Raw genomic sequence first — 112151 nt, forward strand, 5'->3', positions numbered from 1 at the left:
GGCGAGCCCTTCCGGCGCGACGCCATGAAGAAGCCGGTCGCCGTCGCGGGCATCGACCCCAAGGACATGCGGCCCCAACCTTCTCTTTAAAGGGGCCGAGCCTCTAAAGGGGCAATTCGTATAGACGAGAAAACGAAGGCGGGATCACTCCCGCCTTCGTCATTCTGAAAAGCTATTACCGGAACAAAAAAGCCATGACCGACAATCCCTTTGCCGTCGCCGTCGCCGTCGCCGTCTTCACCGACGAACCCAAACGCGAAGTCCACCGGACCCTCGACGCCGAACGCGTCGTCTCCGGCGACCCGCAACATCACACCCGCTTTTTCTTCGAGAGCGAAGACGGCGCCCTGGTATCGGGCACCTGGACCAGCACGCCCGGCAAGTGGCATGCTTTCACCGACCGCGACGAGTTCTGCTATATCGTCTCCGGTCACTGCCGCCTGATCGACGATAAAGGCTTTACCCGCGAGTTCAGATCCGGTGACGCTTTCCTCATCCCCAACGGCTTCCGCGGCTTCTGGGACGTGATCGAAACCACCACAAAGCACTTCGTGATCCGATCGCACGAGCCGTGATGCATCATCGTCGGTATTTTTAAGAACGGAAGAAGCAGTCTCTTAAACGAAGCAGACTGCGTTAGCGATGACTTCCTTGCGAGACAGCTGGCACCGGATTCGACGCGTTCCACGTGCTGTTTGAACCCAGGGGACTCTCTTATTCTTTCTCTGCGGATGGCGCCGGGAAGACTAAAGCTCCAGACATCTGCCCGGCAGAACCCCGGCCAGCGTTTCCGCCACAGTCTCGGGTTTCGCCATAAATTGCAGGCCTGCAAAGCCCCCATGGTTCCATGCGGGCCGCACTTCAAAATCGACAAGACCATAGAGCGTGAGCTGTTTGATCGGACCGCCCGCCAGAGGTCTGGCGATCCGGATCTTCGCACCGTTGGCGGAGAGATCGAAAACGACGCAGTCGGTGACCTGCTCCGTTTCACCCGGATCCGACATTTGTGCCGAAACAAGGACGCAAGCCCGCTCAAATGCCCGTCTTTCGGCGTTTCGGGGCTCTTGCAAGGTCTGGAAATACTGATCGTTTGCGGCCATGGCCTGCGCCTCTCAAAGGTGACACTGTCGGTGTATCTCGAAAATTTTAGATAAAAACCATTAGGATGTTTCTAAGAGACTGGGTTAACGCCTCATGAAGCTTGTTGAGCGAGCCCTGCCTGCGCCAGCTGATCAGATTTTCGTGGGGTTGCAATAACTCTCGGTAGAATTTATAGCTACTCTTGGAATCTGTAAAATTCCGACGCTTGGTTTTATATTTCAGGTGAATTGAAGTCTCGCGCGTTTCATATCTATTTGAGTTAAAACAAATAGTATCCCTGGTTTGATTCCTTCGTAGCGGCGGACTTCATGCAGGTTCCATCAACCTAGAGTGTGCGTACAATAATAAAATCGGCTGTCCGGTCGCGGTGAGATATCCCGATCCGCGGAACGGATGTAAATTGGGGAGTGTTTTGAGTGTTCAATCGGATTTCATCTCATTTGCAGAGCGCACTGCTGGCCGCGCTCATTCTTTTTTCGACGGCGGGCGTCTCCACGGCGACCGTGATCACTTTGGGAGAACAGGATTTCAACGACGGGGATATCATCAGTCTTACCGTCTATAACCGGGCGCAGAGCGGCGAACCGCGGCCCTTCAACGCCTTCAGGGGCCGTGATAATCAGCGGGGGAATTTTTTCAGTCAAAGCTGGAGCTTCAGTTTCGCCCCCGATGCCTCGATCACGGCGGCCAACCTTATGCTGGGGCTGTTCGACCATGACTGCCGAAGTGCAACCTGTACCCCGGTCGGATCCTTCGAGGTGGACGGCACCGACTTGACTGATGCCTTGAATGCGGCCCTCCAGGCCACGGGCACCTTCATCAATGCCTCCTATGACATCGTGACGGTCGATCTCGGGTCGATTCTCGGTGATCTCGCCGATGGGATCGTCGATATGTCCCTGACCATGCAGGCCGTGCCCGAAGAACCGGAGGGCGGCAATGGCATGGGCCTGGACTTTGCCAAATTGACGATCGTATCGGACGCCGTTGCGGTTTCGGAGCCGGGAACCCTTGCGATCCTGGGGCTGGGGCTCTTGGGCCTCGGCGTACTGCGCAGGCCTAAAGCTGCGTAAAGCGCTTGCTTGCCGGAGAGCTTTAAAGCCTGTGACTACGGAGAACCACCGTTCAAGCTGCTCCTTCTATCGCTTAACTTCCGATTTGCTGCCGGATGAAGTTATAGAATCGTGAGTCGTTCACCCGTGTGATGTTGATCCTGATCGCGGGGTCTTGCTGGCTCTCGTCGGCGGAGAAGATCGTGCTGGGGGCGATGAAGATCCCGGCGCGCCCGGCTGTCTTTGCAAGCTCCAGGTCGGAGCGGCCCTTCGGCAGCATGAGGTAGGAATAGTAACCGTCGGTCTCCGCCGAAAAGGCGTCCAGTCCCAGGTTCTCCAGCTTCGCGCCGTATTCGGCTTTCGCCTCGTCCAGGCGTTTGCCCAGCTTCAGCAGATGCTTGTGGTAGCGGCGGCTCTTGATCATCTCGGCGATCATCATCTCCGAAAAGCGCGAGCTGTTGACCACGGTGATCATTTTCAGCTCGGCGATATCCGTGGCGATCTCCGCCGGCGCGGCGATATAACCGCAGCGGAAACTGGCGGAAAGAACCTTCGAGAAGCTGCCGACGAAAATGACCGAGCGGATCTGATCCAGTGCGGCCAGGCGTATCCCGCCGCGGCCCGGAAGATCGACAAAGGGATCGTCGTCCACGACCAGCATCCGCGCCTGGTTTGCAATCTGCAGCACGCCGTGGGCGGTCGGCAGGTCGAACGAGGTTCCTGTGGGGTTGTGGCCTGTGGATTGCGTGAAAAAAATTCTCGGGCGTTCGCGCGCGGTCTTGGCGGCGAGATCTTCCAGGTCCGGACCGTTTTTCGCTCTACGCACACCGACGAAACGAACCTGGGCCAGCTTCAGCTTGGCGAAGAGCGGATAGTATCCCGGGTCGTCCACAAGAACGCAGTCGCCGGGCGAGAGGTAGCGGCGGATGATCAGGTCAAGCGCGTGATTGGCGCCGAAGGTGGTCACCACCTGATCCGCCGTGATGTGGATCTGTTCGGCTCTGTGGCGCGCGGCGATCAGTTCGCGCAACTCGAGATGACCGAATGCGCTGCCGTAACCGGAGCGGTCGCCTGCCTCGCGGCGAAAGAGGTCGTTGCCGAGACGGGCCGGTATCGAACTATCCATCCAGGACGCTGGCGGGCGGCCGTCCCCCACGCGTACCGAAAAATCCTGCGTCAGTTGCGACCGGAGCAGGGAAATGCGGTCGGCGGCTTCCGAGAGGTGGCGGGGCGGCGGCGCTTCGGTTTCGCCGATAGGCTCCTGGCGCTCTGCGACAAAGAACCCGGAACCGCGCCGCGCGACGATCAGGCCCTGGGCCGCCAGGCGGTCATAAGCCTCGATCACCGTGTTCTTCGATACCTTGAAGTCTTCCGACGCATTCCGCACGGAGGCAATGCGGGCGCCCGGCGGCAGGATGCCATCGCGGATACCCCTGGTGACCGCCGCGATCACCTTTTCCGTTTTATTCATCTCCCGCCTCAGCCTGAGGTGTTAATTGTGTCTAAAAATGAAGGGGTACAGTAAAGGTATTGTGTCGATAATTGTACCTATTTTTGCCGAAGAAACTTCCCATAATCAATCCAGGCAATTGAGGGGATAAGGTTCGATGTCAGAAGAGGCGGGACGGCGCGCGGATCGCGAGGTCAACTCCCGGATTGAAAAATTCCGCGATCTCCAGCCGCAGGCACGCTGCGAGGCGGTCTGCACAGCCGCCGGGCTGGCCAGCGAGGATCAGGAGGTCTTCTCGGGCCGCGACGCGCTGCCCCTGGCCCTGGCCAACGGTATGATCGAAAACGTCATCGGCAAGTTCGAGCTGCCTCTGGCGGTCGCTTCCAACTTCACGGTCAACGGCCGGGATTACCTGATCCCGATGGCGGTCGAGGAACCCTCCGTGGTGGCCGCGGCCTCCTACATGGCCAAGATCGCCCGGGGGTGCGGCGGCTTTTTCACCTCGTCCAGCCTGCCCATCATGCAGGCACAGGTTCAGGTTCTGAGGGTCGCCGATCCCTTCGCGGCGCGGCAACGTCTCTTCGCCGCCCGCGACGAACTGATCGGCATGGCCAACGAACGCGACAGGATGTTGGTCGCCCTGGGCGGCGGCTGTAAGGACATCGAAGTCCGGGTCTTCGAGGACTCGCCGGTTGGCCCGATGGTGGTTCTGCATTTACTGGTCGACGTGCGCGACGCCATGGGGGCCAATGCGGTCAACAGCATGGCTGAGACGATCGCGCCGCGCGTCGCCGAAATCACCGGCGGCGACGTGCGGCTGCGCATTCTCTCCAACCTGGCGGACCGGCGCCTGGTGCGCGCGCGGGTCGAGATCACGCCCGAAGCGCTGAGCACCAAGACCCTGCAGGGCGCCGATGTCGCGCAAGGCATGGTGGAGGCCTGCGCCCTGGCGATCGTCGACCCTTACCGGGCGGCGACGCACAACAAAGGCATCATGAACGGGATCGATCCGGTCGTGGTCGCGACCGGCAACGACTGGCGTGCGATCGAGGCGGGCGCCCATGCCTATGCGGCACGGGACGGCAGATACAGTTCGCTCTCGCGCTGGGAGATCGATGCCGAGGGCCGGCTGGCCGGCAGTATCGAGATGCCCATGGCGCTGGGCCTGGTGGGCGGCGCGACCAAGACGCATCCGGCGGCCCAGGCGGCGCTCCGCCTGATGCAGGTGACCTCCGCCACCGAGTTGGCCGAGGTGGTCGCCGCCGTAGGTCTGGCCCAGAACATGGGGGCACTGCGCGCGCTCGCGACCGAGGGCATTCAGAAAGGGCATATGGCCCTGCATGCCCGGAACATCGCCATTCTGGCAGGTGCGGAAGGCGCTGACGTCGACCGCGTCGCAAAGGCCATCGCGGCGGCCGGAGAGGTCAGCGTCGATAAGGCGAAGGAAGTCTTGAGAACGCTGTAACGGGCCGGGCGCGGCCACAATCAAATCTAATAGTTAGGGAGTGAAAAAAATGACCACTATCAATCGGCGGAAACTCATGGGCCGCGCCGGCGCGGCTGCGCTTGCGGCACCGGCCATCGTCGCGGTCTCAAGTCTCGAAACACGGGCCCAGAGCGCGGTCAAGTGGCGGATGCAGGCCCTTTGGGGCGGCGGCACCACGCCGATGATCTATGAGGAAAAATTCTGCGCCCGCGTTGCCGAACTGACGGCCGGCAGCCTGGAGATCACACCCTTTGCGGGCGGGCAGATCGTGCCCGCGGCACAGGCATTCGATGCCGTGCGGGGCGGCGCGTTCGAGCTGATGAAAACCTACGACGGTTACACCGCCGGCAAAATCCCCGCCCATGGTTTTACTTCCTCCGTGCCCTTTGGGTTCCCGGAGGCGGATCAGTACGAAGCCTGGTTCTATAATCGCGGCGGCCTGGAGCTCGCGCGCAAATCCTATGCGCCGGCGGGTCTCAGCTACATCGCGCCGACGGTCTACGGCGAGGAGCCGATCCACTCGAAGGTGCCCATCCGCAAGATCGCCGACATGAAGGGCCTGAAGGGCCGTTTTGTCGGTCTCGCCTCCGCGGTGATGGCGGAATTCGGCGTTGCCGTTTCGCCCCTGCCGACATCGGAAGTCTACTCGGCGCTCGACAAGGGCTTGATCGATTTTGCCGACCGTGGCGACATCAAAGCCAACTACGAGCAGGGTCTGCATGAGGTGACCAAGTACCTGATCCTGCCGGGCGTGCATCAGCCGACCACCGCGACCTGCTATGTCGCGAATACGGCGGCCTACAATCGGCTGAACGATCAGCAGCGTGCGGCGATTGCGCTTGCGGCGCGCGAAGTCTCGGGGGCGCTGCGCCAGGATATCCTGGTGTCGAACGGCGAGTATCTGGCCAAGTTCGTCGAGGCCGGGGTCGAGGTCATCACCCTGGATCAGGAGGATATCACCGCGGCCCGCGCCACGGCGGTCACCACCTGGGAAAGCGTTGCCGGCGAGGATGCGCTGGCCAAGGAAGTGCTTGCCTCCCAGCGCGATCTGATGCGTGATTTCCGTCTGCTCTGATCTTATGAGATAGAGGTTGATCCTGCCTGGCTGTTCCGGCCCTTCGCAGGATCAGCCTCTGTAACTTTTTCCTCTTCCCCTCGCTTCACGGACAGCAGTGGCACGGAGGGGACCGGAGCTATTGCATGTTGCAGTTCGCCAGGGCCGTTACCGCCGTCAACGGGGCTTTGTTTGCCGCCGCAAAGTGGCTGATCTATCTGATTGCGGCCTTGATGCTTTTCGAAATCGTCTCGCGCTACAGTCTGTCCTCGCCCACGTCCTGGGCGCCGGAACTCGCGGCCTTGATCTTCGGTCCCTTCTTCCTGCTCGGCGGTCCCTACCTCCTGCACAGAGGCGGCCATGTCTCGGTCGATCTCCTGTCCGGCCGGGCCCGCGGCAGGCTGAAGAAAACCCTCGCCATCATCGGCGCGCTGCTCGCCATGATTTTCGGCGCGGTTCTTTTGTGGTTCGCCCTGCCGCTGGTGCTGCAGTCCTTCGAATATGGTGAAACCTCCTACTCCTCCTGGAATCCGGTGCTCTGGCCGACCAAGGCTTTCCTGCCTCTCTCGGCCTTTCTTCTGATCCTTCAGGCGCTCGCGGAGATTATTTTCCGGCTGCACGAGCGAGAGGCCGAGTGATGGAATCCGCGGCTATCCTTCTGGGCATGTTCCTCTCGCTCGTGCTGCTGATGCTGACGGGCGCGCCGCTGGCCTTCGTTCTGGGGGCGATCGCGTTCCTGGCGACGATCCTGCTCTGGGGACCGGGCGCACTCTTGGTCGTGGTCCTCAACACCTTCGAGACCATGACCTCCGATGCCCTGATGGCGGTGCCGCTCTACGTTCTGATGGCGTCGATCCTGCAGAAGTCGGCAATCATCGAGGACCTCTACGTGGCCATGGAGAAGTGGTTCGGCGGCCTGAACGGCGGTCTGGCGATCGGCACCATCGTCATCTGCACGATCATGGCGGCCATGACCGGCGTGGTCGGCGCCGCGGTCGCCGCCATGGGTATTCTCGCGCTGCCCTCCATGCTGGCGCGCAACTACGACCGGCCTCTCGCCCTGGGCGCGATCTGCGCGGGCGGCACCCTGGGTATCCTGATTCCCCCCTCCGTGGTCACGATCATCTACGCGATCACCGCGCAGATATCGATCGGCAAGATGTTCATTGCCGGCATCGTGCCGGGCCTGATTCTGGCCGCCGCCTACAGTCTCTACATCTTCCTGCGTGCAACGCTGAACCCGGAGATCGCGCCCAAACTCGCCGGCGGGAACCAGGTGCCGCTGGGCGAGCGTCTCGCCTCGCTGCGGGCGCTGGTGCTGCCGACGTTCGTTATCTTCACGGTTCTTGGGTCGATCTATCTGGGGCTGGCGACCCCCACCGAAGCCGCTGCGGTCGGCGTGGTGGGCGCGATCCTCTCGGCCGTCGTGTCGGGCAAGTGCCGGCTTAAAAGCTTTTCCGAAGCCGCGGGCGATACCCTGCGGGTGACCGCCATGATCCTTTGGATCACCATCGGGGCGCGGGCCTTTATCTCAGCCTTCGTTGCCACGGGCGGTGCGGATTCCATTCTGGGCTTCGTCGAGAGCGTCGAGGCCTCGCGCTGGTTCATTCTGCTCGCCATGCTGCTGATCCTGATCTTCCTAGGGCTCTTTCTCGACGAGATCGGCATTATCCTGCTCTGTGTTCCGGTCTTTCTGCCGATCGTAAAGGCCCTTGGTTTCGATCCCCTATGGTTCGGGGTTCTCTTCATGATCACGGCGCAAATGGCGTACATCACACCGCCGTTCGGCTACACTCTCTTTTACCTGAAGGGGGTCCTGCCCGCGGGGATCGGGATCGGCCAGGTCTACCGCGGCGTCATCCCCTTTTTCCTGCTTCAGGCCATCGTGCTCGGCCTCTTTCTGGTGTTTCCGGAGTTGGTTACCTGGCTGCCGAATGCGGTTATGGAGAGCGGCCGCTGAGGGCGGTTCGACACCGCGACCAGATACTTCGTGGTCCGGTCTCATGAAACGGGATGCGTGGATTGGTTTGATCAGCCGCTTAGAATATGAGACCGGATGTGGGGCTTGCCGCAGGTGTATGGCTTTCAGGGTTTAATTTGAGGCCTTTTCCTGAAGAATGTTGCCTGCTAGCGCCAAGGCGCGCTCGACCTTCGGATATCCGACATACGGAATGAGATTGAGAAGTGTCTCGATCACTTCGACCGGTGTTGCGCCGACATTCAACGCCGCCTCAACATGGACCCGCAATGGCGTTTCCGAAGTCATGGTTCCGACCGACGCCATACTTGCAATCGCGGTCAGCTCGCGTACTTTTTTGTCGATGCCCGGCCGTGAAAAGATATCGCCATAGGAGTGGGTGACGATCATCTGTCCGATTTCCGGCGCAATGTTTTCAAAGCCGGCGACAATCGCCTGACCGGTGCCGCCGGAGATAACGGACAGAGTATCAGCTCCCCGTTTGAAGCGTGACGCATGCGCCTCCGACGGCTCGCTGTCGGGTGTTTCGTCTGACTCAGAGAGCAAAACGGCTTTCGCATCGATCTCGCGGAACAGCTCTGCAATGGTGAAAAAGCCGACAAGCGCGGCTGGGAAGCCGGCATAGACTGTCAGCTGGATGATCGCTTCAATGATTTCGTCACGCGCAACACCCCGGCGCAGAGCGGACAACACATAGTCTCTGAGCGATTGTCGGCTGTTCCCGGCTGTTGCGAGCATCGAGATGGCCGACAGATACTTCGTTTTTGCGTCAAGCCCGTCCCGCGTCAGCAATTCGCCGTGAAGAAACTCCACCAAGAGCTTTGCAAAAACCGGCGAGGTTTCGGCGAGTTGCCGAAGACGCTGCGGTGCATTTTCGCCGTGAGCGGCGAGGTGCCGAAGCCCGCGCAGGTGCCGTTCGGTGCCGTCGCCTTTACCGAGCGGCACCGGCTGCATTTGCTGACCCCGTTCCTGCAAAACATCCCGAATGACAGCGGTTGTGTCGATCGCAGCGGGAAAGCCGCAGATGCCTATGGCAAGAAAGCAGAGCTCGACCAACACCTCGGGTTTGCCGCCGACGTTCAGAAAGCCGTCGATATGATAACGGGTGGGGAGTGGATGGTTGCCCTGTGCGATCAAAGACGCAACGGTCAGTGCTTCGCGGGTCACGAGGTCAAGATTGGGGCGCGCCAAAACATCGCCATAACCATACTCCACGACAAAGCGGGCCAGGTCAGGGGAAACCTCTGCCACCGCATTGATCGCTGCGTCAAAGTCGGCACCTCCGACATCGCGCAGAATCTTGAAACCACGCCGGTAGCGCTCGCTTTCTTTCTGCGCCTCATCTCTTGCGGACACCAGCGAACTGCCGCCGATAATGCAGCTTGCCGACCCTATGCCGGCGGCTCTCAGGAACGCTCGCCGACTGCCCTGTGACCACTTTCTGTTCACCATGTAAGTTTCCTCTGTCATTGCATTGCCGCCTGCCTTGACAGCTTTGTACTAGAAGCAGAAAAATGAATGAAATGAACATTTTGGATAAGTTAAATGAACGATATTCATTTAAGGGCGATCGATCTCAATCTACTGAAAGTGTTCGGCGCGCTCCTGGAGTCCGGCAGTACCGTGCAGGCGGCGAACGACCTGGGCCTGACCCAGTCTGCGGTCAGCCACGCCTTATCCCGCCTTCGTCATCTCTTCGACCACCGGCTATTTGTGCGCGAACACGGTGGCCTTACAGCAACGCCCTTTGCCCGTGAAATTGAACCCCGCATCCGCGATCTCCTGATGCAGGCAACGCAGATCCTTCACTTGGGGCGTGACTTCGACCCGGCAACATCAACACGGACCTTTGCCTTGGCGATGCCCGATTACGCGATGTTGACGGTCCTTCCGGCTCTGAGAAACAGGCTGGCAGGCAGCGCGCCCGGTATCGGGCTCGAAATTCGACAGACCGATAGTCTCAAGGTCCTGGAAAGTCTTGATCGCGGTGTTGTCAGTATGGCTGTTGGAAACATTCCCACTGCGTCAGCCGACATAGAAACCATTCCCCTGTTCGACGAAGCTTTGCGCGTTGCCGCGGCTGAAGGTCACCCGATCTGGAATAACCCGCTTACCTTGCAAACATATCTTGCGCAGGACCACCTCGATGTCGTGCGCGATCCGGCGAAACCCGGTTTAACGGAGTCAGCTTTGGCGGCACGCGGCGCAAAGCGATCGATCAAATTGAAGATCGGGACATTTCTCGTGGTCCCTCAACTTGTGGCTTCGTCCGGGTTGGTTGCCACCGAACCCTCCCGCGTGCTGAGCCCGTTGAGTGACACGCTTGGTTATCGAACCGAGGCGCCTCCCTTCCCAAGTCCGCGGTTCACGATCTCGCTCGCGAGGCACAAGCGAATTTCCGGTGATCCCGGGTATGAATGGCTTGCAGACCAGGTGGTTGCGCTGTTTCGCACATGAACGGACTCAGGTGTTTCGGTCTAATCCATCAGGATGGACAGCATTTTCCCGGGCTTGTTCAGGAAGTCCTTCGTGACTCTGTAGTGTTCCGTTTCTTCGTAGGGCGTTGCGGTGAGTCCCGTGTCGGAGATGACATAGATCTGCGCGTCGGGATAAGCCATGATGATGGGCGAATGGGTCGCGATGATGAACTGTGAATTCTCCTCGACCAGATCATGGATGCGCGAGAGCATCGCCATCTGCCGCATGGGCGAGAGCGCCGCTTCCGGCTCGTCCAGAATATAGAAACCCTGTCCGAAGAAGCGGTGCATGAGCAGAGCGAAGAACGACTCGCCATGGGATTGCTTGTGAAGTGACGTGTAACCATAAGAGTTGATGATTGGAGGGCCGCCCGGATGCGCGTCCAGGTTCTCGATCTCGGTCGCCACGTTGAAAAAGCTTTCCGCGCGCAGGAAGAAGCCGTCCTTTGGCCTTACATGGCTCTTTGACAGACGCAAAAACGCGTCGAGTTCCGAGTGTGACTCGCGGGTCGAGAAACGAAAATTCCGGGACCCGCCCTCGGGGTTGAATCCCCAGACGGCCGCCATGGCTTCCAGCAGTGTCGATTTACCGCTGCCGTTTTCTCCGACGAAAAAAGTGACCTTCGGGTGCAGCTTGAGCGAGTCGAGGTTTCTGACCACCGGAAGCGAGAAAGGGTATTCCTCGAAAGACGTTACCTTATTCCGCAGCAGATGAAGCTCTTTCACATAGCTTGGTGTCTTTGTGTTTCTCACGCTCTTCTCATTGGCTGCGTCGTCTCCCGCTCAGCTTTGCCGACGCCTGATAGCATCTGCGATCAGCTTCACGCCCTGCGCGATCCGGTCTTTGGGGATTACAGAGTAGGAGATCCGCGCGAAGTTGCGCGGCGGCGTTTCGGAGGCGAAGAAACGCGCGCCCGGTTCGATCAGCACGCTGTCGTTCTTCAACTCCTCGGCCAGGGCGCCGCTGTCGATCTCTTCCGGCAGTTCCAGCCAGACACTGGCGCCGCCGATGCTGTCCTTGTTCGCGACCTTCAGGCCTGCATCCGTCAGTGCTTTTTCCAGAATCAGCCAGCGGGCTTTGAACTCGCTGCGCTGGCGGGCGGCATGGGCATTGTAATGGCCCAGCGCCAGAAAGTAGGCGGTGGCGCGCTGGGTGATGCCGGGCGGGTGCCGGGTCACCAAGGTGCGCAGGCCGCGCGCTTCCGTGATCAGGGGGTCGGCGGCGGCGATGTAGCCCAGGCGCAGGCCGGGAAAGAGGGTCTTGGAAAAGCTACCCAAGTAGATCACCCGGTCCTGGCTGTCGATGGATTTGAGGGCGGGCAGGGGCGGCTTGAGGTAATTCATTTCGTAGTCGTAGTCGTCCTCGACCACCAGGAAGTCGCGTTCCTCCGCCAGCTCCAACAGGCGCCGCCGCCGTGCTCTCGACATATTGACGCCGGTCGGCGCGTGATGGCTGGGGGTGATGAAGACCACCTGCACAGCCTGCGGGATTTCCTCCACGCACATGCCCTCCCGGTCCACCGGGATCGGTGCGATTTTTACCCCGGATCGGCGCAGCATCTCGCGCAGTTCCGGATAACCGGGCTCCTCGATGGCGGCACAGGCCTGCGCCCGGTGCGCCATCAGCAGATGGGCGACGATCCAAAGCGCATTCTGGGCGCCCAGGGTGACCAGCACCTCTTCCGGCCGGGCGGCCACCCCACGTCCCGGCAGACTGCGCATCACGATCTGCTTGACCAGCATGGGGTCGTCCGTGTCCCGGAAGTCACCCGCCGCCGCGTCGAAATCCCGCTTGCCCAGAGCGCGGCGCGCGCAGTCCCGCCAGGCGTCATGGGGAAAGAGGCTCTGATCCGCCTGGCCATAGACAAAGGGGTAGCGGTAGGCCCGCCAGTTCGCCGGTTTGACCTTTTCGGCCACCGCCGCGTAATCGCCAGGCAGATGCTGAGACCAATCCACTTTCAGCCGGTCGTCCTGCGTCTTCTCCTCCGCCGCCAGGCGCAGGCTGGGGGAGGCTTCGGCAATCAGATAACCGCTGCGCGGCGCCGAGACCAGATAGCCGTCGGCGACCAGCTCCTGATAGGCCGCCGAGACCGTGATCCGCGCGATCTTGAGGTGCTGCGCCAGCGCCCGTGTGGACGGCAGCTTGTCACCCGGCGCGAAACGTCCCGACCAGATCGCCCCGGAGATGGTCTCGCGCAGGCGCATCTGCAGGCTGATGGCGGCGTTTTCGCTCAGGAAAATATGGCTGACGCTGATGTTCATGGCGGAAGAATAGCTTTCACGACGGAGCGGCGAAAGCTCCCACAATGCCATTTCCGGCTGCGCTGTTGTTGCGTGCGGGTCGGCGCGCGCATGGCAAAGCTGCGGGGTGAGGATGTAAGCAGGTGCGCGGATGAAATAGAGGCGCACCACTTCCATATTGACAGCTCAAATACAAACAAAGCGGGAAGTTTTCACAAATACTTAGGAATTTTGCTTTTTAACTAGATGGTTGATCCTATTGACATTATCGGAATACGGAACGCGATCGTGACCACTAAAGATAATCATCAAGAGCTGCTTAAGTTTAACCGTATCGACGAAGGAACGAAGAAGACGCTCAGGCAAATGAAGCCTTTTCTAGAGCAAGAACTCCCGCCAATCCTGCAGAATTTTTACCAGCACATTTCAGGTTATTCTGTGCCCGATGGGCTCTTTGACAGCGAAGATGCAAAGAAACATGCCGAGGCGCAGCAGCTTAAGCACTGGTTACTGATCGCGTCCGGAAATTTCGATCAGGATTACATCGAGTCCGTGCGTGTGGTCGGGCGGGTCCACAACAGGATCGGGCTGGAACCGGAGTGGTACATCGGCGGCTATGCCTATATCACCACCGAGCTGCAGCGCCGTATCAGCGATCACTTCGACAGCCGTTTGTCCAACAGCCGGATCAGGGCCAGGCGGGCGGATGCGCTGGCGGCGATCAACCAGGCAGCCCTGCTCGACATGAACCTGGCGATCTCGATCTACCTGGACGAGGGCAAGAAGGCGCGGGAAAAGGCGCTCGAAACCCTGGCGCAGCAGTTCGAGGGCAGTATCAAGGCTGTGGTCGACGGCGTGGCCTCGGCTTCGGCGGAAGTTCTTACGACGGCCCAGAAGATGTCGGCTATTGCCGGGCAGACCCGCGACCAGGCCTCCTCGGTCGAGGAGACCTCGCGGAACGCCATGCAGAACGTGGAAACCGTGGCTGCGGCGTCGGAGGAGCTGACCTCCTCCATTGAGGAAATCGGCCGGCAGGTGACAAGTTCCAGCAGGATTTCCGGCGAGGCCATGGAAAAGGCCCGTCATACCAACACACAGGTCGAGGGCCTGACCGGAGCCGCCCGGAAAATCGATCAGGTCGTCAACCTGATCCAGGAAATTGCCGAACAGACCAATCTGCTGGCCCTGAACGCGACCATCGAGGCCGCGCGGGCGGGTGAGGCGGGCAAAGGCTTTGCGGTGGTGGCCAGCGAGGTCAAGCTGCTGGCCAACCAGACCGCGCAGGCAACGGATCAGATTGCGGCCCAGGTCGCCGAGATACAGGCGGCGACGGAGAGCTCCGCCGAAGCGATCGGGCAGATCGTCGGCACCATTGAATCGGTCAGCGAGATTTCGACCGGCATTTCTTCCGCCGTCGAGCAACAGAGCGCTGCGACCGGCGAGATTTCGCGCAACATTCAGGAAGCGGCCGCCGGGACCCGAAGCGTCTCCGGCAGCATCGGGGGCGTCACCCAGACCGCGCAGCAGGCCGGCGACGCCTCCGCGCAAATGCTGGAAGCCTCCAAGGGCCTCGACCGGCAATCGGAGAGCCTGCGCGGGGCCGTGCAGGAATTTCTGGCAAGCATCCGGGCGGCTTGAGAGACGCCGCGCTTGCGGATGCGAACGCGGCTGCAGCGCGGGCTCCGGCTTTTTTGGGGCCGCTGTGCCGTCGCCTCGGGGACGATCCCGCGCCGGTCCGGGGGAGTGTGCTAACGTTGTTTCGCGGCGGTCCCATAGGCGAGGATCTCGATGCCCTGGGCAATCCGGGCGGTCTCGAAGCGGGTGTTGACGATCACCGAGAAGCCGTCATTCCGGGCAGCCGCCTTCATGCGCAGCACGGCCTCGCGCCGGCCCCGGTCCAGCAGGCTCTCATAGCTTCTCATGTGGCCGCCGAAGATGTTCCGGATGCTGGCCAGCAGAGCCTTGAAGCGATCTTCCGCGATCACCGTTCCGCCGCTGACGAGTTTGACCTCCGCCGCCTCGAAGCCTTCGGGCAGGGTCTCGCCGGAATGGATCAGCAGCGAACGGAATTCCTCTTCCCGCCGGTTGATCGAACGGTAGTGCCGGCGCTCGTTGTAGGTTCCGACGATCAGGCCGATCACGATCAAGACGGCGGGTGTGCCGAAATAAAGGGCAATCTCCAGAGCACCCACGTCAGACGCCCTCCTGCTCGACGATCACCGCGGTGCCGTAGGCCAGGATTTCCGCAGCGCCGGGCGTAATGGTCGAAGTTGCGAAACGGATGTTCAGGACGGCGTTGGCACCCGCGGTCTTGGCCTGCTCCATCATGCGCCGCAAGGCCTCGTTGCGGGCTTCCTCCAGCAGCTCGGTGTAGCCCTTCAGCTCGCCGCCGACGATGTTCTTGAGGCCCGCGAAAATATCGCGGCCAATGTGCTTGGATTGCACGGTGCTGCCCTGCACCAGTCCTTTGTGTTCTCTAATGCGCCAGCCGGGCAGATGATCCAGATTCGTAAGCATTCAAATATTCCTTTGGTGTTTCATCTATTTTAGGTGGTAGTGGTTAAGGATATTTTTTTCCTGGTGCTTCGCGTCAGCGTCACCAATCCCGGCAGTTACCAAATGGTGAAGCATCGTATGAAGTTATGTGTGTTTGTTCTCTCTTTTCCGCCAACTCAATACTGACATGACATCCAACAAAGATCTTAAAAGGATCTATGACCGCATCTGGTCGGGCGCACGGGATAGAGCGCTCGGCAACGCGATGGCCTGTGACTCGCCGCCGGAATTCGGCGAAACGCGCTGGGGCCTGAGTCTGATCCTGCGCGTTCCCTTCCGCGAGTCCATTGCCGGGATCTGCCCCGAATTGATCGCACACGCGGGAGGCGGGCAGTTCTGCTACGACAGCAGCAACTTTCACATGACTCTGCGTTCGATCGAGGGCTATCGGGGCGATATCCCCACCGGAGACCGGCGCGCGCGGATCTATGCCGAGCGGGTCGCAGAGCTGCTGCCGCACCTGCGCGGACTGTCCATTACCTTGCAGGGACTGACCTGCGGCAATTCATCGGTGCTGGTGCAGGGCTGGCCGAGCGTCGATCTGCAGGCTTTTCGCGTTGCTCTGTTCCAGGCCCTCGAAGGGATCGAGATTTCCGTGCCCGGCGGCGAGATCTCGGCAGAGCGGGTGCGCAACACCGCGCACGCTTCGCTTCTGCTGCTCAATGGGCCTCTGGCGGACCCCGCCGGCTTCGTGGAATTCATCGATCAGAACCGCGCGCGGGAGTTCGGGGCCTTCACGCCGGAGGCCGCGGAGCTGGTTTTCTATCGGCGGACACGGAAGGAAACCTTCGTCGAGACGCTTGCCTCGCTTCCGATTGCCTAAATCAGGCCGCTCAAGTTATAGCTTGAGTCGGGGTGCATCGCTCAGCCGGCCTCCGGGGCTTTACTCCCGGATAATGGTCGTGCGCCGGAATTCGTCTTCGGGGAAGACCCGGCCCGAGAGCAGGGTTGCGAAGATGTGATCGAAGACCAGACCGGGCTTGCCCTTCTTGCGGCCTGATCTGAAGTAGGAGTGGCCCTTGGGACTATCGTAGGCATTGTTCACGTCGTCGCATTCGACCGCATAGACGTTGCGCGGCGTCAGGTCCATGTTTTCCGGCCCGCTGTGGCCCAGGCGCCGGGAGGCGATCTTGTTCTTCAGGTTCGAGGCCTTGCTCGCGCGCAGCGCCAGATCGTCGGAGGCGTAGTAGACCACCACGTTGCGGGAAGCGTGACAGATCAGCTCGCCCCGTTCGCCCACATGAAGGGTCTCATTCACGACGTCGGCGGCCACCAGGAAGGTGTTGCGCATCAGCAGCGGAACGCCATTGGCCAGGTCGTATTTGTTCCAGGCGGCGAGAGTCTGCCGCAGGACCCGGTTGCCCATGGAGTGGGCCAGAACGTTGATCCGCTTCAGGCAGGGATCGGACTGCGGATTATGCTTCTCATCGCTGCGCCAGTTCATGAATTTCTCCAGGACCCGCGCGAAGGCGAAGGCGCTCTGGTCGGCGGCCTTCTGGTCGTCCCAGTAGTCCTGGACGATGCCCAGGTCGTCGTCGCAGGGCCAGATCAGGGGGATGACCAGGATTTCGCCCTTCTTCTTCTGATCGCAGAGTCTCTGAAACTCCATGGCGCCGTCGAAAACCGCTTCGGGCAGATTTGAAAATCCGTGGATATAGATCAGGACCTGCCGGTACTTGGCGTCTTTGAGCCTCTGCAGAAAGGGAATGCTGCCGAGCTCTGTGCAGTCGCCCTTCTTGTGATACTCGCAAAAGAACACCGAGTTGCTGGCGGCGTTGTTTTTCAGGTCGAAGTCGAAGCTCCGGCCCTTGGTGGTCTTGATGCTTTGTTTGGGAAATCGGTTGGTGATGAACAGCATGATGGTCTCCCTAATTCTTTGCCGAGGAAATTCCTTTGGAGCTGAAGAGGCGCCCCTTTTTAAAATCATTCGTAATCTAATGTAAAAAATGACGCTGGTCGCTACCGAATTTTTTCCTGCCCGGCAGGGGGCAAAAACACATCGCGTACCTGCGTGCCGCCCAGTCTGCACTGGAACCTGGCGGCGTTTTACGGCAGCATCCGGGGTGTGGAATTTCTTTGCGCAACGCAACAGGGGACGCAACATGAAACGACGCCGCTTTCTGAAAACCGCTGCAAAAGGCGCCGTCGCGGGCGCCGCCGCCACCACGGCCGCCGCAGCTGCAACGGGTATCCTGGGCGCACCCGCCATCGCACAGGAACGGACCGAATGGCGCATGGTGATGCCCTGGCCGAAGAATGCGCCTGGGGTCGGCGTCAATGCCCAGCGCCTTGCCGACCGCATCACCGCCATGAGCGGCGGACGCCTGACCGTGAAGCTCTTCGCCGGGGGTGAACTGGTGCCGCCTTTCGAGGTTTTCGATGCGGTGCGCAACGGCGTGGCCGAGATGGCGCACGCGACGCCCTATTACTGGCAGGGCAAGAGCAAGGCGCTGCACTATTTCACCGGTCTGCCGTTCGGCCTGACCGCCTGGGAAATGACCGGCTGGCTCTACTACGGCGGCGGGCAGGAACTTTGGGACGAGGTCTATGGCGGCTTTGGCCTGAAAGGTTTTTATGCGGGCAGCAGCGGCGTGCAGGCGGGCGGCTGGTTCCGCGACGAGATCACCGGCCTCGCCGACCTCCAGGGCCTGAAGATGCGCATCGCGGGCATCGGCGGCGAAGCCTTGCGGCGTCTCGGTGTCACGGTGGTACTCACGCCGCCGGGCGAGATCTTCCCGGCCATGCAGAGCGGGGTGGTCGATGCCGCCGAGTGGGTCGGCCCCTGGAACGATCTGGCCTTCGGCCTGCACAAGGTCGCGAAAAACTACTACCTGCCCGCGTTTCACGAAGGCGGTCCGGCCCTGGAGGCGATCGTCAACAAGGAGCTCTTCGAGGCTCTGCCCGGTGACCTGCAGGCCATCGTCGCGGCGGCCTGCTCCGCGACCGCCAACGAAACTCTGGCCGACTTCACCCGCCATAACATCGTGTCCCTCGAACCGCTGGTGCGGGACCACGGTGTGATTCTGCGCGAATGGCCGGACGAGATTGTCGTTGCCCTGGGCGAGGCGACCCGGGAGGTGGTCGCCGAACTGGCTGCGACAGATGGCACCACCAAGAAAATCCATACCTCCTACAGCGAATACCTGGAAGGCGCGCGCAAATGGAGTGTCGTCGGCGATCAGCGCTTCCTGGCCATGCGGGAGAAGGCGTCGGGATAACGGGTCGGTTGCGCGTCTAGTCGCTCTCCAGCCGCGCATGGGCCCGCACCGGGAAGGTGCCCATGCCGCGCACTTTTGGCGGCGCGGCGAAGAAGCGGAAGCCTTCGACGGGCAGGGCGGCAAGGTTGGTCATGTGCTCGACGATGGGAATCTCCGCCTTGAGAAGCACCGAATGGACCGGACGGGTGCCGCCGCTGGTGTCGTCGATGTTCAGGGAATCGATCCCGACAATCGTCGCGCCCTGATCGCGGAGGTAAACCGCCGCCGCCTCGGTCAGGAAGGGGTGACCTTCGAAGTATTGGTCGCTGCCCCAATGCCGGTCCCAGCCGGTCTCCACCAGAACCGCGCGGCCGCTGACGTCGCTGGCGGCGAAGGCCTGCCAGTCGATGGCGCGGTCTTGCGCACCCGAGACCCGCACCACCAGACCCGGCAGGTTCGAGACCTTTTCCAGCATCAGACCTTCCAGGTCATGGCCGTCGCGGTAGCGGTGCGCGGGTGTGTCGATATAGGTGCCGGTGTTCGCCACCATCTCGATCTTGCCGATCTGAAACTCCGTGCCTTCCGCGTAGTGGTCATGGGAGTCGAGAAAAGAAATGTGATCGCAGATCAGCGGCGCAGGCAGGCCTTTATAGGTGATCATGCCGTCTTTGATGGTATGGCTGAGATCGATAAAGCTCTGATCCGGGGTCTCTTCACCCGCTTCGTCCGCAACTGCGCCGCCGCGCTTGTGCCGTTCCTCGATAATCTCTTTGTTGAGGATGCGGACCTCGCCGACCATCAGCAGGCGCATGTCCTCGATGATGGCCGTGGCCAGCGCATCGTCGGCGATATCCTCGCCTTCGATATCCAGGCGGAAGCCCTGACCCTGGATCCCGCCGCCGTTGGAAAAATCGACCTCGAAGTCGAAGCTGACGCGCCGTTCGGTCATAATGTCTCTCCTGCCCAAAAACGCTCAAAACACGATCAGCGCCATGGTAATTTAACAGTTCTCCAGACAGCAAGCGGGCTCTATTCCCGCCTGTTCGAGAGCGCGACGATTTTATAGCGCCGGCCTTCGAAGACTGCCGGATAGTTGGTTTCCGTGGCGCGATAAAGGACAGCGTAGCGGACGCCGTACTGCTGTGCGATCCCGGCTATTTTACGGTCGCTGATCTCCTTGTACCGCGCGTCAAGGCGCCGCATCAGGGCAAAGCCGCCCAGGCCCTGACCCGAACTCTCATCCAAAGCCTCACCCGTATCCACACCCGGGCCGTCAAGCGCGCCGTAAGCGTTTTCGAGCCGTGCGAGCCAGCCCGCGGGGTCACCGAAGGTCCAGGATTTGAAGTCGACCACGATCGCACGCTCGGCAAAGATTCGAAAGGCGCCGAAATTGGGCGGCGTTAGAAAAACGGCGTCTTCCGGCAACTCGCGTTTCGCAAAGGCGGCGGCTTCAAGCAAAGCTCTCATGGTTCTGTTTTGACCCTCGTCGTCGGTCATCACCGCGTCAAAGGTCGGATAGCTCCGGATGTTGAAGCGTTCGCTCATCTGTGCTGCGGCGGTCGAAAGCCGTTGTCCGGCAAATGTTGCCACCATCCCCATGCTGCCCGCCAGACAGGCGAGCAGGGCGAGACGGAGCCAGGTCTGGCGAAAACTCATGGCTAAGACGGCAAGGGCCGCCACGACCAGGGACAGGAGGATGCCTGCCATCTGCGGATGATAGTCCCGGAAACTTACCAGGATCAGGAAACCCGCTGCGGCCGCCAGAGCCATCTCGCTCACCTGCAGCCGCCGTTCCGGATGGCGGGTCCATTGATAATAGGCACCGGCGCCCAGGATAAAGATCACGGGCTGGAGCGTGCCGTTGGCGCCCAGCAGGAGCAGGCAAAAGACGCAGCACTTGGCGAAACTGCCCTCACGTCCGATCTGTGCCGCGGCTATGGCGGCGAAAATGATCGCGAACCACAGGAAGATGTAGAGATAACGATAAGCCTGCAGGGTCACGAACATCCGGATCGGCCAGACCTCGACAAAGAGGTAGCCGAGGACGCAGAGCAGGACCAACCCGGCAGCAAAAATGAACAGGTAGGTCTGGTGTGCCAGAATCGCCTTGGCTGGACTGTCGGCTGTGGCCGGCTCGGTTCCCGGAACCCGGGCGGAGGCTTCGGGCAGGGGCGATCTCCGCAAGGCGGCGAAGAGAATGGCCGTGGCACAGAGGAATAATGCCGTCAGAAGGTACTGGGTCGGACCCCAGGTGCTCGGCAGATAGTGGTGTGGGTTTCGGATCGTTGCCACGACATGGACGTAGCTTTCCAGGTCGAGCGTCGAGGAACTGAGGCGGGCCCAGAAGACGGCAAACGGCAGAAGACATAGAAAGCCGGCGGCTCCGGACATCAGAGCGGAGCGTTTGAATTTGATGACCGGCCGCCATTTGGCCTCGATCGTCACCGTTGCGACGACAAGCAAGGTGCCCAGCGCCATGATACCGCAGGCGACGCCCAGTAAGGGTTGGAGCAAAGAGGTCACACCGGCGATGATGCCACAGGCGGCGCCGCGCCCCTGCAGTGCCAGAAGGATTGCCAGAAGGCTGAGCGACTTGGCCAGATGAGCGGGGATCAGGTCGGCGCTGACAATCTGCAGCACCTCCCCGAAGTCGTGCAGTTCCCAGGACATGACCAGCAGGGCGGCGATCAGTCCGGCGGTTTCGCCGCCCTTGAAGACCCGGGCCGTCGCGTAATAGATCACGCTGGCGGAAAAGAGCACACCAAGCAGATAAAGCGCGAAGTAAGCGCTCTCGAGACCGAGGATACGCGCCGTGCCTGCGACGAGCGCGACGAAAAAGGTTCGCCCGTTCAGCCCGCTCATCTCGTTGACGTACCAGTCATTGACCAGGAACCCGGGATCGAGTTCACGCATCACCAGCGGCATTTGGGAGACCTGATTACTGATCAGGCTGACGATCGTGTACTGACGGAAAAAGACAGCGGCCAACGCAAATAAAACAATGTAGAGGATGTACTCGTACCGGATGAATTTATTCATGTTTTTTTGAAACTCTGTCCTGTACCTTGCCGAACAGGCGACGGCTCCTGCCAAAAGCCTTCTAATTCCCGTGCTTTTTCCGATGTTTTAAGTCGCCAGCCGTCGATTTTGGGAAGTCCCTCTATTCATGCAAGTCCAAAGTAAACGCATAAGCATTAACAAATCCGGCGTTGATGATGTATCGCTCAGCGTGATTGTTCCGGTTTACAACGAAGCCGGTTCCATTGCCAAGCTGACGGAGCAACTGATCCGGCAATTGCGGGACATGGGCTATGCTTTCGATCTGATCCTGGTCGACGACGGCTCGACGGACGAAACAGCCAGGGAGCTGCGGCTTCTGTCGGAACGCTTCCCGGAGATAAAGCCGCGTTTTCTGGCGCGCAATTACGGTCAGTCGACGGCCATGCAGTGCGGTTTCGATAGTTCAGAGGCGGATGTCATCGTGACCCTGGACGGCGATCTGCAAAACGACCCGGCCGATATTCCCATGATGGTCGAGCGTCTTTTACGCGAAGACCTCGACGTTGTGTCCGGATGGCGGAGGCAACGGCGGGACCCGTTTTTGCGCAAGATGTTGTCACGGGTCGCAAATCGGATTATCGCGCGGTTGACGCGGGTTGATCTGCATGATTTCGGCTGTTCGCTGAAGGTGTACCGGCGGGAGCTTCTGATCCGGACGCGGATTTATGGTGAAATGCACCGCTTTCTGCCTGCGCTGCTGGGCGAGGTCGGTGCCAAGGTTGCTGAGAGCGAGGTCAATCACAAGCCACGGGTTCACGGTCATTCGAAGTACAGCCTTGACCGGACCTTTCGGGTGTTGCTCGATATCGTCTTCGTGGTTTTTCTTCGAAAGTACCTGCAGCGGCCTCTGCATTTCTTTGGCGGCGCCGGCCTTGTGTGTCTGATCCCCGGCTCTGCCGGCCTGGGGTATCTCGTGCTGTTGAAACTCTTCGCCGGTGCCGATATCGGGACCCGGCCACTCTTGGTCCTCTCCGCGCTGCTGGTTCTGGTCGGGGTGATCCTGATTTGTCAGGGCTTGGTCGGTGAGGTGATCAGCCGCATTCTCTTCGAGGCCGGTAAGCGGCCTCAGTATTACCTGAAGCGTGAGTAAAGCGCCGCCCGCCCAATGACGCATCCTTCCGACGACAGCGGCCCGGCCGAGGCGGCACCCGCCGCAACGGCGAACAAAAGCCCCGATGGGTCCGGTCAGATGAAGCCGGAGGCCGGCCGGAGGAAGAGTCTTTTGCGGATTCTCCTGGCCGTCGTGGTAACCGCTGTTTTCGGTTTCCTGTTTCTGCGTTTCGCGCCTCTCGATCTGATGGTCGCTTCGCTTGCGTCGGCCTCGCCGGAGATGCTGGCGTCGTCATTCTGTCTGGTGGTTCTGGGCCAGCTCTTCAGGGGCTGGCGCATTGCCGTGTTGGTGAGCCCGCGCGCGGCACCGAGTTTTATCGCCTACCGGATCTCCGTTCTTCATAACTTTCTGGCGTCTTTACTGCCGGCCCGTCTTGGGGAACTGGCCCTGCCTGCGATGCTCAAGCGCAGCTACGGCATCGACTATGCGGTGGGGGCGGGCATTCTGTTGGGCGCCCGCATCCTTGATCTGCTGATCATTCTGAGCGTCGCCGGCATCACTTTCTGGATCGTCGTTCCTGCCGGCAGCGAGCTTGGGTGGCTCCGCGGTCTCGGGTTGCTTGGCGGTTTCTGCGCCATTGCGGCCTTTCTGGCGATGCAGTATCTGCGCCGCGGGTCCGCCCATCTGGCTGACCGGCTCGCCTTGCGGACCCGAAGCAAAAAGGGCGGCAGACTCATGCTCTTGATCATCAAGATCCTGCGCGCCTGCGCCGCGATCCCGGCGCGGCGGTTATTCCTTGCGCAAGTCTCGAGCCTGGCCGTCTGGCTCGCGCTCTTTGCGGCCTATCACGTCGCTGCTTTGGCAGTCACGGCAAGCATGCCGGTCGACACTACACTCTTCGCAGGCACCTTGGGTTCAATTGCATTTGTTCTGCCGATCAATGGCATTGCCCAGGTCGGTCCGTTTGAAGCGGCCTGGACGTTCGGCGGGATACTCGGCGGACTCTCCACCGCCGACGCTCTCGCGGTCGCTGTGGCGATTCATGGCGTTACTTTTGTCGGCGGGGCGCTGCAGGCGGGATTTGTGCTGCTCGTCAAACTGCTGTCGCCGTTGCGGAGCGGCGCGGCATAGCTGCGGCGGGACCTCAGCCGATCAGCATGGTAATGACCCGCTCGGCCTCCTGGCGGGCGGTCTCGCCGCCGGAGTCATCTGCGCTATGGGCCTTACGCAGCCAGGCGCCGTCCATATAGGCCTGCAGGGCGCGCCGGGCCGTGTCTTTTTGGTCAGGCGGCAGCAGCTGGCCGAGCTCCGCGTTCAGGTTCGTGCGGACGCGGCTCCGGTTGATCCGCTGCAAGCGCGCCAGGGGTTTGCTGTAAGGCGCATAGGCCCAGAACTGCATCCAGACGTTACAGGTTTCGCCGGTAAAGAGCGTGTCGCTGAAGTTCGCCAGGATCAGGGCGCTCAGGCGGGCACGGTGATCCTCTGCCTTTGCGAGCCGCTCCAGAGTCTCGCGCTTCAGGGCGGCCAGGAACCGGCGCATGGTGGCTTCCAGCAGCTCTTCCTTGCCGCCGAAGTAATAGTGGATGCTGCCCGCCGAGGCCCCGGCCCGCGCCGCGATCTGATTGACCGTGACCGCCGCAAAGCCGTGCTCAGCGACCGCGGAAATGGCGGCGTCGATCAGTTCCTCGCGGCGGACATCCTTGATGCGCTGTCGGCCCATCTTCTCCCTCGTGACGGAGTGCACCGCCGTGAAAGGCCGGTCCTGCTGCGATTGCAGGCATGGCGGCCCTTGTTGCTTTGTTCCAGGGAAAACAACCCGGTGGCCCGAGTTTACACAGCTCCAGAACGAGCTTCAAGTTGTACAAGCGAATTTTAAATTGCACGACCGTGCAAAATTCGGCATACTAAGATATAAATTTTACACACTGGGGTATTCAGAGGAGACTATGATTCTCTGAGACTTGGGGTGAGCAAGAGCCTGATCGTTCCGTTTGAGACAAACGGATCGTGAATCAGTCTCTCACATAACAGGAGTCTGATCGTTCCGTTTGGTACAAATAGAACGTGAATCAGTCTCTCACATGACAGGAGCCTGATCGTTCCGTTTGAGACAAACGGATCGTGAATCAGTCTCTCACATAACAAGAGCCTGATCGTTCCGTTTGGTACAAATGGAACGTGAATCAGTCTCTCACATAACAGGAGCCTGATCGTTTCATTTGAACCAAATGAGACGTGAATCAGTCTCCCAACAAAAAGAGCCTGATCGTCGCGTCTGATGCAAAGCGGGGCGGGAATCAGTGCCTCAATAAATCGGGGGAGGGCGGTCTTCGCTCTGGATCGCCATACTTAAGAGCGATTGTGCCCTGCAAGTGGGAGGAAGCCGTGACTTTAGTTTTATCCGCGGGTGTGTTGCTCGCGCTGGCGATGGTGGTGTTCAGCCTCGTCAAATGGGGGAACCTCGAATGCATCGGTGTGACGCCGGTGCCGCTTTTCACCTTTATCGCGATTCTCTTTACCTCGGGCCTGGATGTCGGCCTGATCATGTTTCCGCTGACCGAGTTTCCGGTTTACGCCGATGTCGCGGCAAGCCCTGAATATGCCTTCACAAATCCGCTCGCGATCGAGTTCGGATTCTGGGGTTTCATGATTTGGGGTTTCTACTTCCTGACCAGCTTTTACTTCTGCGTCATTGAGCCCCGGGTCGGCTTTTTCGAGATCCCCTGGGTCCGCTTGCTCAACAACATCGTCATAATAGGCACCTGCGCCTTCACGGCTTATCTCTTCCTGACCAACCTGCCCTGGTACGCGCCGCAGATCGGCGATGGCCAGAGCATCACCGCGACCTTCTATCTGATCGTCTTCGTGGTGATCCTGGCGTCGGTCTATTCCAGCACCGACATCAAGTACGTGAAGATCCTCAGCCTGGCCTCGACCTGGCTTTTCCTGGGGCTGATCGCGCTGATGGCTATCGCCGCCGGCATGGGCGGCACGGCGATTGCCGAGAGCGCCGGGCTGATCGGCGGCTACTTTACGAACATCCACAAGTTCGTGTTGCCGATCAACGACTACCATGAGTTCTATCTTTTCTGGTGGTTCGCCTGGAGCATCATGATCGGCCAGTTCACCTCGCGCTTCGTCGGCGGACTGAAGACCTGGCAGGTGCTCTTCGCGCTCCTCGTCTTCCCCTCGATCCCGCTCGCGATCTGGTTCTCGGTGCTCTATTATTACCATCTGAACAGCATCGATATTGCCGGCCTCTTCAGCATCGCCATGATCGTCGTCGGCGTGACCTTCGTGATCAACTCGCTGGATTCCCTGACCCGGCTCTATTCGGACAATCTCTCGCTGACCGTGGCCCGCCTGGGGCGCATGAAGTACATCGCCATTCACGTGGCGCTGCTCTTCGGTCTGACCCTGCTGTTCAAGCTCGACTTCCTGCAGATCCAGTGGATCGGCGCGATCGTCATCGGCATCTATTTTGCCTGTCTCGCCTACATCATCACCACCAAGCGCAGCGAGGTCATGGCGATCCGCACCTCACCGGAAGGCCGCGAGGTCGACTTCAGCAAGATCGGAAAAGCGCACTAACACCGCTTGCGGCAAAGACCCCGGCGCTTGTCCCGTTATGCGGGGTGGGCGCCGGGATTTTTCGTTTCTGAGGGGGCTGCGCCGAGCGCGTTCCAGCCGCGAAGTTGCGCATAAGCAGAGCAGAGAGCGGCGCAGACCACCGCGATGCAGATGTAAATAATGGCGAACTCACCTATGTGAATCGGTGCAAAGAAGGCCAGTGTGAAGTAATCGTCTCCATACCTTGGTAGAAGGCCGGTCAGGTTGTTGAGGAAGTGATAGACTTTGGGGCTTGCAAACAGGAAAAGCGATCTTGCGACCATAGCCAAGCCTGCCAGTACAAATAGTATCGCAATGAGTTTCAGGCCATTTCCTCTGGCCAATCGCCAGGCCCCCGATAGGCCCAACCGGTAATCCTCAGTCTCGCCCTTTCGGTCATCCACTGCCAGGCCTGGGAGCACGAGGCTAAAGCGCATCAGCACCAGCATGAGCACCAGAAAACCTGACCAAAACCAAAGATACTGGCTGGTAACCATAAAACTTATTTCTCCTGCGTAGGGAAAGAAGGTGCCAAAACGTCCTGACTGGGGGAAAAAGCCGAGGCGGAACAGCAGGTCATCCCCCTTAAACGCCCACGTGAAAAGCTGCCAGGGCATGATCACGCGTACCGGAACCGCCATCAGCTGCACCAGCGCAAGCATTGGGTTCGTGAAGATGGAAAACAAAATCCAGGGCAGGAACAATGCCGTAAAGGGCAGGGCGAGGATTACAATAGATAACAAGCTGTAGGTGAACCAGATACGCTGCCGCCGCCCAAGCAGCAGGCGGGGGATCAGCCCGGCCTTTTCGCCAAGGAGCATCTGTCGGCAACAGGCGACACCAAAGATTGTGAAGGGCAAAAAGCCCAACAGGTGTAACGCCGTCGTATAGAGAAACAGTCCTTTAATCTTGGGGTCTACGGACGTCATTGCGAAGATGACGGCTGAAATCCCGACACTCAGGATCATCGGCAAAAGCGCCAGCTTCGCCAGACCCCTGAACTGCCCGAAGACCTGCGAGAAGGCCTCGCGGAAGGTTCGGCCAAAGGAGAGCCTGGGCCGCATCGCCGGGGCGCTGTCATGCGTCATAATCTGGCGTTTCCGGATTGAAGAAAAGCTGCAACCGGAACGATAAATGGCCTTCCCTTATTTAGGGTAAAGACGGCGCCGCCCGGATGCTGGCCGCACCGCCGTGAGGCGGTGCATCCCTCCGTGACATTATATAATGCCCCTGATTCCTTGCAGATCGTACGTCAATCTGTGCAGAGAGTTCAGATTTCGCGAGAAAACTTGATTTCCCGTCCAGCGCTCCGCAACTCGTCAGACAGCCGCGCTGAAAGCTGCATCGGATCTTCCCCGGAAAAGCAATTCCGGATGTCCCCTGTCTTTTCGCGCGGTCCTTTCGGATCAACGGATTTGATGTGCCGGAGAGGCACCTCGCATCACAAGGACACGACTCATGGAAACAGCTTATTTCTATCTCGCCCTGAGCGGGATGCTCACGGTTCTGCTCTGGACGCCCTACATTCTGGCGCGGGTGTTCGTCTGGGGCCTGCCGACCTTTCTGAACAACTACCCCGCCGGTTTCCCGGTCGAGCAGCCGGCGCCGCCGCTCTGGGCGGAACGGGCCAAGCGCGCGCACCTCAATCTGGTCGAGACCATGCCCGCCTTCATCGCGGTCGTTTTGGGTGTTGCCTTCTTCGGGGGCGAAACGGCAGGTTCCACGGTCGGACTTTGGGCGCAGATCTTCTTCCTCGCCCGTCTCGCGCATGCGGTGGTCTATACGCTCGGCATCCCCTACCTGCGCACGCCGACCTATCTGGTGTCCTGGGCCGCCATTCTGGTGATCGGCGCGCAGGTGGTGATCTGACGGTCCCAGGACTGATAACCGCACCCGCGGCAAACCGCTGGGTGCAACGCGAAGCGGGCGGGACCTGATGAGCAGAGCCCGTTCGCTCCCTGCCGGGGCGCTAAAGGCTGGCGCGCATCAGATTGACGAGATCCTCGGTCAGGACGCCGTTCTGCGGCAAGCCCTTGATCTGCTGAAACGCCCGGGTTGCCGCGCGCGTGCCGCCGCCTTGGATACCATCGATCGGGCCCTGATAATGCCCCAGCGCCACCAGCAGCCGCTGCGCGGCCTGGATATCGGGTGCGGCCACAAGCGGCGCACCGCCCACCCGTTGGGATTTCCACTGCTCGAAAAGTTCCCGTTCGCGGAGTTCGCGCCGCAATTCCTCTTCCTGCAGGGTGCTCTGGCGGTCGAAGTCGAGTTGGCGCTGCACATCGCGGTCTCGCGCGTCCTCCGCCCGGGCATCGCGCTGACGCTCCAGTTCGAGCTGCCGCTCCATTTCGCGGTCACGCGAGGTCTCACGTTCCTTGCTCTTGCGCTCTTCCACCGGGCGGTCCACGACCTGATTTCCGATCACCCCGCCCAGAATGGCGCCGCCGACAATCGCCGCCAACTGGCCCTTGCCTTTTCCAATGGTCGAACCCAAGACGCCGCCTGCAGCTGCTCCGCCGATCGTTCCAAGCGCCGGGGCGGCAGGTTCGCTCTCACCTGAGTCCGAGGCGCAACCCGCGAGTGCGAGAGCGGCGATCAGTCCCGCGGTGACGACGGCAGCGCGTACGTGCGGCTTTGAACGTGGTCGCCCCGCCACCGCGCGCGCTGGAGATGGAGACAGCCAAGATCTGCTTTGCCGGCTCGCACTATTGAACGCCGTCATGGGTCAAGACCTCCTCTATCGTGAGTGTGCCGTCCGCATTGCTGTCGGCCTGTTTGAACTGATTGAGTTTCCGCTTCATGACTTCCTCGAAAGAGAGACTGCCGTTGCCGTCTCCGTCCATCGGGGCGATCGCATCCTGAAAATCTGCTCCGAGCTCGCCGCTTTCGAGACTGCGGTTACCGTCGCTGTCGATTGCGACGAAGCCCTCAATGGTATCGTGCGCCAATTCCGCCTCGTCGATCAGGCCGTCGCCATTCTGATCGGCTGCCTCGAAAGCGGCGCGTGTCGCGAGTTCATTTTCGGATTGCGCCGTGGCGTGCGATAGGCCGGTGGCCGTCAGCAGCAGGGTCAATCCTGCAAGAATTACAGTCTGTTTCATCGAGGCCGTCTCCTTCTCCTTCTCCAGGTTTTGCCTTTGTCTGATACAGCGTGGGAGCCCCATCCGCCCACTTGCTCCGTTCTGTCCCCCTTTTTTGCAGTCTTTCGTCAGGTTTACACGGACGCTGGCCCCAAGCTTGGATGAGCATGCACTGCCCGTGCTCAGACCGCTGGTCTTCGCCATAAAAGAATTAGAGTGATGTCTTGCAATGTAAACGGGCAGTAACATGAGCGGCCCACTGCCCTTTAGAGGTCTCGCGGACGCTGTCCGGATGCCAGGGAGAGAACCCGCGCGGCATCCTGAAGATCCGAGAGGTCGATATGAACCTGCAACCCGTCGGTCACCGGCTTGCGCAGCTGATACGCTCCCTTCAAAGCCGCTCTCACTTTGCCCTGCCTTGCCAATCCTGCGATCCGCGTGCGGGAGAGGCCCAGTTCCCGGGCCAGCACACGGTCGGCCCGCACCGCGGTCGGGTGGGGCAGGGAGAACTCGATCTCGATGCGCGATGTGGTGCAGTTGGGGCCTGAGATCACGGCTTTCTGCACCGTGACGTCGCCGCAGATCTCGATCTCTCCGCTGAAGCGGCGCAAGCCCGCCAGGTCGAAGGCGAAAGACTTAGCCAAGGCGGCGTCGTTGGATTGCAAGGCGCCGAGGACGCCAGGATCCAGCGCCTGCACAGCCTGACGCTCGACGACCGGGCGTTTCCAGGTCGTTTCGCAGAGGCTGCAACGATAGAGCAGCCAGGCGTCGAGGCGCTTGCCGTTCGCGTTGAGCCGGAATTTGCCGCTGGTCTCGAAGGCGGCGGTTTGTCCGCAGCCGCTGCAGAAGAGCAGGGGCCGCGGCGCGGTCAGGGGGCTCACCGTCCAGCGGACGGAGAGCCAGTGGCCGTAAAAAAGGCGAGTCATCTCGTTTCGGTCTTCCTGTTGGAAGTCCGCCGAGGTGACGGTCAGGGAATCTTTGCTGAGTTCCCGATGATCGGTATGGAGGTCTGATCAAGCGGCGCAGTGTGACGTTTTATTCTTGGGGCCGACGGTCCGCGAACAGAGCGGGTTGATCGCCGGGATGGTCCTCAAAAAAGTTGAGCGCAGCGGTCCGGAGAACGCGTTGGAAAATGCCATACCGGTCTCGAACCGCCACCCCTGCGAAGCGCTGTCAAACTGCATGGCCCGCGCCCTGAAAAAGGATGCGGTCATGCAACGGGTGGATTTAGGTCATGCGTTCATGACCCGGGTGAGACCGGCGGTTATGATGGCAAAGCGCGGCTCCGGCTGTTTGTTTTCAGAAAGACAGGAAGGAAGTTGTATCGAAATCCGGGGAATTTGGGCAAGAGCGAACTGCGCCAGGCGCCACCTGGAGCCCTTTTCACTGCAGTCCCGCGGCAGGCCGGCGTTCAGGTCTTTTTTGTCGTTTCGAAGGATTGATGCCGTCTTTGTCCAGAAATTTCGACGTGGTTCGCCTCGGGTTACTTGAGGCAACGGAGCTCAGCGGCAGTTTCATTGCCGTGGTATTGTGTTGGACTGCACCTTCGCCCGTCAGTGACTCGCCGCTGCTCCGGAGTATTTCCGATCAAGGGTAGAGGAGACTGTGACCTCCGCAATTTTTCTTGCGGCGCAGTCATAGCTTCTTGATCGCCCGGTTCCGTGATTTGACTCTGTCGGGTTACGCGGCAGATGCGCCGCGATCGGTATTAAACGGCTGTTCGCGAAGCTTATGCAACGGGTTCCGACATGCTCCTAGAGAATTCCGGGACATCTTCTGAAAATATAAAATTTAGAAATACGCATAATATAAATAAAAGCTCCTTTTTATACATGAATTTTATTTAAAAATCGTGCTTCAGTTTTTGATCAACTGTCTTGAGGAGATCGAGCGTCGCACAGCCGTCACTTGCTGCAAGCGTCTGCGCTGTTGAACCTGGCCACCGCATTTCCCAACGAAGGGGTTTTCACAGCTGGATCTTTGAAAAACCTATTTAAAATATTGAAAAATAGTTATAAAAATTGAAGTGTTCCAAATAAGTGTTTCCGGGCAGGAGATTGAATGCAGGCTTCCCGCCGCGTGTTGCGGTAAGGCTTTTCGTCAAGGCCCGGGGCGTGCCTCCGGCTTGACGAAAACTCTATTCATCTCTTTGCCGAACAAAATGCGGGTTTTAAAGGGATTTGTAAGAATCTGAAATATAACATTAAAATTAACAAAATCATCATGTGTGGATGTTGTTACTTAAAAGAAAGCTTTATGTTATTTGATTTGGGTGGCCGATTCGCCTTCAATTCATGGCTTTGAACCCTTGCCGGTCTGGATTTTGCCGCCCCGCTGCGCGGCTTTGTCGCCAACAAAAAAGGAACAGATATGTCCGAAGCATCCCTATCCGATTACAGTCTGGGTCATGAGAGCGCTTTCCTGGGGTACCTGCGGCTCAGGAACGCCGAGACCTCGGTCCGGTTCGCCCGGGACCGGATCAGGGAGGATAGCCGGATCCTGGACTGCGGATGCGGTCCCGGTTCCATCACGGTCGGTCTCGCGGAATGGGCGCCGAAGGGGCAGACGGTCGGGATCGACATCAACGGGGCGCAGCTGGTCGGCGCGCAGGCGATGGCGCAGGCCATGGGCGTCGAAAACGTTTCCTTTCGCGAAGCCAACCTCTTCGATTTGCCTTTTGCCGACGAAAGCTTCGATTTCGTCTTTGCCCAGACCGTCTTTTGCCACATTCCGAACCGGGACAGGGCGATGCGGGAGATCCATCGCGTGCTTTCCTCGGGCGGTCACGTCGCGCTCCGCGATATCATCAATGAGCAGGTCGTCATCCTGCCCGGGGATGCGCGATTGCAGAGGCTGAACCGGATCGTCCGCCAGGGCATTATCTCGACCGGCGGCGACCCGGATGTCGGGCGTGTTCTCGGCCCGCTGCTCCAGCATAACGGCTTCGAAGCCATCGAGGTGTCGCTGGACTGGGAGCAGGCGCCCAGGGGCGAGCAGCGTGCGGACTACTTCTGCAATCTGGTCGAAACACTGGCAAGCGGCAGTCTCGGTGCGCGCGCGCTGGAAAAGGGCTGGTGCACGCGCGAAGAGCGCGATGAAATCGTCGAGGCCTGGCGCGACCTCGCCCGTGACCCCTTCGGCTGCTCCGGCTTGCCGCTCGTACAGGCTCTCGGCCGGAAAGCCTGAGACACGCGAACGTGGAAATGCGCTGGCGATGTCCGGGTTGGGAGTCGTAAGCTTCCAACCCGCGGATGTGATGGAGGGCAGGGGCGAAAAGGCGTGGCGAAGAAAGACACTGCAACTGGAGACACCGAAGCTGAAGGCGCCAAAACTGAAGGTGCCGAAAAAGACCGCCCGGTTCTGATCCAGATAACTGTGCCCGACCAAACGGTTGCCGGGTCGATCGCGACCGCATTGGTCGAACGGCGCCTGGCCGCCGCCGTCCATATGGCGGAGATCGCTTCGGTCTATCGCTGGCAGGGGGCGGTCCGGCGGGGACCGGAGATCGTCCTGACCGCGAAAAGCCTTGCGGCGCGCTTCGCGGCGGTAAAGGCACTGGTCGATGAACTGCACCCCTACGAACTGCCGCCGCTGCTCCGGGTCGATATCGCGCAGACCTCGCCCGAGTATGCCCATTGGATTGCGGAGAACACGGATGGGTGATCACCCGATATGAAAGAGATCGCGTTACGGCACGTCGCCAAAATCCCGCCTCCGCCCAAAGGATTCAAATTCGTTTCGGTCTCTGTCTCGCTCCAGGGCGCGGCGCAGCTTCTCTACATCGAGACCAAGGCCGAAAGTCTGGTGCACCGGCAAACAGAAAGCGATGGTTTCGCGGTGTTTCCCGTGCCGGACATGGGGGCCGCCTTTCGCTACAGACTCGTGACGACGGGTGGTGAGAACTCGCGTGAAATCGACTTCCCGCCTTTCGAGTTTGCTTTCCCCATGGTTGACGTCTTCGCGGACGGATCCGCCGCTATTGTGGGCAGCCGCTGCAGATGGCGGTCAAAAGACGACTACGATGTAAACGGCATGATTGTCGATCGCGCGACGGGACAGGAAATACGCTTCCTCGCGGGCGACGGTGTTCAGGACATTGGCGTGGATGGAAGCGACCGCCTCTGGATTTCCTACTTCGACGAGGGAGTCTACGGTAATTTTGGCTGGGGAAATCTTGATCCGAATGGGGAGCGCACGCCTGCGCCTGTCGGCGCCTCCGGTCTCAACTGTTTCGACCGGCGTGGCGACATCGTCTGGCAGCACGATCAGGAGCAGCAATTCATCGACGACTGCTACGCGCTGAACGTGACCCGGGACGTGACCCACTTCTATTTCTACTCGGATTTCGATCTGGGGCATGTCTCGAGCGACTTTACGGCCCTCTACCGAAAGACGGATATCAGAGGCGCTCACGCCTTCGCCATTTCGCCGGACAGAGTTCTCTTCTCAGGCCAATACGACGACCCGCCCGATCGCGTCTATCTGCTGTCGCTCCAAGGAGACGAAAGCGCGAAGTCCCGGACAGGCCGCTTGCTCTTGCCCGCTGGCAAGATCCCCAAGGATGTAACCCTGATCGGCCGCGGTTCGTCGCTGCACCTCTTTACCAGGAAGGACTGGTACAGGGTCACCCTGGAGGAAATCGAATAGCGGCGCAGGTTTTGGGTTCCGAGCCACGGGCCTCCTCTTCCGCCAAAACGCATTTCAAATGAAAAAGGAAACACCCGACATGAAGTTCTTGCCGAAGCGATCTCTGCCCACCGTCGTTACTCTCCTCGCTGTGACCGCCCTGTCCGGCTGCGCGGCGACCGAAGCAAAGGACGCCTGCGGCGCGGAGGGTTATCAGTCTCTGGTCGGAACCTCGCTTGCCGCCGTCACCCTGCCCGCATCGCTGAACAGCCGCATCATTCAGCCCGGCGATCTGGTGACGCAGGATTATGCCGAGGACCGGATCAACTTCGAGCTTGATGATAAAGGCACGATCACGCGGGTGTTTTGCGGGTAACTTTGATTTTGACCTGCTCCCGGGTCATTCCCTCTCGCGCAGCCGCCGCCGGGTTTCCATCAGGGCGAAACCCAGCAGGTTTTCGCCCTGCCAGTTGCGCGGATCTTCGATCAGGGGATCATCCGCGGCCAGACCGACGCCCCAGATCTGATCGAGCGGACTGGCCTCGACCAGAACGCGGGCGCCGGTGTTGAGCAGAAACACTTTCAGCTCGGGGTTCTGACTGAACTTTTCGATATTGCCGCGCACCACGATCTCGAATTTCCTCTCGTCCCAGAGGCATTGCTCGAAGTCACGCACCTCCCGCCCCAGGGCCTTCGCTTTACCTGGATTCTCCGCTGCCAGGATCTCGGCCGATTTCTCCGCATCTCCGAAAAGCCGCGCCTTCGCGGCCATCATGAAGTGCTCGACCGTCTTATAAAGCTCGCCGTCATGGGTGAAGGGCGCGTCGTACCATTGGCTGAAACAGGTCTTGGTGACCAGACCTTCCGTTTTCCTGTGGCCCCAAAAGTAGACGTATTTCACCCGGTTGCCCGTACTCAGGTAAGTGATCAGATCCCGTGTGTTCTTCATCGATCAGTTCCAGCCTGCGTGCGGCCGCTACCTGCCGCGGTTCATTCTTATCTTAGTCGTAATTATGTCCCTATAATGGCATGGCCATTGAGGCCGGGAGCTTTTCCGCTCCCGGCCCCTCCGGCCATCCGGACTCCCTGGTTTGCCTTCTCCGGAACCGGGTCTGCCTGACCCGGAGCCATGAGAGCGCGGAGCGTCACCGGCACAGTCAAGAGGCTAGCTCTTAGTCAAGAGGCTGATTCACGTCTTTCACTGAAGCAGCGAAAGACGATCAGGCTCTAGCGCGGCCGGATTCGCACCAGGTCGTCCAGCACGCCATCCATGCCGTTTCCGACGATGACGTTGCCGACCTTCTCGGACACCTTCTCAAGCGCCTCGAGTTCCTTCAGCCGCAGCAGGATGGGGTTGTCCTCCATCAGCTTTGCGGTGTTCAGGAGCGACCGCGTTGCCGCGGTCTCCTCGCGCCGCTTGATGACGTTGGCCTGAGCGGTCTTTTCCGCTTCGATGACCCGGTTCATCAGCTCCCGCACGTCTCCGGGCAGGATGATGTCCTTCACACCGACGGAGGGGACTTCAAGGCCCGCGTCGCCGAGCTTCGGCAGCAGCAAGTCCGCCACCGCCGCGTTGATGCCCAGCTTGTCGCCGAGCACCTCTTCCAGCGTCCGGGTGCCGATGACCTGCCGCAGAGCGAACTGGAGCTCCTTGTACAGGAAGTCCTTCAGGTCCGCGGTCAGCGCGACGGCCTTGACCGGATCTGCGACCCGGTAGACAGCCGTCACGTTGGCCCGCAGGCCGATCCGGTCCTTGGTCAGCACCTCCTGACCGGTGACCTCCAGGCTCTGCAGCCGAAGGTCAAAGGTCACGACATCGATGCGCCGCAGCGCCTTCACAAAGGCATAGCGGCCCGGCGTCAGTTGCTTGGTCAGCACGCCGTCGACGTAGAGCAGTCCGACATGGTCGGAGACCACTTCGGCGACCGCCACCAGCTCCCGCACACCGAGCCGCACTAGGGGTGCGACCAGCCGCTCGGGCAGGACGTAGTCGTTGGCGGCGTCCAGGATCTCGATGGTTACCTCCCGCAGCCGCTTTCCGTAGAAAGCCACGCTGCGCGGTGCGACCAGGCCGGCCAGCTTGCCGTCGACGGTGACCAGGCCCAGCTCGCCGTCGCCCATGTTGGCCACGGCAAAGTGCGCCTCGACGACCTGCCGATGGGTCAGGTAAAGCGCGGCGAGCTCCGGATCCTTCACGGACATGGCCCGCAGGTCGAGCTTGATCACTTCGATCTTGCCCCGCCCCCGCGCAAAGCGGTGGACACCCGGCCCCAGCACCCGCTGGAATGCCCGGTTCCGGTACAGGAGACCGAGCTCGAAGTCTGCAATTTTCTCGGTCTTGTAAACCATCGAACTTGTCCTTTCTCTTCTTCTTTCTTTCGTCTTTTTCTTTTCGTCCTCGCGAAGGACCGGAACCGAAGAAAGTTCCTATAAAATATTTTTCGAGGCCTGTTTTAAGACCAGGCTGAGTCAGGCGTACCGGAAGAGCCCCGGCTTTGGGCTCTGGACGGCCTCGACGTTCTCCCTCCGTCACCCGGGCAGACCCCCGGGGTGCCGATCGCCACCGGGCTTCCTCCCGAAGGACAAAGCTGCAGCGGCGGCACGGCGTGCCGGGGCCCTTTTCAGGCAACGTTGGAGCGCGTGGAGAGGCCGCACGAAGCAACCCGCAACCTGGCGCTGTTCCTGGCGCGCGCCCTGACCGAAGCCAAAGGCACGCGCGTCCGAACAGAGCCTGGCGCCCTTCCGGTATCCTTCGTTTATGATCAGCTTGGAAGGCTGAGTGGGATGGAGGGATTCGAACCCTCTACCGCTAGATTATAAGTCTAGTGCTCTACCCAATGAGCTACATCGTGGTGCCAGACACGAGACTCGAACCCGCAACCTCCGGACTTAAAAAGCCGGTGCTCTACCAATTGAGCTAGTCTGGCCAACCCGGCACTTAATGCTCGATACACGCACAGCACATTACCAATACCGAGCGCGCCGGACGGGCTTTTGAACCCGAACCATAGAGCGGTCTGTTACCGGCGTTTGCCGGTAAAAAGTACCAAACGAATGAAGGCTCCTGATCCTCTCGCGAGGGATACTTCTCGTGGTCGTTTATGTCTGCAAATATTTCATCATCGTCCTGCCTCCGTTGCTTTGTTCAAGCCGGGGCAGGACACGCGCGGAACGCGGGTCTAGACCCCGGTTGTTGTGGCCCAGTTCGCTGGGTGAATAGATAGTTCCCGTATCATCGGCGGGCTTTCTCTTGCGCGTTGATCGGCGGCGTTATTGCGACCGAGGGGCAGGGTATAATCCGGAAGCGATTCCGAAATCAACCGTGAATTGGGTGCGGACCGCGAAAAGACCGATTGGGAAAGTCTGTGCGCACGACGCTTGCGGAATCTTGCGTGACGGGGGTGAGAGGAGATGTTTGCTTGCGTGGCGCAAAGACAAGGCTCGCGCTGACCGGGAGTCCTGAAATCAGTTTCAGGGACAGTTTCGTAACCTCTATTCAGCTCGCATCACACAAGGTGGTGCAGGGGCGATTCGCCCTGGCTCATTGCAAACCACCCCTGGAAACCGTGGCTGGAGACGACCCGTCCCGGATTTCCCCAGACCTGATTCATAAATACGAGTGATCGCCCTCGGCGATTCCATCTAAATATGAATTGCTCTAGGAGTTCGCGGCGCTGCTCGACCGCAGGAGACGGCGGAATTCGCGGGTCAGAGTTGCGCTCGAATTGTTACCGACAAGAACATCGCGCTTGCGGCCCTTGCCGTCGAAGAGGATCAGCGTGACGTGACCAACGCCATGTTCCTGGGCGAAGTCGCGGCCCTTTTCACTGCGGATGTTTGCGACCAGGTACTGCAGTTCGCCGTCGAACTTCGCCAGCGCATCCCGGGTCTCGCCCTGCAGCTCGACGCAGCGCGGGCAATTGGGGTCATGGATCTGAACGATGGTCGGCATGCCGTTGCCCAGTTTCGTGAGATCCAGCTCGCTGATTGTCGCGCTGACATGCCCGATGGCATAGATCCCGCCGCCGGCAATCACCGCGCCCAGCAGGCCCCACTCGCCAAAACGCCGCATGGCCTCGCGCCGGCTCCTCTTCGAGGCGTTACCGGCATTGGTCCCGGCGCTGTTTGTCGGCGCGGTTTTCTGGCTGCCGGCCGGTTTGGTCTTATGCTTTTTTCGTTTCATCGCTTTTCATCGCTTCTCTTCTTGAGACTCCCATCATCCTGAGCGGGGCCCTGCCGGCCTGGCCTGGAACAGATCAGGTCTTTCGCGAACCGCCATTCGCGATCTGTCAGACTTGGGAAGCTGCTTAACCTCTATGACCCAGGCCAAGCCACAAGGCCCCAATCGCTATAACGAGAGGCGCGGAAAAGAGTTCGCGGAAAAGCGTTTTTTTATTGACGGACGCGCGTGAGGATGGCCGGAAGGCGTGGTTTAGGCGCGGAAAAGCTGAAGTCTTGGGGGGGGCAGACCTAGAGCGCCCGAGTGCGGCTCATTCGCGCGGCTTGCCTGTCTGGCCATCACTCTGGGCCCCAGACTGAGCTTCAGCCTGCTGTTGCTTTTTGGATTTGCCGAGCGCGGCACCGACGATCAGGCCGAAAGTCAAACCCAGAGCCAGGCCGATGCTGGTATCGCCGATGGCCGCCCCGAACACCAGGCCAACCGCCATGCCGACAGCCAGACCCATGCCCGTGTAATAGGTCACGGGATTGTCGATCCGCTGCTGATCACTCATTTGATGCCCTCCTTGCGGGCTTTAGAGATGGGTGTCCGAAGCTGCCTCTTCAACTCAAGGTATTCTATCTCTTGAGAGAATTCAAAAAAATCCGGTCACAGGCAGTCGTTGCAGTGATGTAGAGAGTGAGACCAGACCTCCGTCAGTCAACTATCGTCTTTTTATCGAGAAGAGCACCGCAATCAGCACGAGCGAGCCGCCGAGAAATGTCGCAGTGGTGGGAATCTCCACAAACAGCAGGAACGCGAAAACCGGTGCAAGCGGGGTTTCCAAAGTGCTTAAAAGAGCGGTCTGTCCGGAGGGAACCCGTTTGGCGCCTTCCGCCAGGGTGACCGATGCGATGGCGAACAGCAGTCCGAACGCGGCGAGGATACAGACCTCCGCAGGTTCGACAGTGAAGGGGCTCCCAAGCATCGCGGCAACGGGCAGCAGAAGCAGCGACTGCAGAACTTGAGGGCCCGCCCCGGGTGTCGCCGGATATTTCCGGTAAAGGACCATGATCGCGGCCATGGCGATGGTCATCCACAGGGCCAGCAAATCTCCGGTCAGGCTGATCTCTCCCAGAGAACCCGACACGATAATCGCCACGCCTGCAACTGCGCCGGCAGATCCCGCCATCGTTCGTGTCGAGACCCTCTCGCCAATGAAGATCCAGGCCAGCAGCCCGGCGATCAGCGGGGAGGCCGCATAGATCAGCGAAACATTGGCGATGGAGGTGAGTTTGAAGGCCGGGATGAAGGCCGCCGTCCCCAAGGCGCCGACGACGCCGACGGCCAATCCGCCGTAGCCCATGCCCAGAAAGTTCTGCCGCAGGCTTCCACGCTTTGCCGTCCAGAAGGTCGTGAAGGCAGCGGCAAAGAGGCCGCGCCAGAAGATCACCTCCCACGATCCGGCGTCGACGCCCTTGGTGAAGAGGCCCGCCGTGCTGAAGGTGATCGCCGAAATCACCAAAAGAAAAACGCCGGCGCTGTGTGCGGAACGCGGTGATCGACTCATCCCTGCCGGCCGCCGTGCTGGGTCCTGCCCTCGGCGATCGCGCCTCCTGCCCTGCGGGGCGTCTCACGGATCATCTCTTCCAGTGCCGGGACGGTCCGGACGCGCTCCAGCCCGATATCCGCCAGACTGTGGTCGTTCAAGGACCGGAGCGCGCGGATCGCGGCGCGCCGCCTGTGCCAGCGGACGATCCCGCCGATCATCCGCTGCAGCGGGGATTCCGGATGCGTCAATTCCCGATGCGCCGATCTCAGATGGGCTTGCCACCGAACCGCCGGTTCCGGTTCCACCGGTTCCAGTTCCACCGCTTCCGGACACCCGGCACGTCTCCCCCGGAAACGGCTGTCCGGATTGGGCAGCCCGCAGGTTGGGTTCATGGAGTGCGTCATCGGATTCCGCTTTGACCCTTTGCCGGGGTGATAATATTTAGATACATTTGATCTATAGGATCATCGATATTGCGCCTTGCCTTGACACAATGAGGTCTTGAATTACCTGAAAGGTATGAATATTTGTGATCTCCAGCAAACGAGAAGATCTGCACTTATCTGTTAGAAAATCTAAGTTATATATCCAGGCGCAGAATTGGGCACAGATGCAGACCCTGGCGAAGATGTAGACCGGGGCGAAGATCTAGAGAATGATGCGACCGCTCCCACCCCTGAACGCCCTCCGGGCTTTTGAAACGGCCGCCCGGCACCTCAGCTTCACCAAAGCGGCGGCGGAGCTGAACGTCACCCCGGCCGCGGTCAGCCATCAGATCAAGGCGCTGGAGGAGCTGCTCGGCGTGCTTCTGTTCCGCCGCCTGCCGCGGGCGCTGCGGCTGACCGATGCCGGTCAGGCGGCCCTGCCGATCCTCGGCCAGGGCTTCGAAAAGCTGTCCCAGGCGGTCGAGCAGATCCGTGCCCACAGCGAGAGCGGGCTCTTGACCATCAGCGTCAGCCCCTCCTTCGGCGCCCTGTGGCTGGTGCCCCGGCTCGAGCGCTTTCGGGCCCGGCACCCGGAGATCGAGACCCGCATCGACGGTACCGACCGCCGGGTCGACCTGACGCGCGGCGATGCCGACGTGGCGCTGCGCTATGGTCCCGGCGGCTATGACGGGGTGCGGGTCGACCGGCTGTTCGGTCAGGTCAACACCCCTGTCTGCAGTCCGGCGCTCTTGCGCGGTGCCCAGCCCATGACCAAATCTCCCCAGGCAAAGCAACCCCTGCGCAGTCCGGAAGACCTGCGCCACCACACCCTGCTGCACATCGTCTGGAAAGACGCCGAGGCGAGCTGGCGCATGTGGCTGCTGGCCGCCGGCCTGCCCGACATCGACCCGACCCGCGGACCGCACTTCACCCAGGAGAGCATGGCGGTTGAGGCTGCGCTCGACGGCCAGGGCGTGGCTCTGGTCGGCGACATCCTGGTGGCCGACCACCTCGCCGCCGGCCGCCTCGTGCGCCCCTTCGACCCCAGCCTCAGCACGCCGCTCACCTTCGCCTACTACCTGCTGAGCACCAATGACAGCGCCGAGCAACCCAAGGTCACGGCCTTCCGCACCTGGCTGCTCGAAGAAGCCCGCGCGACGCGGCCTGAGGCAAGGGAGCGGACTTGAGGCCCAATCGAAAACCTGTTGTCCGTCACCGACAGACCCCGGTAACCGGCGATCCGATCTGGCCGCTTAACGACGTTACAAGCTCTCTTCCTTCACCCGCCGCTCGCGGTAGAAAGTGTAGATCCCCATGCCGACGACGACGGCGCTGCCGAAGAGGGTCCAGCCGTCGGGCACCTCGCCGAACAGCAGCAGGCCCAGCAGGATCGCCCAGATCAGCACGGAGTAGCGGAAGGGGGAGACGAAGCTGACCTCGCCCACCCGCATGGTCATCACGGCGAAGAGGTAGCCGAAGAAGAGGAAGCCCGCGGCACCCGCCAGCATCGCCAGGGCGCTGGTGCTGACCGGCGGCCAGGGCACGGTCAGGGCGAGCAGGCCGCCGACCAGGGTGAGGACGAAGGAGGAACTGAGCGCGACATAGGCCGAGGGAATGCCGGCGGACAAGCGCCGGGTCGTGAGGTCCCGCAGCACGATGAAGCCGACCGCCGCGACGGCCCAGAGCGCATAGGCGTTAAAGCCCTCACCACCCGGGCGCACGATGATCAGAACGCCGGTAAAACCCACCGCGATCGCCGTATAGCGCCGCCAGCCGACCTTTTCGCCCATGAAAAGCGCGGCGGCCAGGGTGACCGCCAGCGGCAGGGCCTGCAGAATGGCCGTCGCGTTGGCGATCGGCATGTTGAAGAGCGCGGTCAGGAAACAAAGCGTGCCGCCGACCTCCCCCGCCGCCCGCACCGCCATGATCCCGGCGTCGCGGCGGGAAGGCAGATAGAAGAGCGCGCCGCGCTGCCGCAGGAGCAGGCCGATCAGCAGCGTCGCGAAGATGCCGCGCAGGAAGATGATCTGATAGAAGCCCAGTTCCCCCGAGATCAGCTTGATGGTCGCATCGTTCAGCGCAAAGCCCGCCATGGAAATCGACATGAAGAGCGCGCCGCGGACATTGTCGGAAAGGTTATGCATAGGCGGGGGAGACTAACCGATGGGGCGTGCGGTTAGCCATGCTGCTTCTGCATCCCCCTCCCGCTCTGCAGCTGGAGCTTCTCTTATTTTTCGAACAAGGGGGAAGCTCAACCCGGTCCCGATCACGAGTTGCGTCAATTATCGGGCGTTTGGCTCGATATCCCGTGTAGATGTAGGGCTAGGCAACTTGTTGAAAAAAGCCGGTGGTATAAATCGAGAGCGAGTGGATGTACGAATTGGGGCTTAGCCTCGTCTCTTCCGCCCTCAGTTTCTATGTGAGATTCGCAAGAAATCTTGAAACGCCGAATTAAGTCGGTAAGTATGTTGTGGGGAATTTTCTATCTGAGGTTTTGATGTCGGGCGTAAGAGAATTGAGAGAAAAAATTGATGTTCCCGACGAGATTAAGCAGGCGGGTTTGGACGGAAGTCTTGTCTTGTTTGTCGGAGCAGGAGTTTCGATGTTGCTAGGTTTGCCGTCTTGGCACGGGCTCGCTGCGTCGGTGCTGGAGGAGCTCAGGACAAACAAATACCTAAATTACTCTGAGATAGAACAGTTAAAGAATCTTGACCCCAAAAAACAACTCTCTATTGCGTTCCTGATAGCTAAGCAAAATAAATATAGAATAGAAACAGAAAAATATTTAAATAAAAAAAATAGAAATAGCGCTGTTTACGAGCATTTAAATAAAATCGGATCTTCATGCGTAACTACAAATTATGATGAATTTCTTGAGCCAAAATTCGTTAACAAAAAAGATGGGTCTAAAACAGCACCGAAGGCAAATAGAGTATTTGATAGAGAAAGAATGTACGCGAAATTGCTTAACGAGCCCGGTTCTGTGGTGCACTTGCACGGATGTATCCAAAACGCTGACTCGATGGTGATTACAACTAAAGATTATTTAGAGCACTATGATAGCGAAAAGGTACAAAGTTTTTTAGGTGAACTTTTTGAGAAAAAAACAGTTCTTTTTCTGGGCTATGGCCTGGCGGAAGCCGAAATTTTGGAAACTATATTGAGAAGGGGGCGTGTTAAAGGCGAAAAGGAGCGCAAGCGTTTTGCAATTCAAGGCTTTTTTCGGAGTGAGTTGCCTTTGTATGAAAAGTTGAGCGAATATTATGAAAATTCTTTTGGAGTGCATTTGCTAGGTTTTATTCGGGATTTCGAAAACTATGACGGATTAGAGGAAATAATAAGGTCATGGGCAGATCAAATTGAAATTCGAGAGCCTCCATTAGTCGAAGACTTGAATTTCATGAATGAGGTGCTTGGGGATGAATGGACTTAATGCTAGCGAGCTTGATCTTTTAGAGCGTATCGACGCGAAACATGCTCTGCAATCTGTGTTTTTTAGGAAGGCTAAGGGGCTTAAGTGGTTTGTCCCACTTTTTGAACGTGGATATTTTGATAAAACGAGAATTCCAAAACCAAAAAAAGTAAAAGATGGAAAATACATACAAATTCTAAACTGGGATGCTTTAATCTATCTTCTCAATACAGTCGAAAGTTTATCCGAAAATGAGCTTCGCGAGTTAGCGCCGCAGCTCATGCAGATAATTCGTGATTCAACGGAGTTTTCTCGAATAAACGAATTCAGTAACTATAGAGTTTGGTGTCAGCTATCGAAGGTTCTGTCGATTCTCCCTCCTGATTGCATTTCTTTAGACGATATTGAATGCGTAGATTACTGGCTTGATGATAAGTACGATGCTGGGCTTGTCGCGGAAATTATTGGTGAAAAGTGGCTCATAAGTTTACTCAATGGATCTACAAATCATTCGCTAGCATTGGCTGAAAGGCTCCTGAGTGTTCTCCTTGCCGTTAATTGCCAAATTAATGAACAAAATGGTAGAGATCAGAAAAATGTATCCTTCCGATATGAGCACTACTACGGAGAAAAAATAGTTGAGGTAGTTTCTCCGTTAGTGGGAAGGCGCCTCGGCGAATCTGGTGTTTTAGTATTTCAATCTGGACTCATCGAGGCGGTAGACTTTCTGGATAACGATAGTTGGTCTTGTATATGGCAGCCAGCAGTCCAGGAGCATGAGCAAAACAAGCACAAGAATGATGCTGTCAACATATTGGTCGCTGGGTGTCGGGACTCCTTGGAAGGGTATCTTGTAGCTGACCCAGAGGGAGCCTTCGAATGTATCGCGTCGATGCTCAAAAGCTCGTATCAGATTCTCAATAGAATCGCCATTCACACTGCAAATAAACATTTCAATAAATCGATGAAAACGTTCGATTTATTGTTTGATGAAAAGTATTTCAATTCAGGTTATAGGCACGAAATATGGCATTTTTTGAACATAAACTACGGTGATTTTTCTGAAATTCAAAAACAAAGTGTTTTGAATTTGATTGAAGCTATCCGTGTGCGCGACGATGACGGAGAAGATCTTGTAAGTGCCACTGCTTATGAGAAATGTAATTGGTTGTCCGCAATCAAAGGGCACAGTTTAAACGAACAAGCTCTTTACAACGAAGCCGTTGCGGTCGCGGGTAGTGAGCCGGATCACCCAGATTTTTCATACTATGTCTCTGTAGGTTGGGTGACGCACATATCTCCTTATGAAATTGATGAGCTGAAGTCGCTGTCTCACGAAGAGCTTATCGAAAAAGTCCGTGGTTATGAAGGTAAGGGCGGATCGTTCTATGAAGGAGAAAGTGTTGAGGGGTTATCCAAAGCAATTGGGCAATTATTTAAAGAATCACCACTTCAGTATTACGAGAATCTTGGAAAATTTGCGATTTTAGATAACACGTATGTCTACTCTATTATTGAAGCTTATAGCAGCCTTTGGGGTGAACGCGCTACGTTACCTTGGGATGATGTTTGGCGATATCTTTTGGAATTTGTAGCAGCGCTTGCAGAGAATGATGCGTTTTGGACCGACGAAAACAATACATCTCATGGTCATTACATCGCCAATCGTGATGAGTTGGTTGGTGCGATTGGTCGCCTTCTGGAGGCAGGAGCTAAGTCAGATGACCACGCTTTTGACCAAAAGTACCATCAGGCGGTCGAAAACATATTGAAACGGATCTTAGAGCGGCAAGTAGGGCGCCAGTTTGATGTTAATAGTGATGCTGTAATGGTGGCAATAAACAGTCCTCGAGGCCGATGTATCGAGGCGCTTATCAATTTGTCACTTCGGGCTTGCCGATTGGAAGACAAGCGTGGAAATGGAGAGCACATAGCGGCGTGGAGTCATTTTCAGCCATACTACGAAGAAGAGCTAAAGCGAACAACAATTGGGGAATACGAATTTGCAACTTTAGTAGTGAACTATCTCCCAAATTTCCTTTACATGTCAAAGTCTTGGGTTTCTGAAAATTTGAAAGTCATCTTTGGCCAAGATGATCATTTAAGATGGCTCTGTGCAATGCAGGGGTATTGTTATGTGAATCAAGTGTATCAAGAAGTTTATGAGCATCTAAAAGAGAGTAATTCTTTATTTAGAGCACTCGATGAAGATGTTTTAAGTTCGGAAGTTAAGAGGAAGTTAATACAAAATATTGCGTTGGCTTATTTGAGTGATTTTGAGGGCGTAGATGATAATGATAGTTCGATCAACATTTTGCTAGCTAGACAAGATGTTGAGGAGTTGTCACATCTTATTTGGTTTATTTGGACCTACCACAAGAAAAATGACATCGAAACATCGCCTAAAGTCATCCGCCTGTGGTTAAGGATGATGCAAATAGTCAATCCATCATCGGAGCAAGGGCGAGTATTTGCGTCTAATTTATGTTTGTGGTCAGTGTACGTTGACTCAATAGATGAACAGACGAGAAGACTTCTCATGGCTGTGGCACCGTACGCCGAGGAGGCCTACAATTCTCACGAGTTCATCGAGAATTTGGCGAGGTTGAGCAACAAGCAACCGCTCGAAGTTAACAAGATATGGAGCGAGATTCTCGAGCGATATACACCGACTTATCCCGAAAAAGATATTCGCCGCATGCTATCAAACTTGGTTGCCGTAGGAGCGGAGGGGCAACGAGAAGCACGTGATATTGTTAGCAAATATTTAAAAAACGGAGTTGAAGGACCGGCATTGTGGCTAAAGGACATCGATGTGTGATGTTTTTGAGAGAGCGATGCGCGATATTCTTGGACTCTAGATGTAGCTCAAACTGCTTAGTTAAAGCACATAACCTCGGTCTATTTTTTGCCATTGAACCGCCTTAACAAGGAGGGGGCGCGGGGGAACGTGTTCCCCCGAATCAATTGCCCAGTTCCCTACAAACCCTTCCCTGCCGCTTCCACCGCCTCCGCAATAACCCCTTCATCCCCGATGTGGTTCGTCAGCAGCAGCACCAGCCGGCTGTTGAAGGCTTGGCTCTGTTCCGGCGACAGGTCCCGGTGCGCATCGATCAGGACCTGATAGATATCGTCCGGGCGGGTGAGGCGGGGATCGCTCTTCAACTGCGTGCTCATGCGGCGGTTCCTTCTGTTGCGGCCTCGGCATCGGCAGCCGCCAGACCTTTCCCCAATGCCCGGTGCAGCGCGCCGCGGATCGCCTGGGGGTCGGCTTCGCGCCAGCGGGCGGTGACGTGCTGGTCGGGGCGGATGAGATACAGACTGCCGGGGCGGGCGTCGTAGCGGGCTTCGGTCATGAGCTGTTCGCTGTCGATGAGCGCGCCTGCCGGGGCTTTGCTTCCGGGCGGGAAGATGGGGACAAGGCGCACGGGGACCTCTAACCCGGCCAGGGTCTCGCGCAGCTGGGCGAGGCTGTCTTCGGTCTCATCCGCGCGGGCGAAGTAGAGGCCGCAGAACTCGCCGCTCAGGTGGTGCAGCAGCCAGCTTTCACGGCCCTCCGCCGTGGTCACCGGGGCGTCGGCGCAGGGCGCGCCCGGTACCATCGCACCAATGAAACCCAGACTGTCCGGCGAGTTCAGGGCGGACTCGCTGTAGGTCGAGGGCAGGGACAGCCGTCCGCTGTTCACCAGACGCCGGGCGAAGTCATGATCCCTTGCAAGCTCCAGCGTCGCATCCCGAAAGGCGCGGCTGGCGGCGCTTTTGGGGGTGATGAAGTCGGTGCTGCGGGTGGAGTTCAGGATGTTTTCGTCGGCGGCGTAGGCGCGCTCGGCGTGGTAGCTTTCCAGCAGGCTTTCCGGCGCCTTGCCGGCCAGCACCAGATCCAGTTTCCAGATCAGGTTGTCGATGTCCTGCAGGCCGCTGTTGGCGCCGCGCGCGCCGAAAGGCGAGACCTGGTGGGCGGAATCGCCGATGAAGAAGATGCGGCCGTGGCGGAATTTTTCCAGGCGGCGGCATTGGAAGGTGTAGACGCTGACCCACTCCAGCTCGAACTCGACGTCATCGCCCAGCATGGCCTTCAGGCGCGGGATGACGTTTTCGGGTTTGCGTTCTTCCTCCGGGTCGGCGTCCCAGCCGAGTTGCAGGTCGATGCGCCAGACGTCGTCGGGCTGTTTGTGCAGCAGGGCGGACTGCCCCTTGTTGAAGGGCGGGTCGAACCAGAACCAGCGCTCGGTCGGGAAGTCGGCCTTCATGATCACGTCGGCGATCAGGAAGCGGTCCTTGAAGACCTGGCCCTTGAAGTCGAGGCCGAGCAGGCGGCGGGTGGCGCTGCGCGCGCCGTCGGCGGCCAGCATATAGTCGGCGGCCAGACGGTACTCGCCGTCCGGGGTCTCCAGGATCAGGGTCACGCCGTCTTCCCGATTCTCCACACCGACCAGCTTGTTGTTCCAGCGCAGGTCGATCTCGGGATGCTTCAGGACTTCGCGGACGGTGAAGGCTTCGAAGTGGTACTGCTGCAGATTGATGAAGGCGGGCATGCGGTGGCCTTCTTCAATCTGCAGCAGGTCGAAGGCGTAGAGCTGTTCCTCGCCGAAGAAGACCTTGCCCTTCTTCCAGGTCACGCCCTTTTCCACCAGCGCATCCCCGACACCCAGCCGGTCCATGATCTCCAGCGACCGCTTCGCCCAGCAGATCGCGCGCGACCCGGTACTGACCGTGTTGTCGTCGTCCAGCACGACCACTTTGCGGCCCCGTTGGGCGAGGTCGAGCGCGGCGGCGAGCCCGACCGGTCCTGCGCCGATGATCACCACCGGATGGCGCACGGGTGTCGTGGCGGACTGATCCGGCGAAGGTTGGTAGGTGAAATCGGTTGCTGCTGAAGCTGTGTCTGTTGAACCCGAGTTCATGACCGCATACTCCCTAAGTGGCAGTCGTATTTGTTGCTGTTACGCGCTCGATCTTGTTGCCGAGTCTTTTTTTGTTTTTGGCTCGGTGCCAAGGGTTTGGTTTGATCTAGTTTCGGTGCCGGCCCACACCCCCTCCCGACCACCCACAGGATAATCGCATTGGGTGGTCGGGAGGGGGTGTGGGCTGGAGCCGGTTTCGACGCCAGTCGAAACTTAATCAAACAACTTGCCGGAGCCGGTTCGGCGTGAGCCGAACTTAATCAAACCTACGCTTCCGCAAACTTAACTTCCTTATCCCTCTCAAGCGCGGCCCACATTTCCATGTCGCGTTCTGCCGTCCAGATGCGCGGGTCGGTGATGCCCTGGGCTTCGTCGAAGGCGCGGGTCACGTCGAAGGGCATGCAGTGTTCGAAGATCACCCACTCGCCGTATTTTTCCGACAGCTTGGCGAAGGTCTCGGCGTAGACGGCGTTCAGTTCCTTCTTGTCGGCCACGCCCTGTTTGACGGCTTCGAACATCTCGCTCAGGAAGGCCTGGGTGCCGTCGATGGCCTTGGCCACGTCCTCGGGAGTCTCCAGCGCGTCGCCCCGGCCGGGGATCAGCTTTTGGGCCCCAAACTCGCGGAGCGCTGCGAGGGTGGTCGGCCAGTCGGTCAGGTAGGCGTCGCCGGTGTAGGGCGTCGCGCCGAACTCGACCAGGTCGCCGGAGAAGCAGATCTTGTCCTCGGGCAGCCAGGCGATGATGTCGCCCTTGGTGTGACCGCGCCCGATGTGCTTGAGCTGCACTTCGCGTTTGCCCAGGTGGAGCGTCATCTCGCTTTCGAAGGTCATGGTCGGCCAGGTCAGGCCGGGCACGGATTCGACGGACTCGAAGAGGCGCGGGAAGCGCTGGACTTCCGATTTGAAATCCTGCGCGCCGCGCTCGACGATCAGGTCATAGGTGCCCTGGCTGGAAATGATTTCCTGCGCACCGTAGGCCGAGGCGCCCATGACGCGCACGGCGTGATAGTGGCTCAGCACCACATGCTTGATCGGCTTGTCGGTGACGCCGCGGATGCAGTCGATCAGGGACTGGGCCTGGACCGGGGTGGCCTGGGCATCCATCACCATCACGCTGTCGTCGCCTATTACCACGCCCGAGTTGGGGTCGCCCTCGGCGGTGTAGGCGTAAACGCCCTCGGCCAGCTCGGTGAAGGTGATTTTCTTTTCCTGCAGGTCGGCTTGTGACGCGAAGGTGGGCGAAGCGGATTTATCAGTCATTGTTCTCTCTCCTGCGGGGGTATTCTTTTAAGCTTCGTGTTTCACGACCTGCTGGTCGATGGCGCCGAAAATGGAATGGCCGTCTTGGGCCAGCATCTCGATGCGGACCCGGTCGCCGAACTGCATGAAGGGGGTCTTGGCCGCGCCCTCGTCGATGATCTCCAGCATACGCTTTTCCGCGAGGCAGGAGGACCCGGAGGAACGGTCCAGGTTCGACACCGTGCCCGAGCCGACGATGCAGCCCGCCATCAGCTTGCGCGACTTCGCGGCGTGGGCGATCAACTGCGGGAAGGTGAAGGTCATGTCCGTGCCCGCGTCGGGCTTGCCGAACAAATCTCCGTTTAAATGCGTGACCAGGGGCAGGTTGACCTTGCCGCCGTCCCAGGCATTGCCCAGCTCGTCCGGCGTGACCGCGACGGGGGAGAAGGCGCTGGAGGGTTTGGCGTGGAAGAAGCCGAAGCCCTTGACCAGTTCGGCGGGGATCAGGTTGCGCAGGGAGACGTCGTTGACCAGCATCAGCAGCTTGATGTGGCTCCCGGCGTTTTCCGGCGTCACGGCCATGGGTGTGTCATCCAGGATCACGGCGACTTCGCTCTCGAAATCGATGCCCCAGTCCTCACTGCCCGCGATGATGTCGTCGCGCGGGCCGAGGAAGTTGTCCGAGCCACCCTGGTACATCAGGGGGTCGGTCCAGAAACTCTCGGGCAGCTCCGCGCCGCGCGCCTTGCGCACCAGCTCTACGTGGTTCACATAGGCCGAGCCGTCGGCCCACTGGTAGGCGCGGGGCAGGGGTGATTCCAGGGTCACCGGGTCCAGTTCGAATGCGGCGGACAGGTCACCGGCGTTCAGCTTGGCGTAGACCGCTTCCAGTTCCGGGGCTTTGGTCTCCCAGTCTTCCAGGGCGGCCTGCAGGCTGGTGGCGATGCCGGGGACTTCCACGGCGCTGGTCAGATCGCGGCTGACGACAATCAGGGTGCCGTCGCGGCTGGCGGATTTGATGCTGGCGAGTTTCATAGGGATCTCTCTGCGTTTTTAGTTTGTTTTAGTCTGTTTCTTATTGAGGGCCGTCAGGTGACGCACGTTAAGTGACCCACGTTAAGTGACGCGCCAGCTCTTCACGTAGTCCGGCTGCTCGATGCCGCTGGGCAGGTCACCGACCTCCAGGGCGTCGCGGGTGTCGATCATCACGGCGTATTCGTCGGTCGCGGCCTTCTTGGGCGTGAAGGCCCCGGCCAGGGCTTTCGGGTGCGGGCCGTGGGTGAAGCCGCAGGGGTGGAAGGTCATCATACCCGGATGAATGTTGTCCCGGCTGAAGAAATCTCCGGCGTGATAGAACAGCACCTCATCGTAGTCGTCGTTGTTGTGATAGAAGGGCACCTTAAGCGCGTCGGGGTCGCTCTCGAAGGGACGCGGTGCGAAGGTGCAGACCACGAAACGATTGCCGACGAAGGTGGTGTGGGCCGAGGGCGGCAGGTGATAGCGGTCGCTCAGCAGCGGACGGATGTCGCGCACATTGATACGCACCGGCGCCAGATCGCCTTTCCAGCCCACCGCATCCAGCGGGTTGAAGGGAAAGGTGACGGTGCTGACCGCGTTGCGGCGCTTGATGGCGACCTGCCAGGTTTTGCCGGAGCCGTTTTCGCCCGAACCATTCATGTCTTCCTGCTGGTCCTTGAAGGTCTCGTCCAGCGTGGGGATATCCAGCATGGCCGGATCAAAGATCGCGTGCGGGCCGAGCATGCCCTTGTCGGGCAGCATGTAGCTGCCGTTGGTGGCCTCGATCAGCAGGGCGGTCATGGGCTCTGATGACTCCAGCCGCCACATGGTGCCGCGCGGGATCATGATGTAGTCGCCGGCTTCCACCGCCAGATGACCAAAGTCGCAGAAGAGATCGCCCTTGCCCTGATGCAGGAAGATCAGCTCGTCGCCGTCGCCGTTGCGCGCGAGTTTCTCCATGGTCTCCGGCACACGCCAGAAGCGTACCTGGACGGAGGCATTGTGCAGCACTGTTTTGGCGTCCCAGGGCGAGGCCTCGATCTGGTTGATCAAGGTCAGATCGAAGGCGCGCGGGCGCAGCGGACCTTCCCAGTCGATCCAGCCGGTCGGCGGGTTCTTGTGATAGATGTGCGCCGCCGGTCCGAAGAAGCCCTCCTTGCCCATCTCCCGCTCATAGGTGCCTTCGGGCAGATTGGTGTGGGCCTGGCGGGAAGAAAGCCCCTCGACCCGGGGAAAGGAAATGTAGTTTTTCATGCTCTCACGTTCCTTCGAATTTCAGTCAGGCCTTCGAATTTCAGTCAGGCCTTCGAATTTCAGTCGGGCCTTCGGTCTCTGGTCCGGCCTTTGTCTTTGATCCGGCCTTCGGTCTTGCGCCAACCCGTCTCGCTTGGGTCTGTGTTCCTTTGGCGGATGACCAGACTTCAAGTCCCGTGCCGCCGGAATTTCCGGATCACCCGTACCGGGGCAAGCCTGCCCGGCATACCGCGTCCGATCGTCTGACAGCACACAACAGCTTTTTACCCTGACGGAAATCAGGCCGGCTTCGCGCCGCCCGATGCAGCTCAGGCCAGATGTGTCTCAGGCCAGCTGCAGCTCGGGCCAGGAACGTCTCAGGCCAGATGCGTCGGCCGGATCCTCCGCTTCCGCGAAAGGCTCCCCAGGAGCGGGACACCGGATAAATGCGCCGGGTCTTCCGGTGCTGGTTCTCTCCCCTTGGCGGCCTTCTTACAGGCTCTGCGTGCGACCTCATTCCGCCTCTTGTTTCTTGCAGTCAAAATGGTTTCATATGAAACTAATGTCAAGTTGCACGTTGCGCCGGCTTGAGGATTTTGGCCGGTCCCTGATCGTCAATGGGCTGCCCGTGGGGCCGCCCAGGCCTGGAGATTTGTTCGCCTCTATGCGGCGGGCCATGCGGGGGAGCGGCGCTCTTCGGGCGGTGACCTGTGTTCTAGCCACTTGTGCCAGCGTTCTAGCCACTTGAGACCGAGCCGGGTTCACGCGTATGTTCGGTTCCCGCGGGCGAAGCAGATTCCCGCAACAAAAGACCGGAATTCGGAGACTTCATGACGGGTAAGACAGAGCCAGGCGAGCGCAGGGGCCGCAGCGCGCAAAAACGCGGACGTGGCGAGGACGCGCGGGGCGCGCGCGGGCGCGAGGGGCGTCAACGGACGCTTCGTGAGACCAAAGCCCAAAGCAAGCCGAAACCCCAAAGCGCGCCAAAACCCCACAGCAAAAACCCGGCGCCGGGCAAGACGGGCGTCCGGAACAAGACTGCGGAAGCCAAGACGGGACCGGGCGCGGCGGAGCTGCAGCTCGACAGCTTCCTGCCCTATCGGCTTTCGGTCCTGAACAATATGGTCAGCCGGGCGCTGGCCGAGCAGTATCAGGCGCGCTTCGGCCTCTCGATCCCGGAGTGGCGGGTGATGGCCAACCTGGGCCGCGCCGCGCCCATGTCCGCGAACGAGGTCGCCGAGCGTACCTCCATGGACAAGGTCAAGGTCAGCCGCGCCATCTCGCGGATGCAGAGCGCGGGTCTCTTGAAGCGCGAGACAGATCCGCGCGATCACCGGGTCAGCAGTCTCAAGCTCTCCGCCAGGGGCAAACGCATCTACGACAAGATCGCGCCCATGGCCCTGGCCTGGGAGCAGGAGTTCCTTTCCGTGCTCAGCGAACGCGAAATCGCCGCTTTCGACAAAATCCTGGCAAAACTGGACAAACGCATCCGCGAATAGCGAAGGCTGTGGCATTTGTATGTCATAACGACTTGTATTTCTGCATTTTGGCGATATTGTTTGTATAGAAATTCGATTTTTGATTGATTTTGGCAAGGGTGGCCTATGTTTTCGGCGGCATCGCGTCAGGTTTGTCTGGCGCTCTTCTTATGCGCGACGGCGGTTGCTATGGCTCCGGGCCAGCTCGAGGCGGAGGAGTCGGGACTTTACACCCTTGGGAAGTACGCGGCCTATGCGCGTCATTGCGGTCATCACTCCTTGGCCAAGGAGCTTCAATCGCGCTACGGCGACCTTGAAGATTTCAAGTCCGGCCGCCGTCAGCACGACTTGCAAAAGTATGATTACGTCCGCCTCCCCTGCGGCAGAGTCGAGGACGCTCTGGTGGATTTCCTGGAAGAAGTGAAGGCTGAGGACGCGAAGTAAGTTCCGTGCTTTTCGGTATTAGTCAGTAAGGTATCGGCATGATTTCTAAGTTTCCGCGCCCATATGCTCCAGCGCTTTTTCTGGCTGTAATCGCTGTCTTATTGAGTCCGAACCACGTTCAGGCAGAGGAATCTAACCTCTACAAGATCGGCCGTGCCGCTGCGTACGCCAGTCATTGCGGTCACCGCGATCTCGTCTCGGAACTTCAGGCACGCTATGGCGATTATCGGGATTTCAGGACGGGACGGCGCAAAAACGATCTCCAGAAGTACGACCGGGTGCGTCTCGCCTGCGGTGATTTGAAGAAAAACCTGGAGGAGTTTCTTGAAGAAGTGCGCGCGCTTGAAGCGCAGGACGCTGCAAATAGCACTGGTTCCCAGGTAGAGCCTAGTGACGAGGGAAATGGCACTGATCCCCAGGTCGAGCTCAGCGATGAGGAGAAGCAGGCTGCGCTCGATCGGATCTATAGTGACATCATGGCCAGCATTCTTGCGAAGGATGGCAAGTGGAAAAGTGATCGACGCGGCAGGCTTATCGAACACATCAGCACTTATCGAAATTCAGAGACTCGTGGAGGAGGTTTTAAAAGCCTTGCGGCTTGTTTGTCTTGGGATCACGAAAACGGAGCTTTGAGTTATAGGGGTTGGGCCGCCGAACAACGTGGAGACTGGCCTACCAGCAAGTATTTTACGGTTCAAAAATGTCGCAACCTCAAAGCCCGGAGGAACCTCGCTTGCGAGTGTGTATCGGTTGACCGTAATGATGAAAACACATTGTCTCTCCCTGATCACATCCTTTCACGCTACGAGCGTTTGATTGATGCGGAAGTGAACGAGATAGGCGATCAGCCGGAGTCTTCCGACTAAAACGGCAACCCCCATGCAAAAGGCGCAGCGACCGCGCCGACGACCCATTGGTCGTCCTCGAGCCGCCAGCGGATGAACATCAGCTCGCGCATATCCGGCCGGTTCGGTGGTGAAAAGCGTGTGTCTTCGGCGCGTTGCCAGGGGTGGCCGTGGGTGCTTTGCACAAAGTCCCGGATGCTATCGCCGTCGCCCTCGAAAAAGCTCTCTTAAGGGCCGATGCGGTCTTTCAAGTCCCGTCGCAGGTCGAGGAGACTATGGACGCTATGGGCTTCCGCGTCGCCGGTGGTGCTCTCGAAGGTCCAGGCCCCGCGCTGGGGGAAGAGCGTAAAAAAAGCCTCCGTATCCGCGGCTTTCAGCGCAACGAGGAAGCGGTTCATGGCGTACTGCGGCGCTTTTTGTTCACTCTCCGTGAGGGGCGGTGGCGCCCTACTGGCCCCGATTCTTGACTCAGGCGGGGCCTCTTCCGGACCGGTACAGCAAACCAGGCAAAACCAAGGAAAAGTGCGAGCATCGAAGTGAAAGGACTCTTCTGCATGTCATGATCTCCCCTGGTCAGCGCCAGACGATTTCGCGGGCACAGGCTGCCGGGCAGCTCCTTGACGCCGTAATCCCGGAGCGCGCTCCATCCAGGAGAAGCGGTTGAATTTCGTAAGGGTCATCATGGCGGAACCAGCGGCCTGCATGGAAATCCCCTTCAAACGGCCTTTCACACACGCCGAATGCATTGGATATTGCCGCCATAAAAGAGCGGACTGTGCAACTGAAGCTGGGATAAATCAGGAGCCCCGTAACCGCATCATCGCCTGCCGCGCCACGTCGCCGACGGCGGGGCTCTGGGCGTCAGGGTTCGCGAGGATAGCTTCGTAATCGAACCATTCGGCCTCCGAGACATCGTCGGCGGCCAGAGGGGCGCCGCTGATGTACTCGCATAGGATGGCAACCAGAACATAGTGATGTTCGAGCGCACCCTCATTGTTGTGAATGATTACGTCGACTGATGTCAGGGTCTCGCGGGCTTCGGCTTCGACGCCGGTTTCCTCTTGCAGTTCGCGGACCGCAGCTTCCATGACGGTCTCGCCCAGTTCGATCTTGCCGCCGGGAAAGCCCCAGAGGCCGGCGTTGGGCCTGTTGTTTCTGCGCACCAGGAGGAGTTGCGCGCCGCGAACGACAACGGCGAGTGCCGCGGGAATCGGTCTTTCAGTCATGCCGCTAACGTCCATCTGACTTAAATAGGAAGCAAGACTACGTCACTGGACGCGGGAAATAAAATTTTTGCCGCCTGTCGGATTTCAAACCTCTGCTGCGTCTAGGAAATAAGCAACTCCGGAAACGAAAGGCCTTTCCGTGGGGGGCTTTTCAAGCCGGTTTCAACAGAAAAAGAGGAGAAAATCGCCATGACGCTTGCCATCTCACCCTTCTTTGCGGGACTTCTGATCGTGCTGCAGGTTTTCATGACCGCCTTTGTCGGGCTGTACCGCGTCAAGTCCGGTATCGAATTTCTCGATGGCGGAGACGTAACCATGACCCGCCGCATGCGCGCCCATGGTAACTTCATCGAGACCGTTCCTATTGCCCTGTTGCTCATGGTGCTGGCCGAGCTCAGCGGAGCGCCCGCCGTTCTGCTGTGGTCAGGCGGTGCAGCGCTGCTCGCCGGCCGTATGCTTCATGCCTACACGATCATGAAGTACGGCACGGCGCCCGGCCGGGCCATCGGTATGGCGATGACAACCCTGCCCATGGCGGTCTTTGGTGCTTTTCTGGTCTGGTCCGTGCTGACCTCGCCGGCTCTCGGAAGTTAGGGAAGCCCTATGCCTTACGATCCTCATCTTGCCGATCTCATGCGTGCGGCTTTGGAGCCGCGCCGCGGCATCACCGAGAAAGCCATGTTTGGCGGATTCTGCTGGTTTCTGAACGGCAATATGCTTTGCGGTGTCGAGGTTGGCCGCTTCATGTTCCGGGTCGGCAAAGAGCGGGAAGCCGAAGCTAAAAAGCGTCCGGGGGCCGAGCAGGTGGTTTTCAGCGGGCGGCGCATGGGCGGGATTGTATGGGTCGAGGCGGATGCCTGCCTGGAGACCGGACTGGAGAGCTGGATCGATCTGGCCTCGCAGTTCGCCGGCTCTCTGCCGCCGAAGTAAAGCCCCTACGCAGCTAAAATCTTCCAAGGAGATATGATGATAGAGCGCGGATTCGACGGTTTTCCTGTGGGGGGAATCACTTTCCTGCAAGAGCTTATGGAGAACAACAACCGGCCCTGGTTCGCGCAAAACCGCGCCCGCTACAAGGACGCGCTGGAAGCGCCGGCCAAGCTGTTTCTGAGCGAGGTGGAACGGGAGCTCATGCGATGTTTCGATGAAGCCTTCACCGGAAAGATCTTTCGCCTGCATCGGGATCTGCGTTTCTCAAAAGACAAAACACCCTACAACAGCCATCTCCGCATGGCGTTTTTTCCCGGCGGCGATGCGCACGCGGGCCAGGGGTTCTATTTCTCGCTGGAGCCGGAAGGTTTTGTTCTGGGTGGCGGCGCGACGGGGTTTTCTCCTTCCGGTCTGGATCGCTTCAGGCACCAGCTGCTTGATCAGACACAAGGACCTGCAATCGATTCCCTAGTGTCCGGGCTGGTTCAAAACGGATACCGTTTGGAGCCCGCGGAGCTAAAACGGGTGCCTGCCGGTTTTGAAAAGGACCATCCGCATGCGCCCCTGCTGCGCCGCAAAAGCCTGACGCTCTGGCGTGATTTCACGGGTCACCAAGGGCTGATAGGGCGTGGCGCGGTTGGATTCTGCATGAAAGTCTTCCAGGAGCTTCACCCTTTGCTACGTTTCCTGAACGCCCCCTGAAACTGGCGTTTCCGCAGATCCGGGCATAGGTATATTGTATGTTTACATATAATATGTAATGATAATGCTTTCTGACGGATTGTACTTAAGAGGCAAGTTCCATGGCCGCTTCCCCTGCGTCGCCCGCGACCGTGAGCGCGATCGAAAAACTTTTGAAGGACCGTTCCGCCACCAGCCTGGTCAACTTCACCCTGGGCCCCCTCCAGGTGACAACGGCTCTATTGGCTGACGTCGGGAAGGCGGTGGCAGCCGGAAAGATCAAGGTCGTCATCGATCCGACCATTTCCCACGACGCGATTTACAATGCGAAGAGCAATCAGCTTCAACTGAAGCGTAACGTCGCAGCGCCCGGTCTTCTCGAGCGTGCACTCATCGTCCATGAGGCGACGCATGCCATCAACGATATGCGCAAACTCGGCCGGACGCCGAACATCGATGACGAGGCCGCAGCCTATATCGCGCAGGCGCTTTATCTCTATCGCAATCACCCCGTGAAGACCGAGCGTATGAAAGATAGGGGCAATCCCGCTGCCGATCGGCTGTATGCCGCTGCCTACGCCGCGGCGGTGGCGATCATCGGGAAGAAGAATGCAGCGGCTATTGCTGTAGAAGTTTCGAAGGTGCGCGCTGCACTGAAACTGGTGCCGCAGTACAAGAAAACCATCGGCATGTCGGCCATCTACAGCGGCATCTGACGACCTGCCGGCGCCAGCTTCTTTTTTCATACCTCCGCGAGATATCAAACGATGGTTTACATAGTTTCAAGTGAAACTATCATGGCTCTGTGATGCGCGAAAACCTATCCATATCCAAACCCGGTCCACGTTCAAAAAAGCAGGTGCCGCATGAAGCTCTACAGTTATTTCCGCAGCTCGGCCGGCTGGCGGGTCCGTATCGTGCTTGCCCTCAAGGGGCTGGACTTCGACCTCATCCCCGTTCACCTGCTCCGTGGCGGCGGTGAACATCTGGGGGCCGAATACGCGAAAACCAATCCCCAGAGGCTGGTGCCGGCCCTTGAAGACGACGGGGCGGTGTTCGCGCAGTCGCTGGCGATCATGGAGTATCTGGAGGAAACCCATCCTACCCCTTCTTTGCTGCCCGGCGACGCTCAGGACCGTGCCAGGATCCGTGCCTTCTGCCAGGCCATTGCCTGCGAGATTCATCCGCTCAACAATCTGCGGGTTTTGAAATATCTGGTGCGCGAACTTGGGTGCGACGAGGACGCAAAGCTTGCCTGGTACGCGCACTGGATCCAGGAAGGCTTCCGGCCGGTCGAAAAACTGTTGGAAGGGAGAGACGGTCCCTACTGTTTCGGCGCTGAACCCACACTTGCGGATGCCTGTCTCGTCCCTCAGGTCTTTAATGCCGAGCGCTTTAACGTGGATCTCTCGGCTTTTCCGAAGGTTCAGGCGGTCAACGCGGCTTGTCTGGCGCACGAAGCCATCGCCGCAACTGTTCCCGCCTTACAGCCGGATGCCGAATAGAGGAACGCCGAAGACGTTCAGGAGTGTTGGAGGTAAGCGGCCGCGCCGGTAAGCGCAGGATAGTCCGCTGTGATGACGTAACAGGGGATCGCGGCGACGTAACTCGAGAGACGGCCTTTATCTTCAAAGCGCTTGCGGAAGTCACTGGCGGTGAAGACCTCGCCCAGTTGCGGGATGATCCCTCCACCGATGTATATGCCGCCTCTGGCACCCAGAGTAAGTGCGAAGTCACCGGCAAAACTGCCCAGGAGCGCGCAGAATATTTCCAGAGCTTCCCGGCAGGCCTCGTCATCGTCTGCAGTTGCGCGGGCCACGATCTCGGCGGGTGCGAGTTCCTGCGGTGCCTTACCATCCAGCAGGCTGATCGACTGATAGAGGGCCTGCAGCCCCGGACCTGAAAGAACCCGCTCCGCCGACACCCGGCCGTAGTGGTGTTCCAGATGCAGCAGGATGCTGGTTTCGCGGCGGCCGGAAACCGCGAGCGACGCGTGGCCTCCCTCCGAGTCCAGCGGAAGCCACCCTCCTTTATGGGGGATGAGGCCGGAAACCCCGAGACCTGTTCCCGGCCCAACCACGCCGACCGGCAATTTCCCGACCTGCCGGACGCCGCCGATCTGCCGCAGGCTGCTGGCGGGCAGATGCGGCAGGGAGAGCGCGAGTGCCATGAAGTCGTTGATGATTTCGAGACGCTGTAGCCCAAGCTGCTCTTTGGTGCGTGCCCGCGAAAAGTCCCAACCGTTGTTGGTCATGCGGATGCGGTCTTCGTGGGTCGGGCAGGCGAAGGCAAAACAGGCCTCGCGCGGTTGCGGGAGTCCTGCGCCTTCCAGGTAGGATTGCGCGGCGTGGGCCGGGTCGCGGTAGTCGGCGCAGGCGAGCGTGCGGGCCTTTATGATCTTGCCGTCTGCGGTCACGATGGCGAAGCGGGCGTTTGTGCCGCCTATATCCGCGATCAGGCTGAGATCTCCAGTGGTCAAAACCTTGTCGTCCGATGCCTCTGCCGGCCCGCTCTTAGATCCCGGTTTCTTCGATGCCATACCCGCCGCGTCCCGCTCTTCCGGTCAAGGCAGCACGCCGGCGCACCTGCGGACAGCTCTGCCTCACGATCAGACTCCGCTGGATTTGTAGCACGCCGGGCACGTCAGAGCCACGTTGTAAGGCCGGAAACGGTGCCTACGATTGCTGTTTGTTGGAAGCAGCCCCGCAGTATCAGCCTTAAGCCGCAAGGCTGAGCGGGAGTTTGGATATCACCCGGAAGCGGGCGCGGTCCGGCCGCAGGGTCGGTCCGGCTTGCTCGATCCTGGCGAAGCGCGCGAGCAGTTTGGAAAAAGCGAGACTGGCTTCCATGCGGGCCAGGGAATTGCCGGCACAGATGTGGATGCCGTTTCCGAACGCCAGGTGGCGGTTCGGCGTCCGGGTGATATCGAAGGCCTCGGGTTCCGGGAATTGCCGTTCGTCATGATTGGCCGCGGCAATGCCGATGTGCAGGAAGGTGCCCGCGGGTAGAAGCTGGTCATGCAGAGTGACATCGACTGTGGCGCGCCGGTTGCCGATCTGAAGGGGGCTCTCGTAGCGCAGCATTTCCTCGACCGCGGTTTTCATCAGGGCCGGGTCGTTGCGCAACAGTGCCATCTGATCCGGGAAGCGCAGCAGCAGGTCCATGCCATTGGAGATCAGCGTTGTGGTGGTGTCATGGCCTGCGTTCAGCAGAAAGATGCAGTTGTGCATCAGTTCCAGTTCGCTGAGGCCGTCCGGGCTGTCGTGATCGGCAAGCAGTGCGGAGAGAATATCGGTCTCCGCGCGCGCGCTCAATCTGCTGCGCTTCCAGGCGATCAAATCGCGCAGATAATCCTTGAAGGCCTCAACCGAGGCATTGCCGGTTGCGAGTTGCTCCGGGGTCAGGCGCGGCTCCAATCCGCCCAGGATCACGTTCGCCCAATTGCGCAGGGGCTCGCGTTCGTCCCCGGGGATGCCCAGCATATCGCCGATCAAATTGAGCGGGATGGCGTTGGCGAAATCGTTGACCAGATCGATTGTTCCGGCGTCCTCGGCCTGGTCCAGCAAGGTGTCGATCATGTCCGCGACGTTGACTTCCAGGGCCTTGAGAGTGCGGGGCGTGAAGAAGGGTGCCAGTAGCCGCCGAACCCGGGTGTGATAGGGCGGGTCGTTGAAGACCAAAGACGTGGTGTGATGTTCGTACAGCGGGCCGTCGCCGAACTTTGGTTTGAAGTCGATTTTTTTGTCCGAGCTATAGCTTTGATGATCCTTCAGGATCGAAGCGGCATCCTCGTAGCGGCTGATGAAGAAGCTGCCGTCTGATTGCTGACTGAGCGGGGTGTTGTCGCGAACCTCGCGGTAGACGCCGTACGGGGCCTGATAAAACTCAGGACTCAGGTTGGCCAACTCGAATCCACGGCTGTTTGCGGTCATAGCTTAATCATGCCTTCATAATCTTCTGTTCATAATCGCTTTACCATCTGCAGGTTGCTGCAACAGCGAAAAACCTTATGATGGAGCTTCCAGTCGTCGCCCAGGGTCCGCCCGGTGACGGCCCCGTCGCCGGCTTCTGCGCCGCTTCATAGCCCAGTTGCGTCACAAAACGGTTCTGGGTTTGTCATTCCAGGTTGAGAATTCAAAAACGACGATCACGATGATCGTCGCTTCTGAATTCTCAACCTAAAGGTCGCAGAAAAGACCAAGCTGTCGCAAGCTCCACAGAATTCAGCCGCAAAAGCGCTAACACTGCCGCTTTGCTGCTGGGAAACTGTGGAGACGGCATCCAGCGCCGACGTGAAAAAAAACTGTAAACGATCATGTAAGTAGGAACGTTCCAGATTATGATTTCAGATACCATCGGCGGCCGCATCCGACAGGCCCGCAGTGAAGCCGGACTTAGCCAGCGGCAACTGGCGACCCGCCTGGCCGTGACCACCAAGACCCTCGAGAACTGGGAAGAGGACCGCAGCGAGCCGCGCGCGAACAAGCTGGTGATGATGGCCGGTGTTCTGAACATTCCCTCGACCTGGCTCTTGACTGGCGATGCGCCGAAGGAAATGAAGCGCGGCTTCGATTTCCAGGAGACCATGGGGATATCCCAGAAACTGGAGCGGGCCATGGCAATGCAGGTCGCACTTTCCTCGCTGCTGGAAGAGGTCTCCTCCGATGTCTCGCGGCTTCAGAACGAGCTGGACAGCGAGCTGGAGATGGAAGCCTGAAGCCCGGCGGGCACTGCGCCCCGGAGAATCCAGGGCGTTTCATCAAAGACCCCGTCTGACCACTTGTTCCTCCTGCCATAAGCGGGCCCTATGACATGAGCGAGGTTTCGGGCGGATCTGGTCGCGCTCGTTAGTCTTGCCATTCTGACGGGTGTAAAGTTTTTTTCGCTGCATCGGTGGGACGGCTGCCAGGGCTGATGCCGGCAAACTGTCACGGCCTCATCACTCTATCGTCCCTTTGTGTGTGGCGTATCCGACAGGCACAGGCTTGACCAACCAACCGCCGCGTCTGGCCGAAAGCTACTCCTGCCTGTCTTCCACGGGTCGTTTCCTTCCCGGCTTTCCAGGCCGCCGCGGTTTTCTCACATTCCCTTTGCGGATTTCTCGCTGCCCTGCTTCAGAGGGCTATGCAAACATTCCAGTAGATCCGGTTAAGTGCTGCTTTCTGCGGCGCCGCCCGTCGTAAGGGTAAAACTACATATGCCTTGTGCGGGCATGCGGGTTCCCTGCGGCTACGCCAGTTGCTAGGTACATGGCAGCCTGATGCTTGTAAGCGAACAAAGTCTCTTGCAGACCGATTCCGACTGCGGGTTGTGCAGGCTGATTTTACATTCAAATTTTTTGATTTAAGCGAACTGAGAGGACCTCAATCATGTGGGTCAGGACAACACGACTTGCGGGTGCGGCCTGTATCGCAGCCCTGCCGTTTTTTTCGAGTTCAGATCTATCCGCGGCGCCGATTTTTTTCGATGACCGTGAGGCTTTCATGGCTGCGGCCGGTGCGCTGGCGGGTTTCGAGGGCTTCGAGGCCGCCAATATCGGCCCCGGAGGCAGTGCGACTGGATCAGAGTCCTGGGACAGTGAAAGTGACGATTCAGTGTTCAGTCCCGGTGGAATCGTGGAGGGCATCCGCTTCTCCGCTTTCCCTGGCGAACAGATTGCTGTCGCCGGCGGCTTTTCGCCCAATTCGACCGGAGTTGCGATTGGCCCCGAGGACGTTGCCAGTGATCTCTCGATAAACCTCTTCACCGAGATCAATGCATTCGGTTTCGACCTCTTTAATCTTGGCGAAAGCGAGCAGGTCTTTCGCATTCCCATCCGCGACAGCTTTGACGAATTTGTCACGGAAATAGAGGTCACAGCCGGTCCTCTCGGCAGTTTCTTCGGAGTGATCGATGAGAGTCTTCTGTTGCGGGAATTCACCATCGAAGGTGTCAATCAAGACCTGGCTGCTGAGCTGATCGACAATGTGGTTTTCGGCATTGCCAATCCGACCGCCGTGCCCGAGCCGGGCACTCTTGCTCTCTTTGGTGCGGGTCTGCTGGGTTTTGTTGCGGCACGCCGCAAACGTGTGGGAACCCCTCGGTAACTCCATCAGCAACCCTTCAGGCCGCGGCGCAATTGATCCGGACCAAGGTGCTTCGGGCGCAAGGAGCAGTGTGATGTTTGAACGTTTCAGGTTGATAGCGGTTGTGGCATTTGGCCTTTTTTTGGCCTCAGCCGGTACAGCGGAGGCCGGCCTCTGCGGCACGTCTATTTCGACCGACTGGACGGAGTTTCCCCGCGAAAACCAGACGGTCACGCCGACATTCGAATCTCCAGGCTTCGAAGCTTGCGGGACCACGTCCTTTTTCAGCGGCTTTCTTGAGACGGAATTCAATGGCGGGGACATCGATCAAGGTGCATTCAACATGTCTGTGGAGGCACTGGACAACGACAGCTTGCGGCTCACGGCGCAATCGATCAACCTGAATGACGAAGATACTCATGTCTTCCCCACCGTAACAGTGACACTGAGCGATATTGCATGGCTTGGCGGGCCCGGTGAGATCGTGGACGTGCTTCATGTCGGCGGCACGACGAGCTATTTCGAGGTGATTGGTTTCACGCACGACACCATTACCTTTGAGTGGGGTTTATTCTCTGTCGCGGGCAGCATCTTTTTCCCCAACGAACTTACATATTTCCAGGATTTCAACATCGTCGCTAGGCATACCGCGGTCCCTGAACCCGGCAGTCTGGTGCTATTCGGGCTCGGCCTGGCCGGGTTTGTCATGGCGAGGCGGGCCTCAGGAAGAGTTCGGTCTCGGAACTTGCATGCGAGAAAAATTTAAAGCGATTTCATTTCAACAAAGGCGATTTCCATGTTCGATACGACAAAAGTTTTGGCGGGTTTTTCCGCCTCGGCGGCTGCTCTGCTTCTCAGTTTGAATATCTCAAGCGCCGAGGCGGCTTTCATTTCACAAAACTCCAGCTTTGGCGCCGACACGATCACTTACGACACGGACACCGGTCTGGAGTGGCTGGACCTGACCGAAAGCACCGGGCTGTCGGTCAATCAGGTTCAGGCGGAACTCGGCGCGGGCGGACTCTACGAGGGTTTCACCTTTGCGACCCGCAGCGACATAGAGACCCTTTTCTACGACTCCGCCGGTATCACACCCGGTTTCCAATGGCCGCCTGAGCTCCCGGTCTGGGAGTTGGCGAACCTTCTGGGCATCACGGAGCCCTTCTTCTTCATCTCCTTCGGCCACTATCTGCTCGAGGGCCCCGCACTCAACGCGGGTCTGGCGAGCCTGGAGCCGACGATCCCCTTCGGTGACGGCGCCGCGACGCGCGCGACCATTGACGATAACGGTCTCCCGTTCGATCAGGCGGAACTGACCGTGGGCAGTTTCCTGTTCCGCAGTTCCACACCCGTCACCGTGCCGGTTCCCGAACCGGGTAGCGCGCTGCTGTTGCTCACCGGTCTTGCAGCCTTGGCCTACGGCCGCCGGCGCGGGCGGGTTTAAGAGGTACAAAGGCCCGGCTGGCCGGGAGGAGGCCCGGCGCTCTCAGAAGTTGATGTCGCCGCGGTTCGTGGCGAGTCTGCGGACCAGATCGACCAGCCTGGGGCCGACTTCCTGCTCCATGCGGTCCTGGTCGAGCATGAAGGCGGGACCGCCGCAGTTAAAGGCCATGACAGGCGCGCCGTCGCGTGGAACAAGCGGTACGCCGACGGCGTGCACGTCCGAGCGCCATTTGCCGAAAGACGTGCAGAAGCCTTTTTTCGCGATGTCTTCTTCTGCCTGGGCGATGCCGTCTCTGATCTCGGGCCACTCCTCACCGCTGCGTTCCTCTATCCGCTCCAGCAGATAACCCCGCTCGCCTTCCGGCAGGGCGCAGAGAAACGCCAGGCCGATCGACGTGCTTTCGATCGGCACGCGGGCGCCGATCTCCAGGCGGAGCGTGGCCAGACTCTCCGGGTGACAGGTCTGCAGGTAGCGCATGCTCATGCGGTCGCGTCCGCCTAAAGCAACCGAGACACTCTCCTTGTCGGCCAGCTCCTGCATGGCCGCGCGCGCGGTCTGACGGATCTCCATGCCGGCGAGGCTGGCGTATCCAAGCGCCAGCACCGGCGTGCCGAGCTGGTACTTCCCGAGCCGCTCAAGATAGGTGATGTAGCCGAGGGCGCTGAGGGTGTAGGTCAGGCGGGAAATGGTGGCTTTGGGCAGCCCGGTGCGCTCGGCCAGTTCCTGATTCCCGAGCGGCCCGTCGCCGGGTTCGAAGGCGCGCAGGATTTCCAGGCCGCGGGCCAGTGCGGTGACGAATTGCCGGTCACCCGCCACGCCCTTGATGACGCCATCGGTTTGAAGCTGGTCCTTCAGCGATCCGTCGAGCTTTGGATTTCCGTCGCGTCTCTTTCGCACGCCTTTGTCCATTCCTGATTGCTGTCTCTTCGACAGAGACCATGCCGTTCCCGGCAAACGCATCTCTACTCACGCGGCATTTGCCAGCAAAACCCACAAAAACATTGAACCTAACGGTCTCACGCTTTAAACATAGCGTCAAGATTTGCGGAAAAATATTCCGCATAGCGGAATTATTGGAGATTGCCATGTCATCGAAGCCGGACTTTAAGTGGGACGATCCTCTGTTGCTGGACGACCAGCTCAGTGATGAAGAGCGGATGATCCGCGACGCCGCCCATTCCTATTGTCAGGACAAGCTGATGCCGCGAGTGCTGGAGGCGAACCGGCATGAGCTTTTCCACCGCGAAATCATGAACGAATTGGGGGAACTGGGCCTGCTCGGCTCGACAATCCCCGAGAAGTACGGCTGCGCCGGCGCCAACTACGTCAGCTACGGCCTGGTGGCGCGCGAGGTCGAGCGGGTCGACAGCGGCTATCGCTCGGCCATGTCCGTGCAGTCGTCGCTGGTGATGCATCCGATCTACGCTTACGGCAATGAAGAGCAGCGCATGAAGTATCTGCCCAAGCTCGCCAGCGGCGAGATGGTCGGCTGTTTCGGGCTGACCGAGCCGGATCACGGCTCCGATCCCGGTGGCATGAAGACCATGGCGCGCAAGGTCGACGGCGGCTACATCCTCAAAGGTGCGAAGATGTGGATCACCAACTCCCCGATTGCCGATGTCTTCGTGGTCTGGGCCAAATCCGATCCGGACAATGCGATCCGCGGTTTCGTGCTGGAAAAGGGCATGGACGGCCTGTCCGCGCCCAAGATCGAGGGTAAATTCTCGCTCCGGGCCTCGGTCACCGGCGAAATCGTCATGGATGACGTTTTTGTGCCGGACGAGAATCTCCTTCCCAACGTCCAAGGCCTTAAAGGCCCCTTCGGCTGCCTGAACCGGGCCCGCTACGGCATTTCCTGGGGTGCGCTGGGCGCTGCTGAGTTCTGCTGGCAGGCGGCGCGCAGCTATACCATGGAGCGCACGCAGTTCGGCCGGCCCCTGGCGGCGAACCAGCTGATACAGAAGAAGCTGGCCGACATGCAGACGGAAATCACCCTGGGCCTGCAGACCTGCCTGCGCATCGGCCGCCTGTTCGACGAGGGCCGGGCGGCGCCGGAGGCCATCTCCCTGGCCAAACGCAATTCCTGCGGCAAAGCCCTGGATATCGCCCGAGTCGCACGTGACATGCACGGCGGAAACGGTGTGTCGGATGAATATCACGTGATCCGCCACGTGATGAACCTGGAGGCCGTCAACACCTATGAGGGCACCCATGATGTGCACGCACTGATCCTCGGGCGGGCGCAAACCGGAATTCAGGCATTTTTCTAACAAAAGTTGTTGTTTCTTGCCGGCTTTCTTGAGGCCCTGCACTGAAAAACGGGAGGCTTTATGCCTCTCGTTTTTCTTATGTCGACAGTGAGGGCATCAACCGCAGCAGGGCGTCCGCGTTGAGGCCAGATGCCGGATGCGGCTCAGGTCTGGTGTCGCTCGAAGCGAAAAGCCTTCCTTTCGGCCTGGCGGGCGGCACGAAACGCGCCGGCCACCCGAACTAAAAAATCCGTGTTCATGGTTAACAAAAGTGAGCGGGAACCGCATCCGGGATCGGTAGCTGTTAACCTTAAGTTTTGCCCGGTATGGTTAATAGAAATCCTTAATTGCTTAAGCACAAAAATTTTATCCCCTTCCGACTAGCAGGATTGCGTTTTACGCATGGCAAACGAATGCTTGCCGTCGGCAAATTGAATGGGGTGACTCGCCGCCGTAACTTGCGCGCTGCGTGCCTCTGAAATCACCTCAGGAACCATAGTGTAAGGACATTGATTCATTGAGGTTTGTGGTCACCTCGGACGCCTCATGTGTCAACATGTATAAAAATCCGACAGTGAGATTCCAAGTAGTATATCTACTATTTGGCCTTGTCTTAATTAAGGCAATTTTATGGCGTGCAAATACGTTAACGCGAAATAACTTATTTATAAAAATAAAAATCGATAAATATCAAAAGTAAATAAGTAATTATATTTGATTTTTGCAAAAAAAATTGTACGGCATTCGATATTAATTCGCGATAATTCTTTTTGACATTGCATGTTAATCTCTTGTAAAGCATTTCTCACGCATCGGGTTGGGGTCAGTTTCTTAACGAAATTGGTAACGGTGCAGAGGTCCTAGCGGTGGCCTTGTCACGGAAATAACACTGTGGTGAAGACCGATGATTAACGTTCTTGCGAAGAAGACAGAAATGCTGGGCCGGATCCAGCGGACCCCATGGGTAGCGATCTCTGCCAGCTTTCTGGCGGGGGCCGTGTTTATGGGTGCGGCCGCTTCCGACCGCGCGCCCGCCGTCATGGCCTTTGAGGCTTCCAAGACCTCTGTCGACGCTTCCGCTGCGACCCCTATCGCCCAACACGTCGACTCCGGGTGGCTTCTTCATCTGACCAGCGGCAACGCTGCGTCGGGCGCCTTTGCCGGGACGACCGATGTCGCCAAGACGGTTGAGAGCTTTAAGGAGCCCGGCGCCGCGGAGCCTGTGCTGCCGAAGGTCACCGATGTTGGCCGTGGTGTGAACCTGGCAAGCGTAAAGGCGTCTCGTGCCCCGACGCTGGCCAAGGTCGAGGATGAACTCTTCTGTCTGGCACAGAATATCTATTTTGAGGCGCGGAGCGAACCTACCGCTGGTCGTCGTGCGGTAGCGCATGTGGTGATGAATCGTGTGGCCAGTTCCCGCTTTCCATCGACGGTCTGTGAGGTCGTGCGCCAAGGGGGCGAGGACCGGTTACATCGTTGCCAGTTCTCGTGGTGGTGCGATGGTCAGAGCGACGATGTTACGAATGCAAAATCCTGGCAGGATGCCGAGCGTCTTGCGAGCTTCGTTTACTGGGGTCTGTCGATCGACATGACCGGTGGTGCACTCTTCTATCACGCTGACTATGTATCACCGCGGTGGCGTACAGCCTTCAACAAGGGTCCAACCATTGGGCGGCATATCTTCTACACCTACAAGACGCCGACCAAAAAAGTGAAGGGAACGCAGCTGGCCAGCACGGCTGCCGACCAGGACTGATCAGGATTTCCCTCCAGGATCCTCATTAATCCGAGACCCGACGTGAATCGGCCCGCGCTTGTCGCGGGCCGAACTGCATTTGGAAGAGGCCGGGTAACAGACTATGGCTTTCGAAGTCTGATAAACCAGTCGGCATGGAGCCTTTCGCTTTATCCCATCGTGCGCGGTGGTGATAATAGAAGCGGTTTTCAGCAAAGCGGGGTCACGATGCAGCTCAATTGTCAGCGGCTTGCCCATCTCCTGCTTTGCGTGGCAATCATGATTCCTCTGACCGGTTGCGCCCCCGCGTTCTTCAAGTATCGCTATGTTTCTCTGAATCTTATCGAGGGACTCGAAATCATAGAAGTAGGGAGACTGACGGACGATCGCCTCTTTTTTCACAACGCGATGCCGCTTGCTTATCTTCTAAAGCGTGACTCCTACGACTTGAGGTTCGAGATCGATAAGACGCGCCTTACCGGAGAGATGAGGGTAACTATCGTTAGTAGGCGTAGTGAAAACCGCTCCTTACAAGGAGATGATGCCGCAAGCGAACCGGGCGGGGTCGCGTTCGATCACTACCGAGAGCTTCCGGAAAATACCTTGAGGTTCGCTTCAAGCAACGAATTCATGTTTGGTGGGCGCGAGGAATTTACAGCTGTTTTCAAAGTTGTCGACGATACTCTCGGTCTGATCACGAAGGAGAGTATCGAATTCAAGCTCGAGACAAACGGGTTTTACGTGGTGATCGACGCCATTTAGTCGCGCTGTCGCGGGCCCGGCATGCAGTCTCTCCTATCGGGACAGCTTGAAAGACGATCCTCCGGTGCACCCCCTATGCTTCCGGATCATCCTTGCGGTGATCGTCCAGCCGTTGCGCCGCCCGGTCGCTTTCCAGTTTGTTTTTCGTCTTTTCGCCTTTGGTCAAGCCGAACTTCGCCCGGTTGTTGCTTGCTTCGGCTTCCTTGGCGTTGCGCTTCCGCCGCTTGCGTTCCTGGCGCAGATTGATCACGTCGCCCACGTTGAAGATCTCCCGGAATTTGATCATTGTCACCTAACCAGAGATTAGGTGAATCCGCTCCCTTGCCATATAGGGCGCGAAGTCTGTCAGGTTAGGCCCCGAGAGCGAGCTTTTCATCATCAATTCCTGAGAACGGGCCGAGGGATCCGTCGCGCTGGCGCGTGCCTTGCCGCAGCGAACCGGTACGGAAGCCACAGGACGCCATCTTTTATTTAACAAAAATGTTAATTAAAAGATGGCGTGGCGTCGCCCGGATAGTCCGGGTCCTGCTTAGCAGTTTTATTAATTAACGATTTTGTTAAATGGCAGGTATCTTAAAGGATTTTCGCGCTCCGCCGCAGGTGCGGACAGGGATGGCGCGTAATGATTAGCGGTTGACGTTCAGGTGGATCGGGGACATTTGCTTAAGCTGGTTTGAGTTAAAATGCCCCTTGTGAACGAGATCAGTCGAGGAAGAACGGTCATGCAGTTGCCACCAGAAGCTCCCAAACGCCCGGAGGCACACAGCCTGCATGATCGCATGCGCAATGATGACTACGGCTGGATGAAGGATCCCGAGTGGCAGAAGGTGATGCGCAGCCCGGAGATCCTGGATCCGGAGATCCGCGCGTATCTCGAGGCCAATAACAGCTATACGGAAGCGGTCCTGGCCCCGCAAAAGGACCTGATGGACCGCCTGTTCGAGGAGATGAAGGGCCGGATCAAGGAAGACGACTCCTCGGTGCCTGCGCCTGACGGCCCCTTCGACTACTACCATCGTTATGAGCAGGGCGGGCAGCATCCGGTCTTCTGCCGCCGGGCCAATGGCGATGGCGGCGAGGCCGGGGAGCAGGTGATTTTAAACGGCAATGTTCTGGCGGAGGGCACCAGCTTCTTTCGGATTGCCGCGTGCCGCCACAGTCCGGACCACCGTCTGCTGGCCTATGCGGTGGATCTCAGCGGATCGGAATACACGACGATCCGGGTCAAGGATCTGGAAAGCGGCGAACTGCTGGCCGATGAGATCGGCAGTGCCCAGGGCGATGTAGCCTGGTCTGCGGACAGCTCGACGTTTTTCTATACGATCCTGGACGACAATCACCGCCCCTGCGAGGTTCGGCGTCATCGGCTCGGCGAGGACCCAGAGCAGGATGAGCTGGTCTACAGCGAGGCGGATCCCGGCTTTTTCGTCGGGGTCGGCAAGACGGAGAGCGGGCGCTTCGTGGCAATCTCCAGCCACGATCACACGACCTCCGAAATCCGGGTAATTCCCGCCGATGCGCCTGCGGATACACCCCGGCTGATCGCACCGCGCCAGGTTGACGTGGAATACGATGTCACGGACCGCGGCGACCGGTTTTACATCCTCACCAACATCAAGGGTGCCGAAGACTTCAAGATTGCGACCTGTCCGCTTGAAGAGACAGACCCGGCGTCCTGGCGGGATCTGGTCGCGCACGAGCCCGGACGCCTGATCAAGTACATTCGGCTTTTTGCCAGCTATATGGTCCGCTTGGAGACCGTCGAGGGCCTGCCGCGCATCGTGATCACCGACCTGACGAGCGCCGAAGAGCACGCCATTGCCTTCGATGAGGAGGCTTACGATCTGGGAATGCAGCCCGGTTTCATGTTCGATACGACGGTCCTGCGGTTCAGCTACAGCTCCATGACCACGCCGCCGAGGGTCTACGACTACGACATGGCGACGCGAAAGCGGGTCCTGCGTAAGGAGCAGGAGATCCCGAGCGGGCATAATCCCGGTGACTACATGACCGCACGGATTGCGGTTCCCAGTCACGACGGCGCAGCTGTTCCCGTCTCATTGCTGTACCGCAAGGACCTGGCACTCGATGGCGCGGCACCCCTGTTGCTGTACGGGTACGGGTCCTATGGACATTCGATGCCGGCCAGTTTCTCGGCCAACCGGCTGAGCCTTGTTGATCGTGGTTTCGTGTATGCTATCGCGCACATACGGGGCGGCATGGACAAGGGCTATCACTGGTACAGCGACGGCAAGTTGCTCGCCAAGAAGAACACCTTCCTGGACTTTGTCGCGGCGGGAGAGGGGCTGATTGAAGCGGGTTATACCCGGAAGGGCGGGATCGCCATCCATGGCGGCAGCGCCGGCGGGATGCTCGTCGGGGCCGTTGCCAATATGCGCCCCGATCTTCTCAAGGCGGTGGTGGGCGAGGTGCCCTTCGTCGACGTGCTCAACACCATGTGCGACGACAGCCTTCCGCTCACGCCCCCGGAGTGGCCCGAGTGGGGCAATCCGATCGCAGAGGCCGAGGCCTACGATTACATCGCCTCTTACTCCCCCTACGATAACGTCACGGCCCAGGACTACCCGCATATCCTTGCGACTGCGGGCCTGACCGATCCGCGGGTGACCTATTGGGAACCCGCGAAGTGGGTTGCCAGACTGCGCGAAGTCAAGACCGATTCAAATCTGCTGCTTTTGAAGACGAACATGGATGCGGGCCATGCCGGGGCGTCCGGGCGCTTCGACCGGCTGAAAGAGGTCGCACTGGTCTATGGATTTTTGCTGCGCGTTTTCGAACTGGACTGAGGTTTCAACTTTCCACTCCGCTGGGCTTAGACGTAGAAAAGGGCGGATCGTTAGAACCGCCCTTTTTCCATCTCACGCTCAGACGACAGGCGTTACTGGGTTTTTTTCATGTCGTCGCCGTGTTTCATGCTCTCATGCTTCATGCCTTCGTGGTTCATACCACCCGAGCCCATGGCTTCGACATTCACCGTGACCTCGACATCACCCGCCTTTTCGAAGGTCAGCGTGATGGGGAAGGTCTCGCCCTCGCTGAGAGCGTTGTCGAGCTTGAACAGCATAATGTGATCGCCGCCGGGCTTGAGCTCGGCCGTCCCGCCCGCAGGCACTTCAATCGCCTCGACCTTGCGCATCCTGGCCACGCCGTTTTCCATAATGTGCGTGTGCAGCTCAACCCGTCCCGCCTTTGGAGAGCTGGCCGAGACGAGACGGTCGTCCTCACCACCCATGTTCTTGATGGTCACATAGGCCGCGCCGGGACGGTCGGGAATGCTGGCACGGGCGAAGGGATGATCGATCATCAGGTCTCCCTTCTTGAATTCATGCGCCTGCAGGTCTGATGAGGACAGGCTGCCGCTCAGGGCGAGACCACCCAGAACCAGGGCGCCGGTCATAACAGCAATGGAGAGGGATCGTAACTTCAGCATTTTTAATCTCCTGGACGACTGCCCCTCGAAACGGGTCAGTCTTGGTTATATTTTGAAATCTGTGGAGCGTCCGAAAACCGGACGGGTTTTTGCTCTGAAAGCCTCAGCTACGCAGGTGCAGAACCAGAAGCCCATTTATTGGGTGCTGTTCCTGCATATCTGCCAATAGCGGCGCGGAGACTCGTGACGTTTTTTTTGGAAAGTCGGTCTGGTGGCCTAAGATCCGCCAGCCTGATACCTGCCAGCCCGCGATCTGCCGGTCCAAAACCTGCCGGAAGACTATGCGTGCTGCAGGCGCGCGTTGTTCGAAGCCGGCGGGCCGCGGGGCAATCGCTGCTCGACGGTCAGCTGTCTTGTCACCTTCACATCGGAAGGCCGCTCTGTTTTCGACGAGTGGCCGCTCTGCGGGAAAGCCCACCCGCTGAGCTGGGTGACGGCTCCCATCCCGCAGTGGATTTTACAGACATCACAGCGCGGATGGTTCTCGGCGGTGCCGGGATCGCTCTCTTCAGCGATCTCGATGGTTTTGAGGCCGTCAGGCGAACAAATGACAATGGAAATGGTACCGTCGTCCTGAGGCAGGAAGGCGGCAAAGCCCGGCAGCGCAACCATAGTTGCGAAGCATAACAGTGCGATCCACGCGGTGAGGCGTTGAAGAACCATGGGGCACCCTAGACCGGACCAAACTAAATCATCCGCTCTAAATCTTACAGTTGGATCAGTGTCACGGGCACGACAGGTCGCCAGAGGCGTCCGGTCTGAACCTGATCTGATCTTGCAAACGACGGCGCAGTCTATCCTCTTCAAGTCTCAGGAACCAAGGACAAAGCGCCGCAGGATTTTGAGATGCACGCGCCTGCGGGGGCTGGTCTGAGGTTTGTACCAGCGGCGTGCGCGGCACAAACCCGTCCGTGCGGAAGACGCGCAGGCCGCTCCAGGTCTTGAAAAGGGCCCCCTTCAAAAGGAAAGACCGCCGAACCCGGTCGGGCTCGGCGGTCGATCTTGTACCGTTAGGTGAGACTAGGGACGCATTTCTGGTCCGCAATCTGCCATTCGGCTAACCCGGTACCAGTGACTTCAGGCCTTGTCCCCAAGGGACGTGATCGAAGTCTCCGCGGCACTGGGCCTCACCATAAGGTTAGACATCTGATCACCTCCTTTCTCTGTTGCACCAATGAAACCACTGCGCCATTTCTTGAGATTCCTGTCAAGTCTTGTGTGTTCGGTGTTGGAATTTTCCAGATCTAGTGGTTTTCAGCGCACAGTTCGGTTGTCGGAATGTCAAAAACCCCGTGCCGCCGGGAGACGGTACGGGGTTTTCGATAAAACACAGATAGCGGTTACGAGGCGGCGGCGGTTTTCCCGTCGTCCGCGACAGCGTCGTCGTCTCCAGCGGCGTCCATCTCGTCCTGCGCCGCAGCGACACCGGCCTCGATTTCCTCCAGGTCTGCCACCACGACCTCTTCGCTCGGAAAGTCTTTGGTCTTCTGGCTGATGCGCTCGATGATATCACCAACCGGTGACTTGGACTTGGCGGCTGCCGGCGCTGCTTCCTCGGTCATTTCCTCGGGTGCATCGGCGGCGGACTCGGGCTCGACTTCGACCTGCTCTTCTGTTGCAGCTTCCGGAGCATCGGCTTCTTCGGAAACCACCTCTTCAGCGGCAATCTCTTCAGCGGCAGTCTCGTCCGCGGCGATCTCGTCCATGGCAACCTCGGCCTCGGCGGCTTCAGGCATTGCTTCGGCAGCCGCCTCGACATCGAGTTCTGCTTCGGCCTCGGCTTCGGTCTCTGGAGTGTCTGCTGCGACGGCTTCTGCCTCTTCCGCCAAAGCGACATCGGGCTCGGCCGGTGCTTCCGCCTCCGGTTCCATCCCGGTCGGAGCTTCCGCTTCAGCTTCGCCCCCTTCAGCAACACCGGTCTCGGCGATGACTTCTGCCTCTGGCTCCTCTGGTGCGACAGCCTCATCCCCGGCAGCGGCTTCCGGCTCCTCTACTGCAGGCGCGTCCGCCTCCGGTTCTTCCGCCACGGGCTCGGAAGCTTCTTCGCTCTCGTCCGTAGCTGTCACATCTTCTTCGGGGGCTTCGGCAACGGTCTCAGGCTCTGCAGCCTCCATCTCGGCTGTTTCCATTTCGGCAGCCTCGATTTCCGCGGCATCTTCGGCTTCCGCCATCGCGCCGGATTCCTCGCCGGGTTCCGTGGTTTCTGAAGCCTCTTCCGGCTCCGCAGTTTCATCGGCTTCTGCAGCCACCTCTTCCGAGGGCGCTTCTTCCTCGATCACTTCCGGCTCGGGAGCGGCGTCGAGAGAGTCATCCGTTTCCACGGAAACCTCTTCTGAAACGGCGTCTTCTGTGACGTCTTCGGTGCCGGCGGTGAGGGCCGTCACAACGCTGTCCAGGCTGTGCATGGTCTGGTCGAGTCGATCCTCGCTGTTGGATTCGATCGCAAGCAACAGTGAATGAAGCATTCCGCGGAGCTGCTCGTTCTCGGAGTTTGCCTGCTTCAGCTCGGCGCTCATCCGCTCGATCTCGGACTGGGACTTCTCGAGTTCGGTCTGCTTGCGGGTAAAGCCGCCCTCGACCGTGTTGATCAGATTGAGGAGGCGTTCTCCGTATTTGCGCTGGCGGTCGTCGACGAGGCCAAACTGTTCTTCGGCCGCTTCCACGCGAAGGCGGAGTTCATTGATATCGCTCATGAGAAGAATCACCCCAATCTATTAGTTCCGGAGCCTCATTGAGGGCTCAAACGCGCAGTATGATTGGACTTCACTCATTTACATTCTCTTAAAATCTGCTAAGTACCAGGCTGGTTTCCAGGGCTTGAGGGCCAGTATTTTACCCCGGCTTCACCCTTGCACGTATTGGGTACATCTGCATGATTACCTCTGGTTATTTTCGCCACCGAACTCTGCCGCAGATCCTGCGGCGGAACGGCGCGGCGGTTGCACGACGAAAGGGAAGGCTATGAGTGGCCAGTACAAAGGCGATATGACGGTTCAACAGGCCTGGGACCTCCTGCAGAGCGATGCCAGAACCGTGCTGGTCGACGTCCGCACGGAGCCGGAGTGGATGTTCGTCGGACTTCCCGCGCTGGCCGGGGTCGGCAAAAACGTCATCCGGGTCTCATGGCAGGTTTTTCCGTCCATGCAGGTGAACGGGTCTTTCGTGGAGGACGTGGCGCAACATGGTATCCGCCAGGACGATACCATCCTGATGCTCTGCCGCTCCGGTGTGCGCTCCATGTCGTCGGCAGCGGCCATGACCGCTGCCGGCTACAAAAACTGCTTCAACATTCTGGGCGGCTTCGAGGGGCCGCACGATGATGAGCGGCATCGGGGCAATGTGGACGGATGGAAAGCCGCAGGCCTGCCCTGGGAACAGGCCTGAGCGTCTTAGGGCCGGCGGATCGTTCTTTTCCGTTGCCCGCCTGATCCTTGCATGCTAACACCGTCTTCGTGGTGATTTGGGCCGGCCGGCTTGCAGCCACGTTAAAAAAGTCGCTAAAAGGGCCGTGTCTGGATTGAGACCGGTTGCGACTTTGCAGCCGGTTTTTTTTTATTTGGCCTCCGACGAAAGCGACGTGCCGCTTCACATTCGTGACCGGCAGGCAGCGTCCCTTCGGTGAGGGGCATGTGTTGGGACACGGCAGGAAAATGACAGATATGAAGCCAGCGAGACGACCGCAGACAGAATTGATCCGTGGTGGGCTAACCCGTAGCGCTTTCGATGAGACCAGCGAAGCGATTTATCTGACCTCGGGCTATGTCTACAGCTCCGCGGCCGAGGCCGCGGCGGCCTTCAGCGGAGACATCGAGCGTTTCGTCTATTCCCGCTATGCCAATCCGACGGTCAGTATGTTCGAGGAGCGTTTGCGTCTCCTGGAGGGCGCGGAAGTCTGCCGGGCCACGGCCAGCGGCATGTCGGCGGTCAACTCGACGATGATGAGCCAGCTGAAAGCAGGCGACCGAGTCGTGTCCTCCCGCGCTCTCTTCAGTTCCTGCCAGTATATCATCGGCGAAATTCTCCCGCGTTTTGGTGTTGAGAGCGAGTTTGTCGACGGGACGGATCTGAGCGCCTGGGAGAAGGCGCTTTCTCGTCCTGCGAACGTGGTTTTCCTGGAGACTCCTTCGAACCCGACCCTGGAAATCGTCGACCTGCGCGCGGTTTCGGAAATGGCACATGCGGCCGGTGCGCTGGTCGTGGTCGACAACGTCTTCGCCACGCCTGTCCTGCAGCGTCCGCTCGAACTGGGGGCGGATATCGTTGTCTATTCGACGACCAAACATGTCGACGGGCAGGGCCGGTGTCTGGGCGGTGCCATCCTTTGTTCGCAGCAGTTCGCCGACGATCATCTGACGAACAACCTGCGCCATACCGGACCCGCCGCCAGTCCCTTCAATTCCTGGGTCATGCTCAAGGGCCTCGAAACTCTGGACCTGCGGGTCGAGAGGCACTGTGCCAACGCGCTTGAGCTTGCCGGCTTCATGGAGAAGCTGCCGGGCATGCGCAAGGTGATCTACCCGGGTCTGGACAGCCATCCGCAGCATGAACTGGCCATGCGGCAGATGGCAAAAGGCGGCACCTTGATCGCCTTCGAGGTGGAGGGCGGGCAGGAACGCGCATTCGCGCTGCTGGATGCCCTCAGGAATGTCGATATTTCAAACAACCTCGGCGATTCCAAAAGCCTTGCGACGCATCCGGCCACCACAACCCATCAGCGCTTTTCCGAGGAAGAGCGGGCGGCTTTGGGGATCACGGAAGGCCTGATCAGACTCTCGGTCGGGCTGGAGGATGTCGAGGACTTGAAAGAGGACATTGCCCAGGCACTGCAATCCTGAGAGCCGTGCCGAACTCAGCCGGTCAGATCTGACTTTGATGCACCAACGCCTGCCCTCCAAGGGAGGGGACCGTTTGCGCATGGCTTTGCAGCCAGGGCGACTGTCACCCTTGCCCTGTTTTTACCTTAGCTGATGGCTGGAAGATAGGTTACCGTACTTCCAGCAAATTACAGTGACCGTACGTACAACAGAGGCGGCGGATGATACTGGTACAGGGGTTGAAGGCCTTTTTGGCGGCGGAGTTGCCGCAAAGAACCCAGGAGGTAATTGAGGAGCGCCGCCGTAAGTTGAGGGCACGGCGATTTTCATCGCAAAACGAGGGTGATGCCTACCGCTGTATTTTTTGCGATCACAGCTACGCGCGCTTCATGAAGGCTGGATTGGACTATCCGGTCATCAAGGAGAAGAAGATCGTCGCCGGTGGCTTGCGCGACAACGTGGTCTGTCCTGCGTGCGGTTCCATGGACCGGGAGCGCCTTGCGCGGCTCGTGCTGACGGAACAGATGGGGTTGCGTCCGCATCATGACACATTGCATGTCGCGCCCGAGCCGATGCTTTACGAGTATCTTTCCAAGACGGTCACCGGCCGCCTGGTCGCCTGTGATCTCTTCCCTGACGACCGTCCCGGCGTGCCCAATATCATCAAGCAGGATCTGACCAAACTCGAGTTTGACGACGGCAGTTTCGACATCGTGATTTGTAATCACGTGATGGAGCACATCCCTGCCGATGTCGTCGCGATGACTGAAATCAAGCGGGTTTTGAGGCCCGGGGGCAAGGCCTTGCTGCAGGTTCCCTATTCAGAGGTGATCGAGACGACCGAAGAGGATTTGTCCGTGATCACCAATGCCGAGCGTATTGCCCGCTACGGTCAGTCCGATCATGTCAGACTCTACGAGAAGCAGGACTACGTCCGGCGTTTGAAAGAGGCTGGCTTCGATGTTCAGATGCTGGAACTTGACGCTCTTAAGACCTACCGGCGCTATGCCGTGAATCCAGAGGAGTGTGCCTTCGTCGCGCGAAAGCCGGAATAGTTTGCGAGACCGAGGATTCCTAAATTAGGATGGCTGTGAGGCGATATTTACAGCAAAACCAGTTGATTTGAGTGCCCTTTAAATCCGAATCACCATCAGCGTACATCGATAGCTACTACGCGCGGACAATTGCGCCGCACACTGCGCGCCCGCCGTTGCGAAGTGACACCGAAACCGATGTCTGTGTGATCGGCGGCGGCCTTGCCGGGCTATCTACAGCGCTGGGTTTGGCAGAACGTGACGTCAAGGTTGTTCTGATCGAGGCCAGACGGGTTGGCTGGGGCGCATCGGGGCGCAACGGCGGCTTTGTATCCGCGGGGTTCTCCCTCTCGCCAAGGCAAATCGTGAAGGACCTCGGGCGCGAGCAGGCGCGGGAGGTTTACGATCTCAGCCGCGATGCTGTGGCCCTGATCCGGCGGCGTATCAAAGACCTTGAGCTGCCCGGTGTACCGGTGGTCGATGGCCGCATGAAAGTGTTGCGCTATCATGATCCCGAGCAGTTGGCCCGGGACTGTGATTTCATGGCCGAGGTTCTCGCGATCGAGTCCGAGGTCTGGCCGCGCGAGCGGCTGCGCGAGGTGCTGCTGAGCGAACGCTATCACGGCGCGCTCTACATCCCTTCCGGGTTTCACTTTCATCCCCTGAATTATGCCCTGGGAATTGCGCAGGCCGCGGAGACCGCAGGCGTAAAGATATACGAGGACACACCGGCGGTCTGGCTGAATCTGGAAAGTCCGCAAAAACGAATTGAGACGCCGTCCGGCGCCGTCCTTGCAAGAGAGATCGTGATTGCCTGTGGCGGCTACATCGCTGGTTTGCAGCCTTTGCTCTCGGGTGCCACGCTGCCGGTCGCGACCTATGTCATGACGACCGAGCCGCTCGGCGCCCGGCTGAAAGAAGCGATCCGGGTTCCCTACGCGATCTCCGACACCCGGCTGGCGGGCAACTATTTTCGGGCGCTGAGCGATGGACGGATTCTCTGGGGAGGCGACATCACGGCCCGCACCCGCGAACCCGGGCAACTTGCGAAGAAGATGATCGATGATCTGCTGTCGGTGTTTCCGCAGCTCGCCGGGGTACGCGCCGAGGATGCCTGGATGGGCCTGATGGGCTACCCGATACACAAGATGCCGCAGCTGGGCAGGCATGCGCCCGGTGTCTGGCACTGCATGGGATATGGCGGCCACGGTATGGCGGCGACCACCATGGGCGGCGAGCTGATTGCCGCCGCCATTGCAGAGCGCGATGACCGCTATCGCCTCTTTTCGCGCTACGGTCTGCAATGGACCGGCGGCCGGGTCATAGGAGCGGTCGCGGCGCAGATGACCTACTGGTATTATCAATGGCTGGACCGTTTGCAGGAAGCCCGCTCGCACGGGTAGATGCTCTGCGCCAACAAGGCGGAAAATTTTACAGGCAGAAACCGACGTGAACCCAAGACCTCAGTCCTCAGCCTCAATCCCTGTTGTCGAGACGAACCGCTTGCTTCTGCGCGGTTTCGAGCTCGGTGATTTCGATGACCACGCAGCGCTTTGGGCGGATCCTGATGTGGTCCGCCACATCAGCGGGAAGGTTTCCTCGCGGGAGGAGTCCTGGAACCGGTTTTTGCGTACCTGCGGACACTGGAGTTTTATGGGGTTTGGGTATTGGGCGCTGATCGAAAAAGAAACCGGCCGCTTCGCGGGCCAGGTCGGGTTGGGCGACTTCAAGCGCGATATCGAACCTTCCATCGAGGGCACGCCCGAGATGGGTTGGGTGCTGGCGACCTGGTGCCATGGCCGGGGCTATGCGACCGAAGCTGTACAAGCAGCCTTACGCTGGGTCGAGACGCATTTCGGTCCGGATTGCAGGACGGTCTGCCTCATCGATCCGGAAAACCCTGCGTCGATCCGTGTCGCGGAAAAATGCGGCTATCGGGAGTATTTCCGCACAAGCTATCACGGCGGTCCTACGATCCTGTTGGAGCGTTGCTCTGCGCGTTCTTAACCGGGTCAGAACCCGCTGGCGAGCGCAGCAGCGTTGTTTCCGGAACGGATCGCGCTCTCGATCGTGGCCGGGTAGCCGGTATCGGTCCAGTCGCCGGCCAGTAGAAGATTGCGCCATGCGGTTCTTGCACCCGGGCGCAGCTTCAAGGCGGCCGGTGTCTGGGCGAAGGTGGCGCGGCGTTCCTTTACGACGCGAGCCTCATATTCGCAGTTCGGGTCTAATCCGAGCGCCTGCGCGGTCTCCGACCAGGCCACACGCGCAATCTCCTCGGCGGGCTGCCCGGCGAGCCTGTCTGCTGCACTGACCGTCAGACTGGCGATATCGTCGCGCAGGAACACCCAGTCGAAGCTTCCACCGACCATCCCCAGAAAGGGCAGGTTCTCCGGCAGCGGTGGCGGTGTGTCGGGGGCTAGCGCGAGCCGAAGGTGAACATTTACGATGGATCGGCTGTCGTCCGGCGCCTTGAGCCCGGGCAGAATCTGTGCGGCGTTCCCCGGCGGCAGGGCGATGACCACGGCATCCGACTCACCGAGTTCGACCCTTCCGCCTCCAAACTCCAATGCCGAAACCCGATCACCCTCGAAGTCCAGGCTGCGGAGCCGGTGGTTGAAGAGGATCTGGTTGGGGGCGGATTGAACGATCTCCAATGCCGGGTCGAGGAAACTGTCGCTGAGACCCTTTTTCGGCACCAGCGGCACACAGGCCTTGCCCCCTCTGGCGAAGGTTTCGCGGATTGTGCGCCAGAGCAGTTGGGCCGAGGCCTCTTCCGGAGGTGTGTTCAAAGCCGAAGTGCAGAAGGGCTGCCAGAAGCGATGCCAGAGGAGATCACGCTTCGGCAGGCATTCGGCAACAGTCTCGTCGCTGCGCGCCGCCGCGATGCGCAAGATCGACAGATAATCCAGTGGGTTCGTGCCCGAAACCCGATGCCGGTTCTGGAAAACCCACCAGGGAAGCGGACTGATGCCGGGAGAGACCGTCCAGCGGTCACCGCTGGCCAGATCGACGAAAGGGAAGCTGGCGCGCGCTGGACTGACAAAGCGGTCCCGCGCGCGAATTTCGCGCAGATAGTCCAGAGCTGCATAGTTGGCAGAAAGCAGAAGGTGATTGCCGTTGTCGACTTGCCGCTTCAGCTTGCTGTCCCAATAAGACCGGCAACGTCCGCCCGCCTGCGCCGCCGCGTCGTAGAGGATGACCGGAACACCCGTACGGGTCAGGCGCAGCGCGCAGGCAAGACCGGAGAGGCCGGCACCGACGATGTGGACCTGCTTCAAGACTTAGATCAACCCATAGCGGAGCACCAGCCAGAGCTTTTCCGCGCGCCGGAGCGTGATCCTGTTTTCGTCGTGCGGCCAGCCGGTCTCTTTCACACGCTCGAGCAAGCGGCCGTAGACCTCCAGCATCAGCCGCGCCGGGCGGAGCGATGAACCCGCAGACTGCGCGATGAGTTCTCGCGCGCGCGAAAAAAGCCTGTCTGCTTCTGCGCAGAGTGCCGCATGAACGCGGGTGAAGTTTGGATGCTTGAGGACGGTCAGGGGGTCTGTATCCTCAATGCCCTCTTGTTTGAGCAGATCCCTCGGGACGTAGAGGCGCCCGCGCGCGGCGTCTTCCCACAGATCGCGCAGGATGTTTGTGATCTGCAAGGCTTCGCCTTGAACGACGGCAAGTTCTTCCGCTGCAGGGCCTCTGGCACCGAAGGCGTGAATTGAGAGCAGTCCGACGGCCCCGGCGACGCGGCGGCAATAGAGTGTGAAGTCTTCCCGCACCGGCGCACGGATAGAAGCCCGTGCGTCCATCTCCATGCCGTCGATCACGGCTAAAAATTCGGCTTTGGGCAAGTTGAAGCTGTCTTTGGCCGGCTGGAGCGCCTGCATGATCGGATGTTTCGGCGTTCCGGCAAAAAGCTGCTCGACCTCCTCGCGCCACGCCTCGAGTTTTGCATGTTTTTGTGCTTCTGTTTCCGGTCCGTCGGCAATGTCGTCCACACAGCGGCAAAAGGCGTAAATTCCATACATCGCGTGCCGGCGCGACGGCGGCAGGAGACGCATGGCCCAAATGAAAGACGAGCCCGCTTTCTCCACTATCTTGCGGACATAGGTTTCCGGCGTATCGCGGGTTATGGCCTGCTGCAGTTCGAGACTCTCAGCCATGGGGGCCCGTTGCTTTTCCATTGCGGTTCACGCCGCGTGTGAAGAGGCGGCTGGCCAGGACACTCAGAACACCACGCAGACCGCAGTCGAGGAAGTCGAGTTTTCGAAGAGACACCTTCTTCGCCAGGAGGTCGTGTTTGCGGAGCCGGGCCGACAGTCGCCGCGCCAGTCTCAGAATGACTGCCGATTCCATGGCGAGGCCACGGTTGGACAGGCGTAACGGCAGATCCTCAGCTCTTTGAAGCAGCACATCGACCTCATCCAGGTTTCGGTCGATGATCCGGCGCATCGAGACCGGCATTTGCCCTGCGGTGAGGATATCTTCGGTCAATCCTTCTGCCAGCAGCCAATCCATGGGCAGGTAGACGCGATTGAGCCGCTCATAGTCCTCGGCACAGTCCTGCAGATGGTTGAGGACCTGAAGAGCGCTGCAGAGAGCATCGGATGCCGGGTACGCGTCGGGCGACTCGCCGTGAAGATCGAGGAGGTAGCGGCCGACCGGGTTGGCCGAGAGCCGGCAATACGCCATCAGATCATCCCAGGACTCGCGGCGTGACTTTCGGGCATCCTGCATGAAGGCGTAGAGGAGATCGAGACAACGCTCGGGTGCAATTTCCGTTGCGGTCAGGCTCCTCCGCATTTCCGCAACCACATCCGCGTTCTGGTCGCCGCCACGGATCAGGCTTTCTTCAAAAGTAGAGAGCTGTGCCATCTTGTCCGCGGGCGTCAGATCGGGGTTGTCGGCGATATCATCGGAGGCCCGGGCAAAGCGATAGTAGGCCATGATATGGGGCCGCAACCGCGCCTCGATCAGCCAGGAACCGACTGGAAAATTCTCATCCCGTGCTGTCTTGCCGGGCGCGCGCGCGATCACTGGCGGATCGGCAAGACGAGCCTCGGCATGCGGCGTTCTGATCGGCTGTGGCATGGGACTATGCGGCACGATGCATCTTCGTCTTCTGAGTTACGGCGGGTTGCGAGTTGCGGGTTGCGACGCGAGGGAATTTCGCGATTGTAACCGGGTGGTATGGCAGGACGCAAACCCAGTGTTTCCCGGGATTCCCGGGCCAACTATTCACTAAGTTCCGCGAAGCGGGCGAGAAAGGCGTTCCTGGCCTGATCCGGCTGGACCGGTGTCAGCCGGATCTCCTCGCCCTCAACCTGTTTTCCAAAGAGCCGTTTGGCCTCGCTCGGCGAAAAACCGGCAAGTTGGGTCGCTTCCAGATAGGCCGCGGTCCGATCTGCCTGCTTGATGGCGCGCGCCAGTTCGCGCGGCGTAACAGGCGGGAGGGCGAACCGCAGATGGATGGCGGCCAGCAAGCGGTTCTCGAGCGCTTTATAGTCTGGTCCGATAGCGGATTTGAAAGGCGTGATCATATCACCGACCACATACTCGGGCGCATCATGCAAAAGCGCCGCAAGTAGCCATTTTGATGGCGTATCAGGCTTCAGCCGCCGGACAAGCTCTTCAACCAGAAGTGAATGCTGGGCGACGCTGAAGGCCCAGTCGCCGGAGGTCTGTCCGTTCCAGCGTGCGACACGCGACAAACCCTGGGCAATATCCTCGATCTCGACATCCAACGGTGAAGGGTCAAGCAGGTTGAGGCGGCGTCCGCTCAGCATGCGTTGCCAGGCTCTGGGCGCAGGCATTTTACAAGGCTCCCGCTCTCTCGGGTTTCGGATAAAAAGTCGGATGCTGTCCTGTCCGACTTCAGCCCGGCTCCTGCCCGGCTCGGATTTTCGCAGCGCTCTCTTATGCTGGCGGGACCACTTTGCCGTCAATCGGGATTTGTTTCAGGATTCCGCTCAAGGGTGGTAATCTACAGAAAAAGCGGCCTTTGGCTCATGGTGGGGGAGAGCCTTGCTGGCTGCGAGGTGGTGCAGGGAGGTGAAATGGCGGCTTGCCCTTCGCAAATCAGTGTCCTGGGTGACATTTGATGCTGGTTCAGTATGACCCGGCTCTAATTGCCCTTTCTCTCGCTGTGGCCATTATCGGGTCCTACGCAGGGCTGCACATGGTCGAACGCATGGTGCTGTTGTCGGGAGCCGTCCGTAAATCGATTCTCGCGGCGTCCGCGGTCGCGATCGGGGTCAGCATCTGGTCGATGCATTTCATTGGCATGCTGGCATTGCAGCTGCCGATTTCGATCAACTACGATATTCTGACCACTTTGATATCGGCCCTCGTTTCGATCCTGATGACAGGGGTGGGCCTGGCGCTGGTCAGTTACGGCCGGGTGACGCCCCTTAAGCTCGCGGCCGCCGGTATTGCCATGGGCGGCGGTATCTCGACCATGCACTACGTCGGAATGTCAGCGGTCCGCGCCAATTGTACCATTGCCTACACGCCATGGCTTGTGATTGCTTCCGTTCTGATCGGGGTGCTGGCATCGACGCTCGCGCTTTATCTGGCATCACGGGACAAGAAGCGCTGGCAGGTCGTTTGTGCGGCGGTTGTCATGGGGCTGGCGATGGCGGGGATGCACTATGTCGCCATGGGCGCCGCGACCTTCGTGCCGGTGACTTTTCTGATCTCAGTGGCCGAGCCCATACTGGATCCCTCGACACTCGCGATCATCGTGGCGCTGACAACCTTTTTTATTCTGGGCTTCGCGATCCTCTCCGTGCTGCCCGATGGCCAGAGCCAGGGGCTCTCCACGCAAACCGCAGGCAAGGCCATGGCTTCAGTGGGGTTGGAGCTTCCGGCTGCAGCTCTTCAGGAAGCCTCAACTTCGATAAGCTCCGGGGTCAAGATCCCCGTCGACAGCAACAACAAAACTCTGTTTCTCGAGGCCGAGGAGGTTGTTGCGGTTCAGGCCGACGGCCGCTACACCCAGGTCTTTACGACGGAACAGAGTTTCTTTTGCGCCTTCTCGATTTCGGAACTGGAATCGCTTCTGGACCCGGAGAAGTTTCTGCGGGTCCACCGAAGCCACATCGTAAAACTTGAGGCGATCGAATCCTTCGAGCGGAAAAACGAAAAGGGTGCCGTCATGCTGCGCAGCATGGCGCATCGTGTTGTACCGGTCAGCCGGGGAAACGTGACTCTGCTGCAAGCCGTGCTCCCTCACTAAGTGTCTGGCGTTCGTACGTGTGGGGCGGAGAGCTGAAACCAGGTCTCGGCCATGCGACTTGCTCTACTCTCTTTTTTATAAGCTTCCGATGTGTACGTCCGCGTTTGTACGTTCAAAGCTCTTGGATGATAGTACTATTCCTCAGCGCGCTGTACGTTCGAGCCCTTGCCATTGGTGTGTACGAAACGCATTTCATTAAAAAATAGGCGATTTTCGTGCCCGGGCACTAGCGGAGGGATGCAGCCTGTGGGTGAATCTGGCCAACGTGCACGCAACGAGGGTCCGGCGAGAGTCCCAACCGTGCCGGGAGGAAAACTTCGGTCAGTGCGATCGGCTCCGATGATGAGGCGTGTGCATTTGTTCCGAAAATCATAAAAGCGGCCTTTTCAGCGAAGGGTGATGTTCGCAGGCGATGCAGCACCAGGATCTGATCTGGTTCAACTCCCGGCGACTTGACGGAGCAGGCTTCTCGATCTGACGCTCACCATTGGCGTGCCACCGCTTTCTAGGGAGCCACAGCTCATGAGGAGACTGGCATGATACCGGGCGATTTCGAGTATTACCGACCCAACTCACTGGACGAGGCCGTTAACCTGCTTGCAACGCACGGCGATGATGCGCGTGTTCTCGCGGGCGGGCACAGCTTGATACCCATGATGAAGCTGCGTCTCGCGGCACCGGAGCACCTGGTCGATTTGAGCAATATCGCGAGTCTGACCGGTGTTTCGGAGGAGGGCGGCAACATCTCGATCGGTGCCATGACGACGCAAACCGAGATGATCGCCTCGAAGGTTTTATCCGAAAGCTGCCCGATCATCCGCGAGACCGCGCTGCTGATCGCCGATCCCCAGGTGCGCTATTGCGGAACGCTGGGCGGCAATGTCGCCAATGGAGATCCCGGCAACGACATGCCTGCTCTGATGCAGTGCCTGGGCGCGGCCTACATCCTACAAGGCCCCGACGGCTCTCGAGAGGTCGAGGCGCGCAACTTCTACGAAGCCGCCTATTTCACCGAGATGAACGAGGGCGAAATTTTGACCGGCGTCCGCTTCCCCAAGCCCCCGGCCGGTCACGGCTATGCCTACAAAAAGCTGAAGCGGAAAGTCGGCGACTATGCAACGGCCGCGGCCGCAGTGATCCTGTCGATGAAGGACGGCAACTGCGTCTCAGCCTCCATCGCGCTGACCAATGTCGCCGATACGCCCCTCTACGCGTCGGCTGCAGCTGATGCGCTCGTGGGAACAACCATCGATGCAACAGCGGTCGATCAGGCCGTCGCGCTTGCGGAAGGCATCACCGAGCCGGCGTCCGATGGCCGGGGGCCGGCCGAGTACCGCACCAAGATGGCGGGCGTGATGGTGCGCCGGGCGATTCAGGAAGCCAGGGAGCGGGCGCAATGAGAAAGACACCAGAGAACCGGGACTGTGACATTGCGATCGGGAGAACGGAAACATGAGTAAGCAGCAAGTCAAAATGACCGTGAACGGGACCGAGGTTTCCGGTGAGGTCGAGGGGCGCACGCTTCTCATCCATTTCCTGCGGGAGAACCTTGGGCTGACCGGTCCGCATATCGGTTGCGAAACCAGCCATTGCGGCGCCTGCACGGTGGACCTCGACGGCCGCTCGGTAAAATCCTGCACGATGTTCGCGGTTCAGGCCCAGGATTCCGATATCACCACGGTCGAAGGCATGGCCGCCGCCGATGGAACCCTCCACGCGATCCAGGAGGGTTTCATGCAGGAGCACGGACTGCAGTGCGGGTTCTGTACGCCGGGCATGATCATGCGCACACACCGTCTGCTCCAGGAAAACCCCAACCCGACCGATGAGGAAATCCGCTGGGGCATCTCAGGCAACCTCTGCCGCTGCACCGGCTACCAGAATATCGTCAAGGCCGTGCGTTACGCGGCCAAGAAGCTGAACGAGACCACGCGGGAGGCGGCTGAATAATGAGTGATGCAGCAACAATGACACTGGAAGAGCGTGAAGCGACTCTCGGCGGTGTCGGCACGGCCCGCAAGCGCAAGGAAGACGTCCGCTTTATCCAGGGTGCCGGAAACTACGTCGACGACGTAAAGCTGCCGGGCATGGTGTTCGGAGACTTTGTGCGCAGTCCTTACGCCCACGCCCGCATCAAGTCGATCAATGCCGAGGCGGCGCTGGCGGTGCCGGGCGTGAAGGCGGTCCTGACCGCGGCGGATCTGAAACCCCTGAACCTGCATTACATGCCGACCCTGGCGGGCGACGTTCAGGCCGTTCTGGCGGAAGAGAAGGTGCTGTTCCAGAACCAGGAAGTCGCTTTCGTCATCGCCGAGGACCGCTATATCGCGTCCGATGCGGCGGAGCTGGTCGAAGTGGACTACGAGGAACTGCCGCCCATCGTCGATGCTTTCAAGGCCATGGACGAGGGGGCGATCTGCCTGCGCGAGGACATTCAGGGCAAGACCGAAGGCGCCCATGGCGCGCGACGGCACGACAACCACATCTTCACCTGGGAGATCGGCGATAAAGAGGGCGCGGACAAGGCTCTCGCGGACGGCGAGGTCACGGTCAAGGAACTGGTCACCTATCAGCGGGTCCATCCTTCGCCGCTGGAGACCTGTGCGTCGATTGCTTCCATGGACAAGATCAAGGGCGAACTGACGCTCTACGGCACCTTCCAGGCGCCGCATGTGGTGCGCACGGTCGCTTCTCTTCTGTCGGGCATTCCCGAGCACAAGATCCGTGTCATCGCGCCGGATATCGGCGGCGGCTTTGGCAACAAGGTTGGGGTTTATCCCGGCTATGTCTGCTCCATCGTGGCCTCGATCGTTCTGGGCGTTCCGGTGAAGTGGGTCGAGGACCGGATTGAAAACCTCTCGTCGACCGCCTTTGCCCGCGACTACCACATGACCGGCGAACTGGCGGCGACGAAAGACGGCAAGATCACCGGCCTGAAGTGCCACGTCCTGGCCGATCACGGCGCCTTCGACGCCTGTGCCGATCCCACCAAGTGGCCGGCGGGTTTCTTCAATATCTGCACCGGGTCTTATGACATTCCGGTGGCCCATGTCTCGGTCGATGGCGTTTACACCAACAAGGCGCCGGGGGGCGTGGCCTACCGCTGTTCTTTCCGGGTGACCGAAGCGGCTTACATGATCGAACGCATGATGGATGTGCTGGCACAGAAGCTGGAGATGGATCCGGCGGAACTGCGCCTGAAGAACTTCGTTCAGCCGGCGCAGTTCCCCTACAACTCGGCGCTTGGCTGGGAGTACGACAGCGGCGATTATCCCACCGCCATGAACCAGATGATGCAGGCGGTGGACTATGCCGGCCTGCGCCGCGAGCAGGCGGAACAGCGCGAGAAGGTGGCTCGGGGCGACAGCCGCACGCTGATGGGCATTGGGGTTTCTTTCTTCACCGAGATCGTTGGCGCGGGTCCGAGCCGCAACTGCGATATCCTCGGCGTGGCCATGTTCGATTCCTGCGAGATCAGGGTGCATCCGACCGGCAGCGCCATCGCCCGCCTGGGGACCAAGTCTCAGGGGCAGGCGCACGAAACCACCTATGCGCAGATCCTGGCGACCGAGATCGGAATCCCGTCCGAGGACATCGGGATCGAAGAGGGCGACACCGATACCGCGCCTTACGGTCTGGGGACCTACGGCTCGCGTTCGACCCCGGTGGCGGGTGCCGCCGCCGCGCGGGTGGGCCGGAAAATCCGGGCCAAGGCACAGAAGATCGCGGCGCATCTGCTCGAGGTCGCGGAAGGCGATCTGGAGTGGGAGATTGACCGCTTCAAGGTCAAGGGCCTGCCAGAGAAGGAGGCGACCATGAAGGAGATCGCCTGGGCCGCCTACAACAACCTTCCCGAGGGCATGGAGCCGGGACTGGAAGCGGTCGACTACTACGATCCGCCCAACATGACCTATCCTTTCGGCGCCTATCTTTGTGTTGCGGATATCGATGTGGATACCGGCGAAACTTCCATCCGGCGCTTCTATGCCCTCGACGATTGCGGCACGCGGATCAATCCCATGGTGATCGAAGGGCAGGTCCACGGCGGCCTGACCGAAGCCTTCGGCATCGCCATGGGGCAGGAGATCGCCTACGACGAATTGGGCAACGTTCAGGGCGCGAGCCTGATGGACTACTTCCTGCCGACGGCGGTCGAGACCCCGGTTTGGGAAACCGACTTTACCGTGACCCCAAGCCCGCATCATCCGATCGGCGCGAAGGGTGTCGGCGAGAGCCCGAACGTCGGTGGTGTGCCCGCCTTCTCCAACGCCGTGATTGATGCCTTCTCGCATCTGGGTGTGAAGCATATGCCGATGCCGCATACGGCCTGGCGGGTGTGGCAACAGTGCCATGAGCTCGGTCTCACCAAGTAAAGGGAAGCGTTGAGGCTAGGGAGGCGGCGATGAAAAAGGAGCGCGAAAACATCCTGCGGCAATTTGCTGAGACAGGTTATGTCGCCGATCCCCAGCTCGCCATGGCGGTGCTCATGATGCAGCGGCTGCAGCGTCCGCTGCTGCTGGAAGGCGACGCCGGTGTCGGAAAGACCGAGGTCGGTAAGGGTCTTGCGCGTATTCTGGATACCCGCCTGATCCGCCTGCAGTGCTACGAGGGCCTGGATGCCAACGCCGCAATCTATGAATGGAACTATCAGCGCCAGTTGCTTGCTATCAAGATCTGGGAGCAGGAGGAGGCCAGTACCACGGAGAAGGAAGAGCACATCTTCCAGAAGGACTTTCTGCTGCAACGGCCTTTGCTGGAGGCGATCAGTCAAGAGACGGCGCCGGTCCTGCTGATCGACGAGATCGACCGGGCGGACGAGGAATTCGAGGCCTTCCTGCTTGAAGTCCTCTCCGACTTCCAGATTTCGATCCCCGAGTTGGGGACCATCGAGGCGAAGTCGATTCCCTATGTTGTCCTGACCTCCAACGGCACGCGCGAGCTCTCCGACGCCCTGCGGCGGCGCTGCCTCTATCACTACGTGGAGTATCCCGACGAAGGGAAGGAAGTGCGCATTCTGCAGGCCCGCATGCCCGGTATCGATCTGCGGCTGGCCGGGCAGGTGGTGCGTTTCGTTCAAGCGATCCGCAAGGAAGATATCGACAAGAAACCCGGCGTGGCCGAGACGCTGGACTGGGCGGCGGCGCTGGTGGGACTGGAAGTCGATGACCTTCGCGCCGATTCTGAAGTTGTGCATGAGAGTCTGCTCTGTCTGCTGAAGACCGATCATGACCGGCGGGCGATCTCCGGTGAGGTCACCGAGCGCATTGTCGGCAAAGTGGCCTGAGCCATGCCCGCAGCTCAAACCTCGAGCACTTTGCCCATGCCGCCCGGACCGCTGGTCCGCATGGTGGGCTTTTTGCGCAGGCTTCGCGATAATGGCTTCGCTGTCGGCACCGCGGAAATGCGCGATGCGGCGAAGTTCCTGGACGAGGGCGATATGCCTGCGATGGACGAACTGCGCCAGGGTACGCGTGCGCTGCTTTGTACGACGCCGGAGGACTGGACGCGGTTCGACGAGATTTTCGATGCTTATTGGTTCCGCTTCGGCGTCAAGCGCGTGGTTGCGGTCAGTGGGACCGGCCAGCAGGGACTGCGCCGCCTGCCGGGCAGCGGGCCAAAGGCTAAACCCAGCGTGCTGGCGGCGGCAGTCGAGCGGACAGCCGGGAAAAGCGGTAGCAGCCCCGGGCAGCCGGGCAGCCGGCAAGGAGGCGCCAGCCAGGCGGAGTCTCTCGAGAAAGCCGATTTGCGGCAGATCAACGATCCCAACGAGCTGGCGCGGGTTCACGCTCTTACCGCGCGTCTCGCCGAGCGCATGCGCAGCCGTCTTTCGCGGCGGGAGCGGGAGCGGCGCAAAGGCAGGCGGATCGATCTGCGCAGAACCATTCACCGGAACATTGCGCACGGCGGCACGCCGATCGAACTCTTCAAGCGGCAGCGCCGGGACAAGCCGCTGCGGCTCGTGGTCTTGTTGGATGTGTCGGGATCCATGAACCACTACAGCCTCTTTTTCCTGCGCTTTATTCTGGGTGTCCTGGACAATTTCCGGCAGGCGGAGGCCTTCGTCTTCCACACCCGTCTGGTGCAAATCTCGGAGACTCTGAAGGAACGCAACGCGGAGAGAGCGCTGGAACGCATGACCCTGATCTCCCAGGGATGGAGCGGCGGGACCAAGATCGGCGAGAGCCTGGAGGCCTTTAATCGCCAGCACGCGGCGCGTGTTCTGAACTCGCGCAGTGTCGTGATGCTGGTCAGCGATGGTTACGACACCGGCGATCCGGAGAAGCTGGGGGAGTCCCTGGCAAAACTGCGCAGGCGCTGCAAGCGCATCGTCTGGCTCAATCCCATGATCGGCTGGTCCGGCTATGAACCGGTGGCCGGCGGCATGGCGGCGGCCTTGCCGCACATCGATCTCTTTGCACCGGCCCATAACCTGGAGAGCCTGGCGGCCCTCGAACCCTATCTGGCGAAACTGTGATGACGAGTCCCGCAGGCAAAAAAGACATCATCGATGAGATGGCCCGGCTGCGCGCCAGCGGTGAGGCTTTCGCGCTTGCCACAGTGGTGCGGACCCAGGATGCCACGTCCGCCAAGGCGGGCGCCAAGGCGATTGTGCGCCGCGGCGGCGAGATCGTCGGCTGGATCGGCTCGGGCTGCGTCCAGGGCGCGGTGCGCAAGACCGCAAAGGAAGTCCTGAGCGGCGCCGACGCGCGTCTCATCCGGGTGCGTCCCAAAGAACAGGTGGCTGCACCGGTCGATGTGGACGGTGTCGAACTCTATAAGAGCGCCTGTCCCAGCGGCGGGACAGTTGAGATCTTTATCGAGGCCATGCTGCCGCGTCCGCAGCTCGTTGTGTTAGGTCTGTCGCCGGTCGGCGTCGCGGTGGCGGAACTGGGGCGGCGGCTCGGCTACAGTCTTGTCGTCGTCGCGCCCGAAGAAATGCAGGCACGCTGTGCCGACGCGGATGTCCGGGTTACGGAATATGCGCTGGAAGACCTGACCCGCCCGGAACAGTCTTTCATTGTGGTGGCGACCCAGGGGCGGCGGGACCGGGAGGCGCTAGCGGCGGCGTTGCGTTCGGCGGTTCCCTATGTCGCCTTTATCGGAAGCCGGAAGAAAGCGCAGGTGCTGACCGCCCAGATGATCGAGCAGGGGCTGGAGGAGACTCTTGCCCGGCGGTTGAAGGCGCCTGCGGGTCTCAATATCGGGGCCATCGGGCATGAGGAAATCGCGCTTTCAATCCTGGCGGAAATCACCGAACTGCGTCGCCGCGGGGTCGGTATCGCTGTTGATGAGGAAGGCCCGGCCGCTCAAGCCTGCGGGCCGGAAAGCCAGGAGAAGTAACGGCCCGCCTGGCGGGGTTGAACTTTTGATAACTTGACAGATCTCCGGCGATCCGGAGTCTGCGGTATGTGAAATTATGTGAGGTAAGGAGAATCTGCCGGTGGATATGACGGGTGAATATCGGCTCAATGCGTCGCGTGAAGCGGTGTACGATGCTTTGAACGATCCGGAGATACTCAAACAGTGTATTCCCGGCTGCGAGGAGATCGAAAAGACCTCTGATACCGAGATGACGGCAAAGGTCGTGGCCAAGGTCGGCCCGGTTAAGGCGAAGTTCAACGGCGCGGTCACCCTCTCAGATCTCAATCGTCCCGAAAGCTACAGCATCAGCGGCGAAGGCAAGGGCGGCGCCGCCGGTTTTGCGAAGGGGGGCGCCAAGGTCCGTCTGGAAGAGGATGGCGAAGGCACTTTGATGCACTACGAAGTGCATGCGGATATCGGCGGCAAACTAGCCCAGCTCGGCAGCCGTCTGATCGACGGCACGGCGAAGAAGATGGCGAAGGATTTCTTTGAAACCTTTGCCGGACTGGTCGACGGCGGCAAGGCAGAAACTTCAGAAGCAGTGGAAGCGCAGGAGGCCGCGAAGCCCGTGGCACCCGCTGCTCCTCCCACGGAAGAAGCCGCGCCTGCGACTACCTCCGCTGCTGAGGAAGCTGCCTCCGCGCCCGCCGCGCCGCCCGCAAGCCCGCCGGAACCCGAGAAGTCCGGCGGGCTCAGCCCGATGGTCTGGGTGGTCGGTGTGATCCTGCTTGCAGCCGTGGCGGTTCTCATTAGTCTGTCCTGAGAAGCGCCCCACTGGATGGGCGACGAAAGCCAGGGAGCCGCCAGTGAGCACTGAAGAGACGAAAACCCGATCGTTTAAACCTGTGTCAGGCGCGGTTCTGCCACGCTATGCGGGCATTCCGACCTTCATGCGTTTGCCGCACATTGCGCTGGACGATCTGTCCGATGTGGAGATCGGGGTTTGCGGCGTGCCCTGGGACGGCGGCACCACCAACCGGCCGGGTGCACGGCACGGGCCACGGCAGATGCGCGATCTCTCGACCATGGTGCGCTCTGTCCATCACGTCTCGAAGCTGAAACCCTTCGAATTGGCCAACTGTGCCGATTTGGGGGATTCGCCGGTTAATCCGATCGATATCGAAGACACGCTGGCCCGGGTCGAGACCTACTACAAATCCATTCATGACGCTGGCGTGGTGCCCTTAACGGCGGGTGGGGATCATCTGATCACCCTGCCGGTAATGCGGGCGATCTGTGACCAGGGCCCGGTCGGCATGGTTCACTTCGATGCCCACACCGACACCTGGGACCGCTATTTCGGGGGATCGAAATACACCCACGGCACGCCTTTCCGCAGGGCGATCGAGGAAGGGCTGCTGGATCCAAAGCGCACGGTTCAGATCGGTATCCGCGGCGGCCTCTACGGCGACTTCGACAACGACTGGGGTTTGGAGCAAGGCATCAGGGTCATCACCATCGAGGAGTACTTCGATCTGGGGATCGAAGCGGTGATCGCGGAAGCCCGCCGTGTGGTCGGCGACGGCAAAACCTATGTCAGCTTTGATGTCGACGGACTGGACCCGGTTTATGCGCCGGGCACGGGCACGCCGGAAATCGGCGGGTTCAGTACCCACGATGCCCAGCGGATGATCCGGGGACTGCGCGGCCTGGATCTGGTTGGTGGCGATGTGGTCGAGGTATCGCCGCCTTTCGATCCCAGCGGCAACACGGCTCTGGTGGGCGTGACCATCATGTTCGAGATTTTGTGTCTGCTTGCCGAATGCGTTGCGGGCCGGCGTGGTTGAGCACCTAAACAGGTTTGGCCACGGCCAGGATCGCGACAATGAGAAAGCTCGCAACCGTGACCGGTCCCGCAAAGCGCAGGAACGAGTTTGGCGACGCGTTCAAAATACCTGTCCGACGCCGCAACCGGCCTGAGAGGGCGCCGTGCAGCGCCGAGAGCAGTGTGATAATCACCAGCTTAATCCAAAGCCAGGGTGCGCTGAACCAGTCTCCCTGAGCGGCGAGGGCGATGCCGAAAACCCAGGCAAGCAGCATCGCCGGTGACGTCACCCAGCGGTTCCAGCGCGATATCGCATCGATCAATGGGGAGGGCGCGGCTGCGCCGCCGCCGCTGGCCGCCGGCAGGCTTGAGACAGCAAGCGACAATATCAGCATGCCCCCGATCCAGACGGCGAAGGTGGTGACATGGAAGGCCTTAAGCCAGAGGTACTCCATCGCGGTGGTCCGTTTGGTGTGGTGGAACTTCAGCTCCACCACACGAGTTGCCGAAAGCCCCTGCGGCTTCCTTTTGTTTTAACCAGCGTGCGTTTGCGATTGCGCCCAGAGGTACAAAGGCAAAGAGAAAGAGCCGAAGAATTTCGCCTTTTCGCCAGCCAAAGAATGAAGCTGTGTGAGCAAGTGTCCAGATGTAAATGAGAAACGCCGTGCCGTGGATGGGACCCATGGTCGCGGACGCGGCGTCGATACCCGCCAGGTGTTTCAGGGGCACCGCGACGAATACCAGAATGACCAGCGTGACGCCTTCGAGCAGGGAAGCCGTGCGGATCCACTGCAGCTGCTGACGCGCAGCCGACTGCAGGTCTTCTGTTGCGGCACCCATCATTCCACTTCGTGCAGAACCTTCTCAATGCCCGCCAGCTTCGTCTTCATCTCTTTCACGTCCTGCTCCAGCTTTGCGAGGGTCGCTGCCCCCGCCGTTTGTGCAACGGCCGCTTTGTCAGCAAGCTCCTGGTAGGCGCCTTCATGTGCGAGACGCTGCTGGGCCTGCCGCGCGGCGGCAAAGTACTTCATTCCGAAGATCAAAAGGATGGTGACCAAGGTGAGGATTGTGAGCAGCAGGAAGGTATCGGCGTTTTGGGACATGATGAACTCCTTCGTTAGTTCGATTCCGTCGATGGGGGTTGAATAATCTTTGGCGTCAGTGACGTGGTGGCTTCCGCGACAATGGCTGGAGTCAGAGTCAGGCTGAAATCAGTCACTGAAAAAAACTTGAGGGCTTTGCCCTCCGCAGAGACTTCGTACTCGTTGGTGACCAGACCGGCTTCCTCGAGTTTTTGGAGATGCAGGTGGAGGAGTGGCCGGCTGATACCGACGTCGCGCGCCAGTTGGCTGACATAATTCCGGCCCCCTCTGCTGAGCACGGCAAGAATGCGCAGCCGGTGCGGATTGGCTAGCGCTGCGAGCACCATCAGCAGGTTATCACCGTCGTTTTCCACTCGGCTCATCTTTCGATATTTCATATGTAATAAATTTCTTACATATGAAATTTAAATGCGTCAAGCCTATCTTTGCGGGTGCCGGAAGAGATAAAAACACAGCCTGGTGGCGGGAATTGTAAGGATTTACCCGTAGGATATGCGTAAATTCCTTGTATTCGCGCAATGCTGATTTATGTCATCATGATCTTTCCAAAAAACCTGCATAATAGGTGCAAAGCAAAGGGTAAGGGCGCCGCTTGCATCTGTCCTTCGGTGTTTGATGCCAAAATACCGGTGCCAGTTGGTGAGACGCGGTAGATCCAAGAGGAGGAACGAGTCCTGAAAGGCGGAAGCATGCGAGCGATGGAGGCGGCGGCCGGTCATACGGCAGAGCATTACTGCGTGGAATCGACGCCCAAGCGCGACGCGATTGTCCGCGCCGCTTCGCAGCTCTTTCTGGACTCCGGTTACGGCGAGACCAGCATGGACGCGATCGCGGCCGCTGCCGAAGTCTCCAAGCGAACCGTCTATAGCTATTTTTCCGGCAAGGATGCCCTGTTCGAAGCGGTCATGACCGATGTCTGCGAGAACAGATCCGATATGGCCAACAATGAGCTGCCGAACAAACCCGCGGAAGAGGTTTTGACCTGGGTTGGTCTGGGGTTCCTGAAAACCGTCTCCTCCGACATTGTGCTCACAACCTTCCGGATTGCCGCCGCTGAATCGGAGCGTTTTCCGGAGTTGGGCGACACCTTTTACCGGGCCGGTCCGAAGCGCTCGATCCATAACCTGGCGACTTATTTGCGTGTTCGCGAGGCAGAGGGCGAACTTCTCGTGCCGGACCCCGAGTTGGCGGCTGCCCAGTTTTTTGCCCTGGTAAAAAGCGACGTTTTCATTCGCCTTATTCTTGGCGTGGGTCCAAAGCCGGATGAGGCGGATATCGAGAAGGCCGTCAGTTCTGCCGTCAGGCTGTTTTTAAGCGGTTATGGCAGCGGCGGCGCCGATCCTGAGTGACCGGCCAGGCCTTTCCAGCTTCAACCCGCACTCCAACTCTCTGCAATCCCGCAAAATCAGGAGCTTTCACGTCGTCCGGTGGTTTATTCGCCGAAGGGTGAGACAGTTGGTCGCTCTTGGTGGCATTGGGCCTGTGCCCAATATCTGGACGAAGGCCCGGCGGGTCGGCGTGCCGTCACCCGTCAAGAGGCATAATACTGCACTGTGAGAGAGTCTATGTTTCTATATTTTGTCATCGCCCTGGTGCTGTCGGCATCCGGCGTCCTCCTGCGCAGTGCGCTGCGCGGCGGCGACACCGAAAAGATCGCGTTTGTGGTGAACCTCATGCTGGCGTGGTTGATTGCCGCAATCACATTCGGTTATCCGGCGATCATTATCCCGGCTTTGATCCTGGTCCCGATCGTTCTTGTGATCCTGTTTCTACTCACCACCGGAAATACCCTGCCTGTTTCCTCGGCGGCTGAACAAACGAAAGACTGACCACCCGGTCATCCCGAACATCAGGCTTGGCGGAGAACATCTCACTTCATCGCGAAGGAATGCGGTCCGTCGATGTCGCCGATAAAGCTCTGATGCGTGAGCAGGCTGCCGAAGGGCGTGGCGTCGTCGTGCCATCTGTGCAGGTGCAGCGAGGGCGGCTCCATGTGGTAGCTGGGAGGGGCGTCAGGGGTCAGGGCGAGGCTGACCGCATGGGCCTGACTGGGGCAGACACTGGCGGGTTTGCCGGCGAAGGCGGTCAGGATGTTCCGGTGAACGTGGCCGCAGACGAGGCCCAGGACCTGCGGATGTTTCTCCAGGACCGCGGCTAGCCGTTCCGAACCGCGGCAATTCTGGACATCCATGTGTCCAATACCGGTGATGAACGGCGGGTGGTGCATGGCAACCAGAGTTGGCTTGCCGGATGCTGCCGCCAGGGTGTGTTCCAGCCAGTCTGCGAGCTCGGCGGTTACTTCGCCATGAGGTTGCCCGGGGACCGTGTCGTCGACCATCACCAGCCGGAGCGGAAATCGCTCCTCAGCGTAACTGAGATGACCGTGTTCGGGCATGTCCGCGCGATCCCTGAAGGCCTCGCGGAAGGTCTCGCGCCTGTCGTGATTGCCGGGAAGGGCGATCAATGGGGGTGTTAATGGCGCCAGGAGTTCGCGGACGTGATCAAACTCCTCCGGAGCGCCGCCGTCGGTGACATCACCGGTCAGGATGACGAGATCCGGCAGTGGGTCGAGCGTGTTGATGTGGGCAACGGCCGCGGCCAGGAAAGGGGCTGTGTTGAGCCGGCCATAGGCCAGGGCGCCACGCGGTTTGATATGGGTGTCGGTAATCTGGGCTACGATCATGATGCTGCCATCGGAGCGGAGAACTGTGCGCGCGTCAAGCCGTCTTGACCACGCCCCGCGCCGATTCTTGGGCTGCGGTTCGGATGTCACTTCTAGCTCTTGACCTTCCAGTGACTGGAACTCTTATCTTACTGTCGAATCCACAACCCGGCACTGGATAATCCCGTGAGTTCATACGTTTTCGCGATCGAGGGCATGACCTGCAGCAACTGTGCTCAGCGGGTGGAGAAGGCACTGCGCAAAGTGCCGGGGGTTCTGAGTGCGGATGTCAATTTCGCCCTGGAAAAAGCCGATGTGACCGGAAGCGTCGATCGCGCGACGCTCGTCGAAAGCGTACGGGCCGCGGGCTACGCCGCGGTCGAACCTGATGTGTCTGCCGGTAACGTCGGGGCGCAGACCGCCGGACTGTCATCGGAGCTTTGGCAGCTGGTGATCGCAGGTTTGATCACCGTGCCGTTCATGGCGCATATGTTCCTGATGATGGCGGGTTCGGACTGGGGACTTTCCGGCTGGATGCAATTCGTCCTGGCATCGCCCGTGCAGTTCTGGATCGGCAAGCGCTTTTATCTCGGCGCCTGGAGCGCGTTGCGCGCGGGCGCGGCGAACATGGACGTGCTGGTGGCGCTGGGCACCTCGGCGGCCTTTTTCTACAGCCTCGCGGTCCTGCTTTCTGCCGAGGGACTCCTGCCGCCGGCGCTTGCGGACGGTCATCTCTACTTCGAAGCAGCCGTCATCGTGATCACACTGATTCTGGCCGGGAAGCTTCTTGAGGCCCGTGCCAAGCGCAGCACCGCCTCCGCGATCAGGGAGCTGATGGCTCTGCGGCCCGATACCGCGCGGGTGCAGCGCGGCGGTGCCGAGGTTGTCCTGCCGATCGCGGAAGTGCAGCGGGGCGATGTGATCGTTGTGAAGCCGGGCGAGAAGATACCGGTCGATGGTGAGGTGGTCGAAGGCTCGAGCGATGTTGATGAAGCATTGGTCACGGGCGAGAGCCTGCCGGTTCTGCGCGCCGAAGGGGCGGCTGTGATCGGCGGCTCGCTCAATGGCAGTGGCTTGCTGAAGCTGGAAGCCCGGGCGGTCGGCGAAGACTCGACTCTGGCCCGGATCATCCGGCTGGTCGAACGCGCCCAGAGCGGCAAAGCCCCGGTCCAGCAACTCGTCGATCGCATTTCCGCGGTCTTCGTGCCGGTGATCGTGCTGATCGCGGTTGCGACGCTGGCTGGGTGGCTGCTTGCTGGTGCCGGCTTTGAGACAGCGCTGGTCGCGGCGGTCTCCGTGCTTGTGATTGCCTGCCCCTGTGCTTTGGGACTGGCGACCCCGACTGCGATTGTCGCGGGCACCGGCGCGGCCGCCAAGGCGGGCATTCTGATCAAGGATGTCGAAGCCCTGGAGCATGCCAATCGCGTGACCACAGTGGCCTTCGACAAGACCGGCACCGTTACCGAGGGCCTGCCCGCGATCAGCGATGGCGCCACTACGGATGAAGATCACCTCTCGCTCTTACAACTGGCGGCCTCGGCGCAACGGGGCAGCGAGCATCCGCTGGCGAAAGCCTTTCTGCGCCGCGCCGAAGAGGAGGCCTTGGAGCTCTTGCCGGTGACCGCTTTTGAGAGCCGCCCGGGGCGGGGAATTCTGGCGCGGGTCGGAAATCAGGCGCTCACCATCGGAAATCCAGCGATGATGGCAGAGGCCGGGATTGCGTTGGATGCTCTGAAACCGCAGGGCGATCGCATGGCGGCGAGGGGAGAGACGCCGGTTTTTGTCGCTGTCGATGGCAGCCTGCGCGGCGTCTTTGCGTTGAGTGATCCGCTGCGCGAGACCTCCGCGGAGGCTATATCGCACCTGCAGGAAACCGGTGTCCGAACCCTCATGCTCAGCGGCGACAATCAGACTGTCGTCGACCTCATTTCGCGGAACCTGGGCGTCGACCGGGCGCTCGGGCCTCTGCGTCCCGAGGATAAGGTTGCGGAACTCTCGCGCCTGAGGGCGGAGGGGCAGGTCGTTGCGATGGTCGGGGACGGCGTCAACGATGCGCCCGCCCTGGCGGAGGCGGACCTCGGCATCGCCATGGGCAGCGGCAGCGATGTCGCGATGGAGACGGCGTCGATTACGCTGATGCGGCCGGATCCGCGCCTGGTGTCCGCTGCCTTGCGGGTCGCCCGGGCCACGATTGTCAAAATCCGCCAGAATCTCTTTTGGGCCTTTATCTACAATCTGATCTGCATTCCGCTGGCGGTCTCCGGGCTGCTGAACCCGGCCTTCGCCGGAGCCGCCATGGCCTTCTCGAGTGTCAGTGTCGTGACCAACTCTCTCTTCCTGAAACGCTGGAAGTCGGGGCTGTAGTGTGGCGGACCTAAAACTCGCGGAACGATGCATTCTTGCATCAAGGCCGCAAGTCCTGCCTGAATCCTGTATTTCTCGATCTGAAAACTTCTAAAAAGCACGCACGTTGCGCCGCTTTTTCCCCTAGTATCCCGAACCTGAAATTCACTTCATTGAATTTCAGATTCAACGGGACATTACCTCATTGTATCTAGTGTGGCCGTGCCAATTTATTGGCAACTGCAGCAGTCATCCGAAAGAAAGGCTAGAGGCGTCATGAGATTTGAGAACAAGACCGTCGTCGTCACGGGCGCGGCGGGTAATCTGGGGCAGGCCGTTGCCGCGGCCTTCGAAGCCGAAGGCGCTCGCCTGCTTCTGGTTGACGTCGATGCCGCAAGACTGGACGAGGTCTTTCCCGGCACATCTGACACCCGCGAAAAGCTCGCGACGGACCTGCGTGATGAGACGGTGACGGCGGCAGCTTTGGCGGACGCTCTGTCCGATGGCCGCTCCTGCGATGTGCTCTGCGCGATCGCGGGCGGATTTCACATGGGCGAACCTGTTCATGAAACGCCCTCGGAGGTCTGGGATCAGATGCTGGGGCTCAACGCCCGGACCCTGCTGTCCGCCGTGAAGGCCCTGGTGCCCGGCATGGTCGCCCAGGGCGCGGGGCGTGTCGTGACGGTCGGGGCCGCCGCTGCACGCAGTGGCGTCGCGGGCATGGGTGCCTATACCGCCACGAAGTCCGTCGTGATGCGCGTGACGGAGGCGATGGCGGCTGAGCTTGCCGGCAAGGGTGTGACGGTAAACGCGGTGCTGCCGAGTATTATCGATACGCCGCAAAACCGCGCGGCTATGCCGGGTGCCGACCCTGACAAATGGGTCAAGCCCGAGGAGCTGGCAGCGGCGGTGACGTTTCTGGCATCGCCCGAGGCGCGGGCCGTCAGCGGCGCGCTTCTGCCCGTAACAGGCGGGCACTGAGCCCTGCAGCTAGCGCGTCCGGGGCGGCGCCGTCGAGCCACCGGGGACCAGGCGGGTTTCGATCAGAACACTGTGCGGCGTTTCTTCGCCTGATAGCAGGGTTACGAGCGACTCGGCGGTTTTCAGCCCCATTTGTGCCGTGGGGACATGTACGGTCGCGATCTGGGGGACCATGTCCTGCGCAATGTCGAGGCCGTCGTATCCGCAGATGGAGAGGTCCTGGGGAACGGTCAGGCCGCGCGCCTGCGCCTCCATCAGAGCGCCGATGGCGAGGACATCGTTGCCGCAAATCACGGCTGTGATTTCCGGCGCGGCCTCCAGCAATTCGGCGAGCCCTTCGCGACCGTTATGGACGGAGAAGGAGCGGCCGGTGATGCGCGTTGCAGGGAGTGTGACGCCGAAGTCCTTGAGCGCGTCCATAATGCCCTTGGTGCGCAGCAGGGCCCGGTCGCTGACACTGGACGGACCCTCGAGAACGCCGATTTCCCGATGCCCGAGTTCGAGAATATAGCGGGTCATGGCCTCGGCTCCGGCCCGATTGTCATAGCCGACACAGCGATGGGGGCTGTCGGGGAGATAAATCGAAATCAGGAGATAGGGGATCTTTCGCCGGTTCAAGAGATCGTAGAGCTCCGGTGATCGCTGCTCGCCGGCCAGCACAAGGGCGTCGATCCCGGATTCCACAAGCGCCTGGGCCTCTTCCATCTCAAGACACTCGTCGAAATCGTAGTTGGCGAGGACCAGGCTGTAACCCGACTGACGCAGGCGGCGTTGCAGGGCCTCCACAAAGCGCGAATAGATGGAATTCGCGATGGTCGGGATCAGCGCGCCGATCCTGAAGGTTTTTTGCGACGAGAGCGCACGGGCCGCCGGATCGGGGATGTAGTTCAGTTCAGCGGCAACCGAGGCCACATGTTTGCGAAGTTCTTCGGAAACCTGGTGAGGCTGGTTGAGCGCACGCGAGACCGTGGCGGTCGATACGCCTGCGGCTTTGGCCACATCCCGCACGCCCACACTGCCCGTCGCGCGCCGGCCACTCCCGGAAAGCTGCTTACCCAATTACTTTTTTCCGAATTTTATGATGCATCGTATGCTGCGTTTTTCCTGCTTGCGAGAGCTTATCGCCGAAGCCCGTCCAACCCAAGCCCGTTCAATACAAGCGCTCTCGACCCAAGCCCGTCCAACCCGAGCTCTATCGACCCGAGTCGGGGTGATGATTCAAAGTGCCTTGCGCCCGGAGAACTTTTGCGACTATGCTTTATGTAACCGGTTACATAAAGCGATAACGCAGGGACGGGTTATGAAAAATACGGATGCAGGGGCTCCGGTGATTGAGGTGCGGTCTGTCTGGAAGATCTTCGGATCCCGGGCGGATGAAGCCCTCGAAGCTATTCGCAGGGACAATCTGACAAAGAGCGATGTCTTGCAACAGTTCGGCTGCGTGGTCGGCGTGGCGGACGCGTCGTTTGCCGTCGCGCAGGGCGAAATATTTTGCATCATGGGCCTGTCAGGCTCGGGAAAGTCGACCCTGGTCAGGCACATCAACCGGCTGATCGAGCCGACCGCCGGCGAAATTCTGTTGAACGGCCGCGACGTCAACGTTCTGGACGATGAAGAGCTGCGCCAGTTGCGCGCGGAGACCATCGGCATGGTCTTTCAGAACATGGCGCTGCTGCCGCACCGCACGGTGCGCGACAATGTGGGTTTTGCATTGGAGCTTCGCGGTGTCGACAGTTATCAGCGCAGCATTGCCGCCGATGAAACCATCGCCAAGGTCGATCTGACCGGCTACGGCGACCGCTATCCCTCCGAGCTCTCCGGGGGCATGCAGCAACGTGTCGGCCTTGCGCGCGCACTGGCCGCGGATCCCGACATTCTGCTGATGGACGAGCCCTTCTCGGCACTCGACCCGCTGATCCGGCGCCAGTTGCAGGACGAGTTCCTGGCGCTTTCCCAGGTGATGCATAAGACCACGCTCTTCATCACCCATGACCTCGACGAGGCGATCCGGATGGGCAGCCGCATCGCCATCATGAAGGACGGCGTGATCGTTCAGATCGGCACACCGGAAGACATCGTAACCAAGCCGGCCGATGAATATGTTTCCGACTTCGTGGCGGGTATCTCGCGCCTGAAGCTGGTCTTTGCACATACGGTCATGCAGCCGCTCGAGGCTTACAGGGCAAACGGCGGAAATGGGCTGGACGAGACTGTCTGCCCGGTCGCCGATCCGGAAACCGATCTCAATGCGCTGGTCGATCTGTCGGTCGACAGCGAGCATCCGATCCTTATCAAAGACGATGGCAAAGCGGTTGGTGTCGTCACCAAAACCGCCTTGCTGCGCGGCATACAGGGAGAGCCGTGATGACCGATACGCCGGCAGATACCGAACTGGGCCTCGAAGCAGGGGATGTGGCCCCCAGCGTACAGGAGCGCAAGCTCGTCTCCGAGTTCGCGGCTGATAAAGCCGACTACTACAGCGACACCTTCGTTCACCTGCAGCAGAACCGCTTGAGCGCGACCCATATCAATCGCTCGGCACTCATTGCTGGACCCTTCTGGGGGGCGCGGCGCGGAAATTGGACTCACTTCTGGATTGCGTTGCTGCTCGATATCTCGGGGCTGATGCTGATGGCGCGGGGACTGTTCGCGGATCCCGACAAATCCGGCGAGTTCAATCTCCTCTGGGGCATCGGGGTCTTTATCTGTGGCCGGCTTCTGACGGCGCGGTTTGCCGATCAACTCTATTACAAGCAGTACCAGAATTGGCGGATTAACCGGGCGGTGAACGCAGGTATCTCTTCGGCGCGTGTCCAGATGGGAATTGCGCTGATTCTGGCGATTGGTCCGATGCTGATCTACCGTGCGACCCAGATCGCACCGACGCTGCGTGAATGCAGGCGCATGTGGCGGGCCATGGGAAGGGGAGATGAAGTCGGCGCCGTCGACCGTTTCAACTGCTGGGTCATCGGCGAGGTGCCGATCGGAAAAAACATCCAGCAGCCGGTCGCCGGCGGCATCAACGATTTGATTGACTGGATGACCATTACCTTTGTCACCTTTTTCGACGCGATCACGATCGGTATTCGCGGTGTGTTGAACTTGCTGGAGCTGATCTTCGTCGGGACACCCTGGCCCGTGATGGCGTTCATGCTGGTTCTGATCGCCTGGCGGACCGCCGGGAAGAACGTCGCGATCTTCACCGCCCTGGCACTGTTCTACCTGGGTATGTTCGGGTTCTGGCAGAAGGCCATGTCCACACTGTCACTCGTGGGCGCGGCCACCCTGATCTGTGTCTTGCTGGGTGTTCCGATCGGAATCTGGTGCGCGAAATCACCGCGGATCTACGCCTTTATCCGGCCGGTTCTCGACATCATGCAGACCCTGCCGAGCTTCGTGTATCTGATCCCCGCTATTGCCTTTTTCGGCGTCGGCAAACCGCCGGGCATTCTGGCCACGGTGATCTTCGCGCTGCCGCCCATGGTCCGCCTGACGGTTCTGGGCATTACGCAGGTACCCGAGAGCGTCAAGGAGGCGGCGCTGGCGTTCGGCGCGACCCCTCGGCAACTGCTTTGGAAGGTTGAGCTGCCGCTGGCCGTGACCTCGATCATGACCGGAATCAACCAGACCATCATGATGAGTCTCTCGATGGTCGTGGTGGCCGCCCTGATCGCGGCCAAGGGGCTTGGGGAAGATGTCCTCTTCGCCCTGCAGCACGTCGAGCATGGTTTGGGGCTGTTGGCCGGCGCAGCCATCGCACTTTGCGCGATGATCATGGACCGGATCGTTCAGGGTGCCCGCAAACCCGACAACTCATAGCAAAAGCACTCAAGGGGTTTGGCCAAAGGGGGTTCAGTACGCTCTGGGCCCGGAAACAAAAAACTGGGAGTCAAGAACATGGAGGTAAAGATGAAGACCTTGTTGAAATCGACGCTGGCGGGCGCGGTGATGACCGCTGTCGCGTCAGGACCGTCGCTCGCCGAAGAAACCATTGCCATCGGAGAGCTGTCCTGGGACGGCGCGCGGGCGATCGGCTACGTCATGAAGGGGGTGATTGAACTCAAGCTCGGCGGTAAGGCCGAAATGAAGAAGGCCGAAGCCGCGGTGATCTTCGCCGGCATGGACAAGGGCGATGGCGGGCTCGACGTCTACACCGATGTCTGGATGCCGAATCAGGGTGAAAAGTGGGCAACCTACATCGACGAGCGCGGCACGGTCGACCACAATACGACGCCCTACCAGGGAACCCAGCGGATCTTTATCCCCAAGTACGTCCAGGAGGAATACGGCGTTCGGACCATCGAGGACCTGAAAAAAGACGAGGTCGTCGAGATGTTCGACAGTGACGGCAATGGCAAGGGCGAGTATTGGCCGGGTGCGCCCGGTTGGAACTCCACCAACATGTGGATGATCAAATTCCGCTCTTATGGCCTCGATGCGAAGTGGGAAGCCGTGAGCATCGATGACGCCATCTTCAAGGCGCAGCTGAACAGTGCATACAAAAAGAAAGAGCCGATGCTCTTCTACTACTGGACGCCGGAGTGGCTGCACGCCGCCTATGACATTGTGCCGATCGAAGAGCCCGCGTTTACCGAGGGATGCATGGAGGTTTATCAGCCGAAGGACCGTGAAGACTGGCTCGAAGCGTCGACCTTTAACTGTGCGAGCGAAAATGCCCAGGTTTGGGTGGCCTTTTCCAAGTCATTGTACGAGCGCGCCCCAAAGGTCGCGAAGTTTTTGAAGAACATCCAACTCGATCCCGATACGGTCAACGGCTGGATTCTTGCGGTTGGCCGGGACAAGCTCGATCCCCAGGACGTGGCTGAGGAGTGGATCGAAGAGAATCCGGAAATCGTCGAGAAATGGATTAACGGCTGAGGTTTTCCCTGAGCAAACCTGTCCTCCGCCCGATTGCGCAGTTTTCCCTTTGGCTTATTGCGTATTTCGGGCGGATTTTTCTTCGGATCTTTAGCGTTGTTTCAGTCTTACCAGGGAGCATTTGAGGCCCGATGACTTTGCTCTTTCCGGCATTGCAAAGCTCCGGCAGCACCGCCGCGGTCCGGCGTCCGGGGTTTGATAATCTCGAGCCGAGACGGGAACGTTATCTCGTTCCGGCCAGAGGCCATCTGGTTCTTGAGCTGAACAGCGGCGACAGACTGGAAATCGTCGATCCGGAAGGGCAACAGGCTTGTCACCTGACCAGTTTCGCGACGGATGGTGGCTGGGATCCAGAAGCGCTGGGCTCCGGTGATCCCTCGGCACTTCGGGTTGTGTCCACGTCGGGATTGCAGTCGGTGCTGAATGGGCCGCTGGCCGCCACTCTGCAGCGGCGCCGGATTGAACCTGAGGCGGCTGCGACTGCATTCGCAGTTTTGGGGGGCATGACTAGACCCGGTGACTCGGTCTGTTTCGAGCTTCTCCGCTCGAGTGTCGTGCTTTTCGCCGCGCCGCCTCAAGCGGTGGACGAGAATTTTTCGGATGCGCCGATCGACGGTCCGCAGCCCAGCGACCTGAGTGTTTACGTCATCCGCTCAGGCGAAGCCGGGCAAGAAGCGGCGTTTCGCCCTCCGCCGCCGCTCGCGGAGCCACGTCTCGACATGATGGTGCCGCGCCGAAGCGGCCGGGCTTATGAGGTGAAAGCCGGTGAATACATTCAGGTGGTGGATATCGCCGGGCGGCAGTGCTCAGATTTCATCGCCTTTTCCGCGCGGGCTTTGGATAAAGGTCTTGAGCGCTTTATCGATTCGACGGTTACGCGCACCATGGTTGGGCGGACCTACCCGAACCCGGGTCTGACCGACAAGTTCTACGACCAGGACAATCAGCCGCTGGTCCAGATCATTCAGGACACCTGCGGGCGCCACGATACTTATGGCCTGGCCTGCACGGCCCGGGTCTACGAGAACAAGGGCTTCCCGGGACACGTCAATTGTTCGACCAACATTTCCGAGGCCATGCAGCCCTGGGACGTGGCATCCCGCGCGGCCTGGCCGGCCATCAATTACTTCTTCAACACCCAGGTTGACGCCGGCAACGTCATCGTGTCGGACGAGGGCTGGTCGCTGCCCGGAGACTACGTCCTCATGAAGGCCCTGACGGATCTGGTCTGTGTTTCCACGGCCTGTCCCGACGATACCTCGCCGATCAATGGCTGGAATCCGACCGATGTTCAGCTTCGCATATATCAAGAGACTGAGATGTTCCGTAAATCGATCGCTTTTCGCGCAGAGCCGGACTCCGATGCGGTGATGACCAAGGAAACAGCTTTTCACACGCGGACCTCTGCCCTGACCCGGGACTATCGCGCGGCCAAGGATTTTTGGATCCCGGGCAGCTACACGGCGTCCGGTGCAGTCGCCGAATACTGGGCCTGCCGCGATTCGGTGACCCTCCAGGACATGTCGCAGCTCGGCAAGGTCGATGTTACCGGTCCCGGCGCCGAGGCGCTGATGGATTATGCCTTGCCCAGGGATGTGCGCCGGGCCGCGGTCGGGCAGGTCGTGTACAGCCCCATGTGCCGCTCGACCGGCGCGATGTTCGACGATGGAACGCTGTTCCGTTTGTCGCCGGAGGGCTTTCGCTGGATGGCGGGCGATGCCCAGGCTGCCGCCTGGTTGCGTGAACTTGCGGCATCCCTGGAACTCGATGTCCAGATCCGCACGGCGACCTCCAGTCTCTGCAATCTGGCGGTTCAGGGGCCCAGGTCCAGGGATGTGCTCTCATCGCTGATCTGGACGGGAGAGGGGCATCCGCGCCTCGACGAACTGAAGTGGTTCCGGTTCCTGGTTGGCAGGATTGGTGACTTCAACGGGCCTGCGGTGCTCGTGTCGCGCAGCGGATTTACCGGAGAACTGGGCTATGAGGTCTTCACCGCGCCCGAAGACGCGCCAGCCGTCTGGGATGCAATCATGGAAGCCGGTCAGCCCCATGGCTTAGTCCCTATGGGGCTGGACGCCCTCGATCTTCTTCGGATCGAGGCGGCATTGCCGGTGGCTGGACATGAGTTCGACGATAGCATTGATCCTTTCGAAGCAGGGGTAGGCTTTGCCGTGCCGCTGAAAAGCAAGGACCGCGATTTCGTCGGCCGTGAGGCCCTGTTGCGCAACGCTTCGGCCCAACGCAATCAACTGATCGGGTTGGTCGTTTCCGGGCAGGACTGTCCCCGTCACGGCGACCCGGTGTTTCGCGGCCGCACCCAGGTCGGGGTGGTCACCAGCGCCTGCCGCTCTCCGCATCTAGGGCATCCGATTGCGATGGCGCGAGTCGCCGTAGAGGCCGCGATTGCTGAGAGAGACCAGGCCGATTTCGAAATCGGACAGCTCGATGGTCAGCTCAAACGCCTTGCTGTGAAGCAGGTGCCGCTGCCGTTTTACGATCCGCAAAAGCTGCGCCCGCGCGCGTAGGGTGGCTCTTCAAGTCAGGGCAAAGCTTGAGTGAAGACCGACCTTAAGTAAGGACGGAGAAATAGACCCGATTCGCTCCGGGAGCCACGTCCTTTTGCACGGTCAAGCAGGTGCCTTCAGAGGCCAGACCGGTCGGCGCGTGGCTTGATCGTGGTTCGCTAGCATGCTAGCACTGATAAAAATAGAGCTAAGTCGAAAGAGGTTACTTTCGGCGGTGCATAAAAGTTATTCGCAGGGAGGAATTCATGGAGCATGCACGCAAATGTGCGCTCCTGCCGAGAGGCACAGCATCTCATTTTCAGCACTAAGTCTCGGCAAATCGCCGACAACGGCGACGGCTTGCAACCCGGGTTCATGCGTGGGGTCAATTGCCTCTGGCAGTTATCCGCATCCGATCTTGCCCTGTTTCGGGCTTTAGCGGCGCTCGATTTAGTGCTTTAGTTTGTGCCGGGGGCCTTCACTTCCCGGAAGATGAATGCAGTGGAAAAAGCAGGCGCAGAAATCTGCTTTTTGGTGAAGGCGGAGGACGGAGCAGGATATGGTTGAACACGAAGTCACGAGTTGGATGGACCGCATCTCCATCGCGATCAGCCGCGTAACGATGTATATCGTCGCCTTTATCGTGGCGATCATCTTTTACGAAGTGGTGATGCGCTACATCTTCGAAAAGCCGACGCTCTGGGTGAACGAAATGTCGCTCTGGGTGGCGGGTGCTGTCTACTTGCTGGCCGGCCTCTATGTTATGCAGCAGCGCGCCCATATCCGGATTTTCATGCTCTACGATGTGGTCTCGCGCACCTGGCAGCGCATCTTCGATGTGATCTCTACTCTCTGTATCTGCATATTCGCGGCTGCCGTGGTGTGGGGCGGTTTCAACGAAGCCTGGGTCAAGCTGATGCGCTGGGAAGCCTTCGGCACCGCCTGGGACCCACCCATCCCGGCGACCATGAAGCCGCTCGTTCTGATCACGGTCGTTCTGATCGCTCTTCAGGCGGTCATGAACCTGATTTCCGACTGGCACAAGGACAAAGAGACGCATGAAATTGTCGAAGACATCACGCCTGAGCTGAGTGATGAAATCTTACACAGCGATAGCGTTGGTCTCGACAGCAATTCCACGCGATAAACGAGCACGATGAAACGTGCGGTACAGGGATGACCGGCGGTGCGCCTGATGCCACAAAAGCCGGGCAGGGGGAAATAAGATAAATGGATATTGGAACGATCTCACTGGTCTTGTTGATCGGGATTTTCGTCCTGCTGGCAATCGGTATGCCGCTCGGGTTTGCTTCGGGTTTCCTCGCGGTTGCCGTTCTGGTCATGAAGTTTGGCCCGGAAGCTCTTTTCAAAACCTTTGGAACCGGCATTCTGAATATTCTTGCCCAGCGCATGTACGGGTTGCTTACCGACTATGTGCTGATATCCGTTCCTCTCTTCATATTTATGGCCTGTTTGCTCGAGAGATCGAATATCGCGAAAGCGATGTTCGACAGCCTGAACATCTGGCTCAGCCGCACGCGTGGCGGTCTTGCCGTCGTGACCGCCATCATGGCTATCATCATGGCGGCCATGTCCGGCATTATCGGGGGCGAAGTTGTTCTGCTCGGCTTGATCGCGCTGCCCAATATGCTGCGCCTGGGATACAACCAGAACCTTGCGATCGGCACCATCTGCGCATCCGGCAGTCTGGGAACCATGATTCCGCCGTCCATCGTTCTGATCATCTACGGGCTGGTTACCGAAACCTCGATTCATGCGCTCTTCAAGGCTGCCTTTGTGCCGGGCTTGATTCTGGGTGGCTGCTACATTCTCTATATCATTGTGCGCACAAGACTGAATCCGGAACTCGCGCCGCTGCCTGAAGGCGGAGAGAGCGTTACCATGGCGGAGAAGCTTCGGGCTTTGCCGGGTCTATTGGCACCTTTGACCGTGGTCTTCGTGGTTCTGGGTTCGATCTACGGCGGCATCACCGGGATCACCGAGGCCGCCGGTATGGGTGTGGTTGCGGTGCTGGTGCTGATTTTAATCCGGGGCGAGATGTCCTGGACACTGGTCAAAGAAGCCTTGATGCGGACCTATAAATCGACCGGTACTATCCTCTGGATCACCTTCGGCGCAACGGCCCTGGCCGGCGCCTATTCATTGGCCGGCGGCCCGACCTATGTTGCCAACCTGATCGTCGGCTCGG

108 protein-coding genes, 1 tRNA gene and 1 riboswitch (1 of these 110 running past the window's edge) are annotated in these 112151 nt (G+C 59.6%); of the genes, 61 read left to right on the forward strand and 48 right to left on the reverse strand.

Annotated elements, in window-relative coordinates; all coding sequences use genetic code 11:
- Positions 1–194: 194 nt before the first annotated feature.
- A complete protein-coding gene (locus FKG95_RS25500; RefSeq protein WP_142899283.1) occupies positions 195–575 on the forward strand; it encodes a cupin domain-containing protein in 381 nt (126 codons plus the stop codon).
- A 171-nt stretch (positions 576–746) separates the two neighbouring features.
- On the opposite strand, the gene FKG95_RS25505 is transcribed toward FKG95_RS25500, so the two are convergent.
- Positions 747–1100, reverse strand: coding sequence for a PilZ domain-containing protein (locus FKG95_RS25505; protein ID WP_142899284.1), 354 nt, complete (start codon positions 1098–1100; stop codon positions 747–749).
- A 417-nt stretch (positions 1101–1517) separates the two neighbouring features.
- Here FKG95_RS25505 and FKG95_RS30045 point away from each other — a divergent pair, with 417 nt between their 5' ends.
- Positions 1518–2174: a PEP-CTERM sorting domain-containing protein gene (locus FKG95_RS30045; protein ID WP_218940366.1), complete on the forward strand. Its 657-nt coding sequence runs from the start codon at positions 1518–1520 to the stop codon at positions 2172–2174.
- Between the two features lie 73 nt (positions 2175–2247).
- Here FKG95_RS30045 and FKG95_RS25515 read toward each other — a convergent pair whose 3' ends face one another.
- On the reverse strand, positions 2248–3624 hold the full coding sequence (locus tag FKG95_RS25515) for an aminotransferase-like domain-containing protein (RefSeq protein ID WP_142899285.1): 1377 nt from the start codon (positions 3622–3624) through the stop codon (positions 2248–2250).
- A gap of 136 nt (positions 3625–3760) precedes the next feature.
- On the opposite strand from FKG95_RS25515, the gene FKG95_RS25520 reads away from it, so the two are divergent.
- The 4 genes from FKG95_RS25520 to FKG95_RS25535 all read left to right on the forward strand — a co-directional run bounded on the left by FKG95_RS25520 (position 3761) and on the right by FKG95_RS25535 (position 8103).
- Positions 3761–5068, forward strand: a complete 1308-nt coding sequence (locus FKG95_RS25520) for a hydroxymethylglutaryl-CoA reductase, degradative (protein ID WP_142899286.1) — start codon at positions 3761–3763, stop codon at positions 5066–5068.
- Between the two features lie 49 nt (positions 5069–5117).
- Positions 5118–6164 carry a TRAP transporter substrate-binding protein DctP gene (gene dctP / locus FKG95_RS25525; RefSeq protein WP_142899287.1) on the forward strand — a complete coding sequence of 349 codons (1047 nt, stop codon included), beginning with the start codon at positions 5118–5120 and terminating at the stop codon, positions 6162–6164.
- Between the two features lie 125 nt (positions 6165–6289).
- Positions 6290–6781, forward strand: coding sequence for a TRAP transporter small permease subunit (locus tag FKG95_RS25530; RefSeq protein WP_142899288.1), 492 nt, complete (start codon positions 6290–6292; stop codon positions 6779–6781).
- Positions 6781–8103, forward strand: coding sequence for a TRAP transporter large permease (locus FKG95_RS25535; RefSeq protein ID WP_142899289.1), 1323 nt, complete (start codon positions 6781–6783; stop codon positions 8101–8103). The genes FKG95_RS25530 and FKG95_RS25535 overlap by 1 nt, the downstream gene beginning before the upstream one ends.
- A 132-nt stretch (positions 8104–8235) precedes the next feature.
- On the opposite strand, the gene FKG95_RS25540 is transcribed toward FKG95_RS25535, so the two are convergent.
- A complete protein-coding gene (locus FKG95_RS25540) occupies positions 8236–9573 on the reverse strand; it encodes a carboxymuconolactone decarboxylase family protein (protein ID WP_179954285.1) in 1338 nt (445 codons plus the stop codon).
- A 93-nt stretch (positions 9574–9666) separates the two neighbouring features.
- On the opposite strand from FKG95_RS25540, the gene FKG95_RS25545 reads away from it, so the two are divergent.
- Complete coding sequence (locus tag FKG95_RS25545) at positions 9667–10578, forward strand: LysR family transcriptional regulator (RefSeq protein WP_142899291.1); 912 nt, start codon at positions 9667–9669, stop codon at positions 10576–10578.
- Positions 10579–10598: 20 nt separating this feature from the next.
- Here the strand turns inward: FKG95_RS25545 and FKG95_RS25550 are convergent, their stop codons facing one another.
- Together FKG95_RS25550 and pdxR are read right to left on the reverse strand one after the other, a co-directional pair.
- Complete coding sequence (locus tag FKG95_RS25550; RefSeq protein WP_218940367.1) at positions 10599–11351, reverse strand: AAA family ATPase; 753 nt, start codon at positions 11349–11351, stop codon at positions 10599–10601.
- A 30-nt stretch (positions 11352–11381) separates the two neighbouring features.
- Complete coding sequence (gene pdxR, locus FKG95_RS25555) at positions 11382–13016, reverse strand: MocR-like pyridoxine biosynthesis transcription factor PdxR (protein WP_218940368.1); 1635 nt, start codon at positions 13014–13016, stop codon at positions 11382–11384.
- Between the two features lie 69 nt (positions 13017–13085).
- Between pdxR and FKG95_RS25560 the strand changes: the two genes are divergently transcribed.
- Positions 13086–14477 carry a globin-coupled sensor protein gene (locus tag FKG95_RS25560; protein ID WP_142899292.1) on the forward strand — a complete coding sequence of 464 codons (1392 nt, stop codon included), beginning with the start codon at positions 13086–13088 and terminating at the stop codon, positions 14475–14477.
- A 110-nt stretch (positions 14478–14587) separates the two neighbouring features.
- Here the strand turns inward: FKG95_RS25560 and FKG95_RS25565 are convergent, their stop codons facing one another.
- On the reverse strand, positions 14588–15031 hold the full coding sequence (locus FKG95_RS25565) for a YbjQ family protein (protein ID WP_218940369.1): 444 nt from the start codon (positions 15029–15031) through the stop codon (positions 14588–14590).
- 1 nt (position 15032) lies between these two features.
- Positions 15033–15356: a YbjQ family protein gene (locus tag FKG95_RS25570; RefSeq protein WP_142899293.1), complete on the reverse strand. Its 324-nt coding sequence runs from the start codon at positions 15354–15356 to the stop codon at positions 15033–15035.
- Between the two features lie 166 nt (positions 15357–15522).
- Between FKG95_RS25570 and FKG95_RS25575 the strand changes: the two genes are divergently transcribed.
- Positions 15523–16218, forward strand: a complete 696-nt coding sequence (locus FKG95_RS25575) for a hypothetical protein (RefSeq protein ID WP_142899294.1) — start codon at positions 15523–15525, stop codon at positions 16216–16218.
- A 60-nt stretch (positions 16219–16278) separates the two neighbouring features.
- Here the strand turns inward: FKG95_RS25575 and FKG95_RS25580 are convergent, their stop codons facing one another.
- A complete protein-coding gene (locus FKG95_RS25580; protein ID WP_142899295.1) occupies positions 16279–17253 on the reverse strand; it encodes an alpha/beta hydrolase in 975 nt (324 codons plus the stop codon).
- A 244-nt stretch (positions 17254–17497) separates the two neighbouring features.
- Between FKG95_RS25580 and FKG95_RS25585 the strand changes: the two genes are divergently transcribed.
- Complete coding sequence (locus FKG95_RS25585; protein WP_142899296.1) at positions 17498–18613, forward strand: TRAP transporter substrate-binding protein; 1116 nt, start codon at positions 17498–17500, stop codon at positions 18611–18613.
- Positions 18614–18629: 16 nt separating this feature from the next.
- Here FKG95_RS25585 and FKG95_RS25590 read toward each other — a convergent pair whose 3' ends face one another.
- Both FKG95_RS25590 and FKG95_RS25595 read right to left on the reverse strand, forming a co-directional pair.
- Positions 18630–19541, reverse strand: a complete 912-nt coding sequence (locus FKG95_RS25590) for a cyclase family protein (RefSeq protein ID WP_142899297.1) — start codon at positions 19539–19541, stop codon at positions 18630–18632.
- Positions 19542–19621: 80 nt separating this feature from the next.
- Positions 19622–21631, reverse strand: coding sequence for a DUF6798 domain-containing protein (locus FKG95_RS25595; protein ID WP_142899298.1), 2010 nt, complete (start codon positions 21629–21631; stop codon positions 19622–19624).
- A gap of 127 nt (positions 21632–21758) precedes the next feature.
- On the opposite strand from FKG95_RS25595, the gene FKG95_RS25600 reads away from it, so the two are divergent.
- The gene (locus FKG95_RS25600; RefSeq protein WP_142899299.1) at positions 21759–22742 is read left to right on the forward strand and encodes a glycosyltransferase family 2 protein; all 984 of its coding nucleotides are present in this window, start codon (positions 21759–21761) and stop codon (positions 22740–22742) included.
- Positions 22743–22757: 15 nt separating this feature from the next.
- Positions 22758–23834, forward strand: a complete 1077-nt coding sequence (locus tag FKG95_RS25605; RefSeq protein WP_142899300.1) for a lysylphosphatidylglycerol synthase transmembrane domain-containing protein — start codon at positions 22758–22760, stop codon at positions 23832–23834.
- 13 nt (positions 23835–23847) lie between these two features.
- Here the strand turns inward: FKG95_RS25605 and betI are convergent, their stop codons facing one another.
- The gene (betI, locus tag FKG95_RS25610; protein WP_142899301.1) at positions 23848–24423 is read right to left on the reverse strand and encodes a choline-binding transcriptional repressor BetI; all 576 of its coding nucleotides are present in this window, start codon (positions 24421–24423) and stop codon (positions 23848–23850) included.
- A gap of 665 nt (positions 24424–25088) precedes the next feature.
- Here betI and FKG95_RS25615 point away from each other — a divergent pair.
- Positions 25089–26294 carry a BCCT family transporter gene (locus tag FKG95_RS25615; RefSeq protein WP_142899302.1) on the forward strand — a complete coding sequence of 402 codons (1206 nt, stop codon included), beginning with the start codon at positions 25089–25091 and terminating at the stop codon, positions 26292–26294.
- A 35-nt stretch (positions 26295–26329) separates the two neighbouring features.
- Here the strand turns inward: FKG95_RS25615 and FKG95_RS25620 are convergent, their stop codons facing one another.
- Positions 26330–27400, reverse strand: a complete 1071-nt coding sequence (locus FKG95_RS25620) for a hypothetical protein (RefSeq protein ID WP_142899303.1) — start codon at positions 27398–27400, stop codon at positions 26330–26332.
- A 370-nt stretch (positions 27401–27770) separates the two neighbouring features.
- On the opposite strand from FKG95_RS25620, the gene FKG95_RS25625 reads away from it, so the two are divergent.
- Entirely contained in the window at positions 27771–28181 is a 411-nt protein-coding gene (locus FKG95_RS25625; RefSeq protein WP_142899304.1) for an MAPEG family protein, read from the forward strand.
- 100 nt (positions 28182–28281) lie between these two features.
- Here the strand turns inward: FKG95_RS25625 and FKG95_RS25630 are convergent, their stop codons facing one another.
- The 3 genes from FKG95_RS25630 to FKG95_RS25640 form a co-directional block, all read right to left on the reverse strand.
- On the reverse strand, positions 28282–29034 hold the full coding sequence (locus tag FKG95_RS25630) for a peptidoglycan-binding domain-containing protein (RefSeq protein WP_142899305.1): 753 nt from the start codon (positions 29032–29034) through the stop codon (positions 28282–28284).
- Complete coding sequence (locus FKG95_RS29805; protein WP_179954287.1) at positions 29018–29413, reverse strand: EF-hand domain-containing protein; 396 nt, start codon at positions 29411–29413, stop codon at positions 29018–29020. Before FKG95_RS29805 ends, FKG95_RS25630 begins: the two co-directional genes overlap by 17 nt.
- A gap of 245 nt (positions 29414–29658) precedes the next feature.
- Entirely contained in the window at positions 29659–30318 is a 660-nt protein-coding gene (locus tag FKG95_RS25640; RefSeq protein WP_142899306.1) for a DUF1062 domain-containing protein, read from the reverse strand.
- A gap of 1444 nt (positions 30319–31762) precedes the next feature.
- Here FKG95_RS25640 and FKG95_RS25645 point away from each other — a divergent pair.
- The 4 genes from FKG95_RS25645 to FKG95_RS25660 all read left to right on the forward strand — a co-directional run bounded on the left by FKG95_RS25645 (position 31763) and on the right by FKG95_RS25660 (position 34394).
- Positions 31763–32578, forward strand: coding sequence for a class I SAM-dependent methyltransferase (locus FKG95_RS25645; RefSeq protein ID WP_142899307.1), 816 nt, complete (start codon positions 31763–31765; stop codon positions 32576–32578).
- Positions 32579–32671: 93 nt separating this feature from the next.
- On the forward strand, positions 32672–33055 hold the full coding sequence (gene cutA / locus FKG95_RS25650) for a divalent-cation tolerance protein CutA (protein WP_218940370.1): 384 nt from the start codon (positions 32672–32674) through the stop codon (positions 33053–33055).
- A 9-nt stretch (positions 33056–33064) separates the two neighbouring features.
- Entirely contained in the window at positions 33065–34039 is a 975-nt protein-coding gene (locus FKG95_RS25655) for a hypothetical protein (protein WP_142899308.1), read from the forward strand.
- 79 nt (positions 34040–34118) lie between these two features.
- Positions 34119–34394, forward strand: coding sequence for an I78 family peptidase inhibitor (locus FKG95_RS25660; RefSeq protein ID WP_179954288.1), 276 nt, complete (start codon positions 34119–34121; stop codon positions 34392–34394).
- A gap of 24 nt (positions 34395–34418) precedes the next feature.
- Here the strand turns inward: FKG95_RS25660 and FKG95_RS25665 are convergent, their stop codons facing one another.
- The 7 genes from FKG95_RS25665 to FKG95_RS25700 all read right to left on the reverse strand — a co-directional run bounded on the left by FKG95_RS25665 (position 34419) and on the right by FKG95_RS25700 (position 40133).
- The gene (locus FKG95_RS25665) at positions 34419–34967 is read right to left on the reverse strand and encodes a riboflavin biosynthesis intermediates N-glycosidase (RefSeq protein ID WP_142899310.1); all 549 of its coding nucleotides are present in this window, start codon (positions 34965–34967) and stop codon (positions 34419–34421) included.
- Between the two features lie 278 nt (positions 34968–35245).
- On the reverse strand, positions 35246–36367 hold the full coding sequence (locus tag FKG95_RS25670; RefSeq protein WP_142899311.1) for a slipin family protein: 1122 nt from the start codon (positions 36365–36367) through the stop codon (positions 35246–35248).
- 501 nt (positions 36368–36868) lie between these two features.
- Positions 36869–36945 (reverse strand) — tRNA-Lys (locus FKG95_RS25680).
- A gap of 731 nt (positions 36946–37676) precedes the next feature.
- Positions 37677–38201 (reverse strand): thioredoxin domain-containing protein, encoded by a 525-nt coding sequence (locus FKG95_RS25685; protein WP_142899312.1) that lies wholly within the window; start codon positions 38199–38201, stop codon positions 37677–37679.
- A gap of 307 nt (positions 38202–38508) precedes the next feature.
- Positions 38509–38751 (reverse strand): glycine zipper domain-containing protein, encoded by a 243-nt coding sequence (locus FKG95_RS25690; protein ID WP_142899313.1) that lies wholly within the window; start codon positions 38749–38751, stop codon positions 38509–38511.
- A gap of 150 nt (positions 38752–38901) precedes the next feature.
- On the reverse strand, positions 38902–39747 hold the full coding sequence (locus tag FKG95_RS25695; RefSeq protein WP_142899314.1) for a DMT family transporter: 846 nt from the start codon (positions 39745–39747) through the stop codon (positions 38902–38904).
- Positions 39744–40133: a YjiS-like domain-containing protein gene (locus FKG95_RS25700; RefSeq protein ID WP_142899315.1), complete on the reverse strand. Its 390-nt coding sequence runs from the start codon at positions 40131–40133 to the stop codon at positions 39744–39746. Before FKG95_RS25700 ends, FKG95_RS25695 begins: the two co-directional genes overlap by 4 nt.
- Positions 40134–40384: 251 nt before the next feature.
- Between FKG95_RS25700 and FKG95_RS25705 the strand changes: the two genes are divergently transcribed.
- Positions 40385–41341 (forward strand): transcriptional regulator GcvA, encoded by a 957-nt coding sequence (locus FKG95_RS25705; RefSeq protein WP_142899316.1) that lies wholly within the window; start codon positions 40385–40387, stop codon positions 41339–41341.
- A 75-nt stretch (positions 41342–41416) separates the two neighbouring features.
- On the opposite strand, the gene FKG95_RS25710 is transcribed toward FKG95_RS25705, so the two are convergent.
- Complete coding sequence (locus tag FKG95_RS25710; protein ID WP_142899317.1) at positions 41417–42298, reverse strand: DMT family transporter; 882 nt, start codon at positions 42296–42298, stop codon at positions 41417–41419.
- Positions 42299–42651: 353 nt separating this feature from the next.
- Between FKG95_RS25710 and FKG95_RS25715 the strand changes: the two genes are divergently transcribed.
- Together FKG95_RS25715 and FKG95_RS25720 are read left to right on the forward strand one after the other, a co-directional pair.
- A complete protein-coding gene (locus FKG95_RS25715) occupies positions 42652–43587 on the forward strand; it encodes an SIR2 family protein (RefSeq protein WP_142899318.1) in 936 nt (311 codons plus the stop codon).
- Complete coding sequence (locus tag FKG95_RS25720) at positions 43574–46387, forward strand: hypothetical protein (protein ID WP_142899319.1); 2814 nt, start codon at positions 43574–43576, stop codon at positions 46385–46387. Before FKG95_RS25715 ends, FKG95_RS25720 begins: the two co-directional genes overlap by 14 nt.
- 158 nt (positions 46388–46545) lie before the next feature.
- Here FKG95_RS25720 and FKG95_RS25725 read toward each other — a convergent pair whose 3' ends face one another.
- The 5 genes from FKG95_RS25725 to FKG95_RS25745 all read right to left on the reverse strand — a co-directional run bounded on the left by FKG95_RS25725 (position 46546) and on the right by FKG95_RS25745 (position 51979).
- Entirely contained in the window at positions 46546–46743 is a 198-nt protein-coding gene (locus tag FKG95_RS25725; protein WP_142899320.1) for a DUF2783 domain-containing protein, read from the reverse strand.
- Complete coding sequence (locus FKG95_RS25730; RefSeq protein ID WP_142899321.1) at positions 46740–48470, reverse strand: FAD-dependent oxidoreductase; 1731 nt, start codon at positions 48468–48470, stop codon at positions 46740–46742. The genes FKG95_RS25725 and FKG95_RS25730 overlap by 4 nt, the downstream gene beginning before the upstream one ends.
- A gap of 266 nt (positions 48471–48736) precedes the next feature.
- Positions 48737–49729 (reverse strand): MBL fold metallo-hydrolase, encoded by a 993-nt coding sequence (locus FKG95_RS25735; protein WP_142899322.1) that lies wholly within the window; start codon positions 49727–49729, stop codon positions 48737–48739.
- Positions 49730–49756: 27 nt separating this feature from the next.
- Entirely contained in the window at positions 49757–50743 is a 987-nt protein-coding gene (locus FKG95_RS25740; protein ID WP_142899323.1) for a fumarylacetoacetate hydrolase family protein, read from the reverse strand.
- 81 nt (positions 50744–50824) lie between these two features.
- Positions 50825–51979: a homogentisate 1,2-dioxygenase gene (locus tag FKG95_RS25745; RefSeq protein WP_142899324.1), complete on the reverse strand. Its 1155-nt coding sequence runs from the start codon at positions 51977–51979 to the stop codon at positions 50825–50827.
- An 809-nt stretch (positions 51980–52788) separates the two neighbouring features.
- Here FKG95_RS25745 and FKG95_RS30270 point away from each other — a divergent pair.
- From FKG95_RS30270 to FKG95_RS25760, 3 genes are all read left to right on the forward strand, one after another.
- Positions 52789–53457 carry a MarR family winged helix-turn-helix transcriptional regulator gene (locus tag FKG95_RS30270; protein ID WP_246116897.1) on the forward strand — a complete coding sequence of 223 codons (669 nt, stop codon included), beginning with the start codon at positions 52789–52791 and terminating at the stop codon, positions 53455–53457.
- 168 nt (positions 53458–53625) lie between these two features.
- On the forward strand, positions 53626–53880 hold the full coding sequence (locus FKG95_RS25755) for a hypothetical protein (protein WP_179954289.1): 255 nt from the start codon (positions 53626–53628) through the stop codon (positions 53878–53880).
- A 38-nt stretch (positions 53881–53918) separates the two neighbouring features.
- Positions 53919–54746 (forward strand): hypothetical protein, encoded by an 828-nt coding sequence (locus FKG95_RS25760; RefSeq protein ID WP_142899326.1) that lies wholly within the window; start codon positions 53919–53921, stop codon positions 54744–54746.
- Here the strand turns inward: FKG95_RS25760 and FKG95_RS29810 are convergent.
- From FKG95_RS29810 to FKG95_RS25765, 3 genes are all read right to left on the reverse strand, one after another.
- Positions 54743–54910 (reverse strand): hypothetical protein, encoded by a 168-nt coding sequence (locus tag FKG95_RS29810; protein WP_179954290.1) that lies wholly within the window; start codon positions 54908–54910, stop codon positions 54743–54745. The two genes, FKG95_RS25760 and FKG95_RS29810, sit on opposite strands and share 4 nt — an antisense overlap.
- A gap of 42 nt (positions 54911–54952) precedes the next feature.
- On the reverse strand, positions 54953–55123 hold the full coding sequence (locus FKG95_RS29815) for a hypothetical protein (protein ID WP_179954291.1): 171 nt from the start codon (positions 55121–55123) through the stop codon (positions 54953–54955).
- 399 nt (positions 55124–55522) lie between these two features.
- Positions 55523–55951, reverse strand: a complete 429-nt coding sequence (locus FKG95_RS25765; RefSeq protein WP_142899327.1) for an NUDIX hydrolase — start codon at positions 55949–55951, stop codon at positions 55523–55525.
- A gap of 189 nt (positions 55952–56140) precedes the next feature.
- Between FKG95_RS25765 and FKG95_RS25770 the strand changes: the two genes are divergently transcribed.
- The 5 genes from FKG95_RS25770 to maiA all read left to right on the forward strand — a co-directional run bounded on the left by FKG95_RS25770 (position 56141) and on the right by maiA (position 59067).
- Positions 56141–56545, forward strand: coding sequence for an MAPEG family protein (locus tag FKG95_RS25770; protein WP_142899328.1), 405 nt, complete (start codon positions 56141–56143; stop codon positions 56543–56545).
- A 9-nt stretch (positions 56546–56554) separates the two neighbouring features.
- Positions 56555–56881 (forward strand): TfoX/Sxy family protein, encoded by a 327-nt coding sequence (locus FKG95_RS25775; protein ID WP_142899329.1) that lies wholly within the window; start codon positions 56555–56557, stop codon positions 56879–56881.
- Positions 56882–56914: 33 nt separating this feature from the next.
- Complete coding sequence (locus FKG95_RS25780) at positions 56915–57583, forward strand: DUF2461 domain-containing protein (protein WP_142899330.1); 669 nt, start codon at positions 56915–56917, stop codon at positions 57581–57583.
- A 101-nt stretch (positions 57584–57684) separates the two neighbouring features.
- Entirely contained in the window at positions 57685–58278 is a 594-nt protein-coding gene (locus tag FKG95_RS25785; RefSeq protein WP_142899331.1) for a hypothetical protein, read from the forward strand.
- A 150-nt stretch (positions 58279–58428) separates the two neighbouring features.
- Positions 58429–59067: a maleylacetoacetate isomerase gene (gene maiA, locus FKG95_RS25790; protein WP_142899332.1), complete on the forward strand. Its 639-nt coding sequence runs from the start codon at positions 58429–58431 to the stop codon at positions 59065–59067.
- 17 nt (positions 59068–59084) lie between these two features.
- Here maiA and FKG95_RS25795 read toward each other — a convergent pair whose 3' ends face one another.
- Together FKG95_RS25795 and FKG95_RS25800 are read right to left on the reverse strand one after the other, a co-directional pair.
- Positions 59085–60101, reverse strand: coding sequence for a glucokinase (locus FKG95_RS25795; protein ID WP_142899333.1), 1017 nt, complete (start codon positions 60099–60101; stop codon positions 59085–59087).
- A 178-nt stretch (positions 60102–60279) separates the two neighbouring features.
- The gene (locus FKG95_RS25800; RefSeq protein ID WP_142899334.1) at positions 60280–61494 is read right to left on the reverse strand and encodes a cytochrome P450; all 1215 of its coding nucleotides are present in this window, start codon (positions 61492–61494) and stop codon (positions 60280–60282) included.
- Positions 61495–61901: 407 nt separating this feature from the next.
- Here FKG95_RS25800 and FKG95_RS25805 point away from each other — a divergent pair, with 407 nt between their 5' ends.
- The 4 genes from FKG95_RS25805 to FKG95_RS25820 all read left to right on the forward strand — a co-directional run bounded on the left by FKG95_RS25805 (position 61902) and on the right by FKG95_RS25820 (position 65071).
- Positions 61902–62279 carry a helix-turn-helix domain-containing protein gene (locus tag FKG95_RS25805; protein ID WP_142899335.1) on the forward strand — a complete coding sequence of 126 codons (378 nt, stop codon included), beginning with the start codon at positions 61902–61904 and terminating at the stop codon, positions 62277–62279.
- A gap of 766 nt (positions 62280–63045) precedes the next feature.
- Entirely contained in the window at positions 63046–63648 is a 603-nt protein-coding gene (locus FKG95_RS25810; RefSeq protein ID WP_218940372.1) for a PEP-CTERM sorting domain-containing protein, read from the forward strand.
- 73 nt (positions 63649–63721) lie between these two features.
- Positions 63722–64393, forward strand: coding sequence for a PEP-CTERM sorting domain-containing protein (locus FKG95_RS25815; RefSeq protein WP_179954292.1), 672 nt, complete (start codon positions 63722–63724; stop codon positions 64391–64393).
- A gap of 30 nt (positions 64394–64423) precedes the next feature.
- Positions 64424–65071: a PEP-CTERM sorting domain-containing protein gene (locus FKG95_RS25820; protein ID WP_142899338.1), complete on the forward strand. Its 648-nt coding sequence runs from the start codon at positions 64424–64426 to the stop codon at positions 65069–65071.
- A gap of 42 nt (positions 65072–65113) precedes the next feature.
- Here FKG95_RS25820 and FKG95_RS25825 read toward each other — a convergent pair whose 3' ends face one another.
- Complete coding sequence (locus FKG95_RS25825; protein WP_246116898.1) at positions 65114–65968, reverse strand: IclR family transcriptional regulator; 855 nt, start codon at positions 65966–65968, stop codon at positions 65114–65116.
- A 188-nt stretch (positions 65969–66156) separates the two neighbouring features.
- On the opposite strand from FKG95_RS25825, the gene FKG95_RS25830 reads away from it, so the two are divergent.
- From FKG95_RS25830 to FKG95_RS25840, 3 genes are all read left to right on the forward strand, one after another.
- Positions 66157–67341, forward strand: a complete 1185-nt coding sequence (locus tag FKG95_RS25830; RefSeq protein WP_142899340.1) for an acyl-CoA dehydrogenase — start codon at positions 66157–66159, stop codon at positions 67339–67341.
- 883 nt (positions 67342–68224) lie between these two features.
- On the forward strand, positions 68225–69076 hold the full coding sequence (locus FKG95_RS25835) for a cell wall hydrolase (protein WP_142899341.1): 852 nt from the start codon (positions 68225–68227) through the stop codon (positions 69074–69076).
- Between the two features lie 42 nt (positions 69077–69118).
- Entirely contained in the window at positions 69119–69817 is a 699-nt protein-coding gene (locus FKG95_RS25840) for a hypothetical protein (protein ID WP_142899342.1), read from the forward strand.
- A 73-nt stretch (positions 69818–69890) separates the two neighbouring features.
- On the opposite strand, the gene FKG95_RS25845 is transcribed toward FKG95_RS25840, so the two are convergent.
- Complete coding sequence (locus FKG95_RS25845; protein WP_246116899.1) at positions 69891–70103, reverse strand: DUF4169 family protein; 213 nt, start codon at positions 70101–70103, stop codon at positions 69891–69893.
- 436 nt (positions 70104–70539) lie between these two features.
- Here FKG95_RS25845 and FKG95_RS25850 point away from each other — a divergent pair, with 436 nt between their 5' ends.
- Entirely contained in the window at positions 70540–72624 is a 2085-nt protein-coding gene (locus tag FKG95_RS25850) for a S9 family peptidase (RefSeq protein ID WP_142899343.1), read from the forward strand.
- Positions 72625–72716: 92 nt separating this feature from the next.
- Here FKG95_RS25850 and FKG95_RS25855 read toward each other — a convergent pair whose 3' ends face one another.
- From FKG95_RS25855 to FKG95_RS25865, 3 genes are all read right to left on the reverse strand, one after another.
- The gene (locus FKG95_RS25855; RefSeq protein ID WP_246116900.1) at positions 72717–73268 is read right to left on the reverse strand and encodes a copper chaperone PCu(A)C; all 552 of its coding nucleotides are present in this window, start codon (positions 73266–73268) and stop codon (positions 72717–72719) included.
- Positions 73269–73547: 279 nt separating this feature from the next.
- Positions 73548–73931, reverse strand: a complete 384-nt coding sequence (locus FKG95_RS25860) for a DUF2946 family protein (RefSeq protein ID WP_142899344.1) — start codon at positions 73929–73931, stop codon at positions 73548–73550.
- A 677-nt stretch (positions 73932–74608) separates the two neighbouring features.
- Complete coding sequence (locus FKG95_RS25865) at positions 74609–75961, reverse strand: hypothetical protein (RefSeq protein ID WP_142899345.1); 1353 nt, start codon at positions 75959–75961, stop codon at positions 74609–74611.
- A gap of 268 nt (positions 75962–76229) precedes the next feature.
- Here FKG95_RS25865 and FKG95_RS25870 point away from each other — a divergent pair, with 268 nt between their 5' ends.
- The 5 genes from FKG95_RS25870 to FKG95_RS25890 all read left to right on the forward strand — a co-directional run bounded on the left by FKG95_RS25870 (position 76230) and on the right by FKG95_RS25890 (position 81123).
- Complete coding sequence (locus FKG95_RS25870) at positions 76230–76652, forward strand: rhodanese-like domain-containing protein (RefSeq protein WP_142899346.1); 423 nt, start codon at positions 76230–76232, stop codon at positions 76650–76652.
- 58 nt (positions 76653–76710) lie between these two features.
- Positions 76711–76790: riboswitch (SAM riboswitch) on the forward strand.
- A 137-nt stretch (positions 76791–76927) separates the two neighbouring features.
- Positions 76928–78103, forward strand: a complete 1176-nt coding sequence (gene metZ / locus FKG95_RS25875; protein WP_246116901.1) for an O-succinylhomoserine sulfhydrylase — start codon at positions 76928–76930, stop codon at positions 78101–78103.
- A 200-nt stretch (positions 78104–78303) separates the two neighbouring features.
- The gene (locus tag FKG95_RS25880) at positions 78304–79137 is read left to right on the forward strand and encodes a class I SAM-dependent methyltransferase (RefSeq protein ID WP_142899348.1); all 834 of its coding nucleotides are present in this window, start codon (positions 78304–78306) and stop codon (positions 79135–79137) included.
- A gap of 155 nt (positions 79138–79292) precedes the next feature.
- A complete protein-coding gene (locus FKG95_RS25885) occupies positions 79293–80519 on the forward strand; it encodes an NAD(P)/FAD-dependent oxidoreductase (RefSeq protein ID WP_246116902.1) in 1227 nt (408 codons plus the stop codon).
- A 46-nt stretch (positions 80520–80565) separates the two neighbouring features.
- Positions 80566–81123, forward strand: a complete 558-nt coding sequence (locus FKG95_RS25890) for a GNAT family N-acetyltransferase (protein ID WP_142899350.1) — start codon at positions 80566–80568, stop codon at positions 81121–81123.
- A gap of 5 nt (positions 81124–81128) precedes the next feature.
- On the opposite strand, the gene hpnE is transcribed toward FKG95_RS25890, so the two are convergent.
- The 4 genes from hpnE to FKG95_RS25910 all read right to left on the reverse strand — a co-directional run bounded on the left by hpnE (position 81129) and on the right by FKG95_RS25910 (position 84920).
- Positions 81129–82394: a hydroxysqualene dehydroxylase HpnE gene (hpnE, locus tag FKG95_RS25895; protein ID WP_142899351.1), complete on the reverse strand. Its 1266-nt coding sequence runs from the start codon at positions 82392–82394 to the stop codon at positions 81129–81131.
- Positions 82395–82397: 3 nt separating this feature from the next.
- Positions 82398–83270, reverse strand: coding sequence for a presqualene diphosphate synthase HpnD (gene hpnD / locus FKG95_RS25900; RefSeq protein ID WP_179954293.1), 873 nt, complete (start codon positions 83268–83270; stop codon positions 82398–82400).
- Positions 83263–84198 carry a squalene synthase HpnC gene (gene hpnC, locus FKG95_RS25905; protein ID WP_142899353.1) on the reverse strand — a complete coding sequence of 312 codons (936 nt, stop codon included), beginning with the start codon at positions 84196–84198 and terminating at the stop codon, positions 83263–83265. Before hpnC ends, hpnD begins: the two co-directional genes overlap by 8 nt.
- 143 nt (positions 84199–84341) lie before the next feature.
- Positions 84342–84920, reverse strand: a complete 579-nt coding sequence (locus tag FKG95_RS25910; protein WP_142899354.1) for an HD domain-containing protein — start codon at positions 84918–84920, stop codon at positions 84342–84344.
- A gap of 287 nt (positions 84921–85207) precedes the next feature.
- Between FKG95_RS25910 and FKG95_RS25915 the strand changes: the two genes are divergently transcribed.
- From FKG95_RS25915 to speB, 9 genes are all read left to right on the forward strand, one after another.
- Entirely contained in the window at positions 85208–86344 is a 1137-nt protein-coding gene (locus tag FKG95_RS25915) for an MHYT domain-containing protein (RefSeq protein WP_142899355.1), read from the forward strand.
- Between the two features lie 536 nt (positions 86345–86880).
- Positions 86881–87744, forward strand: coding sequence for an FAD binding domain-containing protein (locus FKG95_RS25920; protein WP_142899356.1), 864 nt, complete (start codon positions 86881–86883; stop codon positions 87742–87744).
- A gap of 52 nt (positions 87745–87796) precedes the next feature.
- Positions 87797–88294, forward strand: a complete 498-nt coding sequence (locus FKG95_RS25925; RefSeq protein ID WP_142899357.1) for a (2Fe-2S)-binding protein — start codon at positions 87797–87799, stop codon at positions 88292–88294.
- The gene (locus tag FKG95_RS25930; RefSeq protein ID WP_142899358.1) at positions 88294–90717 is read left to right on the forward strand and encodes an aerobic carbon-monoxide dehydrogenase large subunit; all 2424 of its coding nucleotides are present in this window, start codon (positions 88294–88296) and stop codon (positions 90715–90717) included. Before FKG95_RS25925 ends, FKG95_RS25930 begins: the two co-directional genes overlap by 1 nt.
- A gap of 29 nt (positions 90718–90746) precedes the next feature.
- A complete protein-coding gene (locus FKG95_RS25935) occupies positions 90747–91628 on the forward strand; it encodes an AAA family ATPase (protein ID WP_142899359.1) in 882 nt (293 codons plus the stop codon).
- Positions 91629–91631: 3 nt separating this feature from the next.
- Positions 91632–92819, forward strand: a complete 1188-nt coding sequence (locus FKG95_RS25940) for a vWA domain-containing protein (RefSeq protein ID WP_142899360.1) — start codon at positions 91632–91634, stop codon at positions 92817–92819.
- Entirely contained in the window at positions 92819–93685 is an 867-nt protein-coding gene (locus FKG95_RS25945; RefSeq protein ID WP_142899361.1) for an XdhC family protein, read from the forward strand. The genes FKG95_RS25940 and FKG95_RS25945 overlap by 1 nt, the downstream gene beginning before the upstream one ends.
- A gap of 106 nt (positions 93686–93791) precedes the next feature.
- A complete protein-coding gene (locus FKG95_RS25950) occupies positions 93792–94469 on the forward strand; it encodes an SRPBCC family protein (RefSeq protein WP_425456780.1) in 678 nt (225 codons plus the stop codon).
- 43 nt (positions 94470–94512) lie between these two features.
- Positions 94513–95493, forward strand: a complete 981-nt coding sequence (speB, locus tag FKG95_RS25955; protein WP_246116903.1) for an agmatinase — start codon at positions 94513–94515, stop codon at positions 95491–95493.
- Between the two features lie 4 nt (positions 95494–95497).
- Here speB and FKG95_RS25960 read toward each other — a convergent pair whose 3' ends face one another.
- Genes FKG95_RS25960 through FKG95_RS25975 form a run of 4 tightly spaced genes read right to left on the reverse strand, consistent with a single transcriptional unit; the run spans position 95498 to position 96936 of the window.
- The gene (locus FKG95_RS25960; RefSeq protein WP_142899363.1) at positions 95498–95926 is read right to left on the reverse strand and encodes a CopD family protein; all 429 of its coding nucleotides are present in this window, start codon (positions 95924–95926) and stop codon (positions 95498–95500) included.
- Complete coding sequence (locus tag FKG95_RS25965) at positions 95907–96314, reverse strand: DUF3817 domain-containing protein (RefSeq protein ID WP_246116904.1); 408 nt, start codon at positions 96312–96314, stop codon at positions 95907–95909. Before FKG95_RS25965 ends, FKG95_RS25960 begins: the two co-directional genes overlap by 20 nt.
- The gene (locus tag FKG95_RS25970; protein WP_142899364.1) at positions 96311–96574 is read right to left on the reverse strand and encodes a hypothetical protein; all 264 of its coding nucleotides are present in this window, start codon (positions 96572–96574) and stop codon (positions 96311–96313) included. Before FKG95_RS25970 ends, FKG95_RS25965 begins: the two co-directional genes overlap by 4 nt.
- Positions 96575–96588: 14 nt before the next feature.
- Entirely contained in the window at positions 96589–96936 is a 348-nt protein-coding gene (locus FKG95_RS25975) for an ArsR/SmtB family transcription factor (protein WP_142899365.1), read from the reverse strand.
- A gap of 327 nt (positions 96937–97263) precedes the next feature.
- Between FKG95_RS25975 and FKG95_RS25980 the strand changes: the two genes are divergently transcribed.
- Both FKG95_RS25980 and FKG95_RS25985 read left to right on the forward strand, forming a co-directional pair.
- Positions 97264–97923, forward strand: coding sequence for a TetR/AcrR family transcriptional regulator (locus tag FKG95_RS25980; protein ID WP_142899366.1), 660 nt, complete (start codon positions 97264–97266; stop codon positions 97921–97923).
- Between the two features lie 216 nt (positions 97924–98139).
- Positions 98140–98403, forward strand: a complete 264-nt coding sequence (locus tag FKG95_RS25985; protein WP_142899367.1) for a hypothetical protein — start codon at positions 98140–98142, stop codon at positions 98401–98403.
- A 41-nt stretch (positions 98404–98444) separates the two neighbouring features.
- On the opposite strand, the gene FKG95_RS25990 is transcribed toward FKG95_RS25985, so the two are convergent.
- The gene (locus FKG95_RS25990) at positions 98445–99257 is read right to left on the reverse strand and encodes a phosphodiesterase (RefSeq protein ID WP_142899368.1); all 813 of its coding nucleotides are present in this window, start codon (positions 99255–99257) and stop codon (positions 98445–98447) included.
- A 165-nt stretch (positions 99258–99422) separates the two neighbouring features.
- Between FKG95_RS25990 and FKG95_RS25995 the strand changes: the two genes are divergently transcribed.
- Positions 99423–101600 carry a heavy metal translocating P-type ATPase gene (locus FKG95_RS25995; protein WP_246116905.1) on the forward strand — a complete coding sequence of 726 codons (2178 nt, stop codon included), beginning with the start codon at positions 99423–99425 and terminating at the stop codon, positions 101598–101600.
- 255 nt (positions 101601–101855) lie between these two features.
- A complete protein-coding gene (locus FKG95_RS26000; RefSeq protein ID WP_142899369.1) occupies positions 101856–102560 on the forward strand; it encodes an SDR family oxidoreductase in 705 nt (234 codons plus the stop codon).
- Between the two features lie 9 nt (positions 102561–102569).
- Here FKG95_RS26000 and FKG95_RS26005 read toward each other — a convergent pair whose 3' ends face one another.
- Positions 102570–103619 (reverse strand): LacI family DNA-binding transcriptional regulator, encoded by a 1050-nt coding sequence (locus tag FKG95_RS26005; protein ID WP_142899370.1) that lies wholly within the window; start codon positions 103617–103619, stop codon positions 102570–102572.
- Positions 103620–103860: 241 nt separating this feature from the next.
- Here FKG95_RS26005 and FKG95_RS26010 point away from each other — a divergent pair, with 241 nt between their 5' ends.
- From FKG95_RS26010 to FKG95_RS26035, 6 genes are all read left to right on the forward strand, one after another.
- On the forward strand, positions 103861–104925 hold the full coding sequence (locus tag FKG95_RS26010; RefSeq protein WP_142899371.1) for a quaternary amine ABC transporter ATP-binding protein: 1065 nt from the start codon (positions 103861–103863) through the stop codon (positions 104923–104925).
- Entirely contained in the window at positions 104925–106379 is a 1455-nt protein-coding gene (locus FKG95_RS26015; RefSeq protein ID WP_142899372.1) for an ABC transporter permease, read from the forward strand. The genes FKG95_RS26010 and FKG95_RS26015 overlap by 1 nt, the downstream gene beginning before the upstream one ends.
- Positions 106380–106469: 90 nt before the next feature.
- Complete coding sequence (locus tag FKG95_RS26020; protein WP_142899373.1) at positions 106470–107438, forward strand: ABC transporter substrate-binding protein; 969 nt, start codon at positions 106470–106472, stop codon at positions 107436–107438.
- Positions 107439–107569: 131 nt separating this feature from the next.
- Positions 107570–109963, forward strand: a complete 2394-nt coding sequence (locus FKG95_RS26025) for a DUF1989 domain-containing protein (protein WP_142899374.1) — start codon at positions 107570–107572, stop codon at positions 109961–109963.
- A 538-nt stretch (positions 109964–110501) separates the two neighbouring features.
- Positions 110502–111089 carry a TRAP transporter small permease subunit gene (locus tag FKG95_RS26030; protein WP_142899375.1) on the forward strand — a complete coding sequence of 196 codons (588 nt, stop codon included), beginning with the start codon at positions 110502–110504 and terminating at the stop codon, positions 111087–111089.
- Between the two features lie 83 nt (positions 111090–111172).
- Positions 111173–112151: the 5' portion of a TRAP transporter large permease gene (locus FKG95_RS26035; RefSeq protein ID WP_142899376.1), read on the forward strand. Its footprint extends 392 nt past the window's final position; the window shows 979 of its 1371 coding nt (coding positions 1–979); it begins with the start codon at positions 111173–111175; its stop codon lies off the right edge, out of view.

The sequence above is a fragment of the Denitrobaculum tricleocarpae genome (assembly GCF_007004665.1).
Taxonomy (GTDB): Bacteria; Pseudomonadota; Alphaproteobacteria; order Kiloniellales; family Kiloniellaceae; genus Denitrobaculum; species Denitrobaculum tricleocarpae.

What these genes read in the sequence shown, in the direction of transcription:
- FKG95_RS26025 (WP_142899374.1), top strand. Translation starts at nt 107,570, where the DNA reads ATGACTTTGCTCTTTCCGGCATTGCAAAGCTCCGGCAGCACCGCCGCG.
- FKG95_RS25930 (WP_142899358.1), top strand. Translation starts at nt 88,294, where the DNA reads ATGAGTGATGCAGCAACAATGACACTGGAAGAGCGTGAAGCGACTCTC.
- FKG95_RS25715 (WP_142899318.1), top strand. Translation starts at nt 42,652, where the DNA reads ATGTCGGGCGTAAGAGAATTGAGAGAAAAAATTGATGTTCCCGACGAG.
- FKG95_RS25575 (WP_142899294.1), top strand. Translation starts at nt 15,523, where the DNA reads ATGACATCCAACAAAGATCTTAAAAGGATCTATGACCGCATCTGGTCG.
- FKG95_RS25815 (WP_179954292.1), top strand. Translation starts at nt 63,722, where the DNA reads ATGTTTGAACGTTTCAGGTTGATAGCGGTTGTGGCATTTGGCCTTTTT.
- FKG95_RS25735 (WP_142899322.1), bottom strand. Translation starts at nt 49,729, where the DNA reads ATGACTGATAAATCCGCTTCGCCCACCTTCGCGTCACAAGCCGACCTG.
- FKG95_RS25695 (WP_142899314.1), bottom strand. Translation starts at nt 39,747, where the DNA reads ATGAGTCGATCACCGCGTTCCGCACACAGCGCCGGCGTTTTTCTTTTG.
- FKG95_RS29805 (WP_179954287.1), bottom strand. Translation starts at nt 29,413, where the DNA reads ATGAAACAGACTGTAATTCTTGCAGGATTGACCCTGCTGCTGACGGCC.
- FKG95_RS25915 (WP_142899355.1), top strand. Translation starts at nt 85,208, where the DNA reads ATGCTGGTTCAGTATGACCCGGCTCTAATTGCCCTTTCTCTCGCTGTG.
- FKG95_RS25600 (WP_142899299.1), top strand. Translation starts at nt 21,759, where the DNA reads ATGCAAGTCCAAAGTAAACGCATAAGCATTAACAAATCCGGCGTTGAT.
- FKG95_RS25705 (WP_142899316.1), top strand. Translation starts at nt 40,385, where the DNA reads ATGATGCGACCGCTCCCACCCCTGAACGCCCTCCGGGCTTTTGAAACG.
- dctP (WP_142899287.1), top strand. Translation starts at nt 5,118, where the DNA reads ATGACCACTATCAATCGGCGGAAACTCATGGGCCGCGCCGGCGCGGCT.
- FKG95_RS25990 (WP_142899368.1), bottom strand. Translation starts at nt 99,257, where the DNA reads ATGATCGTAGCCCAGATTACCGACACCCATATCAAACCGCGTGGCGCC.
- FKG95_RS25560 (WP_142899292.1), top strand. Translation starts at nt 13,086, where the DNA reads ATGGTTGATCCTATTGACATTATCGGAATACGGAACGCGATCGTGACC.
- FKG95_RS25830 (WP_142899340.1), top strand. Translation starts at nt 66,157, where the DNA reads ATGTCATCGAAGCCGGACTTTAAGTGGGACGATCCTCTGTTGCTGGAC.
- FKG95_RS25605 (WP_142899300.1), top strand. Translation starts at nt 22,758, where the DNA reads ATGACGCATCCTTCCGACGACAGCGGCCCGGCCGAGGCGGCACCCGCC.
- FKG95_RS25720 (WP_142899319.1), top strand. Translation starts at nt 43,574, where the DNA reads ATGAATGGACTTAATGCTAGCGAGCTTGATCTTTTAGAGCGTATCGAC.
- FKG95_RS25800 (WP_142899334.1), bottom strand. Translation starts at nt 61,494, where the DNA reads ATGACCGCAAACAGCCGTGGATTCGAGTTGGCCAACCTGAGTCCTGAG.
- FKG95_RS25505 (WP_142899284.1), bottom strand. Translation starts at nt 1,100, where the DNA reads ATGGCCGCAAACGATCAGTATTTCCAGACCTTGCAAGAGCCCCGAAAC.
- FKG95_RS25540 (WP_179954285.1), bottom strand. Translation starts at nt 9,573, where the DNA reads ATGGTGAACAGAAAGTGGTCACAGGGCAGTCGGCGAGCGTTCCTGAGA.
- FKG95_RS25940 (WP_142899360.1), top strand. Translation starts at nt 91,632, where the DNA reads ATGCCCGCAGCTCAAACCTCGAGCACTTTGCCCATGCCGCCCGGACCG.
- FKG95_RS25805 (WP_142899335.1), top strand. Translation starts at nt 61,902, where the DNA reads ATGATTTCAGATACCATCGGCGGCCGCATCCGACAGGCCCGCAGTGAA.
- pdxR (WP_218940368.1), bottom strand. Translation starts at nt 13,016, where the DNA reads ATGGAAGTGGTGCGCCTCTATTTCATCCGCGCACCTGCTTACATCCTC.
- FKG95_RS25925 (WP_142899357.1), top strand. Translation starts at nt 87,797, where the DNA reads ATGAGTAAGCAGCAAGTCAAAATGACCGTGAACGGGACCGAGGTTTCC.
- FKG95_RS25595 (WP_142899298.1), bottom strand. Translation starts at nt 21,631, where the DNA reads ATGAATAAATTCATCCGGTACGAGTACATCCTCTACATTGTTTTATTT.
- FKG95_RS25630 (WP_142899305.1), bottom strand. Translation starts at nt 29,034, where the DNA reads ATGACGGCGTTCAATAGTGCGAGCCGGCAAAGCAGATCTTGGCTGTCT.
- FKG95_RS25535 (WP_142899289.1), top strand. Translation starts at nt 6,781, where the DNA reads ATGGAATCCGCGGCTATCCTTCTGGGCATGTTCCTCTCGCTCGTGCTG.
- FKG95_RS25530 (WP_142899288.1), top strand. Translation starts at nt 6,290, where the DNA reads ATGTTGCAGTTCGCCAGGGCCGTTACCGCCGTCAACGGGGCTTTGTTT.
- FKG95_RS25960 (WP_142899363.1), bottom strand. Translation starts at nt 95,926, where the DNA reads ATGGAGTACCTCTGGCTTAAGGCCTTCCATGTCACCACCTTCGCCGTC.
- FKG95_RS25920 (WP_142899356.1), top strand. Translation starts at nt 86,881, where the DNA reads ATGATACCGGGCGATTTCGAGTATTACCGACCCAACTCACTGGACGAG.
- FKG95_RS25850 (WP_142899343.1), top strand. Translation starts at nt 70,540, where the DNA reads ATGCAGTTGCCACCAGAAGCTCCCAAACGCCCGGAGGCACACAGCCTG.
- FKG95_RS29815 (WP_179954291.1), bottom strand. Translation starts at nt 55,123, where the DNA reads ATGAACCGCTTCCTCGTTGCGCTGAAAGCCGCGGATACGGAGGCTTTT.
- FKG95_RS25585 (WP_142899296.1), top strand. Translation starts at nt 17,498, where the DNA reads ATGAAACGACGCCGCTTTCTGAAAACCGCTGCAAAAGGCGCCGTCGCG.
- FKG95_RS25580 (WP_142899295.1), bottom strand. Translation starts at nt 17,253, where the DNA reads ATGCTGTTCATCACCAACCGATTTCCCAAACAAAGCATCAAGACCACC.
- FKG95_RS25590 (WP_142899297.1), bottom strand. Translation starts at nt 19,541, where the DNA reads ATGACCGAACGGCGCGTCAGCTTCGACTTCGAGGTCGATTTTTCCAAC.
- FKG95_RS25625 (WP_142899304.1), top strand. Translation starts at nt 27,771, where the DNA reads ATGGAAACAGCTTATTTCTATCTCGCCCTGAGCGGGATGCTCACGGTT.
- FKG95_RS25710 (WP_142899317.1), bottom strand. Translation starts at nt 42,298, where the DNA reads ATGCATAACCTTTCCGACAATGTCCGCGGCGCGCTCTTCATGTCGATT.
- hpnD (WP_179954293.1), bottom strand. Translation starts at nt 83,270, where the DNA reads ATGGCTGAGAGTCTCGAACTGCAGCAGGCCATAACCCGCGATACGCCG.
- FKG95_RS25760 (WP_142899326.1), top strand. Translation starts at nt 53,919, where the DNA reads ATGATTTCTAAGTTTCCGCGCCCATATGCTCCAGCGCTTTTTCTGGCT.
- FKG95_RS25820 (WP_142899338.1), top strand. Translation starts at nt 64,424, where the DNA reads ATGTTCGATACGACAAAAGTTTTGGCGGGTTTTTCCGCCTCGGCGGCT.
- FKG95_RS25975 (WP_142899365.1), bottom strand. Translation starts at nt 96,936, where the DNA reads ATGAGCCGAGTGGAAAACGACGGTGATAACCTGCTGATGGTGCTCGCA.
- FKG95_RS25640 (WP_142899306.1), bottom strand. Translation starts at nt 30,318, where the DNA reads ATGACTCGCCTTTTTTACGGCCACTGGCTCTCCGTCCGCTGGACGGTG.
- FKG95_RS25520 (WP_142899286.1), top strand. Translation starts at nt 3,761, where the DNA reads ATGTCAGAAGAGGCGGGACGGCGCGCGGATCGCGAGGTCAACTCCCGG.
- FKG95_RS25620 (WP_142899303.1), bottom strand. Translation starts at nt 27,400, where the DNA reads ATGACGCATGACAGCGCCCCGGCGATGCGGCCCAGGCTCTCCTTTGGC.
- hpnC (WP_142899353.1), bottom strand. Translation starts at nt 84,198, where the DNA reads ATGCCACAGCCGATCAGAACGCCGCATGCCGAGGCTCGTCTTGCCGAT.
- FKG95_RS25950 (WP_425456780.1), top strand. Translation starts at nt 93,792, where the DNA reads ATGACGGGTGAATATCGGCTCAATGCGTCGCGTGAAGCGGTGTACGAT.
- FKG95_RS25970 (WP_142899364.1), bottom strand. Translation starts at nt 96,574, where the DNA reads ATGTCCCAAAACGCCGATACCTTCCTGCTGCTCACAATCCTCACCTTG.
- FKG95_RS25515 (WP_142899285.1), bottom strand. Translation starts at nt 3,624, where the DNA reads ATGAATAAAACGGAAAAGGTGATCGCGGCGGTCACCAGGGGTATCCGC.
- betI (WP_142899301.1), bottom strand. Translation starts at nt 24,423, where the DNA reads ATGGGCCGACAGCGCATCAAGGATGTCCGCCGCGAGGAACTGATCGAC.
- FKG95_RS25725 (WP_142899320.1), bottom strand. Translation starts at nt 46,743, where the DNA reads ATGAGCACGCAGTTGAAGAGCGATCCCCGCCTCACCCGCCCGGACGAT.
- FKG95_RS25910 (WP_142899354.1), bottom strand. Translation starts at nt 84,920, where the DNA reads ATGCCTGCGCCCAGAGCCTGGCAACGCATGCTGAGCGGACGCCGCCTC.
- maiA (WP_142899332.1), top strand. Translation starts at nt 58,429, where the DNA reads ATGAAGCTCTACAGTTATTTCCGCAGCTCGGCCGGCTGGCGGGTCCGT.
- FKG95_RS25670 (WP_142899311.1), bottom strand. Translation starts at nt 36,367, where the DNA reads ATGGTTTACAAGACCGAGAAAATTGCAGACTTCGAGCTCGGTCTCCTG.
- FKG95_RS25835 (WP_142899341.1), top strand. Translation starts at nt 68,225, where the DNA reads ATGATTAACGTTCTTGCGAAGAAGACAGAAATGCTGGGCCGGATCCAG.
- FKG95_RS25700 (WP_142899315.1), bottom strand. Translation starts at nt 40,133, where the DNA reads ATGACGCACTCCATGAACCCAACCTGCGGGCTGCCCAATCCGGACAGC.
- FKG95_RS25845 (WP_246116899.1), bottom strand. Translation starts at nt 70,103, where the DNA reads ATGATCAAATTCCGGGAGATCTTCAACGTGGGCGACGTGATCAATCTG.
- FKG95_RS25855 (WP_246116900.1), bottom strand. Translation starts at nt 73,268, where the DNA reads ATGCTGAAGTTACGATCCCTCTCCATTGCTGTTATGACCGGCGCCCTG.
- FKG95_RS25980 (WP_142899366.1), top strand. Translation starts at nt 97,264, where the DNA reads ATGCGAGCGATGGAGGCGGCGGCCGGTCATACGGCAGAGCATTACTGC.
- FKG95_RS25780 (WP_142899330.1), top strand. Translation starts at nt 56,915, where the DNA reads ATGATGATAGAGCGCGGATTCGACGGTTTTCCTGTGGGGGGAATCACT.
- FKG95_RS25500 (WP_142899283.1), top strand. Translation starts at nt 195, where the DNA reads ATGACCGACAATCCCTTTGCCGTCGCCGTCGCCGTCGCCGTCTTCACC.
- FKG95_RS26010 (WP_142899371.1), top strand. Translation starts at nt 103,861, where the DNA reads ATGAAAAATACGGATGCAGGGGCTCCGGTGATTGAGGTGCGGTCTGTC.
- FKG95_RS25645 (WP_142899307.1), top strand. Translation starts at nt 31,763, where the DNA reads ATGTCCGAAGCATCCCTATCCGATTACAGTCTGGGTCATGAGAGCGCT.
- FKG95_RS25870 (WP_142899346.1), top strand. Translation starts at nt 76,230, where the DNA reads ATGAGTGGCCAGTACAAAGGCGATATGACGGTTCAACAGGCCTGGGAC.
- FKG95_RS25730 (WP_142899321.1), bottom strand. Translation starts at nt 48,470, where the DNA reads ATGAACTCGGGTTCAACAGACACAGCTTCAGCAGCAACCGATTTCACC.
- FKG95_RS25655 (WP_142899308.1), top strand. Translation starts at nt 33,065, where the DNA reads ATGAAAGAGATCGCGTTACGGCACGTCGCCAAAATCCCGCCTCCGCCC.
- FKG95_RS26015 (WP_142899372.1), top strand. Translation starts at nt 104,925, where the DNA reads ATGACCGATACGCCGGCAGATACCGAACTGGGCCTCGAAGCAGGGGAT.
- FKG95_RS25795 (WP_142899333.1), bottom strand. Translation starts at nt 60,101, where the DNA reads ATGGCATCGAAGAAACCGGGATCTAAGAGCGGGCCGGCAGAGGCATCG.
- FKG95_RS25985 (WP_142899367.1), top strand. Translation starts at nt 98,140, where the DNA reads ATGTTTCTATATTTTGTCATCGCCCTGGTGCTGTCGGCATCCGGCGTC.
- FKG95_RS26000 (WP_142899369.1), top strand. Translation starts at nt 101,856, where the DNA reads ATGAGATTTGAGAACAAGACCGTCGTCGTCACGGGCGCGGCGGGTAAT.
- FKG95_RS25660 (WP_179954288.1), top strand. Translation starts at nt 34,119, where the DNA reads ATGAAGTTCTTGCCGAAGCGATCTCTGCCCACCGTCGTTACTCTCCTC.
- FKG95_RS25865 (WP_142899345.1), bottom strand. Translation starts at nt 75,961, where the DNA reads ATGAGCGATATCAATGAACTCCGCCTTCGCGTGGAAGCGGCCGAAGAA.
- FKG95_RS26030 (WP_142899375.1), top strand. Translation starts at nt 110,502, where the DNA reads ATGGTTGAACACGAAGTCACGAGTTGGATGGACCGCATCTCCATCGCG.
- FKG95_RS25965 (WP_246116904.1), bottom strand. Translation starts at nt 96,314, where the DNA reads ATGATGGGTGCCGCAACAGAAGACCTGCAGTCGGCTGCGCGTCAGCAG.
- FKG95_RS25785 (WP_142899331.1), top strand. Translation starts at nt 57,685, where the DNA reads ATGGCCGCTTCCCCTGCGTCGCCCGCGACCGTGAGCGCGATCGAAAAA.
- FKG95_RS25935 (WP_142899359.1), top strand. Translation starts at nt 90,747, where the DNA reads ATGAAAAAGGAGCGCGAAAACATCCTGCGGCAATTTGCTGAGACAGGT.
- FKG95_RS25665 (WP_142899310.1), bottom strand. Translation starts at nt 34,967, where the DNA reads ATGAAGAACACACGGGATCTGATCACTTACCTGAGTACGGGCAACCGG.
- FKG95_RS25810 (WP_218940372.1), top strand. Translation starts at nt 63,046, where the DNA reads ATGGCTGCGGCCGGTGCGCTGGCGGGTTTCGAGGGCTTCGAGGCCGCC.
- FKG95_RS25570 (WP_142899293.1), bottom strand. Translation starts at nt 15,356, where the DNA reads ATGCTTACGAATCTGGATCATCTGCCCGGCTGGCGCATTAGAGAACAC.
- FKG95_RS25685 (WP_142899312.1), bottom strand. Translation starts at nt 38,201, where the DNA reads ATGAAACGAAAAAAGCATAAGACCAAACCGGCCGGCAGCCAGAAAACC.
- FKG95_RS25880 (WP_142899348.1), top strand. Translation starts at nt 78,304, where the DNA reads ATGATACTGGTACAGGGGTTGAAGGCCTTTTTGGCGGCGGAGTTGCCG.
- metZ (WP_246116901.1), top strand. Translation starts at nt 76,928, where the DNA reads ATGAAGCCAGCGAGACGACCGCAGACAGAATTGATCCGTGGTGGGCTA.
- FKG95_RS25740 (WP_142899323.1), bottom strand. Translation starts at nt 50,743, where the DNA reads ATGAAACTCGCCAGCATCAAATCCGCCAGCCGCGACGGCACCCTGATT.
- FKG95_RS25755 (WP_179954289.1), top strand. Translation starts at nt 53,626, where the DNA reads ATGGCTCCGGGCCAGCTCGAGGCGGAGGAGTCGGGACTTTACACCCTT.
- FKG95_RS25690 (WP_142899313.1), bottom strand. Translation starts at nt 38,751, where the DNA reads ATGAGTGATCAGCAGCGGATCGACAATCCCGTGACCTATTACACGGGC.
- FKG95_RS25765 (WP_142899327.1), bottom strand. Translation starts at nt 55,951, where the DNA reads ATGACTGAAAGACCGATTCCCGCGGCACTCGCCGTTGTCGTTCGCGGC.
- FKG95_RS25545 (WP_142899291.1), top strand. Translation starts at nt 9,667, where the DNA reads ATGAACGATATTCATTTAAGGGCGATCGATCTCAATCTACTGAAAGTG.
- FKG95_RS25775 (WP_142899329.1), top strand. Translation starts at nt 56,555, where the DNA reads ATGCCTTACGATCCTCATCTTGCCGATCTCATGCGTGCGGCTTTGGAG.
- FKG95_RS25945 (WP_142899361.1), top strand. Translation starts at nt 92,819, where the DNA reads ATGACGAGTCCCGCAGGCAAAAAAGACATCATCGATGAGATGGCCCGG.
- FKG95_RS30270 (WP_246116897.1), top strand. Translation starts at nt 52,789, where the DNA reads ATGACGGGTAAGACAGAGCCAGGCGAGCGCAGGGGCCGCAGCGCGCAA.
- FKG95_RS26020 (WP_142899373.1), top strand. Translation starts at nt 106,470, where the DNA reads ATGAAGACCTTGTTGAAATCGACGCTGGCGGGCGCGGTGATGACCGCT.
- FKG95_RS25860 (WP_142899344.1), bottom strand. Translation starts at nt 73,931, where the DNA reads ATGGTTCTTCAACGCCTCACCGCGTGGATCGCACTGTTATGCTTCGCA.
- FKG95_RS25745 (WP_142899324.1), bottom strand. Translation starts at nt 51,979, where the DNA reads ATGAAAAACTACATTTCCTTTCCCCGGGTCGAGGGGCTTTCTTCCCGC.
- FKG95_RS25770 (WP_142899328.1), top strand. Translation starts at nt 56,141, where the DNA reads ATGACGCTTGCCATCTCACCCTTCTTTGCGGGACTTCTGATCGTGCTG.